The 115,343-nt window shown below is 34.0% G+C and carries 101 protein-coding genes (2 of these 101 cut by a window edge); 68 read left to right on the forward strand and 33 right to left on the reverse strand.

What is annotated here, in order from left to right:
* The 4 genes from EAH81_RS00265 to EAH81_RS00280 all read left to right on the forward strand — a co-directional run.
* Positions 1–523, forward strand: the final stretch of a protein-coding gene (locus EAH81_RS00265; protein WP_140502227.1) for a M20 family metallo-hydrolase. 548 nt of this gene lie to the left of the window's left edge; only the last 523 of its 1,071 coding nucleotides appear in the window; the start codon falls outside the window, past its left edge; the stop codon is at positions 521–523.
* Positions 524–748: 225 nt separating this feature from the next.
* Positions 749–2,029, forward strand: a complete 1,281-nt coding sequence (gene argH / locus EAH81_RS00270) for an argininosuccinate lyase (protein ID WP_140502228.1) — start codon at positions 749–751, stop codon at positions 2,027–2,029.
* Positions 2,030–2,324: 295 nt separating this feature from the next.
* Positions 2,325–3,326 (forward strand): DUF2157 domain-containing protein, encoded by a 1,002-nt coding sequence (locus EAH81_RS00275; protein WP_140502229.1) that lies wholly within the window; start codon positions 2,325–2,327, stop codon positions 3,324–3,326.
* Positions 3,323–4,489 carry a hypothetical protein gene (locus EAH81_RS00280; RefSeq protein WP_140502230.1) on the forward strand — a complete coding sequence of 389 codons (1,167 nt, stop codon included), beginning with the start codon at positions 3,323–3,325 and terminating at the stop codon, positions 4,487–4,489. Before EAH81_RS00275 ends, EAH81_RS00280 begins: the two co-directional genes overlap by 4 nt.
* 86 nt (positions 4,490–4,575) lie before the next feature.
* Here the strand turns inward: EAH81_RS00280 and ytxJ are convergent, their stop codons facing one another.
* Positions 4,576–4,965, reverse strand: coding sequence for a bacillithiol system redox-active protein YtxJ (gene ytxJ, locus EAH81_RS00285; RefSeq protein ID WP_140502231.1), 390 nt, complete (start codon positions 4,963–4,965; stop codon positions 4,576–4,578).
* 207 nt (positions 4,966–5,172) lie between these two features.
* Here ytxJ and clpB point away from each other — a divergent pair, with 207 nt between their 5' ends.
* From clpB to EAH81_RS00305, 4 genes are all read left to right on the forward strand, one after another.
* Entirely contained in the window at positions 5,173–7,767 is a 2,595-nt protein-coding gene (gene clpB, locus EAH81_RS00290) for an ATP-dependent chaperone ClpB (protein WP_140502232.1), read from the forward strand.
* Positions 7,768–8,305: 538 nt separating this feature from the next.
* On the forward strand, positions 8,306–9,193 hold the full coding sequence (locus EAH81_RS00295; protein ID WP_140502233.1) for a DUF808 domain-containing protein: 888 nt from the start codon (positions 8,306–8,308) through the stop codon (positions 9,191–9,193).
* 332 nt (positions 9,194–9,525) lie between these two features.
* A complete protein-coding gene (locus tag EAH81_RS00300) occupies positions 9,526–9,939 on the forward strand; it encodes a hypothetical protein (RefSeq protein ID WP_140502234.1) in 414 nt (137 codons plus the stop codon).
* Between the two features lie 598 nt (positions 9,940–10,537).
* A complete protein-coding gene (locus EAH81_RS00305) occupies positions 10,538–11,425 on the forward strand; it encodes a carbon-nitrogen hydrolase (RefSeq protein WP_099711870.1) in 888 nt (295 codons plus the stop codon).
* A 71-nt stretch (positions 11,426–11,496) separates the two neighbouring features.
* Here the strand turns inward: EAH81_RS00305 and EAH81_RS00310 are convergent, their stop codons facing one another.
* Positions 11,497–12,762: an OmpA family protein gene (locus tag EAH81_RS00310; RefSeq protein ID WP_140502235.1), complete on the reverse strand. Its 1,266-nt coding sequence runs from the start codon at positions 12,760–12,762 to the stop codon at positions 11,497–11,499.
* A gap of 203 nt (positions 12,763–12,965) precedes the next feature.
* A complete protein-coding gene (locus EAH81_RS00315) occupies positions 12,966–14,489 on the reverse strand; it encodes a choice-of-anchor I family protein (protein ID WP_140502236.1) in 1,524 nt (507 codons plus the stop codon).
* Between the two features lie 185 nt (positions 14,490–14,674).
* Between EAH81_RS00315 and EAH81_RS00320 the strand changes: the two genes are divergently transcribed.
* Complete coding sequence (locus EAH81_RS00320) at positions 14,675–15,715, forward strand: agmatine/peptidylarginine deiminase (protein WP_140502237.1); 1,041 nt, start codon at positions 14,675–14,677, stop codon at positions 15,713–15,715.
* Positions 15,716–16,291: 576 nt separating this feature from the next.
* On the opposite strand, the gene fahA is transcribed toward EAH81_RS00320, so the two are convergent.
* Positions 16,292–17,575, reverse strand: a complete 1,284-nt coding sequence (gene fahA / locus EAH81_RS00325) for a fumarylacetoacetase (protein WP_140502238.1) — start codon at positions 17,573–17,575, stop codon at positions 16,292–16,294.
* A gap of 108 nt (positions 17,576–17,683) precedes the next feature.
* Between fahA and glyA the strand changes: the two genes are divergently transcribed.
* The 5 genes from glyA (at position 17,684) to EAH81_RS00350 (ending at position 22,105) form a co-directional block, all read left to right on the forward strand.
* Entirely contained in the window at positions 17,684–18,958 is a 1,275-nt protein-coding gene (gene glyA, locus EAH81_RS00330; protein ID WP_140502239.1) for a serine hydroxymethyltransferase, read from the forward strand.
* Positions 18,959–19,098: 140 nt separating this feature from the next.
* A complete protein-coding gene (locus EAH81_RS00335; RefSeq protein WP_140502240.1) occupies positions 19,099–19,692 on the forward strand; it encodes a tRNA-(ms[2]io[6]A)-hydroxylase in 594 nt (197 codons plus the stop codon).
* 263 nt (positions 19,693–19,955) lie between these two features.
* Positions 19,956–20,996, forward strand: a complete 1,041-nt coding sequence (locus EAH81_RS00340; protein WP_140502241.1) for a GMP reductase — start codon at positions 19,956–19,958, stop codon at positions 20,994–20,996.
* Positions 20,997–21,018: 22 nt separating this feature from the next.
* The gene (locus EAH81_RS00345) at positions 21,019–21,516 is read left to right on the forward strand and encodes a GNAT family N-acetyltransferase (RefSeq protein WP_140502242.1); all 498 of its coding nucleotides are present in this window, start codon (positions 21,019–21,021) and stop codon (positions 21,514–21,516) included.
* 67 nt (positions 21,517–21,583) lie between these two features.
* On the forward strand, positions 21,584–22,105 hold the full coding sequence (locus EAH81_RS00350; RefSeq protein WP_140502243.1) for a hypothetical protein: 522 nt from the start codon (positions 21,584–21,586) through the stop codon (positions 22,103–22,105).
* Between the two features lie 165 nt (positions 22,106–22,270).
* On the opposite strand, the gene EAH81_RS00355 is transcribed toward EAH81_RS00350, so the two are convergent.
* The gene (locus tag EAH81_RS00355) at positions 22,271–22,849 is read right to left on the reverse strand and encodes a pentapeptide repeat-containing protein (protein ID WP_140502244.1); all 579 of its coding nucleotides are present in this window, start codon (positions 22,847–22,849) and stop codon (positions 22,271–22,273) included.
* A gap of 297 nt (positions 22,850–23,146) precedes the next feature.
* On the opposite strand from EAH81_RS00355, the gene aspA reads away from it, so the two are divergent.
* From aspA to EAH81_RS00390, 7 genes are all read left to right on the forward strand, one after another.
* On the forward strand, positions 23,147–24,556 hold the full coding sequence (gene aspA, locus EAH81_RS00360) for an aspartate ammonia-lyase (protein ID WP_140502245.1): 1,410 nt from the start codon (positions 23,147–23,149) through the stop codon (positions 24,554–24,556).
* A gap of 107 nt (positions 24,557–24,663) precedes the next feature.
* The gene (locus EAH81_RS00365) at positions 24,664–24,927 is read left to right on the forward strand and encodes a hypothetical protein (RefSeq protein WP_140502246.1); all 264 of its coding nucleotides are present in this window, start codon (positions 24,664–24,666) and stop codon (positions 24,925–24,927) included.
* A 275-nt stretch (positions 24,928–25,202) separates the two neighbouring features.
* A complete protein-coding gene (locus EAH81_RS00370; protein WP_140502247.1) occupies positions 25,203–26,471 on the forward strand; it encodes a BamA/TamA family outer membrane protein in 1,269 nt (422 codons plus the stop codon).
* A 136-nt stretch (positions 26,472–26,607) separates the two neighbouring features.
* Positions 26,608–27,282 carry a response regulator transcription factor gene (locus tag EAH81_RS00375; RefSeq protein ID WP_140502248.1) on the forward strand — a complete coding sequence of 225 codons (675 nt, stop codon included), beginning with the start codon at positions 26,608–26,610 and terminating at the stop codon, positions 27,280–27,282.
* Between the two features lies 1 nt (position 27,283).
* Positions 27,284–28,687: a sensor histidine kinase gene (locus tag EAH81_RS00380; RefSeq protein ID WP_140502249.1), complete on the forward strand. Its 1,404-nt coding sequence runs from the start codon at positions 27,284–27,286 to the stop codon at positions 28,685–28,687.
* Between the two features lie 77 nt (positions 28,688–28,764).
* Positions 28,765–29,487, forward strand: coding sequence for a hypothetical protein (locus EAH81_RS00385; protein WP_140502250.1), 723 nt, complete (start codon positions 28,765–28,767; stop codon positions 29,485–29,487).
* Between the two features lie 47 nt (positions 29,488–29,534).
* Positions 29,535–30,482, forward strand: coding sequence for a bestrophin family protein (locus EAH81_RS00390; RefSeq protein ID WP_140502251.1), 948 nt, complete (start codon positions 29,535–29,537; stop codon positions 30,480–30,482).
* A 574-nt stretch (positions 30,483–31,056) separates the two neighbouring features.
* Here the strand turns inward: EAH81_RS00390 and EAH81_RS00395 are convergent.
* Entirely contained in the window at positions 31,057–32,475 is a 1,419-nt protein-coding gene (locus tag EAH81_RS00395; RefSeq protein WP_140502252.1) for a PLP-dependent aminotransferase family protein, read from the reverse strand.
* Positions 32,476–32,573: 98 nt separating this feature from the next.
* On the opposite strand from EAH81_RS00395, the gene EAH81_RS00400 reads away from it, so the two are divergent.
* Both EAH81_RS00400 and EAH81_RS00405 read left to right on the forward strand, forming a co-directional pair.
* Positions 32,574–33,491, forward strand: a complete 918-nt coding sequence (locus tag EAH81_RS00400) for an EamA family transporter (RefSeq protein WP_140502253.1) — start codon at positions 32,574–32,576, stop codon at positions 33,489–33,491.
* A gap of 754 nt (positions 33,492–34,245) precedes the next feature.
* A complete protein-coding gene (locus EAH81_RS00405; RefSeq protein WP_140502254.1) occupies positions 34,246–36,504 on the forward strand; it encodes an acyl-CoA dehydrogenase in 2,259 nt (752 codons plus the stop codon).
* 410 nt (positions 36,505–36,914) lie between these two features.
* Here EAH81_RS00405 and EAH81_RS00410 read toward each other — a convergent pair whose 3' ends face one another.
* Positions 36,915–37,259, reverse strand: coding sequence for a 5-carboxymethyl-2-hydroxymuconate Delta-isomerase (locus EAH81_RS00410; protein WP_140502255.1), 345 nt, complete (start codon positions 37,257–37,259; stop codon positions 36,915–36,917).
* 211 nt (positions 37,260–37,470) lie between these two features.
* Between EAH81_RS00410 and EAH81_RS00415 the strand changes: the two genes are divergently transcribed.
* The 5 genes from EAH81_RS00415 (at position 37,471) to EAH81_RS00435 (ending at position 44,674) form a co-directional block, all read left to right on the forward strand.
* The gene (locus tag EAH81_RS00415; protein WP_140502256.1) at positions 37,471–39,114 is read left to right on the forward strand and encodes a DUF6377 domain-containing protein; all 1,644 of its coding nucleotides are present in this window, start codon (positions 37,471–37,473) and stop codon (positions 39,112–39,114) included.
* Between the two features lie 206 nt (positions 39,115–39,320).
* Positions 39,321–41,537 carry a glycoside hydrolase family 3 C-terminal domain-containing protein gene (locus EAH81_RS00420; protein ID WP_140502257.1) on the forward strand — a complete coding sequence of 739 codons (2,217 nt, stop codon included), beginning with the start codon at positions 39,321–39,323 and terminating at the stop codon, positions 41,535–41,537.
* A 301-nt stretch (positions 41,538–41,838) separates the two neighbouring features.
* Positions 41,839–42,489 (forward strand): DUF1349 domain-containing protein, encoded by a 651-nt coding sequence (locus EAH81_RS00425; protein WP_140502258.1) that lies wholly within the window; start codon positions 41,839–41,841, stop codon positions 42,487–42,489.
* Between the two features lie 130 nt (positions 42,490–42,619).
* The gene (locus EAH81_RS00430; RefSeq protein WP_140502259.1) at positions 42,620–43,735 is read left to right on the forward strand and encodes an acyltransferase family protein; all 1,116 of its coding nucleotides are present in this window, start codon (positions 42,620–42,622) and stop codon (positions 43,733–43,735) included.
* Positions 43,736–44,167: 432 nt separating this feature from the next.
* Positions 44,168–44,674 (forward strand): hypothetical protein, encoded by a 507-nt coding sequence (locus EAH81_RS00435; RefSeq protein WP_140502260.1) that lies wholly within the window; start codon positions 44,168–44,170, stop codon positions 44,672–44,674.
* 250 nt (positions 44,675–44,924) lie between these two features.
* Here the strand turns inward: EAH81_RS00435 and EAH81_RS00440 are convergent, their stop codons facing one another.
* Together EAH81_RS00440 and EAH81_RS00445 are read right to left on the reverse strand one after the other, a co-directional pair.
* Positions 44,925–46,031, reverse strand: a complete 1,107-nt coding sequence (locus EAH81_RS00440) for an NADH:flavin oxidoreductase (protein WP_140502261.1) — start codon at positions 46,029–46,031, stop codon at positions 44,925–44,927.
* Positions 46,032–46,037: 6 nt separating this feature from the next.
* Entirely contained in the window at positions 46,038–46,340 is a 303-nt protein-coding gene (locus tag EAH81_RS00445; protein WP_041518777.1) for an ArsR/SmtB family transcription factor, read from the reverse strand.
* A 336-nt stretch (positions 46,341–46,676) separates the two neighbouring features.
* On the opposite strand from EAH81_RS00445, the gene EAH81_RS00450 reads away from it, so the two are divergent.
* The 4 genes from EAH81_RS00450 to EAH81_RS00465 all read left to right on the forward strand — a co-directional run bounded on the left by EAH81_RS00450 (position 46,677) and on the right by EAH81_RS00465 (position 48,909).
* Positions 46,677–47,171: a TlpA family protein disulfide reductase gene (locus EAH81_RS00450; RefSeq protein WP_140502262.1), complete on the forward strand. Its 495-nt coding sequence runs from the start codon at positions 46,677–46,679 to the stop codon at positions 47,169–47,171.
* Positions 47,172–47,250: 79 nt separating this feature from the next.
* Positions 47,251–47,655 (forward strand): lysozyme inhibitor LprI family protein, encoded by a 405-nt coding sequence (locus EAH81_RS00455; protein WP_140502263.1) that lies wholly within the window; start codon positions 47,251–47,253, stop codon positions 47,653–47,655.
* Between the two features lie 7 nt (positions 47,656–47,662).
* Positions 47,663–48,139, forward strand: coding sequence for a hypothetical protein (locus EAH81_RS00460; protein ID WP_140502264.1), 477 nt, complete (start codon positions 47,663–47,665; stop codon positions 48,137–48,139).
* A 299-nt stretch (positions 48,140–48,438) separates the two neighbouring features.
* Positions 48,439–48,909 (forward strand): hypothetical protein, encoded by a 471-nt coding sequence (locus tag EAH81_RS00465; protein WP_140502265.1) that lies wholly within the window; start codon positions 48,439–48,441, stop codon positions 48,907–48,909.
* Between the two features lie 169 nt (positions 48,910–49,078).
* Here EAH81_RS00465 and EAH81_RS00470 read toward each other — a convergent pair whose 3' ends face one another.
* From EAH81_RS00470 to EAH81_RS00480, 3 genes are all read right to left on the reverse strand, one after another.
* Positions 49,079–49,579 carry a hypothetical protein gene (locus tag EAH81_RS00470; RefSeq protein WP_140502266.1) on the reverse strand — a complete coding sequence of 167 codons (501 nt, stop codon included), beginning with the start codon at positions 49,577–49,579 and terminating at the stop codon, positions 49,079–49,081.
* A 79-nt stretch (positions 49,580–49,658) separates the two neighbouring features.
* Complete coding sequence (locus EAH81_RS00475; protein ID WP_140502267.1) at positions 49,659–50,504, reverse strand: chromate resistance protein ChrB domain-containing protein; 846 nt, start codon at positions 50,502–50,504, stop codon at positions 49,659–49,661.
* Between the two features lie 291 nt (positions 50,505–50,795).
* Positions 50,796–51,179 (reverse strand): hypothetical protein, encoded by a 384-nt coding sequence (locus EAH81_RS00480; protein WP_140502268.1) that lies wholly within the window; start codon positions 51,177–51,179, stop codon positions 50,796–50,798.
* 211 nt (positions 51,180–51,390) lie between these two features.
* On the opposite strand from EAH81_RS00480, the gene galA reads away from it, so the two are divergent.
* The 6 genes from galA (at position 51,391) to EAH81_RS00510 (ending at position 59,681) form a co-directional block, all read left to right on the forward strand.
* Positions 51,391–54,225 (forward strand): beta-galactosidase GalA, encoded by a 2,835-nt coding sequence (gene galA / locus EAH81_RS00485; RefSeq protein WP_140502269.1) that lies wholly within the window; start codon positions 51,391–51,393, stop codon positions 54,223–54,225.
* A gap of 439 nt (positions 54,226–54,664) precedes the next feature.
* The gene (locus EAH81_RS00490; RefSeq protein WP_140502272.1) at positions 54,665–56,236 is read left to right on the forward strand and encodes a Na+/H+ antiporter; all 1,572 of its coding nucleotides are present in this window, start codon (positions 54,665–54,667) and stop codon (positions 56,234–56,236) included.
* A gap of 73 nt (positions 56,237–56,309) precedes the next feature.
* Positions 56,310–57,182, forward strand: a complete 873-nt coding sequence (locus tag EAH81_RS00495) for a helix-turn-helix domain-containing protein (RefSeq protein WP_140502276.1) — start codon at positions 56,310–56,312, stop codon at positions 57,180–57,182.
* 187 nt (positions 57,183–57,369) lie between these two features.
* Positions 57,370–57,786 carry a cupin domain-containing protein gene (locus EAH81_RS00500; RefSeq protein ID WP_140502280.1) on the forward strand — a complete coding sequence of 139 codons (417 nt, stop codon included), beginning with the start codon at positions 57,370–57,372 and terminating at the stop codon, positions 57,784–57,786.
* Positions 57,787–57,880: 94 nt separating this feature from the next.
* Positions 57,881–58,285, forward strand: coding sequence for a cupin domain-containing protein (locus EAH81_RS00505; RefSeq protein WP_140502284.1), 405 nt, complete (start codon positions 57,881–57,883; stop codon positions 58,283–58,285).
* Positions 58,286–58,628: 343 nt separating this feature from the next.
* A complete protein-coding gene (locus EAH81_RS00510; protein ID WP_140502349.1) occupies positions 58,629–59,681 on the forward strand; it encodes an NAD(P)-dependent alcohol dehydrogenase in 1,053 nt (350 codons plus the stop codon).
* Positions 59,682–59,794: 113 nt separating this feature from the next.
* On the opposite strand, the gene EAH81_RS00515 is transcribed toward EAH81_RS00510, so the two are convergent.
* Positions 59,795–60,382 carry a DUF4142 domain-containing protein gene (locus EAH81_RS00515; RefSeq protein WP_140502353.1) on the reverse strand — a complete coding sequence of 196 codons (588 nt, stop codon included), beginning with the start codon at positions 60,380–60,382 and terminating at the stop codon, positions 59,795–59,797.
* A 184-nt stretch (positions 60,383–60,566) separates the two neighbouring features.
* Here EAH81_RS00515 and EAH81_RS00520 point away from each other — a divergent pair, with 184 nt between their 5' ends.
* The 6 genes from EAH81_RS00520 (at position 60,567) to EAH81_RS00545 (ending at position 64,918) form a co-directional block, all read left to right on the forward strand.
* Entirely contained in the window at positions 60,567–61,271 is a 705-nt protein-coding gene (locus tag EAH81_RS00520; RefSeq protein ID WP_161595766.1) for a hypothetical protein, read from the forward strand.
* Positions 61,272–61,561: 290 nt separating this feature from the next.
* Complete coding sequence (locus tag EAH81_RS00525; RefSeq protein ID WP_140502362.1) at positions 61,562–62,146, forward strand: hypothetical protein; 585 nt, start codon at positions 61,562–61,564, stop codon at positions 62,144–62,146.
* A gap of 11 nt (positions 62,147–62,157) precedes the next feature.
* Positions 62,158–62,823 carry a hypothetical protein gene (locus EAH81_RS00530; protein ID WP_140502366.1) on the forward strand — a complete coding sequence of 222 codons (666 nt, stop codon included), beginning with the start codon at positions 62,158–62,160 and terminating at the stop codon, positions 62,821–62,823.
* A gap of 13 nt (positions 62,824–62,836) precedes the next feature.
* The gene (locus EAH81_RS00535) at positions 62,837–63,382 is read left to right on the forward strand and encodes a hypothetical protein (RefSeq protein WP_140502370.1); all 546 of its coding nucleotides are present in this window, start codon (positions 62,837–62,839) and stop codon (positions 63,380–63,382) included.
* A gap of 67 nt (positions 63,383–63,449) precedes the next feature.
* Entirely contained in the window at positions 63,450–64,337 is an 888-nt protein-coding gene (locus tag EAH81_RS00540) for a hypothetical protein (protein ID WP_140502374.1), read from the forward strand.
* A gap of 59 nt (positions 64,338–64,396) precedes the next feature.
* Complete coding sequence (locus EAH81_RS00545; protein ID WP_140502378.1) at positions 64,397–64,918, forward strand: GNAT family N-acetyltransferase; 522 nt, start codon at positions 64,397–64,399, stop codon at positions 64,916–64,918.
* A 260-nt stretch (positions 64,919–65,178) separates the two neighbouring features.
* Here the strand turns inward: EAH81_RS00545 and EAH81_RS00550 are convergent, their stop codons facing one another.
* Positions 65,179–65,412 (reverse strand): hypothetical protein, encoded by a 234-nt coding sequence (locus EAH81_RS00550; protein ID WP_140502381.1) that lies wholly within the window; start codon positions 65,410–65,412, stop codon positions 65,179–65,181.
* A gap of 805 nt (positions 65,413–66,217) precedes the next feature.
* Here EAH81_RS00550 and EAH81_RS00555 point away from each other — a divergent pair.
* The 4 genes from EAH81_RS00555 (at position 66,218) to EAH81_RS00570 (ending at position 68,679) form a co-directional block, all read left to right on the forward strand.
* A complete protein-coding gene (locus EAH81_RS00555) occupies positions 66,218–66,457 on the forward strand; it encodes a Rho termination factor (protein WP_140502385.1) in 240 nt (79 codons plus the stop codon).
* Positions 66,458–66,583: 126 nt separating this feature from the next.
* Positions 66,584–67,672, forward strand: a complete 1,089-nt coding sequence (locus EAH81_RS00560) for a DNA topoisomerase IB (RefSeq protein ID WP_140502390.1) — start codon at positions 66,584–66,586, stop codon at positions 67,670–67,672.
* Positions 67,673–67,781: 109 nt separating this feature from the next.
* Positions 67,782–67,943, forward strand: coding sequence for a DUF1328 family protein (locus EAH81_RS00565; RefSeq protein WP_082421327.1), 162 nt, complete (start codon positions 67,782–67,784; stop codon positions 67,941–67,943).
* Between the two features lie 88 nt (positions 67,944–68,031).
* Positions 68,032–68,679, forward strand: a complete 648-nt coding sequence (locus EAH81_RS00570) for a DUF5661 family protein (RefSeq protein WP_140502394.1) — start codon at positions 68,032–68,034, stop codon at positions 68,677–68,679.
* 269 nt (positions 68,680–68,948) lie between these two features.
* On the opposite strand, the gene EAH81_RS00575 is transcribed toward EAH81_RS00570, so the two are convergent.
* Together EAH81_RS00575 and EAH81_RS00580 are read right to left on the reverse strand one after the other, a co-directional pair.
* A complete protein-coding gene (locus EAH81_RS00575) occupies positions 68,949–69,455 on the reverse strand; it encodes a hypothetical protein (protein ID WP_140502399.1) in 507 nt (168 codons plus the stop codon).
* Positions 69,456–69,634: 179 nt separating this feature from the next.
* Positions 69,635–69,949 carry a hypothetical protein gene (locus EAH81_RS00580; RefSeq protein WP_140502404.1) on the reverse strand — a complete coding sequence of 105 codons (315 nt, stop codon included), beginning with the start codon at positions 69,947–69,949 and terminating at the stop codon, positions 69,635–69,637.
* A gap of 190 nt (positions 69,950–70,139) precedes the next feature.
* Here EAH81_RS00580 and EAH81_RS00585 point away from each other — a divergent pair, with 190 nt between their 5' ends.
* The 3 genes from EAH81_RS00585 to EAH81_RS00595 all read left to right on the forward strand — a co-directional run bounded on the left by EAH81_RS00585 (position 70,140) and on the right by EAH81_RS00595 (position 72,222).
* On the forward strand, positions 70,140–70,712 hold the full coding sequence (locus tag EAH81_RS00585) for a ferritin-like domain-containing protein (protein ID WP_140502408.1): 573 nt from the start codon (positions 70,140–70,142) through the stop codon (positions 70,710–70,712).
* Between the two features lie 68 nt (positions 70,713–70,780).
* Positions 70,781–71,512, forward strand: a complete 732-nt coding sequence (locus tag EAH81_RS00590; RefSeq protein ID WP_140502411.1) for a DNA-formamidopyrimidine glycosylase family protein — start codon at positions 70,781–70,783, stop codon at positions 71,510–71,512.
* A complete protein-coding gene (locus EAH81_RS00595) occupies positions 71,509–72,222 on the forward strand; it encodes a DUF72 domain-containing protein (protein WP_140502415.1) in 714 nt (237 codons plus the stop codon). Before EAH81_RS00590 ends, EAH81_RS00595 begins: the two co-directional genes overlap by 4 nt.
* A gap of 793 nt (positions 72,223–73,015) precedes the next feature.
* Here EAH81_RS00595 and EAH81_RS00600 read toward each other — a convergent pair.
* Positions 73,016–73,522 (reverse strand): pyridoxamine 5'-phosphate oxidase family protein, encoded by a 507-nt coding sequence (locus EAH81_RS00600; RefSeq protein ID WP_140502417.1) that lies wholly within the window; start codon positions 73,520–73,522, stop codon positions 73,016–73,018.
* A gap of 249 nt (positions 73,523–73,771) precedes the next feature.
* Here EAH81_RS00600 and EAH81_RS00605 point away from each other — a divergent pair, with 249 nt between their 5' ends.
* Positions 73,772–74,206 (forward strand): response regulator, encoded by a 435-nt coding sequence (locus EAH81_RS00605; RefSeq protein ID WP_140502422.1) that lies wholly within the window; start codon positions 73,772–73,774, stop codon positions 74,204–74,206.
* Here the strand turns inward: EAH81_RS00605 and EAH81_RS00610 are convergent.
* Entirely contained in the window at positions 74,191–77,421 is a 3,231-nt protein-coding gene (locus tag EAH81_RS00610) for a PAS domain-containing protein (RefSeq protein ID WP_140502427.1), read from the reverse strand. The genes EAH81_RS00605 and EAH81_RS00610 overlap by 16 nt on opposite strands.
* Positions 77,422–77,624: 203 nt before the next feature.
* Between EAH81_RS00610 and EAH81_RS00615 the strand changes: the two genes are divergently transcribed.
* Positions 77,625–77,963, forward strand: a complete 339-nt coding sequence (locus EAH81_RS00615) for a hypothetical protein (protein WP_140502431.1) — start codon at positions 77,625–77,627, stop codon at positions 77,961–77,963.
* Positions 77,964–78,386: 423 nt separating this feature from the next.
* Positions 78,387–79,217, forward strand: coding sequence for a hypothetical protein (locus tag EAH81_RS00620; RefSeq protein ID WP_140502436.1), 831 nt, complete (start codon positions 78,387–78,389; stop codon positions 79,215–79,217).
* A 254-nt stretch (positions 79,218–79,471) separates the two neighbouring features.
* Here EAH81_RS00620 and EAH81_RS00625 read toward each other — a convergent pair whose 3' ends face one another.
* Positions 79,472–79,732: a SemiSWEET family sugar transporter gene (locus EAH81_RS00625; RefSeq protein WP_140502439.1), complete on the reverse strand. Its 261-nt coding sequence runs from the start codon at positions 79,730–79,732 to the stop codon at positions 79,472–79,474.
* Between the two features lie 94 nt (positions 79,733–79,826).
* On the reverse strand, positions 79,827–80,675 hold the full coding sequence (locus tag EAH81_RS00630) for an SDR family oxidoreductase (protein ID WP_140502444.1): 849 nt from the start codon (positions 80,673–80,675) through the stop codon (positions 79,827–79,829).
* A gap of 301 nt (positions 80,676–80,976) precedes the next feature.
* Here EAH81_RS00630 and EAH81_RS00635 point away from each other — a divergent pair, with 301 nt between their 5' ends.
* The 5 genes from EAH81_RS00635 (at position 80,977) to EAH81_RS00655 (ending at position 88,141) form a co-directional block, all read left to right on the forward strand.
* On the forward strand, positions 80,977–82,191 hold the full coding sequence (locus tag EAH81_RS00635) for a response regulator (RefSeq protein WP_140502447.1): 1,215 nt from the start codon (positions 80,977–80,979) through the stop codon (positions 82,189–82,191).
* Between the two features lie 278 nt (positions 82,192–82,469).
* The gene (locus EAH81_RS00640) at positions 82,470–86,039 is read left to right on the forward strand and encodes a response regulator (protein ID WP_140502450.1); all 3,570 of its coding nucleotides are present in this window, start codon (positions 82,470–82,472) and stop codon (positions 86,037–86,039) included.
* Between the two features lie 353 nt (positions 86,040–86,392).
* On the forward strand, positions 86,393–86,758 hold the full coding sequence (locus EAH81_RS00645) for a response regulator (RefSeq protein WP_140502455.1): 366 nt from the start codon (positions 86,393–86,395) through the stop codon (positions 86,756–86,758).
* A 7-nt stretch (positions 86,759–86,765) separates the two neighbouring features.
* Positions 86,766–87,575 (forward strand): CheR family methyltransferase, encoded by an 810-nt coding sequence (locus EAH81_RS00650; RefSeq protein ID WP_140502459.1) that lies wholly within the window; start codon positions 86,766–86,768, stop codon positions 87,573–87,575.
* Positions 87,557–88,141 (forward strand): chemotaxis protein CheB, encoded by a 585-nt coding sequence (locus tag EAH81_RS00655; RefSeq protein ID WP_140502463.1) that lies wholly within the window; start codon positions 87,557–87,559, stop codon positions 88,139–88,141. The genes EAH81_RS00650 and EAH81_RS00655 overlap by 19 nt, the downstream gene beginning before the upstream one ends.
* A 335-nt stretch (positions 88,142–88,476) precedes the next feature.
* Here EAH81_RS00655 and EAH81_RS00660 read toward each other — a convergent pair whose 3' ends face one another.
* Positions 88,477–89,244, reverse strand: coding sequence for a porin family protein (locus EAH81_RS00660; RefSeq protein WP_140502468.1), 768 nt, complete (start codon positions 89,242–89,244; stop codon positions 88,477–88,479).
* A 10-nt stretch (positions 89,245–89,254) separates the two neighbouring features.
* A complete protein-coding gene (locus EAH81_RS00665; RefSeq protein WP_140502471.1) occupies positions 89,255–90,376 on the reverse strand; it encodes a hypothetical protein in 1,122 nt (373 codons plus the stop codon).
* A 316-nt stretch (positions 90,377–90,692) separates the two neighbouring features.
* Between EAH81_RS00665 and EAH81_RS00670 the strand changes: the two genes are divergently transcribed.
* From EAH81_RS00670 to EAH81_RS00695, 6 genes are all read left to right on the forward strand, one after another.
* The gene (locus EAH81_RS00670; RefSeq protein WP_241676479.1) at positions 90,693–91,016 is read left to right on the forward strand and encodes a DUF6660 family protein; all 324 of its coding nucleotides are present in this window, start codon (positions 90,693–90,695) and stop codon (positions 91,014–91,016) included.
* A gap of 103 nt (positions 91,017–91,119) precedes the next feature.
* On the forward strand, positions 91,120–94,239 hold the full coding sequence (locus EAH81_RS00675; protein WP_140502473.1) for an efflux RND transporter permease subunit: 3,120 nt from the start codon (positions 91,120–91,122) through the stop codon (positions 94,237–94,239).
* Between the two features lie 192 nt (positions 94,240–94,431).
* On the forward strand, positions 94,432–95,739 hold the full coding sequence (locus tag EAH81_RS00680) for a TolC family protein (RefSeq protein ID WP_140502478.1): 1,308 nt from the start codon (positions 94,432–94,434) through the stop codon (positions 95,737–95,739).
* Between the two features lies 1 nt (position 95,740).
* The gene (locus tag EAH81_RS00685; RefSeq protein ID WP_140502482.1) at positions 95,741–97,048 is read left to right on the forward strand and encodes an efflux RND transporter periplasmic adaptor subunit; all 1,308 of its coding nucleotides are present in this window, start codon (positions 95,741–95,743) and stop codon (positions 97,046–97,048) included.
* Positions 97,049–97,776: 728 nt separating this feature from the next.
* On the forward strand, positions 97,777–99,771 hold the full coding sequence (locus tag EAH81_RS00690) for a heavy metal translocating P-type ATPase (protein ID WP_140502487.1): 1,995 nt from the start codon (positions 97,777–97,779) through the stop codon (positions 99,769–99,771).
* 154 nt (positions 99,772–99,925) lie between these two features.
* Positions 99,926–101,002 carry a BamA/TamA family outer membrane protein gene (locus EAH81_RS00695; RefSeq protein WP_140502492.1) on the forward strand — a complete coding sequence of 359 codons (1,077 nt, stop codon included), beginning with the start codon at positions 99,926–99,928 and terminating at the stop codon, positions 101,000–101,002.
* A 223-nt stretch (positions 101,003–101,225) separates the two neighbouring features.
* On the opposite strand, the gene EAH81_RS00700 is transcribed toward EAH81_RS00695, so the two are convergent.
* The 3 genes from EAH81_RS00700 to EAH81_RS00710 all read right to left on the reverse strand — a co-directional run bounded on the left by EAH81_RS00700 (position 101,226) and on the right by EAH81_RS00710 (position 104,921).
* Complete coding sequence (locus tag EAH81_RS00700) at positions 101,226–101,627, reverse strand: tautomerase family protein (protein ID WP_140502497.1); 402 nt, start codon at positions 101,625–101,627, stop codon at positions 101,226–101,228.
* A gap of 81 nt (positions 101,628–101,708) precedes the next feature.
* Positions 101,709–102,359, reverse strand: coding sequence for a VOC family protein (locus EAH81_RS00705; RefSeq protein WP_140502499.1), 651 nt, complete (start codon positions 102,357–102,359; stop codon positions 101,709–101,711).
* 1,104 nt (positions 102,360–103,463) lie between these two features.
* Positions 103,464–104,921 carry a sulfatase gene (locus EAH81_RS00710; protein ID WP_140502502.1) on the reverse strand — a complete coding sequence of 486 codons (1,458 nt, stop codon included), beginning with the start codon at positions 104,919–104,921 and terminating at the stop codon, positions 103,464–103,466.
* A gap of 269 nt (positions 104,922–105,190) precedes the next feature.
* Between EAH81_RS00710 and EAH81_RS00715 the strand changes: the two genes are divergently transcribed.
* The gene (locus EAH81_RS00715; RefSeq protein ID WP_140502504.1) at positions 105,191–106,633 is read left to right on the forward strand and encodes a serine hydrolase domain-containing protein; all 1,443 of its coding nucleotides are present in this window, start codon (positions 105,191–105,193) and stop codon (positions 106,631–106,633) included.
* A gap of 86 nt (positions 106,634–106,719) precedes the next feature.
* Here EAH81_RS00715 and EAH81_RS00720 read toward each other — a convergent pair whose 3' ends face one another.
* The 4 genes from EAH81_RS00720 to EAH81_RS00735 all read right to left on the reverse strand — a co-directional run bounded on the left by EAH81_RS00720 (position 106,720) and on the right by EAH81_RS00735 (position 108,971).
* Positions 106,720–107,130: an arsenate reductase ArsC gene (locus tag EAH81_RS00720; RefSeq protein WP_140502507.1), complete on the reverse strand. Its 411-nt coding sequence runs from the start codon at positions 107,128–107,130 to the stop codon at positions 106,720–106,722.
* A gap of 268 nt (positions 107,131–107,398) precedes the next feature.
* The gene (locus tag EAH81_RS00725) at positions 107,399–107,872 is read right to left on the reverse strand and encodes a DUF6428 family protein (protein ID WP_140502509.1); all 474 of its coding nucleotides are present in this window, start codon (positions 107,870–107,872) and stop codon (positions 107,399–107,401) included.
* A gap of 56 nt (positions 107,873–107,928) precedes the next feature.
* On the reverse strand, positions 107,929–108,255 hold the full coding sequence (locus tag EAH81_RS00730) for an ArsR/SmtB family transcription factor (protein ID WP_140502512.1): 327 nt from the start codon (positions 108,253–108,255) through the stop codon (positions 107,929–107,931).
* A gap of 281 nt (positions 108,256–108,536) precedes the next feature.
* On the reverse strand, positions 108,537–108,971 hold the full coding sequence (locus EAH81_RS00735; protein WP_140502516.1) for a DUF1810 domain-containing protein: 435 nt from the start codon (positions 108,969–108,971) through the stop codon (positions 108,537–108,539).
* A 572-nt stretch (positions 108,972–109,543) separates the two neighbouring features.
* On the opposite strand from EAH81_RS00735, the gene EAH81_RS00740 reads away from it, so the two are divergent.
* The gene (locus tag EAH81_RS00740; RefSeq protein ID WP_140502521.1) at positions 109,544–110,293 is read left to right on the forward strand and encodes a 4-hydroxy-tetrahydrodipicolinate reductase; all 750 of its coding nucleotides are present in this window, start codon (positions 109,544–109,546) and stop codon (positions 110,291–110,293) included.
* A 337-nt stretch (positions 110,294–110,630) separates the two neighbouring features.
* On the opposite strand, the gene EAH81_RS00745 is transcribed toward EAH81_RS00740, so the two are convergent.
* The 4 genes from EAH81_RS00745 to EAH81_RS00760 all read right to left on the reverse strand — a co-directional run bounded on the left by EAH81_RS00745 (position 110,631) and on the right by EAH81_RS00760 (position 115,096).
* On the reverse strand, positions 110,631–111,377 hold the full coding sequence (locus EAH81_RS00745; protein ID WP_140502525.1) for a succinate dehydrogenase/fumarate reductase iron-sulfur subunit: 747 nt from the start codon (positions 111,375–111,377) through the stop codon (positions 110,631–110,633).
* Positions 111,378–111,472: 95 nt separating this feature from the next.
* A complete protein-coding gene (locus tag EAH81_RS00750) occupies positions 111,473–113,383 on the reverse strand; it encodes a fumarate reductase/succinate dehydrogenase flavoprotein subunit (protein ID WP_140502528.1) in 1,911 nt (636 codons plus the stop codon).
* A gap of 141 nt (positions 113,384–113,524) precedes the next feature.
* The gene (locus EAH81_RS00755) at positions 113,525–114,625 is read right to left on the reverse strand and encodes a hypothetical protein (RefSeq protein ID WP_140502531.1); all 1,101 of its coding nucleotides are present in this window, start codon (positions 114,623–114,625) and stop codon (positions 113,525–113,527) included.
* A 96-nt stretch (positions 114,626–114,721) separates the two neighbouring features.
* Positions 114,722–115,096: a winged helix-turn-helix transcriptional regulator gene (locus tag EAH81_RS00760; RefSeq protein ID WP_140502534.1), complete on the reverse strand. Its 375-nt coding sequence runs from the start codon at positions 115,094–115,096 to the stop codon at positions 114,722–114,724.
* A gap of 220 nt (positions 115,097–115,316) precedes the next feature.
* On the opposite strand from EAH81_RS00760, the gene EAH81_RS00765 reads away from it, so the two are divergent.
* On the forward strand, positions 115,317–115,343 hold the 5' end (the start) of the coding sequence (locus EAH81_RS00765) for an FMN-dependent NADH-azoreductase (RefSeq protein ID WP_140502537.1). The gene runs 585 nt beyond the window's last position; the window shows 27 of its 612 coding nt (coding positions 1–27); it begins with the start codon at positions 115,317–115,319; its stop codon lies beyond the right edge, outside the window.

Here is a 115,343-nt window from a genome sequence, read left to right on the forward strand (position 1 = left end):
GACGGCAAGTCATGCAGCGCATCAAAACGATGATAATTCATTATACAAATCAATTCCGGTAATGGAATGGTTTAAAAATTATAAATTCGATAAAATATCTGAGGTTTTAGGTCCCGTAAAAATGACCGTAACGCAGATTAGCGCGGGAAAACAACATAATGTTGTGCCATCAGAATGTGATTTGGTAGTCGATATTCGCGTAACAGATTGTTATTCAAATACTGAAATTTTGGATGTTGTAAAAGCCAATGTAAATGCTGAAGTAACACCAAGATCAATGCATTTAAACGCATCATCTATTCCGGTTGCGCATGATTTGGTTCAAGCGGGAATTGCTTTAGGAAGAACGACTTATGGCTCGCCAACACTTTCAGATCAATCTGTTTTGAGTTGTCAGTCTTTAAAACTAGGACCAGGAGAAACCTTGCGGTCACATTCAGCAGACGAATTTATTTTCATTAACGAAATTGAAGAAGGAGTCGACTTGTATATCAAAATACTAACCGATTTCTTTAAATTATAATATTAATTAGGAGCTATTTCCCGCTATCCGTTCCAATCTTTTCCTGGCTAAAGAAGCCAGAAAAAGGATTTCCACTACTATCGGGGCTAGAAACACCAACAGTATAAACAACGACATTAGAATAAATTAGAAAATATAAACATCATAAGATCCAAAAATCTAAGAAGTCTAACAATCTAAGAATCTAAGAATCTATCCCGAAGCTTCGGGACTAAAAATCTACCTATGAAACTTTGGGAAAAAGGAATTGCAACAGACAAACAAATCGAACATTTCACCGTTGGTAACGATCGTGAACTGGATTTAGTTCTCGCGAAATACGATGCTTTAGGATCTATCGCACACGCCAAAATGCTTGGGCAAATTGGGTTATTAACTGAAGAAGAAACCACTTCTTTGGTCGATGCTTTAAACGAAATTATTGCGGACGTTGCAAAAGGAAACTTCGAAATCGAAGACAGTTTTGAAGACGTGCATTCCAAAATAGAATATTTACTGACCGTAAAATTGGGCGATGCCGGAAAGAAAATTCATACCGCTCGTTCTCGTAACGATCAGGTTTTAGTCGATGTTCATTTGTATTTAAAAGACGAATTAAAGGCAATAAAAGAACAAGTAAAAACATTGTTTGATTTGTTAATGGAATCGGCAGAGAAACACCAAAATGTTTTATTACCAGGATATACGCATTTGCAAATCGCAATGCCATCGTCATTCGGAATGTGGTTTTCAGCTTATGCCGAAAGTTTGATTGATGATGTAACGATGTTAAACGCAGCATTAAAAATCGTAGATCAGAATCCGTTAGGTTCTGCAGCAGGTTACGGAAGTTCGTTTCCAATCAACAGGACTTTTACAACTCAGGAATTAGGTTTTGAAACACTAAAATTTAACGCCGTTGCAGCACAAATGAGCCGTGGAAAAGCAGAAAAAACAGTTGCTTTTGCAATGAGCAGCGTTGCAGCAACTTTGTCAAAATTTGCAATGGATGTTTGTTTGTACATGAGCCAAAATTTTGATTTTATCAGTTTGCCGGCACATCTTACAACAGGTTCGAGCATTATGCCACACAAGAAAAATCCCGATGTTTTTGAGTTAATCAGAGGAAAATGTAACAAGATTCAGGCACTTCCATACGAAATCACTTTAATCACGAATAATTTACCCAGCGGTTATCACAGAGATTTGCAGCTTTTAAAAGAAGGTTTGTTTCCTGCACTTCAAAACCTGAAAGCGTGTCTGGATATTGCGATTTTCTCGGTAAAAGATATCACAGTAAAAGACAATATCTTAAAAGATAAAAAATACGATTACTTGTTTACAGTAGATACTTTAAATGAAATGGTTGTTGCCGGAATGCCGTTTAGAGATGCATATAAAGCCGTTGCTGAGCAATTGGAAGCGGGAACTTATCAATCGCCAAAAGAAACAAAACATACACACGAAGGCAGTATCAATAATTTATGCCTGAGCGCAATTAAAGACAAAATGAAAGAAGCTTATTAATAAATAAGTGACAAGATAAAAGTTAACCACTAAACAAAACGCCGAATCGAAGATTCGGCGTTTTGTTTTGAGTAAAATCTAAAATCTAAAATCTAAAATCTAAAATCTAAAATCTAAAATCTAAAATCTAAAATCTAAAATCTAAAATCTAAAATCTAAAATCTAAAATCTAAAATCTAAAATCTAAAATCTATCCCGAAGTCTCGGGACTTAAATCTAAAATCATCTTACAAAAAAAAAGTGAAATACTAAATCAAAAAGACTATTTTTGATTTGCACTTTTATAAAAGTAAATATGAATAAGTTTGATGACCAAGCCACTAAGTTGCTTCTGGATAGAAATCTAATAACGGAAAATCAGTATCAGGAAATTACTTCCTATCGCAATTTGAATATCTTCTCGCTAAATGCGGAGTTGAAATTGTTTCTCTATTTGTCGGTTTTGTTATTTACATCCGGAATTGGAATTTTGATTTACAAAAACATTGACAGCATTGGACATATTGCAATTCTTTCTTTGTTATTAATTGTTATTGGAGTTTGTTTCTATTACTGTTTTAAAAACGCAAAAGGCTTTCAGAAAACAGAAACCACTTTTGAAAATCCGGTTTTAGAATATTTGGTTTTAGCGGCTAATATTTTGACTTGTATTTTCATTGGTTATCTGCAATTTCAATACAAACCATTCGGAACGCATTACGGATTAGCAACTTTAATTCCAACAGTAGTCAGTTTCTTTTGTGGGTATTACTTCGATAATAAAAGTGTTTTAACGATTGCTATCACAGGTTTGGCAGCTTACGTTGGACTTTCTGTAACACCTCAGGATTTATTAAATAATAGTAATTTTTATGCAGATCCAACTTTAAGTTATTCTGCAATAATTCTGGGAGCTTTGCTTATTCTGTGGACAATTTACAGCAACCGAATTCAGCTGAAAACACATTTCAATTTAATCTATCTCACATTTGCTTTGCATATTATTAGTATTGCATCAATCAATAGTTTGGTCGATTATTACAATGATAGTTTATGGTTGATTTTCGCTTTTGTTCTGGCGGGTTCCTCTTATTATTTTTATAAAGTAAGTCATGAACTTAAAGCGATTTCACTATATGTTTTTATGATTGTCTATGCTTATATTGGTATCAATATAGTGTTGTTCAGAGTTTTTGAACATATTGATTTTAGTGATATCTGGATGTTATTCATTTTTATGCTGCCTGCTTATTTCATTGGTTCAATAGTATTATTTATTAAACTTATTAAAAACTTCAATAAAGAAATTGCCGAATGATAGTACACGAAAAACAATTTTTAGATGATTTGGCTTTGCTGGAAGAAGCAAATTCTTTGCAAAATGCAGGATTTATAAGTAAAGAGCAAAAAGATTTAATTAAAAAGGAATTACCGGATTTTAAAAACCACAGCAATATCTTAGTGCGTTTAGGATTCTTTTTATTGGGGGCATTTTTGTATATATCGATATGTGGAGCAGTTTCATTAATTGGTCTGGGTGGTGAACAGTCCTTTTTTAAAATTTGTTGTTATATTTTTGCTGCAATTGGTTTTGGCGGAGCAGAAGTATTGGCCAATCAAAAATATTACGGACACGGTTTAGATGATGCTTTTTGTTTGGGAGCACTTTTAAATGTGGGATTTGCAATCGGAATTTCCACAGATGGATATGAATTAATAATTGCAGTTTTCGTTGCAATTGCTGCCTTCATAATATACAGAAGGTATTTGCATTTACCGTCGTTGCTTGTTTTTTGTCTAGCTTCTGCAGGCGTTTTATTTTATGGATTATTTGAATTTGGAGCAATCGGAAAGACAATTTTGCCATTCGTGGCGATGATCGTTTCAGCGGTATTTTACTTTTTTGCTAAAAAATCAATTGATAATCTTAAGGAAAGCTATTATTACAATGGGCTTTTGTTAGCCAATAGTTTTTGTCTGATTCTCTTTTATCTTTCTTGTAATTATTTGGTAGTAAGAGAACTTTCGGTAATGCTTTTAGGAAATGAAATTCTTCCTGGGCAAGACATTCCGTTTGCTATCTTTTTCTATGCTTTTACATTCATCGTTCCAATAGTTTATTTGATACAGGCTTTAAAAACGAGAGATAGAATCATGCTTTGGATTAGCTTTTTAGCTATCGGATTTTCTATTTATACCATTAGATTCTATTATTCGGTTTTACCGATAGAAGTAGCGCTTACACTTGGCGGACTGGTTTTATTCGCAATAGCGTATTTTTCGATTAGAAAATTAAAAGACAATGAAGTTGGTTTGACTTTTAAACCGGACAGAATTAATAATTCGAATGCAATTTTAAACGCAGAAGCCTTAATCGTAGCTTCAACTTTTGGAATGAAACCACAAGCAAAACCAGCAGATTCTCCAATGGATTTTGGTGGTGGAGGATTTAGCGGCGGAGGATCCGAAGGAACTTTTTAAATTATTTACCATTAAGATATTAAGATTCATCAAGAGCAAAGCTTAATTTTTCTTAATATCTTAATGGTAAAAAAATAACTTTAATGTTATACTTTTTCTTTAAGTGCCACTGCATCAATATCGCTGTGTGAAACATCGTAAACGGCTTTTCCATTTTTGATTAAAATCAATTGAGGAGATTCATGATAAACGTTGAATTTATTTGCAATCTCATTTGAAATATCACGGTGCGCAATTAAATCTAAAAAATACGCATCAACAGTTTCATTTAAATCAAATTCACGTTCAAATTGTTTCAAAGCCATTCGGCTAATACTACATCTTGTGCTGTGTTTGAAAATGACAACCGGCTTTTCGTTTGAGAGAGCTTCAATTTCTGATAATTGTGCTATATCGGTTAATTCTATCCAATTTACATTACTTTTTGGAGTGTCTGTATTCTCTGAATTTCCGAAGATTGAATTTAAAAAACTCATATTTTGACGTGTTTTATGACTTTTTGGCGTTAAAAATTGGTTAAAAACTAATTTTAAGCGACATTTTGTCTGTATTTTTAGTATGGAATATATTTTGACTGATCAGAAGCAAAGTTATATCATTTAAAGTTAAAAATTTAATCCAATAAATTGTAATTTTAATGGTATCGAAATTTATAAGTAAAATCAATCATAAATCACATACATATGAACATAAATAAATTTACAATTAAGTCGCAGGAAGCCATTCAGCTATCACAGCAATTGGCACAACGCAACGGACAGCAGCAAATAGAAAACGAACACATTTTCAGAGCTATTTTTGATGTAGATGAAAATGTTGCTCCTTTTATTTTGAAAAAACTGAATGTAAATGTTCCGTTGTTTTTACAAATATTAGACAGTACAATTCAGAGTTTTCCTAAGGTTTCCGGAGGTGATATTTTACTTTCCAGAGATGCAAATAAAGCACTGAATGAAGCAGAGATTATTGCTCAAAAAATGAACGATGAATATGTTTCTATCGAACATTTAATATTAGCAATTTTCGATTCAAAAAGCAAAGTTTCTCAGATTTTAAAAGATCAGGGAGTTACGGGAAAAGGGCTTAAAGCAGCAATAGAAGAACTTCGTAAAGGAGAAAGAGTAACATCGGCTTCAGCTGAAGAAACCTATAATTCGCTAAATAAATACGCTAAAAACCTAAATGAATTAGCACGAAACGGAAAACTTGATCCGGTAATTGGGCGTGATGAAGAAATTCGCCGTGTATTGCAGATTTTGACCCGTAGAACAAAAAACAATCCAATGTTAGTGGGAGAGCCAGGAGTTGGTAAAACTGCTATCGCAGAAGGTTTGGCACACAGAATTGTTGATGGCGATGTACCTGAAAACCTAAAAGATAAAATTGTTTTCTCACTAGATATGGGAGCACTGATTGCAGGTGCCAAATTCAAAGGAGAATTTGAAGAACGTTTAAAAGCCGTTGTAAAAGAGGTTACCGCTGCCGAAGGTGATATCGTTTTATTTATTGATGAAATTCATACACTTGTAGGTGCGGGTGGAGGAGAAGGCGCGATGGATGCGGCCAATATCTTAAAACCTGCTTTGGCTCGTGGTGAGTTAAGAGCCATTGGGGCAACGACATTAGACGAATATCAAAAATATTTTGAGAAAGACAAAGCTTTAGAACGTCGTTTCCAAAAGATCTTAATTGACGAACCGGATACTGAAAGTGCGATTTCTATTTTACGTGGAATCAAAGAAAAGTACGAAACACATCATAAAGTTCAGATTAAAGATGAAGCGATTATAGCCGCAGTAGAGCTTTCGCAACGTTATATTACAAATCGTTTTTTACCGGACAAAGCCATTGATTTAATGGACGAAGCGGCTTCAAAATTGCGTATGGAAATCAATTCAAAACCAGAAGAATTAGATGTTTTGGATCGTAAAATCATGCAGCTGGAAATCGAAATAGAAGCCATAAAACGAGAGAAAGAAGAAAGCAAACTGAAAATTTTACGCATGGATTTGGCGAACTTAAAAGAAGAACGCAACGAAATTTATGCAAAATGGAAATCAGAAAAAGATGTTGTTGACGGAATTCAGGCAGTAAAACTAGAAATAGAAGATTTTAAATACGAAGCAGAACGTGCAGAACGTGATGGAGATTATGGAAAAGTAGCCGAAATTCGTTACGGAAAAATCAAAGAAGCGCAAGAACGTCTGGATGTTTTGCAAAAACAATTGCAGGAATATCAATCAGGAACTTCTTTGATTAAAGAGGAAGTAACCCGCGAAGATATTGCTGAAGTCGTTGCAAAATGGACCGGAATTCCTGTAATGAAAATGCTTCAGACAGAACGTGAAAAACTATTGCATTTGGAAGACGAATTGCACAGACGTGTTGTAGGTCAAGAAGAAGCGATTGAAGCCGTGAGTGATGCCGTTCGTAGAAGTCGTGCAGGTTTGCAGGACATGAAAAAACCAGTTGGAACCTTCTTATTTTTAGGAACAACCGGAGTTGGTAAAACGGAGTTAGCAAAAGCTTTGGCAGAATATCTATTTGATGACGAAAATGCCATGACGCGTATCGATATGAGTGAGTATCAGGAACGGCACAGTGTAAGCCGTTTAGTTGGTGCGCCTCCTGGATATGTAGGTTATGACGAAGGTGGTCAATTGACGGAAGCCGTTCGTAGAAAACCGTATTCTGTAATTTTGTTGGATGAGATCGAAAAAGCGCATCCGGATACATTCAATATTTTATTGCAAGTTCTTGATGAAGGTCGTTTGACGGATAACAAAGGTCGTCTGGCTGATTTTAAAAATACAATTATCATCATGACATCCAACATGGGAAGTCAGATTATACAAGATAAGTTTGAAAATTTAAAAGGAAGTATAGAATCTGCTACGGAAGCTGCAAAAGTCGAAGTTTTAGGATTGTTGAAACAAACAGTTCGTCCCGAATTTATAAACCGTATCGACGAAATCGTAATGTTTACGCCTCTAACGGTTGATAATATTTCTAAAATCGTGAGTTTGCAACTTAAGAGCGTTACAAAAATGTTAGCCTTACAAGGCATTACCATGGATGCTACGCCAGAAGCGATTAAGTATTTGTCAGATAAAGGTTATGATCCACAATTTGGAGCAAGACCTGTAAAACGAGTGGTTCAAAGAGAAGTTCTGAATCAATTGTCAAAAGAAATTTTGGCAGGAAACATCACAACAGACAGCATTATTTTGATAGATGCTTTTGATGGACAACTGGTCTTTAGAAACCAAACCCATTGAAAGATAATTTACTGTAGAGACGCACAGCAGTGCGTCTTAGTCTAAGGTACAAAGGTTCTGAGGGACAGAGGTTCGAAGGTTTTAACGCAGAGATGCACAGCAGGGCATCTTTAAAATGTTTAAAAAGAAACACCAGTAGAAATGCTGGTGTTTTTTTGTATAAAAAAGATTCGCAATTCGAAAATAATATAACTTTTTTTTAAAGTAATATAAAATAATTCCGAATAAAGTCTTGACCTTTACAACACTGATTTAAAAATCAATCAAAAGAATTATAACCTTAATCAAAAGACAATGAACAATATTTTTAGAGGATTAATAGCAGGCTATGGCGCCAAAAAATTAGGTGGAGGATGTTTTGGAACTATCTTAGTTTTTATAATTATATGGGTACTTTTAGGGCAATGTCATTGATTTTTTAGCTAGAAAATTCGGTAAAAAAGTCTTAGATTAGCGCCAATAAACAACCAAACGTACTAATTATACTGGATGCTTATAGCCAGTGAATTACGTAGTTTTTAAAAACAAAAAAAGCAGAATGGCATCAGGTTTTTTCGTACTATTAGACGATATCGCAGCAATTATGGATGATGTTGCTGTAATGAGTAAAGTTGCAGCAAAAAAAACAGCAGGTATTTTAGGAGATGATTTAGCAGTAAATGCTGAGAAAGCTTCTGGATTTGCCTCGTCCAGAGAACTTCCGGTATTATGGGCAATCAGCAAAGGTTCACTTCTTAATAAAGTAATCATTTTGCCGATCGCTTTTTTATTAAGCGCATTTTTTCCTGTTGCAATTATTGTAATTTTAGTACTTGGCGGACTTTTTTTAGCGTATGAAGGAGCAGAGAAAATTTACGAATTTATATTTCCGCACGAACACGAAGAATCAGAAGGAATCACGGATGAAATTTTAACAGAAGAAGAAATTCTCGAAGCTGAAAAAGGAAAAGTAAAATCAGCAATAATAACCGATTTCATCTTATCCGTCGAAATAGTAATTATTGCGCTTGGAACCGTAATTGGCAAACCAATTGCACAACAAATAATGGTAGTTTCAATAATTGCAGTAATTGCGACAATTGGAGTTTATGGCATCGTTGCTCTTATAGTACGAATGGACGAGGCAGGATTTAAATTAATCCAAATCAGTAAAAAAGACAAAAGCATCCTGAAATTTATCGGAAACATATTGGTAAAAGCACTTCCATTAGTTATTAAGGCTTTGACCGTTATTGGTACAATCGCCCTAATTTTAGTAGCTGGCGGAATATTTGTACACTATATTCCATTTTTCCATCACTTGGCTGAGCAAATCGAAATCCCTGCAATTATAAAAGAATTTGTGGTTGGAATTGTTTTAGGATTTGCGGTTTTAGCAATTGTAAATGTGATAAAAAAGATACTTCCAAAGAAAGCAGCACATTAAATTCAGAATAAAATCATATAGAAACACTAGTCGAAAGGCTGGTGTTTTTTTTTGGAGCAAAACAATCATTTTCAAAAGACCATTATTCCCGTCATCCACTATATCTTTTTTTTCGAAAAAAACTCAAAAAAAGGATGCCGTTTCTACCGGGGCTATACAAGAAATTTTAATTTTCATAAGAAATAACTGTAGTTGCGTAAATTTTTTTATATAAATAAGTTTTTGATTTACAGGTATTTAATCCTTTTGTTGTTTTTTTTAACATTTATCAAAAGCAACCAAAGCAACGTATCTGCATCTTCATAGTAATTAACAATTAATTATAATTTTATATGAAAAATTTTAAACTTAAATCAGTTTTAGTAGTATTATTTTTATCAACAGCATTTATTTCATGCAGTAATGACGATGATAAACCAACTCCTCCGGTATCAAATACAAAAATTTCTTTTGTATCAGCAGTTACAGGACCAGCAACTGGAAAAGTAAATGATGAATTAAGTTATGAGGCAACTTATACTCCTGAAACTGCTTGTGGCGTATTTAGTAAATTTGCAGAAATATCAATTGGTGCATCAAAAGGATTTGGAGTTGAAGTTAAATACCCTGCAGAAGTTTGTACATTACAAGTTCCACAACCTCAAAAAGCAGTTTATAAATTCAAGGCGACAGCAAAAGGGACTTTCGAAATTAAATTCCAAAAATCAGCAACTGAATTCATAACTCAAAAAGTGGTTATAAACTAGTCTTTTTAGTCGATAAATTTTTAGGTTAGAAGCCATTTTATAAATATTTTGATTCTATTAAAGGAATGAAATATTTGTAAAATGGTTTTTTTTATAAATCTTTGGTTTCTAGTGACTAGGGGCAATGTCATTAAGTTAGGCTTTTTTATTTTTACAGCGACTTCCGATGGCTATCGGGCAATGTCATTAACTTAGGGAAAAATCTAATGGAACAATTTGTTTTTGTTCCATCGGAACATTTCATTGGTAGTAGCCCAATAAATACGGCATTTTTTCACGTTCCGTAGGAACGTTTGATTTTATAAATAATAATTGGTAAAAACATATACAGATTACATATATAATTTCTCAAACGTCCCAATGGGACGATGTTTCTCTCGATGCATTTTTTTTCAACCGATGAGATGTTCCGATGGAACAAAATCTAAAATATCTTAACTTAATGACATTGGGCTATCGGGAGCGTGTCGATCTAGCTTTGCGAACTTTGTGTTTTCTATGTGTAAAGTAAAATTAAATCTTAGCGTACTTCGCGGTTAATAACAACCCTTTGTCATTCCTCTAAAAATTACTATTTTTGCACTCTAAATTTTATGTCATGCCGAAAAGAAAATATAAAATCGCCGTTATTCAGTTAAATTTAAATGACGTTGCCGAAAATAATCTTAAAAAATGTATTAGTTGGGTAAAAGATGCTGCCAATAAAGGTGCTGAAGTTATTTTGCTTCCTGAATTATATAGCAGTCATTATTTTTGTCAAAGCGAAGATGTGGATAATTTTGCTTTAGCAGAACCACTTTACAGTACTTCGTTTATTGCTTTTAGTGCTTTGGCAAAAGAATTAGGAGTAGTAATTATTGTTCCTTTCTTCGAGAAAAGAATGGCAGGAATCTATCACAATAGTGCTTACATTATTGATACTGATGGAACTGAAGCTGGTTTATACCGTAAAATGCACATTCCGGATGATCCACATTTCTATGAGAAATTCTATTTTACTCCGGGAGATTTAGGTTTTCAGGCAATCGAAACGAAAAAAGGAAAAATTGGAACACTTATTTGTTGGGATCAATGGTATCCGGAAGCAGCTCGTATTACCGCTTTAAAAGGTGCTGAAGTATTGTTTTATCCAACTGCGATTGGATGGCATCCAAAAGAAAAAGAGCAATATGGCGAAAACCAATATGGTGCCTGGATGAATGTTATGAAAGGTCACGCCGTTGCAAACGGAGTTTTTGTTGCTGCTGCAAATAGAATTGGTCTGGAAAAATATATTGAAGGAACAGAGGGAATTCAGTTTTGGGGAGCTTCGTTTATCGCGGGACCACAAGGTGAAATTTTAGCTCAGGCTTCTCACGATCAGGAAGAAATTTTAATTGCCGAAGTTGATTTGGATCTTCAGGAAAATGTACGTCAGAACTGGCCATTTTTCAGAGACAGAAGAATCGATGCTTTTGGAGATATTACAAAAAGAGCAATAGACTAATTGTAATTAGAATAAAAACAAAAAGGCTGCTTCAATAATTTGAAGCAACCTTTTTTATATTATAACATTTTTTATTTTACCTGGAAAGTAACTCTTCTCACGATTTGACGCGCTTCTTTAGAATTTTTATTCACAGAAGTGTCTTCACCATTTGCAATTACATTCAATCTTGAAGCATCAATTCCAGCATTAGTAGCTACTTTTTTCACAGCTTCAGCTCTTTTTCTTGATAATTCTGTATTATAACTAGAGTTTCCAATTTCGTCAGCATAACCTATGATATCTGCTGATTTACCAGGATTGTTTTTCAAGTATTTCACTAAGAAATCAACACCTGATAACGAAGCATTTGTTGGTTTTGAAGAATTGAAATCAAAATAAACATTTACATATCCACCGTTAATTAGTTCTTCAACAGTATTGTTTGTTGCGCTTTCGCTGCCTTTTTTAGAATAAGTTTTATCTAAATAGCTTTCTAATTCATCCGGAACACCATTTTGATTGTTATCGATAGATTGTCCTTTTGTGTTAACGGCAACTCCTGAAACCGTATTTGGTTCTAAATCATACAAATCAGCAACTCCATCTTTATCAGTATCAATAAGATTAGTTTCGATTGTAGTAACTCTGTCTTCTAATTTATTTAATCTTTCATTATCTTCGGAATACCAGTCAGCATGTTTCTCATTTTTACCTAAGTAGAAAGTCAAACCAACAGAAGCATTTAGTACTACTCCTTCTAACGAACTATTAACAGGAACTCCATGACCATCAAAATTATGGTTTTGTCTTCCGTTAATAATTCCGGTTAAATCTCCGGTTAAAGCAACTCTATTGCTTAGTCTGACTTGCCCTGTTAATCCCATTATTCCATGAGCCATGTAATCTTTTCCGTCAAAAGCATCGTCATTACTTAATTGCGAAACTCCAAATCCACCATGCGCTAATAAACCGAAAGTGTTTGTCCATGTTTCAAAGTTCAAAGCTCTTCCAAGGTTAACAACTCCTTGTAAACTAGCTCTGTAATATTTGCTGTCAAATTCTGGAGTATCATTGCGTTCCTGTAGTTGATCATAACCAACATCCAATTTCAATCCAAATTTAGGATTAAACATATATCTCACACCTAAGTCTGTGTGAAAAAGGCCGAGGGTTTCGCTGGAATAACCAGGAGTCATTGCTCGCACTGGTTTATTTACACCGCCATTTAATTCAACAGACCATTTATTATATGCAGGTTGATCAACTGAAGGTTGAGTTGAAGTAGTGGCCATATTTTGTGCATTTGCTGCAATTGATAGTAGTACAAGGGATACGGAAGCTAATTTCTTTTTCATGATATCTAATATTTAAGTTGATTTTTATTTTAAACTCATGACAAAATTATGGGAGACATTTTAGTTTGTGTTCTATTTGCTCTTACATAATTCCCATCTTTTGGCTTTTAATTATGTAAATAAGTTAAAATAAGGCTAATAAACGCCAAAAAAAAAGGGTAAAATCATTGTTTTACCCTTTTCTATGAAACTGAATGTGAAAATTATTTTAAATCCGGCTGAAAGATTTTTATAGTTCCGTCTCCTTCGCTGCTCACCACTAATAAACTTCTCTTTGTTGGACTTTTAGAAGCCGGAATAAAAAGAATTCCTTCTGGAGCATCACCGGTTTTTACCGTTTGTAAATATTGAGGCGAAGCAGGATTAGTTATATCATAAGTCATAAAAGCATCAGATCTTTCTAAACCTACAAAAAGAATATTTTGAGTTCCCATTTTAACAGCAACAACAGCTTCAGGCTCAGAACCCTTGTCATCGCTGCGTTTGTCGTCATAAGTTCCTAATTCTTGTGTTTTTTTGTCTACATCATTTTTGCTATCGTAAACAATTTTCCCGGTGTTTCCATTCCAAATAGAGAAGGAACGCGCACCAAAAGCGACCAATTCGTCCAAATCACCATCGCCGTCAGAATCTCCCATATCAGTAATTAGATTTAATCTTCCCAAATTTGTTTCTAGTTTTAAAGTTGCAGCATCAGGAAAAACTGTTGGGTCTAACGTCATGTCTTTCATTCTTTTAATATCTGAGTAAGCAGTGTATTCCCTTGCATCACCTTCGTTTGCAGTTACAAAATAAGGGGTATTGTTTGCCGTAAAATGACTAATTCCGTCAGGCATAAACATTCCTTTTACTTTCCATGGATTAAAAGTTATTTTATCATCTTTGTCACTTACATCAATTGCGTTGTCGGCAGTATTGAAATCTTTAAAACCTAAAGGATAAATTGCCGTAATAGTTTTAGAAGTCAAATCTACTTTTGCAACACCATTATTTTCCTGCAAAGTAACCCAAGCCGTTTTAGAATCATCAGAAATAGTCACATATTCAGGCTCAATATCCTGAGCAAAACTTTTTGCAAATTTCGAAATTCTGAATCCATCTTTTGCCAAAGTAGCCGCCTGACCACTCAAAGATGCAAAATCTAAAGTTGTAGCAGCATAATTATTAGCTACTTCAATAATAGAAATACTTCCGTTGGGATCTTGTGAGTAATCCGTATTTGGTTCTCCTTCGTTAGCTGTCATAATATATTTTCCGTCAGGCGAAAAAGTAATCATATCCGGCAATGCGCCAACAGTAATTTGTTTGATTAAACTTAAATCAGTAGTATTAAAAACTACTACTTTTCCGTTGCCTTGTTTGTTAACCGTTGATTCTAAAGCCACAGCAAGTTTTCCATCAAAAACAGCAACACTATTAGAAGCACCTTCGTACGGAGTTAAATCAATTTTACCAATTTTAGTTGGCTTTGTTGGATCAGAGATATCAATTACATCGATTTGGTTCGTTCCGCTATTATTTACTGTAAAAAGTTTTTTTGTTTTTTCGTCATAAGCCGAAATTTCCGCTGCAGCTTCACCACCAATCTTGATGGAACCGATTTCTTTAAAAGTTGCTGGATTTTCATTTACAACAGCTTCAGGTTCTTGGTTATTTGCATTATCATCATTATTACAACTCGCCATAATAAATAAAGCTATTAATAATGAGGTACTTAGTTTTTTCATTTGTTTAGTTTTAGTTTTACCAAATGTAATTAGCACATCTTCGTCGTATATTAAGCCTTCATTATTTAATCTTTAACTTAAATTTCAGCAGGTATTTTGGCATAATTGCAATTTGATTTCATTGTACTATTTTATAATCCTTCCGAATTCTTATCTTTGTACACTTTCAAATTTAGAATCACTTTATGTCAACAAATAATAGAAGATTTCCAGCAGAATGGGAAAAACAACAAGGAATTGTATTGTGTTTTCCGCATAATGGTAATGACTGGCCAGGAAAATACGAGGCTGTTCAATGGGCTTTTGTAGAATTTATTAAAAAAGTAGCCACTTTTGAAACTGTTTTTTTGGTCGTAGCCGATGAAAAATTAAAAGAAAAAGTAGCAGAAATGTTAGAAAGAGCACGTGTAAATATTGCCAATGTTTCTTTCATAATACATAAAACCAACAGAAGCTGGATGCGTGATTCAGGACCAATTATTGTAAAAAATGGTTCGAAAAGAGAAGCGTTGAATTTCAATTTTAATGGTTGGGCAAAATATAAAAACTATCAATTAGATAAATTTGTTCCTGGTAAAATAGCCGATTTTATTGATGTTCCATTAACACAAGTAATGTATAAGGGAAAACCAGTAATTGTAGAAGGCGGAGCAATTGATGTAAACGGAAGAGGAACTTTACTGACTTCTGAAGAATGTTTAATGCATCCAACAATTCAGGTAAGAAATAAAAACTTCACCAAAGAAGATTATGAAGCCGTTTTCAAAGAATATTTAGGAGTTACAAACGTAATTTGGTTAGGTGACGGAATCGAAGGCGATGATACACACGGACATATCGATGATTTATGCCGATTTATAAATGAAGATACGATTGTAACAATTGTAGAAACAGATAAAAATGATTCAAATTACAAACCATTACAGGATAATTTGAAGCGCCTTCAAAATGCAAAACTTGAAGACGGAAAATCTCCAATAATTGTAGCATTACCAATGCCAAAATGCGTAGATTTTGAAGATTTAAGATTGCCGGCAAGTTACGCTAACTTTTTAATTCTGAATAAATGTGTTTTAGTACCAACATTTAATGACAGCAATGATAGAGTTGCGTTGAATATACTTTCAGAATGTTTCCCTGACAGAGAAGTAATCGGAATTAGTTGTATCGATTTTATCTGGGGATTCGGAACATTGCATTGTTTGAGTCAACAGATTCCGGCGTAGATTTAGCCACGAAGGCACAAAGACACGAAGTTTTTTTTGCCCGTTTTGTCAGGTTTACAGAAGTTGAAGTCTCGAAAAGACGCAGAGTCATAAAGTTTTTTACCACTGATTCGTCGCGCTTTTTGTCATTTCGACCGAAGGGAGAAATCACACCAGAAATTCCGTTATCATAATCGCCAATCTTTGTAGAGTTACTTTATGTGATTTCTCCCTTCGGTCGAAATGACAAACCAGACGAAAATATTCTTATGAAAATGATTGTCCTAGCCCCGATAGAAGTGAAAATCCTTTTTGGCGGTCCCGAGGCTTCGGGAGTCACAAAAGATTACTTCACTTAAGTTTTATTTTATTTCGGAGTTCAGTGAACTTCGTTTGAAACGGATAGCGGGATTAGCTCCTGAAAAAGATTCGGTTTTTATCAAAGAAATCGAAATGACATAAAATGAGAAAAAAAATCATTTTTAATTCTTTAATCTGTGGAAAAAAAGAAAAAAACAAGCTAAACCATAAAAAAACCTTGTTAGTAATAACAAGGTTTTATATTTTTTATATCTCTTATGATATTTTATCTTCTCTTCAAGCTCTCACAAATGGAGCTAATAATTGGCTTGAAACTTCTCCAAAACCAATACGAACTTCATTGCTTTCGCAGAAACCTCTTATAATTACCGTGTCATTATCTTCGATAAATTTACGTTCAGTACCATCTTTTAATTTTATTGGATTTTTTCCGCCCCATGTTAATTCTAACATTGAGCCAAAACTATCAGGAGTTGGACCGGAAATTGTTCCGGAACCCATCATGTCACCAGAATTTACACGACATCCGTTAGAGGTATGATGTGCTAATTGCTGTGCCATTGTCCAATATAAATATTTGAAATTTGATTTAGAAACAATCGTTTCCTCCTGATCTACAGGTTGTATTGAAACCTCTAAATGGATATCAAATGTTTTTTTTCCTTTAGTCTGTAAATAAGGAAGTGGTGTAGGATCTTGTTTCGGTCCTTTAGTTCTAAAAGGTTCCAAAGCATCCATAGTTACAATCCATGGAGAAATTGACGTTGCAAAGTTTTTAGCTAAGAAGGGGCCAAGAGGCACATATTCCCATTTTTGGATATCACGCGCGCTCCAGTCATTTAATAAAACCATTCCGAAAATATAATCTTCGGCTTCATAAGTTGGTATATTTTCTCCCATTACGTTTACATCAGTAGTAATGAAAGCCGTTTCAAGTTCAAAATCGACTAAACGAGAAGCGCCAAAAACAGGTAATTTTTCACCATTTGGCAAAGTTTGTCCCATTGGTCTGTGAACCGGAATTCCGGACGGAACAATAGTTGAGCTTCTTCCGTGGTATCCTACCGGAATGTGTAACCAGTTTGGTAATAAAGCATTTTCTGGATCGCGAAACATCTTTCCAACGTTTGTTGCGTGCTCCTTACTAGAGTAAAAATCAGTGTAATCACCAATTAAAACAGGCAATTGCATCTCGACATCATCGATTCTAAAAATAACAATATCGCGATCTTTTGTTGAATCTCTAAGCTGTGGATTCGTTTCGTCGAAAATATCAGCGATACGATTTCGCACTAGTCGCCATGTTTTTTTTCCGTCAGAAATAAAATCATTTAGCGTGTCCTGCATGAACATATCATCGGTTAAATCTATTCCTTCAAAATAGTTTAATTGTTGTAAAGCCCCAAGATCTATGGCATAATCGCCAATTCGCGTTCCTACTGTAACGACATTTTCTTTAGTAAGAAATACACCGAAAGGAATATTTTGAATAGGGAAGTCACTATTTTCTGGTACTTCTAACCATGATTTTCTTTTGGTATCGTTGGCGGTTATTGGCATGTGAATGTTAATTATTTGTTGAAAAATTCTATGTCAAATATATCATAATCTAACAGTTTGACAAACGTTTTTTTGTATTTTTGCAGGAAATTAACGAAAAACGAAAAAATGCAACGCGACGAACAAATTTTTGACCTTATACTAGAGGAACAAGACAGACAAATTCACGGATTAGAACTTATCGCTTCAGAGAATTTTGTAAGTGATGAAGTAATGGAAGCAGCTGGTTCTGTTTTAACTAACAAATATGCAGAGGGATATCCTGGCAAAAGATACTACGGCGGTTGCGAAGTAGTTGACGTTATTGAGCAAATTGCAATTGACAGAGCCAAAGAATTATTTGGTGCTGAATATGCAAACGTACAGCCTCACTCAGGTTCTCAGGCAAATACGGCTGTTTACCACGCATGTTTAAATCCTGGTGATACTATTTTAGGTTTCGACTTATCTCATGGTGGTCACTTGACTCACGGTTCTCCTGTAAACTTTTCAGGACGTTTATACAAACCGGTTTTTTACGGTGTAGATGCTGAAACAGGTCGTTTGGACTATGACAAAATTCAGGAAATTGCAATAAAAGAGCAACCAAAATTAATCATCGCCGGAGCATCTGCTTATTCACGTGATATGGATTTTGAGCGTTTTAGAGTAATCGCTGATAGTGTAGGAGCAATCTTATTTGCTGATATTTCTCACCCTGCAGGATTAATTGCAAAAGGTTTGATGAATGATCCAATTCCACATTGTCATATCGTTTCTACAACAACACACAAAACATTACGTGGACCACGTGGAGGTTTGATCTTGATGGGGAAAGATTTCGAAAACCCACAAGGATTGAAAACTCCAAAAGGAGAAATCAGAATGATGTCTTCATTATTAGATCTTGCTGTTTTCCCTGGAAATCAAGGAGGACCTTTAATGCACATTATCGCAGCTAAAGCAGTAGCTTTTGGTGAAGCATTAAAAGATGAGTTCTTTACTTATGCGATGCAATTACAAAAAAATGCAAACGCTATGGCTGATGCTTTTGTAAAAAGAGGATACAACATTATCTCTGGCGGAACTGATAACCACATGATGCTTATTGACTTAAGAAACAAAGGAGTTTCTGGTAAAGAAGCAGAAAATGCATTAGTAAAAGCAGAAATCACAGTAAATAAAAATATGGTTCCATTTGATGATAAATCACCATTTGTAACTTCAGGAATACGTGTTGGAACAGCTGCAATCACAACTCGTGGTTTAGTTGAAGAAGATATGGAAACTATCGTAGCCTTAATCGATAAAGTACTTGCTGATCATACAAACGAAGCAATTATCGAAGAAGTGGCAAACGAAGTAAATGAAATGATGAGCGAAAGACCAATTTTCGTATATTAAAAAAGTTTCAAGTTTAAAAAGTTTCAAGTTTAAAGTTTTGTGACACGTAAAAAAACGTAAAGCAAAACTTTAAACTTTTTTCGTTCTTAACAGAACTTGAAACAAAGAAAACTTGAAACAAAATAAAACAAAAAAAGACCATGGGCGTATTAAGATTACAACTGCCAACAGATCCAAGATGGGTAAATATTGTTGAGAAAAATATTGAAGAAATCCTGACAGATCACGCTTGGTGCGAGCAAAAAGCAGCAACAAACGCAATAACAATTATTACCAATAACTCAGAGCATCAGGATTTGGTCAAAGATTTATTGGCTTTAGCAAAAGAAGAAATCGATCATTTTGAGCAGGTTCACAATATTATCATCAAAAGAGGCTTGAAATTAGGACGCGAGCGCAAAGATGATTATGTAAATGAATTGTATTTATATATGAAGAAAAGCGGCGACGGAAGTCGTGTTTCTGGTTTAGTCGAAAGATTATTGTTTTCAGCAATGATCGAAGCCAGAAGTTGCGAACGTTTTAAAGTTTTGTCTGAAAATATTCAGGACGAGGAACTAGCTGTTTTCTACAGAGATTTAATGGAAAGCGAAGCGGGACATTATGTTACTTTTATCACTTACGCCCGTAAATACGGAGTTGGAATTGATGTTGAAAAACGTTGGAGAGAATGGCTCGCCTACGAAGAATCAATTATTTCTAACTACGGAAAAGGAGAAACGATTCACGGGTAGGTTTTTTAGTTTTCAGTCTCGGTTTTCAGTCGCAGTCGCAGTCGCAGTTTTTACGTTTGTCACTTTAAGCGATCCCGATAATTATCGGGAGAAACGGGCTGCAATTGGTAAAGTCTAAATCAAAAAAATCCGTATAAATCCGCGTTTTCGCTTAGCGAACCCGTCTCATCCGCGTTCAAAATATTCGCAAAGTTTTTAACAATCTAAACTCTAAAATCAACAATCTAAAATTGTACATTTGAAAGTAACGAAAATTTAGAACTATGAGAATAGAAACGGATCTGAAATTAGGGTTTAAAGACGTAATGATTAGACCAAAACGATCAACATTAAAAAGCAGATCTGAGGTTTCCTTAGAGCGAAATTTTAAATTTTTACATAGCACTACAAATTGGACAGGAATTCCAATTATGGCGGCCAATATGGATACTGTTGGTACTTTTGAAATGGCTGAAGTTCTTGCGAAAGAAAAACTTTTTACAGCCATTCATAAGCACTATTCATTAGAAGAATGGAATAATTTTCTGAAAAAAGTAACACCGGATTTCTACAATTATATCGCGATCAGCACCGGAACAGGAAAAGAAGATTTTGCAAAAATTGGTCAAATTATAACAGCAAATCCTTTGCTTAAATTTATTTGTATTGATGTTGCCAATGGATATTCAGAACATTTTGTGCAGTTCTTAAAGCAAACCCGAAAACAATACCCTGACAAAGTTATTCTTGCCGGAAATGTAGTTACCGGCGAAATGGTTGAGGAATTATTATTGGCTGGCGCCGATATTGTAAAAGTTGGAATTGGACCGGGTTCCGTTTGTACGACACGTGTAAAAACAGGCGTTGGATATCCGCAACTTTCGGCGATTATTGAATGTGCCGACGCTGCACACGGTTTGGGCGGACATATTATCAGCGATGGCGGATGCAGTACTCCTGGAGATGTTGCAAAAGCTTTTGGCGCAGGTTCAGATTTTGTAATGTTGGGCGGAATGCTTGCCGGACATACCGAAAGTGGAGGAGAATTGATTGAAGTAAACGGCGAGAAATTTAAGCAATTTTACGGAATGAGTTCAACAACCGCAATGGACAAACATGTTGGTGGTGTTGCAGAATACAGAGCAAGCGAAGGAAAAACTGTTCAGGTTCCTTTTAAAGGTCAAGTTATTAATACAGTATTGGATATTTTAGGAGGTTTAAGAAGCACTTGTACTTATGTAGGCGCTTCACGATTGAAAGAGTTAACGAAACGAACCACCTTTATAAGAGTAAGCGAACAGGAAAATCAAATTTTCACTAAATAATAAATACTATTTTAAATATAATATGATTACGATTTCAGAAGCAACTATAAACGATATTAAGCAAATTCAGAATATAGTAAATATTACATGGCCAATTACTTATGGTGAGATTTTATCAAAAGAACAATTGGATTATATGTTGGATCTTTTTTATTCTGATGAAACTTTAACGGAACAATACAACAAAAAAATACAATTGTTTTATATGATTTTTGAAGAGGAAACTAATATAGGTTTTATCGGAATAGAACATCATTATAACGAAGATGCAATAACCAAAATTCATAAAATCTATCTTTTGCCGGAAACACAAGGAAAAGGAATCGGTAAAAAAGTTGTCGATGAAATTGGAAAATTAGCTTTAAAAAACAATTCAACATCTTTATTCTTAAACGTAAACCGATTTAATTCGGCATTAGGGTTCTACAAAAAAATAGGTTTTGAAATTATCGATGAAGTGAATATCAATATTGGAAACGGTTATTTGATGGAGGATTATGTGATGGAGAAGAAGCTGTAATAATATAAAATAGTATTTTACTTGTTAAATTTAAAACGTATCTTTGTCATTAATTGAAATATTAATAATGACAGAAATTGTATTAGGGATTGTAATTAGTATATTAACTGGTGTCGTATCATCATATTTATTTCTAATGTATTTTTTGAATCGGAAAAGAGTGAAAATTGAAATATCTTCCCATATAAGTAAAGTAACTTTTGAAGGACAAACAAACTATTTTTTTAAATTCATCAATAAGACAAATTCAGAAATATTTGATATTAGAATTGAACCAACTTTTTACAAACAAGTTGGTGGTGTTGGCGGAATGAATATTCAAGGAAAAGATATCGTTCTAAAAGATAATTTCATTTCTTATATACCTTGTAAAAATAGTAGGGACACTAATGGTTTACATGCTATGCGAGTTCGTACAACTGAAGATATTGAATTAAATTGGAGCGATAATTCATCTTATATTCGACTTACTGTAATTGCAAAACACTCTTTGTCCGGTTTTACGAATGTTTTTGTGAAAGATTTTTATTCTAGAGACGCGATTACTGATAAGAAATTTAAATCTGGTGATGATTTAGGTGTTGGGTAACAATTAACAGTATTAATTAGGCTATGAGTTATTAAATCAATAATATTGTTATATAAATTAATTTAAAATTATTTATTATGAAAAGAGATGTTATAGTAGGGTAATTTCCCAAGTAAAAAATATATTAATCAAGAGCCAGTTTTATAACTGGCTTTTTTTATTCTTTTAACTCACAATAACATCATGCTTAAACAGCAATCCTTTTAATTCTTTCAATGAAAAAACAGCCTTCTTCAATTTAGTTTTTGATGGATCGATAGTATAATTATAACTCGTTTTAAAATCGGCTTTGTTGGCGATGGCTTTGTCAAATTCAGAACGATATAAATCACAATTGTCAAACAAAACACTTGTAAGATCTGTTGCCATAAAATCTACCGCAATTAAACTACAACTGTTGAATGTAGTTCCTTTTATTTTTAAAGTATAAAACTTCGAAAAATCCAGAATGCAATCGTAAAAATGAACTTCAAAAATGAGTTTGTCACACATCGCAAAATTCACTTCTTTGATTTCGCAACGGTTAAAAGTTGCTGTTCTAAAAGCGACATAATTAATTTTTGCTTCACTAAAAATACAATCGTTAAAAACGCAATCAATAAAGGTAACAGCCAAAAATGTACAGGCAGAAAAGTTACAATTGTTAAAAATACAACATTCAAAATCCTTAAAGTTAAGATCGTCTCTACCGTAAGTTTTGGTATCGTATTCTTTATCAAGGAAATATTCTGACTCTTTTTTCAATGTTATTTTTAATGGTTATTTGAGAGTGAAAAGATAATAATTAATAGTGTTATTTTAGGTCGCTTTTTTATAAAAATAGAGGTAAAATCAATTACATGTTTTTCAGGGAGTTGTGTTAATGTATTAATGATATTCTTAAGGATTTACCGTTTTTGGATTGTTTGAATAGTAGTTGTCTAAGTATTTAATTAAATTATTGAAAATTCTATGATTTATTTAAGATTCATTATTTTATTGTAGCCCTAATTTGATGTAGCTTTACATTGATTTTAAGTTAAAAATATAACATTTTATTATATGGGATCAACAAGAAAAGAACATGATTTTTTAGGGGAATTAGACATTCCCGATCATCTGTATTATGGTATCCAAACTTTTAGGGCTGTAGAGAATTTTAATATTACAGGAATTCCAATTTCAAAAGAACCACTATTTATCAAAGCTTTAGGTTATGTAAAAAAAGCCGCAGCTTTGGCTAATAAAGATTGTGGAGCACTGGATCCAAAAATTGCCGAAGCAATCTGTTACGGAAGTGATCAGGTTATTGCGGGTAAATTTGATCAGGAATTTGTAAGCGATTTAATTCAGGGTGGAGCAGGAACATCGGTGAATATGAATGCAAACGAGGTAATCGCAAATATTGGTTTAGAATACCTTGGACATAAAAAGGGAGAGTATAATTTTCTGCATCCAAACAACCATGTAAACTGCTCGCAATCGACAAATGATGCTTATCCGTCAGCTTTTAGAATTGCGCTTTATTTGAAAATGGAAAGCTTTATTAAAACATTAGAAGGTTTAGAAGTTGCTTTTGCAGCAAAAGGAGAAGAGTTTAAAAGTGTTTTGAAAATGGGAAGAACACAATTGCAAGACGCCGTTCCGATGACTTTAGGACAAGAATTTAGAGCTTATGCCACCACAATTGGAGAAGACGTTAGGAGATTAAAAGATGCTCAAAGTTTGGTTTTAGAAATCAATATGGGAGCGACGGCAATAGGCACAAGAGTAAACGCACCGGAAGGATATCCGGAAATCTGCGTGAATTATTTAGCCAAAGAAGTTGGGATTCCGTTAACGCTTTCACCTGATTTAATAGAAGCAACAGTTGATACCGGAGCTTATGTTCAAATTATGGGAACGTTAAAAAGAACAGCGGTAAAAATTTCGAAAATATGTAATGATTTAAGATTATTGAGTTCAGGACCAAGAACAGGTTTCAACGAAATTAACTTGCCGGCACGTCAGCCAGGATCTTCTATTATGCCGGGAAAAGTAAATCCGGTGATTCCAGAAGTGGTAAACCAAACTTGCTTTTATGTAATTGGACAGGATTTAACCGTAACAATGGCGGCAGAAGCAGGGCAATTACAATTGAATGTAATGGAACCGGTTATTGCTTTTGCAATGTTTACATCACTGGATTATCTTTCGAACGCAATCCAGACTTTAATCGATAAATGTATTATCGGAATTACAGCAAATGTAGATCACTGCTATAATATGGTAATGAACAGTATCGGAATCGTTACGCAACTAAACCCAATTTTAGGTTACGAAGAAAGTGCCAGCATTGCCGGAGAAGCTCTAAAAATGAATAGAAGCGTACATGATATTGTTGTGGTCGAAAGAAAATTAATTACACAGGAAAAATGGGATGAGATTTATTCGTTAGACAATTTAATCCATCCTAAATTTATTACGAAATAAGAAACTCGTTTGAGTTTTTATATAAAGTCGCCAGTTTTATTGGCGGCTTTTTTATTTGTCGAAGAACTTTTTTGAAATTTTGCCACGAATTTCACGAATTAACACGAATGGAATTGGCGGAAATTAGTGAAATTCGTGGCAAAAAAAAGATTCCAAATCTCTATTTAGAGGTAATTAAGTTTAACTACAAATTTCACAAATTAGCACAAATTGAATTGGCGAAAATTAGTGAAATTCGTGGCAAAAAAAAGATTCCAAATCTCTATTTAGAGGTAATTAAGTTTAACTACAAATTTCACAAATTAGCACAAATTGAATTGGCGAAAATTTGTGCAATTTGTGGCAAAAAAAGATTTCAAATCTCTACTTAGAGGTAATTAAGTTTAACCACAAATTTCACAAATTAACACAAATTTAATTGGCGAAAATTTGTGAAATTCGTGGCGAAAAAAATCACAACTCCAACTTAGACTTAATTAAATAAGTGAAATGCTTTTTTTAAAATTAGATATATATATGTGTTAAAAAAAAATACACATCGGGTTATGTTCTTAAATTCTTTATAAGATTTATTTGGTAAAATGTTGAAAATTAGCTATATATTTACATAAGACCTGAATGTTATTTCAAAAGAATAAAACTTAAAATGGTAAATTTTTCAAAAAATAATTATTTTCAATATAAGTATGCAATCTTCGGATTTCTGTTTTTTCTTCCGTTGAGCTTGATTGCGCAAACAGAATCGGAAAATTCTAGAGAATGCCCGCCTAAAACCATATTAGAAATTTTTAAAAAGAAAGATTCAGTTTATGTTGTTAAACCCACAAAAAACAACTTTTTTCTGGTCATTCCTGCAATTGGTTCTCAGCCTGCAACGGGATTCTTTTTTGGAGGAGTTGCACAATATACTTTTAAAGGAAAACAAGCATCAGACAAATATTCTATCGCCAATTTGGGGATAACTTATACGACCAAAAAGCAATGGCTTATTAATGTCAAGAATAATATATTGCTAAATAATAATAAGATTTTTTTAAGCGGAGACTATAGATTGTATGTTTTTTCGCAGCCTAATTATGGTTTAGGAACAGATATTATTCCGCATCACAGCAAAGAAGCAGGCTTTAGTATTGATTCTATTGCAGAGCCAATGGATTATAATTATTTTAAGTTTCATCAAACCGTTTCGTTTGAAGTCGCTAAGAATTATTATGTTGGGGGAGGAATAAATCTTGATTGGTATTCGAGTATAAAGGATAAGGATTTAGATGTAGCAAACGGACAATTTACCTACCATTATAATTACAGTCAGAAATACGGATTTAATGATTTAGAGTATTTTTTGAGTGGTATGAGTCTTAATTTAGTGCACGATTCAAGAGATAATCAGGTAAATTCTACACATGGATGGTTTGCAAACATTAACTATCGGTTTAATCCGGTATTGTTTAATAATCAAAAGTACAGTAATGTTTTGTTTACTGAATACCGTGGTTTTTTTCCTCTTTCGAACAAAAATAAAAATTACATTCTGGCAGTTTGGACTTACGGGCAATTTGTAACCAGAGGAAAAGTTCCGTATCTAAATTTGCCTGCGATTGGCTGGGATCAGCGAAGCCGAAGCGGAGAAGGATACACGCAAGGATTGTTTAGAGGGGATAATCTGGTTTATCTCTCGACAGAATTCAGATTTCCTATTACATGTAACCAAATGCTGAGCGGAACTGTTTTTACGAATTTTGTGACAGCAAGCAATAGCGATACAAATACGGCTCTTTTTAGCTCAATTCAACCCTCTGCAGGTATAGGTTTACGTATTTTAATTGATAAAAAAACCCGAACCAATCTAATTGCAGATTATGCATGGGGAAATAATTCTAAAGGATTTTATCTAAATGCCGGAGAAACTTTTTAGGATATAAAGAGAATGTCAACGACTTTCTTTAAAAGTCGAAAAGTTACACGCTTCACAATTAAATCATAATTATTAAAATATTCTGATTCGTATTTTAAACTCAATTCTTATTTTTGTTAACCATACACAAATTAAGATGAAATTACTTATAGTCGAAGACGAACCAAATCTTTTGTCGATTTTACGAAAAGGTTTTGCCGAAAATAATAATGAAGTAAGCGTGGCTCTTGATGGTAAAACGGCTTTGGAAATGATTAACAATTACAATTTTGATGTGGTAATCCTGGACGTAATGTTACCGGATATTAACGGAATCGAAATTTGCAGAAGATTGCGTGCCAGCAAAAATTTTGTACCGGTTTTGCTTTTGACCGCGTTGGGAACTTCAGAAAATATTGTAACGGGATTAAATGCCGGAGCCGACGATTATTTGGTAAAACCATTTAAGTTTGGAGAACTTGATGCAAGAGTAAATGCTTTGAATCGAAGAGCAAATCAGGATACAGAAAAGGTAGATACGATTGTAATTAGTGACCTGGAAATAAACAGCAAAGCCAAATCTGTTAAAAGAGATGGAGAATCGATTATTTTAACCGCAAAAGAATTTAAATTACTGTATTATTTGGCTAAAAACACGGGTAGAATTGTATCTCGTGATCAGATTTTGGACAATGTTTGGGATATTAATTTTGACATGAATACTAATGTTGTCGATGTTTATATCACGTATTTAAGAAAAAAAATAGACAAACCGTTTAAGACTAAACTTATTCATACCATGAAAGGTTTAGGTTATATTTTAAAGCCATAAAATGGATATAAGAAAAAAAATAACTTTTACATATGTAGCACTTTCTACTTTTAGTACACTTTTATTGTGTATTATCGTTTTTGTATTGTTTCGCGAAAATAATCGCTATCATTTCTTAAAACGACTTGAAGACAGAGCTAAAATTGTGGCTTCAATTCATTTCCAGAAGGATCCTGAAAAAATAAAGTATTACAGTAATCTGAAGAAAAACGGACTGGAAGAACTTATTGAAGAAGAAGAATTTGTGCTCAAAATAAATAGTGCAAATAGCTTTGATTACAATACAAAACTGAATCTTCCGAATGAGTTTTATACCAATATTCTAAAAGCCGGTAAAGATTATTTTGAAATAGACAATAAGTATTATCTAGGACAAGTTTTTACAGAGAATAATCAGAAATATATTGTAATTGTTGGTGCACGTGATCGAAGAGGTCCTACGACGATGATTTATATCGTTAAAATCATGCTTTTTGGCGGGATAGGATTTATATTTCTTGCCTTCTTTTTAGGGCGTTTTCTGGCAAAACGCGTCATTAATCCTGTGGCAAGAATTACCAAAGAAGTAAATAGAATTAGTGCGTCAAACCTGCATAACCGATTACCTGAGGTTAAAAACTCAGACGAAATTTCAGATCTTACGGAGACTTTCAATGATATGCTGGATCGTTTGGAAACCTCTTTTGAGATTCAGGCGAATTTTATCAATAATGCTTCTCACGAATTAAAAACGCCAATAACAACGATTATTGCCGAGTCTGAAATCATGCTTCTAAAAGAAAGAGAAGTTCCGGAATATATTCAATCTCTGGAGAATATTTACAGTCAGGCTTCGCGATTAGGAAACTTAACTGAAAGTTTGCTAAAACTAACACAAACGGGTTATGACGGAAAAAAACAAGTATTGGATATTGCCCGAATTGATGAACTTTTGATGGATGTAAAGTCAGATTTAGATAAAATTTATCCGGACAACCGTGTGAGTATCAAGCTTAATTTTGCGCCAAAATATTCTAATTTACTTTTGATACCTTGCAATAGACCACTTCTTGAATTGGCGATCAACAACATTATTACAAATGGAGTAAAATATTCTGATAATAATGAAGTTTTTGTAACGCTTTCTGCCAATCAGGATTGGATTAAAATTGCGATTAATGATATCGGAATTGGGATTCCGCCAGAAGATATTCCGCATTTGTACGAACCTTTCTTTAGAGGAAAAATTGCGGCCAAATATATAGGTTATGGTTTGGGGCTTCCTTTGGCTTCAAAAATTATCCGCATGCACGATGGCGAAATTCAGGTACAATCAGAACAAAATAAAGGAACCATTGTGACCCTTATTTTTAATAAATCAAACTTAAAGAAAAACAACATTAAAAATTCTAATGTTGAATCTTAGAAAATTCTAATGTTAGATTAAGACCCTTCTAATTTGCGCGAAGTTATTTTGTATGTATAAACTAAACGATTATACTTATGAAAAATTTCCTTATACCCACTACTTTAAAAGATGATACTATTTGCGCTGTAAAGTCAGCAATTAACCAAGCAAAAGAATCAAATTGCGAAATTATTCTAATGTTGGTTTCTGATACTCCGGACGCTTTCTCTTCTTCAAGTTTTCTTCGTGAAATGAGAGCCGGACTTACCACCAGTCAGGAAGAAGTTCTGGAAACTTGTAGATACATTATCGAACACACACCAAATTCCAAATTAAAAGTACACAATCAATACGGGCTTTCGTCGCCAATTTTCAAGCGTATTATTGATGTTTTCTCTATTAAATTGTTAATTCTGACGCATTCTTATAAACAAGAAACAAAACGCATTCATCAATATTTAATTCAATTAGCAGGAAACCAAAAATGTCCCATATTACATTTAGGATTGGAGCAGGCTAAGAATGATTTTAATAAAGCGCTTTATATAGAAAACGGCAATGCAAATATGCATGTTAAGGATGTTCAGCAATTTTTGAGCGAAAATTTCTCTTATGAAATTGTTAGCCAAACAGCCAATTTTGATGATAACTACGAAAATTTTGCTCCATATTTATCCGAAGCAATTTCAAAATACGACATCGATTTGTTAGTTGAAACACGTAAGGGAGAGAAAATCAAATTCAAGAAAACGAAAAAAGAAAATATAAACGAGAAACTCGGGCTTCCGGTGCTTTCGTTATACGAAGAGTTGGTTTAAAACCAAAACTTCTGCGAAAATATAGTTTTAATTTAAAAACGAAAAATATGTTATTAAAGAAAAGAATACCAATGCGATATGTGATTGGAAAAATTAAAGTAGAATTGGGGCTGGTAATGGCTTACACGATTTTGTTTGAAATTTTTCATCATTATTTCATCAACATAGCGGTCGAAATACCAATCGCGATTCCAACAATGGTAGGTACAATTATATCCTTATTATTGGCTTTCAAATCAAATCAGGCATATGACAGATGGTGGGAAGCCAGAATTATTTGGGGATCAATCGTAAACGAGTCCAGAACTTTGGTGAGGCAAATGCTGACTTTTTACAAAGACCCGGATTTTTCTGTAGAAGCAAATGAATTCAAAGAAAATTTCACCAAAAGACAAATCGCCTGGTGCTATAGTCTGGGACAAGCCTTGAGAAATAAAGATGCTATAAAACCGATCAAAGAATTCATTAGCGAAGAAGAGTTGAACTTTGTAAAAAATCATCAGAATATCCCAAATGCGATATTGTTACTTCACGCCAGAGATTTGAGAATTGCCAGAAAAGACAAACGTTTGAATACGTATCAACAAGTAGAAATTGATGCCACTTTAACGAGATTATGTGATGCAATGGGAAAATGTGAGCGTATTAAAAACACCATTTTTCCAACAACTTACAGCATGTATATCAGAATGACCTTGTGCTTATTCATCTTATTACTGCCATTTGGTTTAATTAGTTTGTTGAGTTGGTTTGCAATCCCGTTGATTACCATTATTGGAGGAACTTTCTTTTTGATCGAAAAAATGGCAATTCATTTACAGGATCCATTCGAAAACAGACCAACAGATACACCTGTGACCATGATTGCGATGACAATTGAAAAAAATCTGATGCAAATGCTAAACGAGTTTCAAAGTGAATTTGATATTATCAAAGAATTTGATCTTAAGCCTGTACCTAAAAAAGCGGAAAACGACGCATATTTCGTTTTATAAATTAATATTGGTTTTAATTTGTTAGCAAAGACAACACTGTAATTGGTGTTGTCTTTTTGCTTTTAATATGATATTAAATTATTTTTTTATAGAAACATAGCTATAAAAAAATAGCCGCTCCCGATAGCTATCGGGATAAAGGATTAAATTTTTTTTTGTTTCACGCAGATTTTGCAGATTCCAGCAGATTTAATTTGAGATAATAATCTGCGCAAATTGGCTTAAATCTTTTTAAAATCTGCGTGAAAAAATTAGCACATAGACAACACTGTAATCGGTGTTATCTTTTTGCTTTTAAGTATGATCTGAAATTATTTTTAACACATAGAAACATAGATTTTAAAAAAAAATACTCCCGATAGCTATCGTGATAAAGAATTAAAAAAAATTGTTTCACGCAGATTTTGCAGATTTTAGCAGATTTAATTTGAGATAATCATCTGCGCAAATCGGCTTAAATCTTTTTAAAATCTGCGTGAAAAAATATTTAACACATAACTATGTTTGTTTTAATAAGTGGAACGTCTTTTTTGAGAGTGTGAAAACTATGTTTCTATGTGTTTAATTTATTAACTTATTTACCCGCCAATCTTCCCAGCGTTTGTATCGATTGACGCAATTCATTCGTCCACGGCAAACCAAAACTCAATCGCATACAATTGGAAAACTGATCCTGCAAAGAGAAAATTCTTCCCGGAGCAATACTAATATTGTGCTTCATCGCCAGATGATAAAATGCTGCCGTATCAAAGCTTTTATCAAGTTCAAGCCAAAGAAAAAATCCACCCTGAGGCTGACTTACTTTTGTTCCTGTCGGGAACGATTCCAAAACTGTATTGATATAATTATTACAATTTTGATTCAGTATTTGGCGTATTTTTCTAAGATGATTTTCATAACGTCCGTTTTTAAGAAAATCTCCAACAACCTGATGGGTAATAGTAGGAGAGGAGAGTGTGTGATAAATTTTATTCCTTAAAATTTCTTTTTTAAACTTTCCTGGTGAAACCCAACCCACGCGATAACCCGGAGCCAGAGTTTTAGAAACCGAACTACAGCAAAGCACGATTCCGCTTTCGTCATAAGTTTTACAATTTGTTGGTCGGCTTGTGCCAAAGTACAAATCACCGTGAATATCATCTTCAATTAACGGAATATTGTAAAACTCCATTAATCTAACCACTTCTATTTTATGCTCATTTGGCATCATACTTCCGGACGGATTGCTAAAATTACTCATCAACAAACAAAGCTTTACTTTTTTGGACGAAAGCGCTTTTTTCAAGGCTTCAAGTTCAATTCCCGTTGTCATATTCGTTGGTAATTCCATGATGTACAATCCCAGAGATTTTGCCAATTGCAGAATGCCAAAATAAGCAGGACTTTCAGTAATAATCGTATCTCCCGGTTTGGTCAGCGTCATTAAACAATGCGATATCGCACTTGTACAGCCCGGCATTGTGATAATATCTTCCTCCGTAAGCGATCCGCCCCAGGTAAAAGACCATCGGGCAATTTCTCGTCTTAAATTAGGATTACCCTTAACTTGCTCATAACTCGTTCCGCTATTGGGCAGTTGACGCATCGCCTGAACCATTCCCTTGTTTAATTTGGCAATAGGAAGAAGCTCATTTGATGGAAAACCCAGTGAAAGCATTGTAATACTCTGATCCGTCATATTACCGTAAACCTGATCGATCAAATCTTGTCTGTCAACATTTTGGCATCTCAAAATAGGACTGCTTGGTGATGGTTCAGTGATTATTCTTGCCGAAGTATTACTTACATAGTAACCGGATTGCGGTCTGGATTCTATCAAAGAGCGGCTCTCAACTTCATAATAAGCTTTACTAACCGTGCTCATACTGTAACCTGTTTCTGCACAAACTTCACGTATAGACGGAAGTTTGTCCCCAACATTTAAAACACCTGATTTTATCTGTTTTTCGATTCGGTCAGCAAACTGAAGATATAAGTAATTTGAATTTTTCATAAAAAAAACTGTTATGGTGCAATTTACAAAAACTGTATCTGTATTGCTATTTTATTTTTTAGAAATTTGTTTAATCAGAAAATCAAAAAAAACATTCCGTGAAAACAACAAAATACTACACAGCTGCGATTACATGTTTTGTAATCTGGGGATTTTTCAGTTTGGTTCTAAAACCAATACATGACTATGCCTCATTAGATATTTTATTCTATCGTGTTTTTAGCTGTAGCATTCTAATGTTGCTTATTGCTTTTACTTTCAAACGAAAAAGTATAAAAGAAGCAATAGAAACCTTTAAAGGATTTTCTAAAGCGGAGAAGAAAAAGACAGTTTTGCTGAATATTGGCGGAAGCGTTTTTCTAATGGCAAATTGGTTCACATTTATCTATGTTATGAATCATGTTAGCGTAAAAGCCACTTCTTTGGCGTATTTGGTTTGCCCGATTTTAACCACATTACTGGCATATTTTATTTTACATGAAAAACTAAGTAAAACGCAATGGATGGCAGTTGGATTAAGTATTTCAGGATGTTTGCTTTTGTCGTATGCCAATATTATGGATATGTTTTTTAGCATCATTATAGGTTTTACATACGCATCTTATTTAGTTAGTCAGCGTATCAATAAAGGGTTTGATAAATTTATAATTCTAACGTTCCATATTACCATGGCAGCTTTGTTTTTATTGCCATTTTATCCGGCTTATAGTGGTCCGGTTCCAACAGAATTTAAGTTCTATTTCTGTATCGAAACCATTGCAATTTTGTTTACGATCTTTCCGTTATTCCTTAATTTATATGCGCTTTCGGGAATTAATTCATCAACAGTTGGAATGCTTTTAAATATAAACCCGATGATAGCCTTTTTATTGGCGATGTTTTTATATAAAGAACAATTTGTACCAATACAAATTCTGGCATACGGAATTGTTTTTCTTGCAGTATTAGTTTTTAATTCACATCATCTTTTTGCTATTAAGCAAAGACTATTACAATATCCAAAGGTTCTAAAATAACGAAAGGTAGTTTATATTTTTTATTGGTTTAGAAGTTAAATTATCAGAATCTTTAGGATATTCAAAACAGGAATGATTAGTTTCATTCCTGTTTTTTTATGGTTTTTGTAAAGTATTTTTGCCACGACCCGAGCGATAGCGAACTGGCGAAGCAATTTCACTAATGAGCACGAATTTTTTTCTTTGCTGCATACTTAAAAATAATTGTAATTCGTGTTCATTCGTGAAATTTGTGGCAACCTTTTTTCTTTTTAATTAAAATTACCAGAATCTTAACAGCATATATAAACAGGATTGAGTATTCTTAGTCCTGTTTTTTATGGATAGTTTTACCACAAATTACACGAATTTTCACAAATTAGTTTTACATGCTTGATCTACAAAATCTGCAAACTTTTTTTCCGCCACGACCCGAGCAATAGTGAATAGGCGAAGCAATTCACGAATTATTTTAAATTTCCTAGTATAACTGAAGAAAAAAAAATTCGCGTTAATTCGTGAAATTCGTGGCGAACTTTTTTTTCTTTTTTAATCAACTTAAATTAAAATTACCAGAATCTTAACAGCATATATAAACAGGATTGAGTATTTTCAGTCCTGTTTTTTTATATAATAAAGTGTATGAAAAAATATGCCACAGATTTCACAGATTTAAAGGATTACACAAAGTGAATAATTAAAGATAAATCCGTTTAATCCGTGTAATCTGTGGCAAAAAATTAAGCCAAAAAGGCAATTAACTGAAACTATATTTATGAAAAATACCAAGCTCCAAGCCTTTACTCCGTTATTTTATTTAGTGTGGTCAGATGATTTACTGACTCAAAAAGAGTTTACAACGATTCAGAAATTTATCAATGATTTGACCTGGCTTTCGCCCGAAGAAAAACAAGAACTTCTTTCTAAATTAGATATTTTAAATCCGCCTTCGCGAAATGAACTCTCCCAATGGAAACTGGATATTGAAAAAAGCATTCAGAATAAAGCAGATATAAAATCAATTTTTGACATTGCCGAGGCACTTTCAGAAAAAGACTTGGATATTTCGGCTTTGAAATCTGATTTTATAAAACTGGAAAATGATTTAGGCGTTTTGGGAGAAGAAGTAATTCAGAATTTCAAAACAAAAGCGAGTTCTTTTACCGCAAATTCTCAAACCAATAGTGATTTTGATATTCAGAAAATAACAGAACTTCTGGACGGAAAAGAAGCTGCAATTATCAAGAAAGTCAAATCGGTTATTTCAAGACCTGAGTTTGCATACGAAACTTCGACAGATATAAACGTATATCGCCAAACAGTTTATAATTGGTGTAAAATCCTGGCAGAAGAAAATCTGGGAAATATGGCTTATCCAAAGCAATACGGCGGAGGAGAAAACATAGCCGATTATTTTGCGATTATGGAAACCTTAAGTTATCACGATTTGAGTCTGGTGATAAAATTTGGCGTTCAGTTTGGACTTTGGGGAATGAGCGTTCAATCGCTGGGAACTGAGAAACATTATGCCAAATACTTAAAAGATATTGGAACATTAAAAATTCCGGGATGTTTTGCGATGACCGAAACGCATCATGGATCAAATGTAAAAGGGCTTGAAACTACAGCGACTTATAATCATAGCGATCAGACGTTTGTAATTCATACGCCAAACAAAAATGCCCAAAAAGAATATATTGGTAATGCCGCAGTTCACGGACAAATGGCAACCGTTTTTGCGAAGCTAATTATTGACGATCACGATTATGGCGTAAATGCTTTTGTGGTTCCACTTCGGGATACAAACGGAAATACATTAAAAGGTGTTACGATTGGGGATTGTGGGCATAAAATGGGGTTAAACGGCGTAGACAACGGAACTATAAGTTTTGATGCAGTTGTGATTCCGAAAGAAAATATGCTGGATCGTTTTGCTTCTGTAAATGATAAAGGAGAATTTGAAAGCCCAATTCCGAGTGATAACAGACGTTTTTTTACCATGTTAGGTACTTTGGTCGGAGGTCGAATTGGGATTCCGCGTTCGGCTTTGGCTGCAGCCAAATCAGGATTGACAATCGCCATTCGATACAGCGATCAACGCCGACAATTTGGTCCCGAAGGCGGATCAGAAGTTCCGATTTTAAACTACAGAATGCACCAACGTCGATTGATTCCGCCATTGGCAAAAACTTATGCAGTTCATTTTGCCTTGCAATATCTAACGAATCGTTTTCTAAACAGAACCGAATCGGAAATGCAGGAAATAGAAGCTTTGGCAGCCGGAATGAAATCCTACTCAACCTGGAGTACAAGAGATATTTTGCAGGAATGTCGTGAAGCTTGCGGTGGAAAAGGGTATTTATCCGAAAACCGAATCGATGCTTTAAAAAATGACACGGAAATATACACCACTTTTGAAGGCGATAATACCGTTTTGATGCAATTGGTGGCGAAAAATCGTTTATCTGAATTTAGAAAATCGTTTGGAGAAATGGGATCTTTGGGCATCATCAATTATGTATATGAAAATGCAAAAACGGCACTTACAGAGAAAAACCCAATTGCAACCCGTAGAACAGATGATGAACATTTATTGGACGGAGAATTTCATTTACAGGCATTTATTCATAGAGAAAAAGCAATATTAGCATCGGCAGCAAGACGTATCAAAAAATTGGTTGACGGAGGTTTAGAACCTTATGATGCTTTTAATGTTGTACAGCATCAAATGATCGATGTTGCTCAGGCATATTTAGAACGAGTAGTTTTGGAACAATTTCAATTGGCAATAAAATCAGTTGAAGATCAAAAGACGAAAGAGATATTAACAAAACTGAATCAGTTGTATGCGCTTTCGCAATTAGAGAAAAATAAAGGCTGGTATCTTGAAGACGGTTATATGGAAGCCGTAAAAACCAAAGCGATTCGTAAAATTGTCAATCAGCTTTGTTGGGATATTCGACCGGATGCGGTTTCATTAGTAAATGCATTTAATATTCCGGAGAGTTGTTTGGCTGCGCCAATTGCTGTTTAATTTTTGCCCACTCCCGATAGCTATCGGGATTGACGGATTAAACGGGTTTACACGGATTTTTTATTAGTTGACGAATTACCACCATCTTGTCATCCCGAGGAACGTGGGATCTCCGCAAGTAGCTCGACAAAGATTGGCGATTTTGATTGGGTTAGTTACTTGCGGAGATTGCTACGCCAGTTCGCTATCGCTCGTGTCCTCGTTCCTCGGGATGACAAAAATGCGCAGACTAAATTTAAGCGTGAACCTTTGTCAAAGTTTAATTAAACCTTGACAAAAGGTTTTATAAGAAAGAAAATCGGTGTAAACCCGTTTAATCCATCAAATCCGCGGGCAAAAAAACAGTTTTTTTTATATCAAAAACCAATTTGATATAATTATTTTATATCACTAATAAAGAAAATCTAGATCTATACCATCGTTTTATTGCAATAACTTGCTTTTTCAAAATCCTTAATATTAATGGAAATTACTGGAACTTCAGGAAGAATAGCATTCAGTTTAGAAACAATTGCTTTAGATAATTTGGCTTTTTGATCTGTATTTCGACCTTCCATTATATATGCGAAAACATGAATAAAATCGTCCAGAGAATTACCGTTATTATAATAAGCAAAAGGATTGATGCGAACTTTAATTTCAGAAGCATCAAAAAGATCAGTTGATGATGCCGAATTAAAAACCTCTTGCATTATATCATCTGCAGATTTTAATCGGATTACGTTTTCAGAACAATCAATAACAAAATGTGGCATGAGTATATAGGTTTAGATTAGAGAAAAATTTAACTCTAACAAAATTATAAAAACATTCCGTTGATTGCTTGTAAAACCTTTTTTTATAAAGGTTATTATCTCAAAATTTTGTTATGATTTTTAATAATTTATAAAATAATGGGACTTCATAAATAATTCAATTTTATAGCATGACTTTCTTATATTTGTAAGTCTTATATCTTTACTCAGCTTGAAAAAATATTTTCTATTTCTAATAATTGTTCTTGTCAATCTACCTGCTTATTCATTGGATAGTACAGATACTATTTTGGCGCAGCTAAACATGGCTCTGAAAAACAAGGAACGCTATGTTCAGTTAAAAGAAGAGCGTATTTTGAACTTCAAGAAAATCAAATCTGATAATTTAACCAAAGAGCAGGAGTATAATTACAACAAGACCTTATATACAGAATATCTAAAATTCAATTCAGATTCGGCTATTCAGTACGTCAAGAAAAATCTGAAACTTGCAGATCAACTTCAAAATAAAGATTTAAAAGATCTGGCAAATCTTGAATTAGCAACACTTTATTCTTCTTCCGGAAAATATAGAGAATCAGAAGCGATTTTAAAAGCAATCAATAAAAAGCAATTGTCAGCAGAAGTTCTGCCGGAATATTATGAAGCTTATCGCGAATTTTATGAGCATTATGTAGCTAATAGTTACGACATAAAATACATCAAGCAAATTGCAACGTATCGCGATTCATTATTGACGGTATTAAATCCTGAGACGCTGAAATATAAAATCAATGTGATTCAGCGAAATATTCATCACAAGCAATTTGGTATCGCCCAGAAAAAATTGATGCGTTTATTAGAAACAGCAAATCAGGATGATGTGCAGTACGCAATGATTGGATATCTCTTGGGAAGTATATACGAAACCACACATCAATTAGAATTAAGAAAGAAATACTACGCACTTTCAGCTTTATCAGATATAAAACATGCTATAAAAGACAATGCATCTTTGCAGGAATTAGCTTTGGTTTTTTATGAAATTGGCGATGTCGATATGGCATACAAACTAACACAATCTGCTATTGCCGACGCTTTGTATTGTAATGTACAATTTCGAACCTTGCAAATGTCTGAGGTATATTCGATTATTAATACCGCATATTTAGAAAGAGAAGCCAAAAGAAAAATGCAATTGCAAATGTATCTTTTATGCATCAGTATTTTGACAGTATTTTTGATTGTGGCGATTATTTATGTGTACAAACAAATGAAGAAAGTATCCCGAATTCGTGGTGAGCTTTTTATAACAAGTCAAAAATTAGCTGAATTAAACAAAGATATTACTGAAACTAATAGTCAATTACAGGAACGTAATGCACAATTATCAGAGTCTAATCATATTAAGGAAGAATACATTGCGCATTTCTTTAATTTATGTTCAACGTATATCAACAAATTAGAAAATTATCGGATTATATTAAATAAGAAAGCGCAAGCCAAACAATTTGACGAAATTTATAAAATCTTAAAATCAACAACTTTAGTTGATAATGAATTGGAGGAATTGTACAAGAATTTTGATATTATATTCCTGAATTTATATCCAACTTTCGTAAAAGATTTCAATGCGTTGCTAATTGCTGAGGAACAAATCGTTTTAAAACAAGGAGAATTGTTAAATACAGAGCTTCGTATTTTTGCTTTAATCCGTCTTGGAATTACTGACAGCGTAAAAATTGCAGCATTTTTAAGATACTCTTTAAGCACAATTTATAATTATCGCACAAGAGCAAGAAATAAAGCGGCAGTTTCCCGAAATGATTTTGAAGAAATGGTCATTAAAATTGGCTTAATTACCTTAAAAATCTAAATATTTTTTTTAAAACTACTACTTTTTTTGATGATTATTTTTGATTAAATAATTGATTGTAAGTAATTTAGTTTTTTATTTCACTACTTTTTTTCGTTTAAAAATTCAACACGAACTATAACGTTTTAGCTTTACAATATTATTAAAGGTGTTTTCGAGAACAGCAACCTTTAATTATAATCAAATGCTTTAATAAATTAATAGTTATGTTTAAAAACGTTAAAACAATTGTTGTTTTACTTTTGTTAGCCTCTTTCGGTGTGAATGCACAGAATAAAGTTCCGGTTTATCTAGATGATAAAAAGTCAATTAATGAACGTGTAGAAGATGCGCTTTCTAAAATGACAACTGATGAAAAAATCGCCATGATTCATGCGCAATCAAAATTTAGTTCGCCAGGTGTACCACGTTTAGGAATTCCGGAAAACTGGATGACTGACGGACCACACGGAATTCGTACTGAAGTTAAATGGGATGAATGGGATCAGGCTGGCTGGACAAATGATTCTTGTATTGCATTTCCGGCGTTAACGGCACTTTCTGCAACCTGGAACAAAGAATTATCTTCTTTATACGGAAAATCGATCGGAGAAGAAGCAAGATATCGTAATAAAAATGTATTGTTAGGACCTGGAGTTAATATTTACAGAAGCCCATTAAACGGTCGTAACTTCGAATATATGGGAGAGGATCCTTTCCTGACTTCAAAAATGGTAGTTCCTTATATTAAAGGTGTACAGTCAAACGGAGTTGCAGCTTGTGTAAAACATTTCGCTTTAAACAATCAGGAAACAGGCCGTAATTCAGTAAATGTAATTGTTGATGATCGTGCTTTGTACGAGATTTATCTGCCAGCTTTTAAAGCTGCCGTTCAGGAAGGTGATGCATGGGCAATTATGGGATCTTATAATAGATACAAAGGACAACATTGTTGCCATAATGAGTATTTATTGAATGACATTCTTCGTGGAGAATGGGGTTTCAAAGGTGTTGTAATCTCAGATTGGGGAGGAGTTCATGATACAAAACAAGCGATTCATAATGGTTTGGACATGGAGTTTGGTTCTTGGACCAACGGACTTTCTTGGGGAACCAGTAATGCTTATGATAACTATTATTTAGCAAAACCATATTCGACTATGATTGCTAAAGGTGAAGTTGGAACTAAAGAATTAGACGATAAAGTACGTCGTATTTTACGTCTGTCTTTTTTAACTACGATGGATAGAAACAGACCTTTTGGATCTTTTGGAACTGCTGAACATGCTCAGGCAGGTTTGAAAATCGCCGAAGAAGGAATCGTATTACTTCAAAACAACAATAATATTTTGCCAATTGACCTTTCTAAAACTAAGAAAATTGCAGTTATTGGAGAGAATGCCATTAAAATGATGACTGTTGGTGGAGGAAGTTCTTCGCTTAAAGCAAGATACGAAATTACACCACTTGAAGGTTTAAAGAAAAGAATTGGCAATCAGGCTGCGATCGTTTACGCTCGTGGTTATGTTGGAGATCCAACAAGTAACTATAATGGAGTAGTGGCAAAAGTAAGCTTAGAAGACAAACGTTCTCCTGCTGAGTTAACTGCAGAAGCTTTAAAAGTAGCAAAAGATGCAGATATTGTTCTTTTTATTGGAGGTTTAAACAAAAGTGATAATCAGGATGCTGAAGGACATGATCGTAAGGAATTAGGTCTTCCATACGGTCAGGATCAGTTAATTGCAGAATTGGTTAAAGTAAATAAAAATGTGGTTTTTGTAAATATTTCGGGAAATGCTGTGGCAATGCCGTGGGTAAAAGAAGTTCCGGGAATCGTACAAGGTTGGTTTTTAGGTACAGAAGCAGGAAATGCTTTGGCTGCAGTTTTAGTGGGAGATGTTAACCCTTCTGGGAAATTATCTTTCACTTTCCCAGTAAAATTATCAGATAATGGTGCACATGCTTTAGGAGAATTTCCTGGTGGAGATGATGTTACGTACAAAGAAAGCATTTTTGTTGGATATCGTTGGGCTGACAAACAAAAAGCAAAACCATTATTCTCTTTTGGACACGGTTTAAGCTACACGACTTTCGAATACGGAAAAGTAACGGCAGATAAAAAACAAATGTCGGCTGGAGATCAAATTACATTTACTGTTAAAGTTAAAAACACTGGAAAACGTGAAGGTTCAGAGGCAGTTCAGCTTTATATCAGTGATTTGAAATCATCATTGCCACGTCCGATAAAAGAATTAAAAGGTTTTGAGAAAATTTCGCTTAAAGCGGGAGAAGAAAAAACAGTAACATTTACAGTTGATAAAACAGCTTTAAGCTTTTTTGATGATAAAAAACACGACTGGGTTGCTGAACCAGGAGACTTTGAAGCGATCATTGGTGCATCGTCTACAGACATAAAATCTAAAGTGGGTTTCTCACTTAAATAGTTTTTATTATTTCTAAATTGGTTGGTTGTAAAGCTGCAATTGTAAAAAGTTGCAGCTTTATTTTTTAGAAAATGTTTTATGGTTAAAAATTTTTACCATTAAGACATTAAGTTTCATTAAGCTTTGTGGTTACTGAGCTTAAAAGGGTTTTACCATTAAGAGATTAAGAAAATTAAGCTTTATGGTTACTAAGCTTATAAAAGACATTAAGGCATTCACGAGATTCAGCATTATGACTTAATTTTTCTTAATCTCTTAATGGTTCAAAAGAAAAAAATATTAATTGTTTAAATTAATTTAAATGAAAAAAATTGTGATTAGTGCTATGGTTTTGTTTTTAGCGCAAAACCTTTCGGCACAGACTTTAAATAAAATGCAATGGTTTAATGAACCTGAAAAATGGGAAATTAAAAACAATGCTTTGATTATGAATGTTACTGCCAATAGTGATTACTGGCGTATTTCGCATTACGGATTCACGGTTGACGATGCACCTTTTTATTACACAACTTATGGCGGAGAATTTGAAGCTAAAGTAAAATTAACCGGTAATTATATCGCTCGTTTTGATCAAATGGGGTTAATGCTTCGTATCGACGAGAAAAACTACATTAAAACCGGAGTTGAATTTGTTGACGGAAAATTTAATATAAGCACTGTTGTAACGCACGATAAAAGCGATTGGAGTGTTACGACTCTGGATAAAGCACCGCCATTTGTATGGATAAAAGTCGTGAGAAGATTAGATGCTGTCGAAGTTTTCTTTTCGTATGATGATAAAAACTATATTCTAACCAGAAATGCTCCATTACAAGATAACACACCGGTTATGGTAGGTTTAATGGCAGCATCACCAGACGGAAAAGGTTTTGAAGCTAAATTTGAAAATTTCAAAGTAACACACTTACCGGATCAACGCAGATTAGAGTGGCTAAAAAAACACGAAGAGTAATTGTTAATTATAAATTATTGATTGTTAATTATTAATGAAAAACAATCAATTGCAATCAGTAATTTATAATTAATAATCGACAACTAATCATTAATAACTAACCATTAACAATCAACAATCAACAATTAATATGATTGATATTAAACCCAAAAAACATTACGAAATTTTAGACGGCTTACGTGGAGTGGCCGCGATTTTAGTCGTTATTTTTCACATTTTAGAAGCTTTTAATGGAGGAAGCCGATTTAAACAAATTATCAATCACGGTTATCTTGCTGTTGATTTCTTTTTTCTATTGTCAGGATTTGTTGTGGCTTATGCTTATGACGATCGCTGGGGTAAAATGAATACCTGGGAATTTTACAAACGACGTTTAATTCGTTTGCAGCCTATGGTAATTATGGGAATGATCATTGGGGCAATTTTCTATTATTTTCAGGCTTCAAATCTCTTTCCGCAAATTGCAGGAATGGAAGCTTGGAAAGTGATTTTAACAATGGTTATCGGATTTACATTATTGCCAATTCCGCCTTCTTTAGAAATAAGAGGCTGGGGAGAAATGCATCCGTTAAACGGGCCGGCATGGTCTCTTTTCTTCGAATATATCGCTAATATTTTGTATGCATTATTCTTTCGTAAATTCTCTAATAAAGTCCTTGGAATCTTCGTTTTAATCTTCGCAGCAATGCTGATTAATTATACCGTTTTTGGACCAAAAGGAGACGTTATTGGCGGTTGGTCATTAAATCTGGAACAAATGAATGTTGGTTTTACCCGTTTATTATATCCGTTTTTTGCAGGAGTTTTACTTTCACGATTAGGAAAATTAATTCATATAAAAGGAGCTTTCTGGGTTTGCAGTATTATGATTGTTGTACTTTTTAGTATTCCAAGAATTGGAGACGAAAACAGTTTATGGATGAATGGTTTATACGAGTCATTTGTTATTATTCTTATGTTCCCGTTAATTGTTGCGATTGGAGCAGGAGGCGAAATAAAAAATGCGCTTTCGCTGAAAATATGCAAAGCATTAGGAGATATTTCATATCCAATTTACATCATACATTATCCATTAATTTATTGGTACACAGCATGGGTTATTGATAATAAGGTTCCATTAAAAGACGGTTACGTTATCGGAATCGGAGTTTTAGTTTCCAGCATTGTAATTGCTTATTTATGTCTGAAATTTTATGATGAGCCAGTACGTAATTGGTTGCAGAAAAGGTTCAAAGGTTCAAAGTAACAAAGGTTCAAAGCGACACAGGAAAAAAGCTTTGCCTCTCCGAATTTTTGAGCTTCTGAACCTTCAAAAAATCTTGAATTTCTAAATTTTGTTAGTTTATAGATATTCAAAAAAGGGATGAAATTTCATGTTTTCATCCCTTTTGTTTTTTTATAATTGTATGTAGGGATGCACAGCAGTGCATCTTTTTTTTTGCCACAGATTAAAGGATTAAAAATGATTTTAAATCCAGTGTTAATCTGTTGAACCCGTTAAATCCGTGGGCAAATATTGCGGTAGAGATGCACAGCAGTGCTTTTTTTTGCCACATACTGTACAATTAAGATTGTTTTTTAATTATATGTAAAAATCTGATTTATCTTTGAGAAGAAAATTTTAAACAACATCTCTGAGTCGCACTGCTGTGCGCCTCTACGGAATAAAAATGATAAAATGTCAAATTTAGACAATACGGATAATATGCCAATTTTTCAAAAGGCGGAACAAATTTTTAAACTTACAGAAGGACTGGTACATATTATTCCACAAGAAAACGAATTTTTGCAGGAAACAACTGTTCAGTTTATGTTGGAGAACGCCATGATTATTCCTGCTAAAATTGCTGGTGCAGAAGGTGGTGATTTATACGATTTACGTATGGAAAATGCGGCTATAATTCGCAAAGCTGCCAGAGAACTATATGTAATGACTGGAAGTTTGCGCTTTGAGGAAGGAATTACGGATAATGATTATATAGATTTATTACGAGATACAATTGATGAATTTCGATTACTTTTTATTGATTGGGTTGCAAGTTTTGATCAATGGAATTATATTAAAGATAGTTGGGGATTATTTAATCCACCAGGAGTAAACGCCCATGATAAAGATCCGGATGAAGATATTCCTTTTGATCCGAATGATTTCTTTGAATCAGATGATGAAGATGATAGTTTATAAATGAAACAAAAAATGGCTAAAACATTATTTATTTTCAGCCATTTTATATTTTTATAAGATTTATGTAGAGATGCACAGCAGTGCATCTTTTTTTTTGCCACAGATTAAAGGATTAAAAATGATTAAAAAAATCCGTATTAATCTGTAAAACCCGCTCAATCCGTGGGCAAATATTGCACTAAAAAAAGGTCCAAAGGGAAAAAACTTTGTCCCTCTGAACCTTTGCATCTTTGAACCTTTTTTAAAAAACTTATTCTAAAACCAATTGTCCTAAAGCTTCTTTACTGAAACCTTTCAATTGATCTGTTTTTCCTGCTTTAATTTTTGCAACCCAGCTTGGATCAGATAAAAGAGGTCTTCCAACAGCAACCAAATCAAAGTCACCTCTGTCGAAACGTCTGTTTAACTCTTCTAAAGAAGTTGGTTCAGAACTTTCTCCTGCAAAAGCACCAAAGAAATCTCCTGAAAGACCAACAGAACCAACAGTAATTGTTGGAGCTCCTGTTACTTTTTTGGCCCAACCAGCAAAATTCAAATCAGAATCTTCAAATTCAGGTTCCCAGAAACGACGTTGAGAACAATGTAGGATATCTACTCCGGCATCAACAAGTGGTGTAAGCCAGGCTTCTAGTTCTTGTGGATTTTTTGCCAGTTTATAATTATAATCAGAAGGTTTGAATTGAGAAAAACGCATGATAACAGCAAAATCGTTACCTACTTGTTTTCTAACTTCTTTTACCACTTCAATAGCAAAACGATTACGTTCCGGTAAAGTTTTTCCACCATAAATATCCGTACGCAAGTTAGTTTCGGTTCTAAAGAACTGGTCAATTAAATAACCGTGTGCACCGTGAATTTCGATCGTATCAAAACCTAATCTTTTAGCATCGGCGGCAGCTTTTCCAAAAGCAATAATAGTATCTTCAATATCTTTTTCAGACATTGTATTACCATTACTAAAATCTGGACGGTTTAAACCTGACGGACCTTCAAAAGGAACTGGCGGAACCCATCCTGAATGGTGATTGTCCATAATTCCCATATGCCAGATTTGTGGTCCCATTTGCCCTCCGGCAGCATGAACGCCATCTATAACTTTTTTCCATCCTTTAAGAGCTTCATCGCCATAAAAGTGAGGTACATTTGCATCGTTTGATGAAGAAGCTCTGTCGATTACAGTTCCTTCGGATAATATTAAACCAACTTCGCCTTCAGCTCTTTTTTGGTAATAAGAAGCTACATTGTCAGTTGGAACTCCGTTTGGAGAAAATGAGCGCGTCATTGGCGCCATTACGATTCGGTTTTTAAGATTTAACGTTTTTAAGTTAAATGGCGAAAACAGGTTGTTTGTACTCATAGTAATTTACAAATTAGATTGAATTAATTTACTGAGTGCTTCAAAGGCACCTTCGTTACGTTTATAATAGGTCCATTGTCCAACGCGTTTGGATTCTATAAATCCGGCACGCTGCAAAATAGACAGGTATTCAGAAACTGTTGATTGCGTAAGACCGGCTTTGGCTTGTATTTGACCAACGCAAACTCCGTGTTCAAATCCTGCATGTTGGAGCTGATCGGGAAAGTTTATTTCGGGTTCTTTTAACCACTCCAGCATTTGCAGTCTGGACTTATTAGATAATGCTTTAAAGATTTCTATATTTTCCATGGCGCAAATATATCGACTTTTCCCGATATACCAATTAAAGAAAAAATATTTAGCAAAAAATTAAGATAGTGGAAGTAAAAGAAGGGAAGTTTTAATAAAGAAAATTTATATTTGCTTACAATTAATCTCGCAAAGGCTCGAAGTTTTTAAGCAATAATTAAAATCGTATTGTTTGTCATTTCGACCGGAGGGAGAAATCACACTAGAAATTCCGTACAGTAAGGAGCCAACCTTTGTCGAGTTACGAGTGTGATTTCTCCCTCCGGTCGAAATGACAAAAAAATCAACTTTGCAAGATTAAAAAGCCCCAATTTATCTAAAAACATTAATTAAATTATGAAAAAAACTTTACTTATTTTAGGATTTTTATGTTGTGTAATAACCAGTTCAAAAGCTCAGGTTGTTGGAGTTGAAGTAGGAGATATTGCACCTGAAATTGATCTTCCGGATACAAAAGGAAACAATGTTGTACTTTCTTCTTTTAGAGGAGAATTAGTTTTAGTTGATTTTTGGGCTTCGTGGTGCGGACCATGTACAAAAGAACATCCGGAATTAATAAAACTGTACAATGCTTATCCTGATAAATTTGGAATTTACAGTGTTTCTATGGATACTAAAAAACCACTTTGGTTAGCCGCAATCGCAAAACAGAAACTTCCGTGGACACAAGTAAGTGACTTAAAATATTGGAAATCTCCAGTTGTAGCTGATTATATGCTTCAGTCTGTACCATTAAACTTTTTAATAGACAAAAACGGAATTATCCTGGCGAAAAATATTCACGGAAACGCCTTGAATGAAATGGTGAAGAGTCTATTAGAAAAGAAGTAATTTCTCTTTGTTTCAAGTTATTTTACCTTGAGAATTGTTCTCGTGATTACAATATTATCTTCTTATTAAAATTAAAAATATGATTCAAAAATCAATCTTATTGTTTTTTATTTTGTTTTCATTTCACAGCAATGCGCAAACGTTAAAAACTGTTACTAAATTAGAAACAACTCACCAAAAATGTTTAGATACTGGAATTGGAATGAGAAATTGTTCTCTTAAATATTTGAATCAATCAGATAGTTTATTAAATGTTGCGTATAAGAATTTAAGGTTAAAATTGAGTTCTGAAGAAAAAGCTGAATTAAAAAAAGAACAATTAATCTGGCTTAAGAAACGCGACCAATATTTCAAAAAAGCATATTCTGATACCAAGAAAAAAGGCTATTTTGAAGAAGGAAGTTTGGATTTTGAAATGGTAGTCTTTGATTTGCAGGCAGATTATGTTTTTGATAGAGTAAAGGAACTTATTAAGAAAATATAAATTTAAAATGGAATCAAAACTCAGTTTATCTGAATTCCGTACAAGATTAGTAAACAATACTCAAATTGGTTCCCCAAAACTAAAATTGAGTCCATTTAGTATTTTTACTATTTTTAATGGAACTTCAAAACCTTTTTATGGCCTTTTTGATGATAAAAGTTTTCGCTTGACACTGAATTCCACGATAAATCCAACATTTTTCATCATTAAAGGAAGGTATAAAATCCAAAATAGAGCACTTGTTGTCAATTATAATATTGAACCTTGTCCAAAGTTTTATTTAACTTGGATAAAATGGATCCCAATTTTTGTTGGAGGTGCAATGAATTTGTTATTATTCTTTTCTAAAGAAACGCCCAAGGAGGTCTATATGCTTGTGAATATTGTTATTGCACTTATGATTTTCTTTTCGCGATGGGATACAAAAGAGAAAAGAAAAAATATTGAGGAGAACTTTATTAAAATTTTTGAGATTATGGAATAGAACAAAACGTTTTGAGGTTGCTAAAATTTCAAAACTTTATGCTTTTTAATCCTTGTCAAAGTTTAAACCAACAGTTTAAGTAACCTGGACAAAGAGCCTATCTTAAAAGTTTAATCTGCGTATTTTTGTCAATTTCTGATCACGAGGCTTCGGGAGAGAAATCTTCGCAAGTAACTCCGCAATCTAAGACGATACTCTTTGTCGATCTTGTAACGGGGATTTCTCCTCCCTCGAAATGAAATATTGTGGCTATTTTGTGTGAAATATTTTTATTGAAACCTAAAACAAATTAATTTAAAATGGAATCAAAACTCAGTTTGACAGAATTCCGCACAAGATTAGTAAATAATACAGAAATTGGTTCTCTAAAAGAAACATTAGGACAAGTTAGAGTATTTCCTATAGTTGGAAAACCAAAATCCTTTTATGGACTTTTTGATGATAAAAGTTTTCGTTTGACAACAAACTCGGCAACGTCATCGACACCTTATATTATAAACGGAAAATACAAGAACATTAATAATACACTTAAAGTAGATTACGTTGTCGAACTAAACAATAAATTTCAGTTGCTTTGGACAAGATATTTTCCAATAGTTTGTATCATAGCAATTAATATATTTTTTCTTTTTTTTGCAAGAGGACTTAGAAGAGCGTCGACAATTGTTAATTTGTTTTTGCTTTTTATGGCTTTCTACTCAAGATGGAAGGAAGGGAAAAAGAGGAAGAATTTAGAGGAAAAGTTTCTTAGGATTTTTGAAATTAAATAAGGCAAATAAACGTTGAAGAAGATCTCTAATGACCAGTAAATTTCTTTTGAAAACAAGTGCCATAGCCCTGATGGAAGCGGCATCCTTTTGTGCTAGTCCCGAGGCTTCGGGAGCCACAAAAGATACAGCGGACAGCAGGAAACAGCTCCCTAAAATTTTTAGATAAATATTAAAAAGCAATCCCAAATTGAAAACCTACCGTAAACGTTGCCGGATGATCATTACCAAAACGAACGGGAAGTGGCACGGCAACAAAATAACTGCAATTGTCACTTTTTATGACCGTTTTATTAAGAACAGGCGTAAAACCATATCTTCCGCTGCTTTCAAATGCGGCTCTTCCGGCAAAAGTATAGCCATTGCCCAAAGCGACTAGAACTCCCGGATGAAACAATATATTGGTCACTTTATCATGACCATCTTCGGCTTTTATATTGGGAACAATCTCAAACGAGAAACCTATTTTTGAGCTTTTCCAAATGTTGATACCAGTGGGAAAACCCACGGCATAATAATCTCTAAAGTTCAAAGTAGTCTGTTCGTTACTAATCGTTACAATTGGATGCATGATTCCAAAATAACCCGTTATTTTAGGATAAGTAGTTTGAGCATAAAAGGATGTGCTTAATGCGAAAAAAGCAAGAATAAAAAAGCGTTTCAACAAGTTCATAATAGTTTGGTTTTATAAAAACAAAACTATAAAGACCCGAAAACTATAAATAGAACGCTATTTACCTTTTGTATCTGAATTACTTTTTGCGTGAATTTTTTCTATAAGAAGAAGGGTTTTTACCTGTATGTAATTTGAATATTCTTGTAAAGTGGCTTTGATCAGAAAAGCCCGTCATATATCCAATTTCGGTAAGTGTATAGGTTGAATTCTGAATAAGATTTATAGCTTTCTCAATGCGTAATTTTCGAACATAATCACCAAAATTTAAGTCTTCAAAATATTTAGAAAATTCGCGTGATAAATAGGAGGGATTCAGTTCTAAATCATTTGAGATTTTTTTAAGATCAAACGTAAACTGAGTATCGATCTGATCCTGAATAATAGCTTTTAAATCCTTTACCCACGAAGGTGTTTTTTGGTTTGATTTTTTTTCGATTAAAAACTTATTATAAACTTCATGAAGTAAATTCTCAAACGGACTATTTTGCAAATGGTTTTGTTTGTAAAGATGCGTTGCCCAGCTATATAGCGCATCATACAGCATCATTCCGTTTTTTAACAGCTCAGTATCGTTTGTGATATTGTGCGAAAGTCCGGCCGAAATCGCCCAAAGGCCCGCCGATTCTTTTGCAATTTCATGTCTGTCTGTATCTGCACCGCGAACAATTTTGGACATAATTAAAACCGCAGGATCTTTAATTTGATACTTCTTTATAATATAATCAAAAGTACATTCTTCATTATAATGCGTAAATTCTACATCAGGAATATCAAACGGAATCGCATTTAATTCTTTAGCTTTAGTAATAACTTCGCTAAACGGAACATAAATAAATTCTGCTTGAGGATCAACAAACTTTTGTATGAGCCAAGGACACGCAATTCGGTCAATTTTGGGTCTTTCACGAGTTATCCATTTCATTGAAGTAAGTTGAATGTTAATTAGTTATTTCGATGTAAAATCAAAAGTAGCGCTAATTTACATTTTTAATAACGAGTTGAATAAAATTCAAAAAAAATATTCAACACATAGAAGCATAGGTTTTATGTGTAAAAAGGAAGTAAAAAGAAACTAGTTTCTAACACATAGCTATGATTGTTAGTGCAAGTGAAACACCTTTGTAAGTTTGTAAAATCTATGCTTCTATGTGTTAAATTAATTTTATCCAACGTTTTTAAACTAAAAAAGTCCGATTCGTTATGATCGGACTTTTTAATGTGAATCGGTGTTTGGTTTCTTTACACCTCCATAATTTGTTTTGAGGATTTCCCTAATTTGGAGTTGTGTTTTATTTCGGGTGCTGTTTTTCCATTCGTTAAAATCATAAATGTGAATTTGTTCAGCATAAGGATTTGTAACAAAAAAGAGCCTCGAAATGGAGTATTTATAATACTTTAATTCGTGCGAAATATGACGATCCGGTACGACAATCAGAATCGTTTCCCAATTCAGAAAATCCTTAGGAACGTCTTCTCTTTCCGTTAATCCCAAGGATTCGAAAAAGGCAATAATCTTTTGATCGTTAATCTTATCAATCTTCTGATCTATACGTTTGATAGTGCTAAGAAGTTTATCTTCATCTTTAATAACACTCATGATATACTTTGTTTTGTTTAAATTTTAGTATAAAATTACATCAAAAGAAAATTATTTAACACAGTATAGCCAATAGAATGATTCTAAATTTTAAATGTCGTTTTTCGATTTTAAATTAAAAGAGAAATTGATCATGTTTTGATAAAATACTATTAACTTTTTTAAGGCATAAAAACTATATTTATGGCGACTAGCTAACCACTTATATTTTATGAAAACTACTTTTTCAAAAGAAATTCTGCCGTATTTTATTTTTTTGATCTCCATTTGTTCTTTTGCCCAAAACAAATCAGATCGGGAATTGATTTTGATCGATAAAGACTGGCGTTTTTCATTGGGACATTTGTATGATACACAAAAAGATTTTGGTCACGCCGAAGGTTATTTTTCGTACTTGGCAAAAACAGGTTTTGGTGATGGTCCCGCATCATCGCAATTTGACGATCGTGCCTGGAGAAAACTGGATTTGCCACACGATTGGGCAGTCGAACAATCTTTCAGCGAAAGCGCCAGTTACAGCCATGGATTTAAAACTGCCGGAAAAGGTTTTCCTGAAAAAAGTATTGGCTGGTATCGAAAGAAAATCATTATTTCAAAAGATGATTTAGGGAAAATTATCTCCTTAAAGTTTGGTGGCGTTTTTAGAAATTCCAAAGTGTTTTTTAACGGACATTTCCTCGGAACAGAAGAAAGTGGTTACAATGGTTTTGAATATGATATTACTTCTTATATCAATTATGGTGGCGAAAATACAATTGTTGTTCGTGCAGATGCTTCGATGGAAGAAGGTTGGTTTTATGAGGGCGCGGGAATCTACAGACATGTATATCTTCAGAAAACAAATCCGTTGCATGTTATCGAAAACGGAACTTATATAACGTCAGAAATAAATAATAATAATAATGCCGAAGTTACGGCTGAGGTTACAATCGAAAACAAAGGAAATTATAAAGGTTCAGTAGAAATAATACAAACGATTCAGGATGTTTCTGGAAAACAAGTTGTTAATGTTTCTGAAAATGTATTGGCACCGGATTTTTATAAAACGGCCAAATATTCTTCAAAACTAAAGGTAAATAACCCGCAATTATGGGATATTGAATCACCAAATTTATACCATTTAATAACGGAAATAAAACAAGGTGGAAAAATTGTTGATCGTTATGAAACTTCTTTCGGAATCAGAACAATTAAGTTTGATCCTGAAAATGGTTTTTCCCTTAACGGAAAGCCTTTAAAATTAAAAGGAACAAACAATCATCAGGATCACGCGGGAATTGGAACTGCTTTGCCGGATGAACTTCAATATTACAGAATAAAAAAGCTCAAAGAAATGGGGTCGAATGCGTATCGCTGTTCGCACCATCCGCCAACACCGGAATTGCTTGACGCTTGCGATAAGTTAGGAATGTTGGTGATTGATGAAACCCGTTTGATGGGAATTAACGATTATCATCTGAAAAATTTGAAACGAATGATCGAGCGTGATCGAAATCATCCAAGTATATTTTGCTGGTCTGTGGGCAATGAAGAATGGAATATTGAAGGAAGTGTTATTGGCGAGCGCATTACAAATGTGATGCAGGGATTTGCAAAAAGTATCGACAGTACAAGACCTGTAACGGTTGGAATCAGCAGCGGTTTTAAAAGCGGAATATCTTCTGTGGTCGAAATTATGGGCTATAATTATATGGGGAATGGTGATATTGATGCACATAGAAAGGAGTTCAAAAACCAACCCGGAATGGGGACGGAGGAAGGTTCGACTTTTGCAACGCGAGGTGTTTATTTTACAGACGATGCCAAACATTATCAAAGTGCATATGACAAAAAACCTCGTCCAAGTTTTTATAGTATTGAAGAAGGTTGGAAATTTTATGCAACGCGTCCATATTTGGCGGGAATGTTTATTTGGACAGGATTTGATTATCGCGGCGAACCAACGCCTTATGGCTGGCCATCGGTTACGTCTTATTTTGGGATGATGGATGTTTGCGGTTTCCCGAAAGACAATGTGTTTTATTTGAAATCCTGGTGGGGAGATAAACCGGTTCTTCATCTCATGCCACATTGGAATTGGCAGGGAATGGAAGGAAAAGAGATTGATGTTTGGGTATATTCAAATTGTGACGAAGTAGAGCTTTTTCTAAATAAAAAGAGTCTTGGTAAAAAGAAAATGGAGCAATATGGACATTTAGAATGGAAGGTCAAATATGCTCCCGGAACTTTGGAAGCAATTGGATATAAAAATGGTAAAAAAATCCTTTCAGATGTTCAGAAAACTACCGAAAATCCGGAAGCTATAAAACTTTCGATTGATAAAGAAAACAGTCCAAATGCAAATGTTTCGGTAATAACGGTTGAAGTTACTGATAAGAAAGGTTTGCATATTCCAACTGCAAATGATGAGATAACTTTTGCTGTAAAAGGCGGAAAAATTTTAGGCGTTGGCAATGGCGATCCAACTTCGCTTGAAAAAGATCAGTTTATCGATGATATTGTATTGACTGCAATAACCAATTTCGAAGAACAAAAAGGAACAACCGCAGATTTGCCTCAGCAATTAATTTCTTATTCAGAAAATGATTGGACAACAGCTTTTAAGGACAGAGATTATAAAAAACAAGCGCCATCGTATGTTTACCGAGGACAATTTGAATTAAAAGAATACTCAGCAACAAAAATTGTGAGCTTTTTTTATAAGAAGATAGGAGTAGAAACAGTAGTTTTTGTCAACGGAAATAAAGTGTCGGCAAGTGCCGAAGATCCTCAAAAATATGTACTTAACTCTAATATGTTAAAAGACGGGAAAAACACAATTTATATTGTAGCCACGCCTTTACAAAAAATAAAAGATTGGGATGTTATGAATACTGATCCCGGAATTATTCAGGTTATAACTCCGGCTGAATCCTGTAAAAGAAAGCTTTTTAACGGTTACGCACAAGTTATTATTCAGAAAGAAAGTTTTGATAAACCCGTTATTTTGTCCGCTTCCGCGAAAGGATTAAAGTCGCATACAATTACAATTTTGGGTAAAGAATAGTTTTTTAGATAATAAATTTCCTCGAGAAATTGCGATCCCGTCCCGAGGCTTCGGGATCGGGATGTTGCTACAAAATAACCCATTCCTCTGGAATTTTAGAAAGAGTTCCGGAGGAACAAAATATATTGTAGGGATGGATTTTAATCCATTCTTCGCAAAGTTTAAACACAATATTGTCATTTCGACGCAGGAGAAATCACACGCGGGGAGAACGCACTGTTGACGAGCTGCTTTATGTGATTTCTCCTGCGTCGAAATGACAAAATCTTAGCGAGAGATTTATTCAAAAAAAACTTTGAGACAATGTGTTGAATGCTTTACGTTTTAAATTAAGAATGTATTTTGTATAAAAATATTTCCTAATATTGATATTCTAAAGAAGATAAAGATATTTATATCGCTTTTTGATATTCTGTTATTTCTAAAAAAGCCACACCAAATGCTAAACGATTTTCCGTTTTATTTAATCATTGTCATCGTTATTCTTTTATTGATAATGTTGAGCAATAAGATAAAAGTTGCTTATCCGGTTTTATTGGTTTTAGGAGGATTAGCAATAAGTTTTATTCCCGGAATTCCTTTGTTACGTATTGATCCAGAGCTTATTTTTGTGATATTTCTTCCACCATTATTGTATGAGGCGGCGTGGAATATTTCATGGAAAGAATTATGGCGCTGGCGACGTATCATTTGTAGTTTTGCTTTTTTGGTTGTGTTTTTTACCGCACTTTCTGTGGCTTTGGTAGCCAATCATTTTATTCCCGGATTCACATTAGCGCTGGGTTTTTTGCTTGGCGGAATCGTTTCTCCGCCCGATGCCGTTAGCGCGGGAGCAATTCTTAAATTTGTAAAAGTACCTCGTAGATTGTCCTCTATTCTAGAAGGCGAAAGTCTTTTAAACGATGCATCTTCTCTAATCATTTTCAGATTTGCATTGATTGTCGTAGGAACTGGACAATTTATTTGGCAGGATGCTATTGCAAGTTTTGGTTGGATGTTAGTTGGAGGAATTGGTATTGGGCTTGGCGTTGGATTTGTTGCCATGAAATTGCACAAATACCTGCCAACAGATGCAAATTCAGATATTGTACTTTCTCTGGTCACACCTTATTTAATCTATATCGCTGCCGAAGAAGTACATAGTTCAGGAGTTTTGGCCGTTGTGAGCGGAGGTTTATTGTTATCACATTACAGACTTTCGTTTTTAAGCAGCAGTTCGCGCTTGCGAGGTGTGAATGTATGGGAAAGCTTCTGTTTTATCCTGAATGGCTTAATATTCATGTTTATAGGACTGGATTTGCCTGAAATAGTTTCAGGACTTGGCCATGTTAGTCTTTCGTCTGCAATTGGTTACGGATTATTAATTACAGCCGTACTTATCGTAAGCCGAATTTTATGTGCTTTTTGTGCCGTTTTTGTCACCTTGATTGCCAGAAACTTTATAAAAGTGGCAGATGCGAGACATCCGGGTTACAAAGGTCCAATTCTAATAGGCTGGACCGGAATGCGTGGTGTGGTTTCTTTGGCAGCAGCCTTATCAATTCCCGTGCATTTGAGTGAAGGAATTCCTTTTCCGCAGCGAAATCTGATTTTGTTTATCACATTTGTAGTAATCCTGACAACGTTGCTTCTGCAAGGATTGACGTTGCCTTATCTGATAAATAAATTTCAAATACCGGATCCTGATTATACGATTCCGGATGATGAAGTTTACCATAAGATCAAAAGAGAATTGGTAAATCATGCTTTAAATCATTTAAAAAACAATTATAGCGCCGAATTAGAAAGACAACCGCTTCTTCAGCAAATTGCTTACAAATGGGAAGAACAAAACGGCAACACAGATGATATCCTAATGTCGGGCGAAGCCAAAGTTGTTTATCTTAATTTACTTGAACATCAGCGAAATTGGTTATTGAATCGAAACAAAGAAGAAATTCTGGATGAAGAAATTATTCGGAAACATTTGCTTTATCTGGATTTAGAAGAAGAGAAAATGCAATTTTTATAATCGTCAGAAAAGCATTTCTATTCTTTAACATTTTCAAAACCTTACTTTTGTTTGATTTTCATAACTTTGCGGCATGAGTAATCAAGTACTTTCCAAAACAGCCGATTTTAATACTTCAGATTTAAAGCTAAAAGGTTTTAAAGTTTATGAGGTAAGTAATGATGTGAGCGCAATACCAACGTATAATCGCAGAGATTTTTACAAAATTTGCATTAATACCAGCAAAAGTTTTATTCATTATGCCGATCGCGGAATTGAAACTGACGGAACGATATTATTCTTCGGAAATCCGCATATTCCATATTCATGGGAAATTATTTCTCCTGCTTATAACGGTTATGCCTGCGTTTTTACGGAAGAGTTTCTAAAGGCAAATGATCGCTCAGAAAGTCTGCACGAATCGCCTTTATTTAAAATAGGAGGAACCCCAATATTTTCTTTATCAGCTGAACAGGAAGTATTTGTAGCTTCGTTGTTTAAAAGAATGATCGAAGAACAAGAAACAGATTATGTTTTTAAAGACGATTTAATCCGCAACTACATCAACTTGATTATTCACGAATCGATGAAGATGCAGCCAACGGAAAACTTCTTTAAACATAAAAATGCTTCGTCCCGAATTACGTCTCTTTTCCTTGAACTATTAGAAAGACAATTTCCAATAGAGACAAAAAACGAACCATTGGCACTAAAAACGCCTCAGGATTATGCACAAAGCCTCGCAGTTCATGTCAACCATTTGAATCGTTCTGTAAAAGAAATTACCGGAAAGCCAACAACGGCGCACATTACCGAAAGAATTATAAGTGAAGCAAAAGCATTATTGCATCACACAGATTGGAGTATCTCAGACATTGGATATTCGCTTGGATTTGAATATCCGAGTTATTTTAATAATTACTTTAAAAGACTTACAGGAACAATTCCAAAATCATTAAGAACATAAATTGTTTCATATTCTTAATTTTTTGTTTGATTATTGTTATTTCTAATTGTCGTTGTCAAAGTAATTTTGCCGTGAAATAATTAGTATTAACCCCTTATCGGTTTTTCGCTGACTAAATATAACTTCTATAAAGCGCATTCTAGCTTTCTGATTTAGTTCTCAGCACCGATATTAAAAACAAATAATTATGAAAGAACCAGAAAATCAATTAAATGAATCTATTTTCCCTAAAGGAGATTTAGCTTCAGCGGATTATTTTACAGGAAAAGCATGGGTGAAGATGTTGGTTCCCAATGATCCGGTTTTACATACAGCCGTTGGAAATGTAGTTTTCGAAGCAAGTGCGAGAAACAATTGGCATACACATCCAGGCGGACAAATTCTAATCGTTACCCAAGGAACAGGTTATTATCAGGAAGTTGGCAAACCAATTCAATTATTAAAAGAAGGCGATGTTGTAAACATCCAACCCGAAATCAAACATTGGCACGGAGCTTCTCCTGATGGCGAATTTACTCATATCGCAATCAGTACAAATACAGAAAAAGGTATTGTAGACTGGCTTGAACCGGTAACCGATGAACAATACAATAGCTTTAAATAATTAAAGAAAAAGTGTTGTTCGGGTCTGATAAATAAATTACAGGGTATTGTCAGACCATTTTTAAATTAAAAATCAATCTCAAAAAATCATTTTTATGTCAACACTTTATACCTCAGTTATTGAAGAAGGAAAAATCCCAAATACTTTTATGACCGGTGATGTTTCCTATAAAAAACAAACCAGTAATATTCATCCCGATAATACCGTAATCAAAGAAGTTGTCTTTGAGCCCGGCGCAAGATGCAATTGGCACATCAATTCTAGTTTGCAATTGCTTATAGCAACAGACGGAGTTGGTTATTTTCAGGAAAAAGGCAGCGCAATTCGATTACTTCATAAAGACGAAGTTGTAACTATTTTACCAGGTGTAGAACATTGGTATGGTGCAACACCTTTCAGACGATTTTCGCATATTTCTATTATTACAGAAATTGATAAAGGAAAAGGAATTTGGTTAGAAAGTGTTTCGGATGAAGACTATTATAGCTTTGGAAAGTAGGTCAATTAGATAATTTGGCAATTAGATAATTAGATAATTGAAACTTGTGCGATTTTTTTTCACGCAGATTTTGCAGATTTAAGCAGATTTTTTAATCATATTTAATCTGCCTAAATCTGTTTAAATCTGCGTGAAATTACTAGTTCCTATTAACCTTATGTTAGACGCGCTGCTGTGCGTCTCTACGATAAAAACTTTGCGTCCTTGCAACTTTGCGAGAGACAAGAATCAGCCAAACCCACGTAAAATTACGCCTAAGACAAAAAAAATAAAACTTTGTGCCTTAGCGCCTTCGTGGCATTTTTAAAACCTGAAACAAAAAAACTTTAAACAAAATATTTTCATGGAAACAAAAAACATAAAAGCCTTTGGTACAGAAGCTGCCGAAGCACCATTACAAACATTAGACATCAAACGCAGAACTGTATTGGCGCATGATGTCGAAATCGAAATTTTATACTGCGGAATCTGCCATTCAGATTTGCACTCGGCTAGAAACGAGTGGCATGGAACGGTTTATCCAATAGTTCCGGGACACGAAATTGTTGGTCGAATAACAAAAGTGGGTGATCACGTAAAACATTTCAAAGTTGGAGATCTTGCCGGAGTAGGCTGTATGGTCGATTCTTGTAGAGAATGTGAACATTGCAAAAATGATTTAGAACAATTTTGTGATGAAGGAAGCACTTTAACATTCAACTCTCCGGACAAACATTTAGGCGGACAAACTTTTGGAGGATATTCTCAAAGCATTACAGTCGATGAAAATTATGTATTGCATATTTCAGATAAGCTTGATCTTGCGGGAGTTGCGCCGTTACTTTGCGCCGGAATTACAACGTATTCGCCACTAAAACACTGGAAAGTTGGACCTGGACAAAAAGTAGGAATCGTTGGTATTGGCGGTTTAGGACATATGGGAATCAAATTGGCAAAAGCAATGGGAGCTCATGTGGTAGTTTTCACCACTTCATTATCTAAAACCGAAGATGCAAAACGTCTTGGGGCAGATGAGGTAGTTTTATCTACAGATCCGGAACAAATGGCAAAACATGCCAAAACGCTTAATTTTATCTTAGACTGCGTATCAGCAGAACATAATATCGATTCGTATTTGAATTTATTAAAAGTAGACGGAACGCTAACTTTAGTTGGTGCGCCTATGGAACCACTTCCTGTAACGTCATTCAGTCTTATATTAGGAAGAAGAAGTTTTGCAGGTTCAGCTATTGGCGGAATCGCAGAAACTCAGGAAATGCTTGACTTTTGTGCAGAACACAACATCACGGCAGATATCGAAGTGATTGGCGTAAATGATGTAAACGATGCTTATGAAAGATTACTAAAAGGTGATATTAAGTATCGTTTTGTAATTGATATGGCTTCTCTGAACTAGGTTCAAAGGTTCAGAGGTTCAAAGCAAAAAAAGGTGCAAAGGAACAAAGGCAAGTTTACATTTTAAAACTTTGAACCTTTGTACCTCTGCACCTTTGAACCTTTAAAAAAGACCTATTTTTTATCTAAATTCTGTTTCAACATTTTGGCATGCTCCAAATGAGCGGTAAGCGCGGCAATGTTATTTGATGCCCAAAGCTTTACATCTTGATCTTTTGCATCTTCAGACGCTTTTTTCAATTTGTCAATAGCTTTTTCGTGTCCGTCGATCATCATATCAGCGAACTTTTTATCAAAATCAAGACCAGATTTTTCGTTTAATTTGTTATATTCCTCTTTTCCATCTTCGGTAATCGAAGTCGGTAAAGTGAAGTTTTTCGCTTTTGCTAAAGCACTTACTTCAGAAGCCGATTTGGTATGGTCATCAACGAGCATTTTTCCAAATTTCTTCACCTCAGGATTGGTACTTTTTGTTTGAGCCAATTTTCCAATTTCTATTTCAGCCAGATTAACTTCTGCTATATCCACTAAATATTCCGAATCGTCTTTTTTATTGTCAATAGAGTCAAATTTGGCTTCGTTACTATCTTCAGCAACTTCTTTTGGATCTTCTTGTTTGGTTTCTTTTTTACAAGAATTTAGGAATATTATAATTAGTCCCGCTCCCAAAATTACTTTTCCGGCTGTTAGTATTCTTTTCATGATTTTATAGTTTAAATGTTATAATGTAAAATTATTTAGATTGTAAAGGAATGTCTTACAGCATTTTTGGATAATGTTACAGGATTTGGATATTATGGTTTTCTTGTACCTTATTTTGTAATAGAATTAGTTTTATATTAGCACAAGAAAAACCGCTTTTGGAACCAATTACTATTTACAAATCATGATAAAACCATTACAATTTTCTTTACTCCTTATGATAATTCTCTCAGTGAGTTGTCAAAAGAAGATTAGTGATTTAGAATTCGAAAAAAATGTAATGACGGAGATTTTTCCGGCTTTGATTGACTCTATTTGTATTGATTACAGAACGGTACTTAGTCCGCCTCCTATTTATGGATTACTTACTTATGATGAAAATGGTAATCGTATAAGCGTTGACTCAACAATGAGTATTGAAGAGCAAAAACAAAGAATGGCAAAGTGGAAGCACAATCAAGAAACAATTGAAAAAGATACTTCAAAACTAATTGTAGCATTCAATCCTAAAATTAAAAGCAGCAACAAAGATCTAAAAGAATATTTAGAGAAACATTTTAACGGCGGTGAAGTTTTTTATCCAAAAATAGAAGGAGATTCTACCTATATAATAGATTTCAAAAATATTCCACTTAAAGGTAAATTTGAACTTAGAAACATTTCTGAATTTCCAAAAGGCAGTCGTGAAATATGGAGAAAGAAATATGATTTTGTTTTTTCAGGTGTTGTCTCTTTTACTGGAATAGAATTTGATAAAGAGAGAAAATTTGGAGTTTTAGATGGTGGATTTACTTGCGGCAGGCATTGCGGAAATGGTTTTAGGATTTACATCAAAAAAGTAAATGAAAAGTGGATTATTGATGAAATTGAAGGGACTTGGGTTTCATAATTGGGCTAAATATTAATTTATTACGAGAATTAAAAAATTTATGGAAATACTTAAAAAAATCGGTGGAATTTGTTTAATGATATCTGCGGTCATATTGTCGTTTGTTCTACTTATTACTTGTTTTAAAACTGTTTTTGATTGTATAAGAGAAATTAATAAAAATACATCAGAAGGAATAGGTTATACTCTCGGCTGTTTGTTTATGATTGTTTTAGTTATTTTATTAATCAGATTTATGTTTAAAAGGAGTTTGAAACATTAAATAAAATATCAAACCAATAAAGCCTTAAATGAAACATACAATTTACCTTATTCTATTTTCGACTTTAATAATTYCCTGTACGCCAAAATCAAAATTCAACACTATTGATTTTGAGAGTTTTGAAATGACGGTTCCTCAAAATTGGAATAAAATTATAATTAAAGGAACAGATAGTTATGTTGGAGGAATAGTTACGGATCAAAAAGACACTTTGATTTTTGATATTGGTCGGTACTCCGGGGATGTAATGAAAAATGATTTTCCATTGGTTTATGACAAAAATGGTTATGACGAATTAAGTAAAGAACAAAAAGTACGCTTGAAAAAAGCAAAACATCTAATTGTGGATTCACTTTCAGGTGATATTGACTATAAGAAATATCTAAGGCAGAAATTTGTTATGCAGAAAATTGATTGCTTTTATGCAAAACTAATTACGCCCACAAATAAAGAGTTTGGAACAACAGGACTTTTTATTGATAGTTTAGAAGGAAATACCAAAGAATACAATAAAGTGAGTATGTCATTTTATGGACGAAATTTGAAAGAGATAACAGAAAAACAATTTATAACGGCAATAAAAACTATTAAACTTAAAGAATACTGTCATTAACAAAAAAATACATGAACGAAAAATTTACCTTAACAGGTGGCGCAAGAATTGGAAAAGCAAATGCAAGTTATCCTTTTGCAAAACTTAACGTTGATAGGAATGTTTTAAAAATAGACGCTTCGATTGTGGGAAATCTAATTTTTCAGGCAAAAGATATTATCGAATTAAAACCGTATAAATCAATTCCTGTTATAGGAAACGGAATTAAAATCATTCATAGAATCGAAAAGTATAGTTCAGAAGTAATATTTTGGACATTTAAAGATCCAAATTTTGTTCTTCGCGAAATTGAAAAAACAGGTTTTTTGAGTAATACAAATAGCGTTTTAAGCGAAAGTGATTTAGAAATTATAAAGAAACAGGGGCAAGGCAGTTTTCCGATCAAAAAATCAGCAGTAATATTTTTTGTAGTCGTTTGGAATCTACTTTTATTATGGTCTTTCATTCCAATTTTTACTAATCCGCAGGGAAAAGGTTTTCCAATAGGAATTGGCGCTAATATCGCGCTTGGATTTATTTTTTTAAGTTCGATTTTACTTTTGATTTCGAAGGGTTTCAGAAAATTAATATTGAAAGAAGGGCGAGATTTTGAAGATATTAAGAAGTTTCTTTATTTTATAATCCTCGTAACAGGAATGTTATTTATTTCTTTTACAGTTACAAGGCTTAATTATTAAATAGAGATCACGAATGAAAAAAATTTCGACGTTTCAAATAGTTAATTTTATATTTTGGACAGCCTTGGTTTTGTTGAATTGGTTTTACTTTAAACCAGTAATTCAGAATAAATATCTAGATTCAGATATTATTGCCTTTAAGGATGTTTCCTGGAAATACTCAATAGTTGTTTTTTTATTGATTTTAGTTTTTCTCGTTGGGTATTTTTATAAAGTTGATAAAGAGAAATTGAATGTTAGAAACATTGGTTTACTGATACTACTTGCATTGTTTATTTCTTTTTTATTAAAAACCTTTACGGATAATTTTATGCTCTATATTAATACCAAAATAGATTATAAAAACACAACTATCGCATATAAAGTCATTGAAAATAAAGAGAATAAAGTTTTTGAACTTTATGATAATAAGAGTTTTATTTCTCATGACGATGAGTTAAATAAGATTAATAAATATAGAATTGATACTAAAAGCAAATCTCTTTTTGAGTATAAAAACAACGATACAATTCATGTTAGCTTTAATCGGGGAATAATAGGCGTTAATTTTATTAAATAATTAGAGCCATTGTTTAGAAAACTAACCAGTTATCTTGTTTACAACCAAAAAAATAACCAATAATCAAATGAAAAAACTAAGCTTACTTTTATTTATACTATTATCATTTTCAAATTTTGCTCAGGTAAAACTTAATGCAAAGGATTTAAAAAATTTAATAGCTATAAGTGAAATATATTCGAAAAACACAAACGCGACAGGTTCTGAATTTGCAAAATCAATCGACTCATTGAGAACTTCTGTTTTAAATCCAATTGCCGATGCATTGATAGAAGTGGGTAAGGGCGAAGAAACTATTTTGTCACATAAATTTTTGGCAAGACCAAGTAACGAACAGTTATATCTGTGGTACGTTATTCGTGAAATTCATTATAATCGGGTTAGTGAAACCAGGACAAAGAAACCAAATGTAGAAATTGCAAACGAAGTTTTATCTCAAAAAATTGATGAAAGATGGCTTCTGGATAATTATTATTACAGAATTCACGGAGGAATAGCATCACTTTTTAATAAAGCTGATTTAAGCAAAATAAATATTGATATTGAAAAATTAGGTTTTAAAAATCAAACCGAAAAGTCCATTTTTTATTTGAATATGATGGATGCATTGATTGGAGGACGTTTTAAAGTGCTTCAAATGTTAAAGAAAAATGATAAGATTATTGAGTTTTCAGAAAAGCTTCCGATGTTTAATGGCAAAAAATATTTTTATTATACCAATTTAGATTTTGAAGATTTTAATTGGGTTGGATACGAAGAAAACAGATCTTATAGTGAAGTCAATATTGGTAATTTGTACAATATTTTGATAGCGCAATATATTGCAACGGTACAATTGAAAGACAAAGCTGAAGCGCAGGAAATCTACATGAATTCGATACTTCATGAACCTAAATATTTTAAATATTCGGCTGCAAAAGGAGAATTGCAAATGTTGTTTGATAAAAAATCATAGATAAAACAATCCTAAAGATTACTGAAAAACGCTTATCTTTAGTTGAAAAAACATTTCTCATGTCAGAGGTAAATATTAAAATAAAAACTGCAACTTCCACAGATTTACCCGGAATTGTAAAACTCCAAAAAGAGAATCAAATCGCTCAAGGCGGAAGTTTATCGGCAGAACTTACGCCGGAACAAATTCAGGAAATGATGAGCGATATGCCTCAGATTGTAGCAATTGTAAATGATGAGGTTGTTGGTTTTTTATTGACGACTTCTCAAACCGTAAATAAAAAACGGAATTTGGCTATTGTCGACGCAATGTTTACTTCTTATAACGCAAATCCGGATTCGTATATTTATGGACCTGTTTGTGTTAGTAATACGCAACGCGGAAAAGGTTTGGCGCAATTAATGTTTAAAGAACTTCTGCAAAAAGAACCCAATCGCGAAGGAATTTTATTTATTAAAAGCGATAACGAGGCATCTTTAAGAGCACACGAAAAAATGGGAATTAAAAAAGTAAGCAGTTTTAAATTTAATAATGCCGATTTTGATGTTTTTGCTTATTTGTTTCCTTCGCACGAAAGTTGATTATAAATTCTCTAATTTCATTCTTTGCGGTTACGAGCGGGTCGCTTGCGCTAGCATTAGTCTTTGGTAGCAAGTATTTTGTCATAAATGACAATATTGTGTTTTAGTTTTACGATTTTGCGAGATTACGTTATTTGTAAAAGCTTAAATAAATGACATTGCGCTAGCATTATAGAGAAATACAAACAACCAAAAAAGCCTTGATTTTTTAAGATCAAGGCTTTTTTATTGTTATAAAATTAAAATCTGACTTATAGAAATTACTCTACATCCAAATAAGGATTTAAAATCTCGGCTAATTGATTTAACCAATAAAAGCTGTTTTCGAGATTTACTATTTCGTTTTGAAGTTTTTTATCTTCTCTCATAATTCCTAAGGTTAGTAGATAATTTGCTTGTCTTATTGCTTTAGCCATATCTTTTGGATCGATTGTATGGTTAAAAAAATTCATTAGCCTTGTTTCGGCTTCTTTCGAAAGGGTGTTTGTTTTCATAATGTCGTAAAATTAGGAATAATAAAACCCTTGTATATTAGTGATCCTAATGCTTACGACAGCATTTACGGTCGTTTCCGATACCGTGCACATAATACAAGGGCAAATTCATTTAGCCGTAAAGTCGTAATTACAGGAAAAGAAAATATAAGAAAAATCTTTCTTTAAATTGTTCTTTCTTATAGTTATTATCGCTTAAATAGAACTACTTTTTATGATTGCTAATGTTTTCAGGTTTTCTATTGTAATGTTACAAAAAATTGTAATCAATAAAATGATAATAGACTAAATCTTCTGATGAAACCAATTGCCTTAGCCCTGATGGGAGGGAAAATCCTTTTGTGCCGGTGTTCGGCACAAAAGATTAGGAAGGACAGCAGGAAATAGCTCCTAATTCTTCGACTTCGCTCAGAATGACAAGGATTCTAAGTTGTAGCCAAAAATAATTGTTCCATCGGAACATCTCATTGGTAGAAAAATGCATTGTGCGCAATATCGTGCCGTGGGGACGTTTGACAAATTGTGTATGTTGTTTGTAAAATCAAACGCTCCTATGGAACGAAAAAAATACCGTATTTATTGGGCTACCGATGAGATGTTCCGATGGAACAAAAAATAAAATCTTGGTTTTGAAAGAAATCCCAATTCTTATGAAAATTGGGATTTTGTTGTGCTGATTTTTAAAAACATGATGTAGAGTTAATTATGAAAATTATTGCAGGAATTGTATAACAAGAAACGCTTATTTATAAACGAATTTTGAAATACCATACGAACAGAATTACTAATCTCAAATTTTCAAGTCATGCCAGATGCAAGAATTAAAAATGAAAAGCAATATCAAGCACTTTTAGAAATAGGTTATAGCAAAGAAAAAGCAGCTCGAATTGCCAATACGCCAGACGCTGGTGAAAAAGGCGGACATGCAAAACCTTATAACGAATGGTCTAAGGCGGAATTGTACGAACAAGCACGAATAGTGGGGATTTCGGGACGTTCTTATATGTCGAAGAAGAATCTTATTCACTCGTTACGAAATAATTAAAATGGAATAAAAAAAATATGCCACTCAAGATAGTTGTCGGTAAGAAATGAATTGAATATCGGAAATAATCTTTTAAGTCTTAATTCCGATAGCTATCTGGAGTGGTAAATAAAAAAGTTATCGACTATGAATGCAGCAGCCAAAACCGAGAAACTAATGAATCAACTGATTAAGACGCCACATTTGGTGATCGAAAAATTAGATTTAGTTTATATAAATAATAATCAAAAGTTGCCAATTGAACGATGTGCTGGAGAAGAGGGTTTTGTTTATAAAAAGAATGGTCGCTGCATTAAGCAAAAAAGCGAATTAAAACGTATTAGCAGTTTGGTGCTTCCGCCGGCTTGGGTAAATGTCCAAATTTCGGATTTGCCAAACGGTCATTTGCAAGCCGTTGGTCTGGACGATAAAAACCGAAAACAATACAGATATCATCCGAAATGGAATTTGATCAGAAATCAGACTAAGTTCTACAAAATAGCCGAATTTGGAACGAAATTGCCTTTGATTCGTAAACAAGTTGACGAAGATTTGGAGCAAAAAGAATGGTCGAAAGAAAAAGTAATTGCTTTAGTGATTCGGCTTATGGAAGAAACCCACATTAGAATTGGGAATGAAAAATACGCCAAAGACAATAAGTCATATGGACTTTCGACTTTAAGAAAACGCCACATTAATATCAATAAAAATTCCCTGAAATTTGAATTCATCGGTAAAAAGGGAAAAAAACACACGATCACAACCCGAAACAAACAATTGGTAAAATTAGTGAGTCGATGTGAGGAAATTCCGGGTTGGGAAGTTTTCAAATATTACGATAAAAATGGCGAAAGAAAGGTTTTGGACAGTCATATGGTAAATGAATATTTGCATGAAATTTCGGGAGAATATTTTAGTGCCAAAGATTTCAGAACCTGGGCAGCATCGATTGTTTTTTTTGAAGCTTTGATGGAAATTGGAACTACAACTGACGAGAAAGAAATCAAAAAGAACATTTTATCAGCTTTTGACATAACGGCGGAAGCTTTGGGAAATACCAGAAATGTATGCCGAAATTACTACGTTCATCCGTTATTGGTTTCGACTTATGAAGACGGCTCAATTCAGCAGTATTTTGATCGTGCCAAAAAATGCCGAAGCACTAAATGTAACTTTTCGCATAGCGAAATTGCCTTTTCAGAATTAATACAGAACTATCAAATCAATTTGTCTTAAAGGAGGTTTGATCGCGATAAGAAAATAATGTTTTGAGTTAATGCATCTCTTTTAAAAGCATGAAATTTGAGTAACAAACAAAATCATTATCAACTAAAAAATCACGCTTATGTTACGTTATACAGTTATTTTTATTATTCTCGCTATCATTGCCGGAATATTTGGTTTTGGCGGAATTGCCGCTGGAGCAGCAAGTATTGCTAAAGTTTTATTCTTCATATTTTTAGTCTTATTCATCATATCACTAATTAGCGGAAGAAAAAGTATTTAGCCTCAGTAAATAAAGAACAAGTAAAAAAACGACACATATATCTCGGTAAATGTGTCGTTTGTATTTTCAAAAATAAAAAAATAAAATTATGGGAACAAAGAGTGGTGCTTACCAGGATGTTTACATCAAAAGAGAGAATGAAATGGTAAGCTTGAAAAACGATGTAACAGATTTTTGCGAAAAATACTTAAAACCTGTACATCCTCAAAACTGGGATTGGTCGATACGCGATTTCGAAGATCCTAAAAATGATCCGACAATTGCCGAAGCAAGAGCAATTGCAAACGTGGTTTTTAAGGATTTAAACGATAAAAAACAAACTGAGGTTGATTTGTCTACCATGAACAATGTTGACTCAATTAAAGCCTATTTGAATCCGCAGAGTAAACATGAAGCTTTTAACATGGAAGAATTTGCTTTTGCATTGAAAGTAGAACTCGAACATGGAAAAATTAAAGACGTTAACGTAACCAATAATCATCCGTTTTTGACCGCCATGATTGCTCTCGCACATATGACCGAAAGCCTGACGTATTACAAAAGATTAAAAGTAATGGAAGCCGAAGGTGAAATCTACGAAATCATGCGCAAGATTGAGCAGGTTACCACCGGAAAAGATAAATTGTACCAAGAGCTAATTAAAGCCGAAGAAGAATTGAAAGAAGCCAGATCCGGACTTGCAGAACGCCTGGAAAAAATGGATGATATTCCGGTTCTGGAGATTATTGGGGATTAGTTTTTTTTTAGGGACAAAGGTTCTGAGGTTCTGAGGGACAAAGGTTCTGAGGAAAGAAGCAAGAAGCAAGACTTAAGATTTTATGTTAAAGATTAAAAAAAGGAGTAAAAGAACAAAGATTTTAAAATCATGTCCTTTTACTCCTATAGTCTTTCTTCCAGCTTTTTTAAGTCTTACATCTTACATCTTGCTTCTTGCTTCTTTCCTCTTATTCTAAACCCTTTGTCCCTTTGAGCCTTTGCGCCTTTGTCCCTCAGAAAGAACCTTTTTCAAAACTTCCTTGGATCGTTATCCGGATAGTGATCGGCGTCATCGTCTTTTTCTTCCTGAACATCATCTTCGACATATTCGTCTTCGTCGTCATCCTGGTCGATATCTTCTAAATCATCTTCGGTTTCATTAAAATCATCTTCCAGAGTGTCTGACGGATTATCAAATTCATCGTTGACATCGCCAATATTTTTGCCGTTTAGATCCAATTCTTCCTGATATAAATCTTCGCTATCATGTTTTAAATCTTTTTTGGTATGAAAATCATCATCTAAATCATCTTCTTCTGCAATTTGATCCGGATTTGGTTTGTTTGGATTGTAGCCATTTCTTATCGTATAGCCACGTTCTGCGATTTCTGATGTGTCATTATCGCTTTCTTTCATGTCATCGATATCATACAACTCCTCGTTCATAAGAGTGTTTCTGTCGGATTTATTTTGAGTTTGATTTCCGGGAACTTTATTTCCCTTAGTCGTGCTGTATTTGTTATCTGTAGTGTTCATGATATTTAATTTTAGTGATTCATATATACAAATCTAATACTGAAAGCGGCAGATTATATTATAGAATTATAAAACGTAATTGTATAATTAACAGCTGTTTAATTTTTAAGGCAACATTGTTGCATAAAAAAAGACCGCTAAATTAATAACAGTCTTTTGATGTTTTGTATTCTAAAATATTAGTTATCATTTCTTTCTAAATCATCATCATCAAAATGATCTTCGTCTTCGATATGTTCTTCTTCGTCAAAATCATCGGTTTCGATATGATTCTCCTCTTCGTGTTCTGTATTTTGAATGTAATCATCCTCATTTACGACTTGTTCCTCATTTGGAATATTTTCATTTCTGGTGATATTGTCACTTTTAAGAAGATTATCAATTGCCTGATCAATTAATAGGGCAGTGTCTACGTCTAAATGTCCCTTTTGATATTGTTTATGAAAAAAAAGTATCGCTTCCTGATAAATAGTATCTGTAGTATGTGATTTCATTGTAATATGTTTTTTAAAATTTCGATACTACAAATCTATCTTATGAAAGAAAAAAATCTCTTACAGAATTCTATAATGTAGTTGCATAATATACAGGTGTTTAGAATGAAATTTTAATTTATAATGATATAACTTGTCTGATAATCAAGAAGGTAATTTTATAAAATATTAATCACATAAAATTATTACCATGAAAACTACGGATAGTAAAAAAGCAACCACTTCGAAACAAGAAGTAAAAAAAGGAGTAACAAAACCAAAATCAGATGCAGCATCCGGATTAACCGAATTATTTGAAGATGGATTAAAAGACATCTACTGGGCTGAAAAGGCGCTGACCAAGGCAATACCTACAATGACCAAAAACGCGACGTCAGAGGATCTAAAAGAGGCTTTAAACGCACATTTGATCGAAACCGAAGAACATGTAACACGATTAGAGAAAGTTTTTGAGCTGATTGATCAAAAAGCTGTTGCTAAAAAATGTGATGCAATGGCAGGTTTAATCGAAGAAGGAAAGGGGATTATTGAAGAAACTGAAATTGGAGTTGTGCGTGATGCAGGTATTATTGCTGCCGCTCAAAAAATAGAACACTATGAAATCGCTACTTACGGTACTTTAAGACAGTTTGCGGAAACTCTTGGCTTGGCCGAAGTTGCAACTTTACTGGAACAAACGCTCGAAGAAGAAAAAGGCGCTGATAAAAAACTGACGTTGATTGCTGTAGATGCAGTGAATCTTGAAGCTGCAGAAGCAGATTAATTAAAGAACAATCACTAAGAAAGTGCCGCTTTTAAGTGGCACTTTTTTGGTTATAAAAATTAAATAGTATGCCAGAAGGTCCATCAATAGTGATTTTAAAAGAAGAAGTACAGCAATTTACCGGACAGAAAGTGATTTCAGTTTCGGGGAATAGCAGTGCAGATATTCATAGGCTTGAAGACAAAATTATTCAGGAATTTAAAACCTGGGGAAAGCATTTTTTAATTTGTTTTGAAGGTTTTACCGTCAAAATTCATATGCTCATGTTTGGAACTTATCGGGTTAATGAGCGAAAAGAAACAAAACCAAGAATGAGTCTGGTTTTTGAAAATGGCGAACTAAACTTCTACACTTGTTCTATTAAAATTCTGGAAGGCGATATTAATGCCCTTTATGATTGGGAAGAAGATGTGATGAACGAAAAATGGAACGCTAAAAAAGCAAAACAAAACCTCAAAAAAATTCCGGACGAAATGATTTGTGATGCAGTTTTAGATCAGAATATTTTTGCAGGAGTAGGGAATATCATTAAAAATGAAGTTTTGTATCGTTGTCGAATTCATCCCGAATCTCTGGTTGGTAAAATTCCGCCTAAAGATCTGAAACAAATTATCGATGAATGTTCGATTTACAGTTTTGAATTTTTGGATTGGAAGAAAAACTACGAATTAAAAAAACATTGGCTCGCATATACAAAACCAACCTGTTTGAGATGTAATCTTCCGATGATAAGAAAACATACAGGAAAGAGAAATCGCAGAAGTTTTTTCTGTACGAACTGTCAAAAATTACATATATGAAAAATAAAGTTTTAATAGGATGCTCAAGCTACAATAACAGGTTTTGGAAGGGAATTTTCTATCCTGACACTTTGTCTGGTTCTAGGTTCTTTGAGTTTTATTGCCAGTGCTTTAACACGTATGAGTTCAATGGAAGCTTTTATAAGTTTCCGACAGTAAAAATATTTGAAAACTGGTATAAAAAAGCACCTGAAAATTTTATTTTTTCTGTAAAAGCACCAAAAGAAATCACTCATATTAGAAAATTTACGGACTGCGAAATGCTAATTTCAGAATTTTATAAAGTTTGTGAAACAGGCTTAAAAGAGAAATTAGGATGCGTTTTATTTCAGCTTCCGCCGAGTTATCAGTTTAGTACTGAAAAACTCCACCAGATTATTAGCAATTTGGACTTAAGGTTTAAAAATGTAGTCGAATTTCGCCATGAAAGTTGGTGGAATCAAGAAGTTTGGGATGCTTTTAGAGAAAATAATATCACGTTTTGCAGCGTAAGTCATCCGCAATTACCGGAAACAATTTTCAAAGATTTTCCACTGATTTATATCCGGCTTCACGGAAAACCAAAGATGTTTTATTCTAGTTATTCACTTGAAGAATTACTTTATATAAAGAATGAAACTACTTTAAAATCAGCATTTATATATTTTAATAATACAGCAAGTGAAGCAGGTATTATGAATGCTTTAGAACTAAAGAAAATGTTAGGTTAATGTTCAGACTTTGTTATAGTTTGATATAATTTTGTCATTTCGACGGAGGAGAAATCACACACGTAATTCGACAAAGATTGGCGATTTTCTTTGCGGAGTTTCTGGTGTGATTTATTTTGTCTGTTCGCTATCGTTCGGGTTTCCTTTCGTCGAATTTACAACTTTGGGGTTACTTTATTTATTTGCGGATCGTTCTAAACCCGACAGGTTTGAAACCTGTCGGGTTTGACAATATTGGGTTTACATTGCGTTTCAAGGCATTGATCCCAATGTCATTAAGTTAGGAAAAAATCCGATGAAACAATTTGTTTTTGTTCCATCGGAACATTTCATTGGTAGCCCAATAAATACGGTATTTTTTTACGTTCCGTAGGAACGTGTGATTTTATAAATAATAATTGGTAAAAACAGATACAGATTACGTTTACAATTTCTCAAACGTCCCAATGGGACGATGTTTCTCTCGATATATTTTTTTTTCTACCGATGAGATGTTCCGATGGAACAAAATCTAAAATATCTTAACTTAATGACATTGGGCTTCGGGATCAATCCGTCCATCACAAAGAAATTAGACAAAGATTGAAGATATTATGTGCGGAGTTTCTGGTGTGATTTACTTCGTCTGTTCGCTATCGCTCCGGTTTCCTTCGTCGAAATTGACAAGTTTGTGGTTTATTTATATAAAAAAAACGCAAAGCACGCAAGATGATTAAACTCTGCGCACTTTGCGAAAATCTTTGTGAACTGTGTGGTAAAATACTCAGCAGTAAAAACACTCTGCGTGTAAGCCCTAATTTTGAAGATTCAAATTTCCTTCAATTCCGTCATCCATGGTTTTACCACTTACCAGAGCAACGGCCATTTTTGCAATAGCAGTCATTTTTCCGTTTTTATTATTCCAGTAATAACCGTCTTCCGGAACTACTTTTATAACACTCAAATTAGGATCGTCTTCGCCTCCGGGCATCCAAACCTTAACGATTGGACTGTATAATTCTTTGATGATTTCGGGATCATACGAAATACTTGCCGTTCCGTGAAGCGTCAGGAATTTATCGTGTGGCTCCGAAAAGAAAATTTCGACTGTAGGATTCAACGTAATTTCAGCGTTTTGACTACTGTTTCGGTCTGATAAAAACCACAGTTGTCCCAGATCATCAATTTTCTGAACAGACATTGGGCGCGAAAGCAATCTGAATTCGTTGTAAGTACAAAACATACATGTTTTTATATTTTCTGCCAGATCTTTTATTTTATCGACAGCAAATTCGTTTGTAAGGTCTTTATGATCTCCCATGACTTTATATTTTTAGTTAGTTAATTGCTAAAATGAACTTCTTAAATACCTCATTTTTTGAGTGGTATAAGGATCTGGTTCATTAAAAACTTAAGAATAGTAAAGTTGGTTTATTTATCTTTTTTCGGGTTATAGAATTTGATTTAAAACTTATTAGATTTCAATTAAAAATCTCATTTGTCAGAAAATAAAAACGAAATATTTTAACTATATTTGGAGAATATTACAACCCTTTTTATATAATACCACATGAGTGAATTTACTATTTTTTATACTGATGATGATGAAGACGATTTGAGCATTTTTGCAGATGCAATCGAGTCATTACCGAAAAAAATAAAGCTTCAGACCTATACTGGAGGAGAAAAGCTATTAAACGCTATTTACAATCCGCCGCCAACGCCTCATGTTGTCTTTTTGGATTTGAATATGCCGGGGAAAAATGGATTTGATGTGCTGACAGAACTTAGGAATTCTGAAGAAAAAAATGAAATCCCTGTTATTATTTTCTCGACTTCAAATGAACCGGGTATTATCGAAAGATGCCGAAATTTAGGCGCCAGTTATTTCATTACAAAGCCTATTTTGATGAAAGATATTGTAAGCTCAATCCAGCATGCAATTGAAATCGATTGGAAGAAATTCGATCCAAGCGAAAAAGAATTTGTTTATAAATCATCATAAATAAGCTGCTGCAATTCAGGAATGTAGATATCAAAAGTGGCACCTTTGTCTTTTTCGCCGCTTGCTGTTATAATTCCTTTATGGTTTTCGACGATTTTTTTTACAATAGCAAGACCAATTCCGGTTCCTGCAAACTCGCTTTCAGTGTTTAAACGTTGAAAAACATCAAAGATACGTTCCTTGTATTCTGCATCAAAACCAATTCCGTTATCAGAAATTTGAAGATGGTAATAAATCTTATTCGGAAAGTCAACAAGCTGTTTTATGCTATTTCCTTTGATTTTCCCGCTTTTAATTTCTATAATTGGCACAATGTCCTTTCGAGAGAATTTTAACGCGTTACCGACTAAATTATGCAATAATTGTCTAAACTGAAACGGAATTACAGTTACTTCTCCCAAAGGATAAAAATTAACCTGAGCATTTTTTTCCTCAATACGCTCTGAAAAATCACTTTTTATTTCCTCGGCAATATCGTCAAGATTCGTATTCACAAAAATGCGTTCTGCCGAATTTGTTCTGGAATACGTAAGCAAATCCTGAATTAAAGTCTGCATTCTTTTTGCTGCTAATTCAATTCGGCTTAAGTAAGTTTTGGCATTCGCCGAAATATTTTGCTCATCTAAATCGGCCAGACGACTGGCAAAAGTTTGAATTTTTCTAAGAGGTTCCTGTAAATCATGACTCGAGATATAAGCAAAAGACTGAAGTTCAATATTCATGTTAATCAGATCTTTATTCTTAAGTTCCAGTTGCGCTGTACGTTCATGAACTTCTTTTTCTAATTCATTTGCAAAATCTTTTTGATCCTGAATATCAGTACTTGTACCAACCCACATTTGAATCTTTCCTTCAGTATCTTTTTGCGCAATGGCACGGCTCAGTTGCCATCTGTATTCGCCATCAGAGCGACGAAAACGGTGTTGGTATAAAAAATCATTTCCAGTTTTTATGGATTCCATCCAGGCATTTATATTTTCTTCGCGATCATCAGGATGAACAATTTGAAGCCAGCCATATTTATCAATTTCGCTTTTATCAAGACCGGAAAAACTATAAAGAGACTGATTAAAATAATTCAGATTTCCAAGCGCATCGCCCGTCCACACAAATTGTGGCATAGAATCGGCCAAAAGCCTAAATTTTTTCTCGCTTTTCATCAAAATTTCCCTGCCTTCTTTTTCATCCGTAATGTCCATCACAGTCCCAATCATTTTGACAGGCTCTTTATTTTCATCAAAAAATATTTTGCCATGAGCCCTTATCCACGAGGTAGAATCATCAGGCTTAATGATGCGGCATTCATATTTATAAATACTTGATTGAAGAGCTATTGTATATGCTTTTTCTAAAATAGGCAGGTCCTCAGGATAGATTTGACTTACAATTTGCGGACGCGTAACTTTTACGGTTTTGTCCAATCCAAAAACGCCGGGTAAGTTCTCAGAGTATATTAATTTCTGATTTGGAACGTTCAGATCCCAAGTCGCGATTTCGGCAATTTCGGCTGCAAGACGCGCTCTTTGCTCTGCATTTTCAACTTTCTTACGTGCCTTAACTTTATCTGTAACATCATTTACAGTAACCATAACGCCGGATATTTTACCTTCTTTTTCAAACAAAGGCGTGTATTGATAATCGAGATAAAACTTTTGCAGTTTGCCTTTGATAGCAACATAAGCAATCCCTTCTTTCTCCTTAACAATATTTCCTTTTGATAAAACTTCATTAAGCAGTTGTGGATATTTTTGCCCTAATAATTCGGGAAAAACTTCCAAAATAGGTTTACCAATAGTTTCGCTTTCCTTTTTTTGCCAGATGGTTTTCATCATCGTATTGTTTGCCAATTCAATTCTATGATCTTTACCCCTAAAAATTGCCATAGCAATGGGCGAATCCATTACCAATTTTCTAAAAGCAGTTTCGCTTTCTGTCAAAAGATATTTTGCTTTTACAGCTTCTGTAACTTCATGCGAAACAATTATAACGCCGGATATCGTGCCATCTTCTTCCCTTAAGGGATGAAAAACCAGGTTAAAATAGCAATTTTCCTGTCGGCCATAACGGTTTAAAGTAACCGATAGTTCATCAGTATAATACGGAATTCCATCTTGGTAAACCTTTGATAGCAAGGGATAAACAGTGTCTTTGGCTTCAGGAACCGATGTAAAAACGGACTTATCTAAAACTTCTTCTTCCGTTTTATCGATAATTTGCAAGTAAGTTGCATTAGCCATTTCTACTATTAAATCTGGACCTTTTAGAATCGCAATTCCCAGTGGAAGCTGTTTTACAGTATCCCTAAATCGTTTCTCGCTTTCCTCTACAGCATAACGTGAAAGCACTTGAAGCGTGACATCATTTGCGATTGCAACAATGCCGGAAATTGTTCCGTCCGGCTCTTTCAAAGCTTCATAAACGACATTGATAAATGTATTTACGATTTTGCCCTTTCGGGTTAGTTTTACGGGAAGTTCATACGCCATGAATTTTTCACCGGTCGTATAAACGGATTTTACAATATCTTCAAGACCCTGACCTTTAACTTCCGGTAAGGCTTCAAAGATAGGTTTGTTGATTACGTCTTCTATTTTGCGCTCCCAGATTTCAAGCATCAATTCATTTGCGATTTCGACAATATAATCTTCGCCTCTAAAAATACACATTGCATTTGGCGTCTGAAGAATGTTGTTGAGATAGCGTTGATTACTGTTTTCTAATCTTTTTAGAATATTTACTTTGTCGGTAGTTTCATTGCAAATCACAAGTACTCCGCCAATTTTTCCTTCGTCATTATTTACCGGACTATAACTAAAAGTCCAGTAAACATCCTCCATTTTTCCGTTTCTATATATAGGTAAAAGTTGGTCTTCATGCCAAGTAGCTTCACCTTGAGTGAGAACCTGATCGATCAAAGGTTTTATAAAATCCCAAATTTCAGGCCAGAATTCAGCGCCTTTTTGTCCTAATATAGCAGGATGCTTTCCGTCATTTCCAAGACTTGGACGATAAGCGTCATTATAAAAACAAATATGCTCTTCTCCCCAAAATAAAAACATCGGAAATTTTGAGTTCAAAAGAATTCCCAGAGTCGTACGCAAACTTTGTGGCCACGTATCAACGCTTCCAACCGGAGTTTTACTCCAATCTTTAGCACGTGTTAATATACCCATTTCGCCTCCATTTGCCAGGAAATCATGATTTTTTGTACTCATTTACGGTTGTATTTTGATTTTTATAAAACGTTGTATCGTTCTAAGACATTAGATAATTGTTAAAATTAATAAAATATATTTATGGATTTGGGTTGAATTTTTGAATGAGCTAATAAATAAATCTATTGAGTTAATTTTATTTGTTTTCAATTATGAAATTTGAATAAACAATAGATTCAGGAAATCTTAAACGAAATAAAATCATGAAAAGAGAGCAAAAACACGAAACCGATTATATAAAAAAGTACCAGGATGAAGGTTATACTAGTAATTATTTATTTGCAGATGGAGCGCTTTTAGATTCTGAAACTAAATATGCCTATCAGCCTGACGAAATATTCATTGTAGCGCATCACCGATACGAAGGTATGAGCGATCCTGATGATATGTCGATTTTGTATATAATCGAAACAAAAGATCAAAAAAAAGGAACACATTTATTAGGATATGGTCCAACAGCGGATCTCGAAGAAGCCGAATTTTTTAAAGATATCCCAAAAGCGAATTACGCTAAAAACGCGGATATCAACGAACTTACATAAGATAAAATAGAGAAGTATTTTTATTTTGCTGGGGAGCAGTTGTTTCAGATTTATCTGGAGCAGCTGCTTTTTTTTTTGCTGTTGCTAATGCCACAAATGCGCTAAGGCACAAAGTTTTTAATGTTGTCAATTAGATAATGTGGCAATTAGATAATGTGGCAATTAGATAATTCGGCAATTTGATAATGGGATAATTAAAGCGGAACGCGGGCAATTTTAATTTTTTCATAACTAAGATCATTATCTAATTATCTAATTGACACATTTTCTAATTGTTCTCATAATTATGAAATATCTCTCTGAAATTGTATAAGGGTTTGATTTGCAATATGTACGAAATTTGAATTATAGAAATACAATAAAAACCAAAGCTGAGTTTTGTACGTAAATAAGTACTAACCACTTTATTTAAACTGAACCAAAATGAAAAAACTTTACTTAAATACAGGAGGATTTGATACTATTTTTAATGATCTTAAAGATAGTTTTAATGGAGAATTGATTACTAATAATAACGAATACAATCTGGCTATAAAGTCAAAATGGGCAAAGGGAACTATTAGTGGTGTTTGTCTTGAAAACAAAATGTCGCATTTGACATTTGATCTTGTATTTAATTGTGATGTGAGTTTAAGTATAGAATCTTTTCAATCTGCGCCAATATTTTTTGCGCATTGTGAGAAAGGAAGCCTGACACATAGTTTTGGTATAAATGGGGAGAAAAAAAGCCTTTCAAAGAATCACACAGGTATTTTGAGTAATACATCAGTCATTAATAGTGTTTTATCTTTTGAAAGTCACAAACACATTCAGTTTTCACTAATTGGAGTTCCAACCATTGATTTTGCCGGAGATTCAACCTCTGAATTAATGACCGAATTGAAAAAAAGATTTATGAACGAATCCGGAAACTATATTTATATAGCTTCTGAAAACCATAAAGTTGCCGAAAAATGGAGCGAATTAAAAAGACTTCCTCAACAGGGAATCGTTAGGAACTTAGTCAAAAAACTGATTCTCAAAGAAATTGTAGAAATGGAGATAGCCCAACATAGTTATAATTACTTAAAAACGTTTGATCAAATATTAAATTTAGCAATCAGACCAATAAGTGAGATTAAAAGAATATCAAATATGAATCTTTCAGAAGTAATTTATGCTGCCGGATTAGCTGGACGAAACTATTTGCCACGTATTTTCAAAGAGAAATACCATTTATCATATAAGCCATTCAATCAAAAATTAGTTAGCTAATAAGCATTAAATACACTTCTTTTTTCAAAAAAACAGCTTTTACCGAGCTGTTTTTTTATTTGATTTAATTGAGAAATGACTCACGGATGACACGTCCCGAGGCTTCGGGAGCTAAAGCGAAAACGCGGATTTAAAAGGATTTTTTGTTCTTTGGAGGAACTAGGGATGGCAAGATTGCGAAAGCTTTGTCAAAGTTTAAAACTTTGACAAAGTTAAGAACCTTAGTGTCTTTGCGACTTAGTGGCAAAAAAACCTCACTCTTTTTCATAATAAATAATAAAATAAACCATAACCAGATTCAGGCAAAGAGAAACGCTATTGGTGATAATAATAGGCAAATCGTTTTTCAAAACTCCATAAATAATCCATATCAAAATCCCGAAAGTCAGAATCCCGAATGTTTTAAGCGAAATCGCTTTTACTTTCCTGGTTTTCCAAACCTTCAGAATTTGCGGAATCACAGAAATAGTAACGCAGGTTCCTGCAAAAAGGCCGATAATATCTATGAAGTTCATTTTTTTTTAAGTTGCTAAGGTTTTTTTTTTAGTGACAGTTTCAGTCACAGTTTTCAGTCGCAAACCAACTTGAAACTTGAAACAAAAACAATTTTCACCCACTCACTAATTCTCCGCCATTTACATGTATAAATTGTCCGGTAATATAACTGCTGTCTTCACAGGCAAGAAACACATAGGCAGGTGCAACTTCTGAGGGTTGACCGGCTCTTTCCATTGGATTGCCTTTTCCGAAATCATCCAGATTATCAAAAGTAGCCACAATCAAGGGTGTCCATATTGGCCCTGGAGCGACGCCATTTACCCGTATTTGTTTTTTTACCAACATGCCGGATAATGATTTTGTAAAACTTACAATTGCACCTTTTGTACTTGCATAATCTGCCAGATGTTCGCTGCCGCGATAAGCCGTTACAGAGCTTGTATTGATAATGGTATCGCCTTCTTTAAGAAATGGCAGTGCGGCTTTTGTAATATAAAAATAGGGATATATATTGGTTTCGAACGTTTTATGTAGTTGTGCAGCGGTTATATTCTCGAATTCATCTTGCGGAAATTGTATTGCAGCATTATTAACCAAAATATTTAGTTTTTTAAAAAAGGTATGACAGCTTTTTACCGCACTTTTACAAAATTTCTCCTCTTTTAAATCACCACTTATAAGCAAACATTGCTGACCTTCTTTTTCGATAAGTTCTTTTGTTTTTAGTGCATCTTTATCTTCTTTGAGATAAACAATCGCAATATTGGCGCCTTCTCTGGCAAAATGCACCGCAATGCTTCGGCCAATTCCGCTGTCACCGCCAGTTATAAAAGCGACTTTTCCAAGAAGTTTTCCGCTTCCTACATAGTTTTCTCTGATAATTTCCGGTTCGGGATTCATTTTATATTCATGACCCGGAAGGCTTTGTTTTTGTTCGGGAAATGTTTTTATCTTTTTCATGATATTTTTAATTTAGGAGCTAGTAATAAGATTCTAAGGTAGATAAAGGTTTTTGTAAAGATTAACTGAAATAAATTTAAGATTATCCCAATAAATGCAGAATCAGTAAATTGCAATCAAACATGGGAATTATGTAACGAATTTCGGTTTCGATAAAAATAAGCTGTAGAATTTTTTTTATAAATTTGAGGGTTTATCCGACGTTATTTAAAATTGGATCAGCTGTTTTAGATAACATTTCCATGAATGATTTTCAAACCAAGAAAAATTTAACCATAATGCTTTATTCCCCCGCAACAGCATGGTATTAATCGTAGATGATATAAAGGCAAATATTATTGCCTTAAAAAAAACACTGGAACTCCATGATATCGATGTAGACACTGCCGAGTCTGGGGAGGAAGCCCTGAAGAAAATTCTCAAAACAAATTACTGCCTCATCATTATGGATGTCCAGATGCCGGGGCTTGATGGTTTTGAAGTGGTCAAAATTCTTTCCGGAAACAAACGAACAAAAGATATTCCGGTTATTTTTCTTTCGGCACTTAATATCGAAAAGAAATATATTTTTAAGGGATATGAAACTGGTGCCGTCGAATATATTACAAAACCTGTTGATACGGATTTGCTGATTTTAAAAGTAAAAACTTTCCTCAAAATTTACGAACAGCAAAACGAGTTAAAAGGCATAAAAGATTTACTTTCTAAAGAAATAAAAATTAGAAAAGAAGCTCAGGATAATCTCGAAATTAAAATCGCAGAAAGAACCAAAGAACTGGTTTTGAAAAACGAAGAATTAGAGATGAAAAATCATGAACTACAGCAATTCTCCTGGGTTGTTTCACACGATTTGAATGAACCAATCCGTAAAATCCAAATCTTTATAAAAATAATCAAAGAGCTTTATTTGGCAGATGATGCAAAAGCGGTTGATTATGTAGATCGGACCATTAAATCGGCAGAGAGAATGCAGACTTTAATTACAGATCTTTTGGCCTATTCCCGATTATCATCGCAGGTAAAGCCTGAAGTTACGGACCTGAATGTGGTTTTGCAAGAAGTACTTTCGGATTTTGATTATCTGATCGAACGAAAAAATGCCACTATAAAAACCGGTGAACTTCCTACGATAGACAGCATTCCGAGTCAGTTAAGGCAGGTTTTTCAAAATTTGATTGGAAACGCATTGAAATTCTCCGGAAACTCAGAACATCCTTTAATCGAAATTACTTCGGAATTGATTGAACACAAATCATTTGACAGTCCAACTTCCCCGGATGGGAAATTTTGCCGAATCATAGTAAAGGATAACGGAATTGGTTTTGATGAAATTTATCTGGATCGTATATTTATTATTTTTCAAAGTTTAAATGATCGTCAATCTTATGAAGGAACGGGAATTGGTCTGGCTATTGCCAAAAAAATAATCGAAAAGCATAACGGGCTAATCACAGCAAAAAGCCAAATAGGCGAGGGCGCAAGTTTTATTATTGTCTTGCCTTTAAAATATGAATAAAAAATATATGCCAGAGATTGCACAGATTGACAATGATTTTTTTTCGCCACGAATTTCACGAATTTTCACTAATTCAATTCGTTGCGAAAATTTAAACGCAAGTAGGATAAAAAAATCCTTTTTAATCCTATAATCTGTGGCAAAAAGAAAAAACACGCAGGATTTGGAATTTTACATACATACATACATAAAGTGTAAAACCTGAAACAAAAAACCTGAAACAAAAAACCTGAAACAAAGAAAAACCAAAACAAAGAAAACCTGAAACCAAAAAAAATATGAAGAGTAATTTTAAAAGGAATTTACTAATAAGCTCATTCGTTTCCTTACTGGTATTGATGATCAGTTCGACAGCTTCGTTTTTGAGTATCAAAAGTTTATTAAACAGTAACTTTTGGGTCAATCATACTCAGGAAGTGATTTATAATTTGAACGAAGGTTCTGCCATTATTACAGAGGCGCAAACCAGTATGCGCGGTTACTTAATAACTGGAGATGAGCAATTTGTCGAAAGATATAATGATGCCGAAATAAAATCTAACGGTTACTTTGAAAAAGTAATGGAACTTACCGTTGATAATCCGTCGCAACAAAGCGAACTAAAAGAGTTAAAAACGCTTCGCGCTAATTTTTTTAAGTACCTTAATAATCAAATCGTCAAAAAGCGATTGGGCAAGAATAACCTTATATTCGATCTCAATGAAGGGAGAAATATGATGAATGATTTGCGTGCCAATATTCGAAGAATTGAAGCTACTGAGCAAGCTCTTTTAAAAGAAAGAAATGACAATTCAGAACAATATGGTAATTACAGTATTATCTTGATTATTGTTGCTTTTATTATCGCTTTTATTATTTCGATTGTCTTTTTGATCCGAATTTTGAAAGATTTCAACGAACGCGCCATACTTCAAAAGGAATTAGAAAGAAAAGATCGCGAAACTGCTGACAGAATCGAAGCGATAAGCTCTATTGCAAGTAATATTTCTAACGGAAATTATGACATTCGCGTAGACGATACTAAAGCCGATGCATTAGGAAGCGTAGGAGAATCACTGAATAATATGGGAGTTTCCTTAAAAAGCTCTTTCGATTTATTGTCTCAAAAAGAATGGCTTCAAACGGGTATTGCGAGTCTTAACAATGTAATGTTGGGTGATAAAACCCTGCAAAAATTATCAAAAGATATTATTGAATTTGTCTGCCAATATACCAATAGCAGCGCAGGAGTTGTATATATTCTGGAAAATAACGAACTTTTTGTTTCAGGCGGATACAGTTATATACCGAGTAAAAACAGAGAACGCATTCAAAAAGGCGAAGGTTTAATAGGACAAGCGATCACTTCCGGAAAAATACTGGAATTAAAGACTTTATCTCCTGATGATATTCAGATCAATTATGCTTTGGGACAAATAAAACCAACTCATATTGTTGCAGTTCCGTTGATTGATACCAGAATCGAAGGTGCTCTTGAATTGGCTAGTATTTATGGATTTTCAGACTTGCATCTGGAGTTTTTAAAAGCGGTTTCGAATAATATTGGAATTGCAATAAAATCAACTCAAAACAGAAAAAGAGTGATGGAATTGCTGGAAGAAACCAAATCTCAATCAGAAGAACTTCAGCAGCAACACAGCGAATTGGAAGCAATTAATGCAGAGTTGGAAGCGCAAACAGAGAAACTTCAGGCTTCTGAAGAAGAACTTAGGGTGCAGCAGGAAGAGTTGGAGCAAACCAATGAAGAATTATCTGAAAGAAGTGTTTTATTGGAAGAAAAAAACAATGAGATTCAGAAAAAATCAGAAGCTTTAGAACTTACGACACGTTATAAATCAGAGTTTTTGGCAAATATGTCGCATGAATTAAGAACACCTTTAAATTCAATTTTACTTTTAAGCCGTTTACTTTCTGAAAACAATAATAAAAGCATGGTTGCCGAAGAAATTGAGTTTGCCAAAGTGATTCAGAGTTCCGGAAATAGTTTACTGGGATTAATTGATGAAATTTTGGATTTATCTAAAATTGAAGCGGGAAAAATGGAACTTGAATTTATAGATGTTTCAACTAAAGAAATTACAGATACTTTATGGAGCTTGTTTAGTCAGGTGGCAAAAGAGAAAGGAATTACGTTTGAAATTCTTTCGAAAGATGCGCCTGTTATCATTAAAACTGACAAAATGCGTTTGGAACAAATTTTGAAAAACCTGATTTCGAACGCAATTAAATTTACAGAAAAAGGAACGGTAAGCTTAGAAATAAAAATTAATACAGACGATGATAAAATCATTTGTTTTATTGTAAAAGATACCGGTATCGGAATTCCGTTGGACAAACAGCCTTTAATTTTCGAAGCTTTTCAACAAGCCGATGGTTCTACAAAACGTAAATATGGCGGAACTGGTTTAGGGTTGTCGATCAGTAGGGAATTGGCAAAATTACTGCGAGGCGAAATTATCCTGCACAGTAAACCTAAAGAAGGAAGCACATTTACACTATGTCTTCCGGTTTATGGAGCTGCGATTGCTAAAATGAATGTCGAAAAAATTCCTCCAACAGAATTTTCTGAAGTGGAAGAAGAGAAAGAAACTCCAATAAAAAATAAATACTTAAGTGCAACGATTCCTGACGAAATTGAAGATGACAGAGATGATATAAAAGCAGGCGATAAAGTTATTTTGATTGTTGAAGACGACATTAATTTTGCAAAATCACTTTTGGCATTTACCAGAAAAAAAGGATATAAAGGAGTTGTTTCTGTTCGAGGCGATTATGCTTTAAATTTCACTTTGCTTTATAAACCTGTTGGTGTTTTATTGGATATCGAATTGCCAATAAAAAGTGGTTGGCAAGTTCTCGAAGAATTAAAAAATCATGCCGAAACCAAACATATTCCGGTTCATATTATGTCATCGCATAAGCTAAAACAGGAAAGTTTATTAAAAGGTGCCGTAGATTTCTTAGACAAACCTGTTGCTTTTGACAGAATTCCGGATGTGTTTTTGCGAATTGAACATATTATAAGTAAAGAAGCTCAAAAGGTTTTAATTATCGAAGATAATCCACAACATGCAAAAGCTTTGGCCTATTACTTAGAAACTTATAATATTAACTCAGAGATAAAAAGCGAAGTTTCTGATGGTTTACAAGCGTTAAACAAGACAAACGTGGATTGCGTGATTCTTGATATGGGAATTCCGGATAAACATGCGTATGAAATTTTGGATGGTATAAAGAAGAGTCCCGGATTAGAGAATCTTCCGGTAATTGTCTTTACAGGAAAAAGTTTGTCATTGAAGGAAGAAGTAAAAATTAAAAAATACGCCGATTCTATTATTGTAAAAACAGCTCATTCGTACCAAAGAATGCTGGACGAAGTTTCGCTTTTTCTTCATTTAGTCGAAGATAAAAAAGAAGGAAAAGACAAAAAGGAAAGTTATAAAAAGCTAAATTTACTGAACAATATCCTACACGAGAAAAAAGTCTTGATTGTAGACGATGATGTTCGTAATATTTATTCCTTGACAAAAGCATTAGAAGTTTTTAAAATGAATGTAATAACCGCTTTTGATGGTAAAGAAGCGATCAAAATTTTAAGTGAACATTCTGATACTGATATCGTTTTGCTTGATATGATGATGCCTAATATGGACGGTTATGAAACTGCCGAAAAGATACGCAGTATGCCAAAATTCCTGAATTTGCCTCTTATCGCCGTTACCGCAAAAGCAATGACGGGCGACAGAGAAAAATGTATCAAAGCCGGAGCGTCAGACTATATTACAAAGCCGGTCGATATCGATCAGTTGCTGTCGTTATTGAGAGTGTGGCTTTATGATAAGATTTAGAGGGGTGATTGTAGATTATAGAGGCAAGAAGCAAGATTGTAGAAGCAAAAAGCAAGATTATAGAGGCAAGAAGCAAGATTGTAGACTATATAGGAAAGATTATAGACTATAGATTTATGGAGGGAAGACTGTAGACTATTGACTATAAATGTAATATTGTAGACTATTGATTATAGGTTAGGATTTTGTTAATTAAAAAAAAATCCTTTAAATCTGTGAATCCCGATAGCTATCGGGAGTGGTATAAAAAGAATCCATTAAGCAATTAATTAGCGATAATTAGTGCAATTCGTGGCAAAAAACAACAATAACTCATAATAAAAAATAAACTTAATTTTAAAAAGTAGACGAAAATGAATAAAAAAAGACTCTTAATTATTGATGATGATTCTAGAAACATTTTTGCTTTAGAAAACACTTTACGTGCAAAATCATACGATTGTTTGTCTTGTTTAAGTGCCGAAGAAGCTTTGAAATTATTAGAATCCGATCAAATCATCGATGGTGTTTTGATCGATATGATGATGCCTGAAATGGATGGTTATGAAGCAATTCCGTTAATTAAAAGGATTCCGTCAAGAGAATCCACTTATGTTGTTGCAGTAACCGCTCAGGCAATGGTGGGCGACAAAGAAAAATGTTTGGAAGCCGGAGCCGACGAATATATTTCGAAACCGGTTGATGTAGATAAATTACTGCTTATTTTAGGTAAAATTTGAATGGATTATGATTGAGGATATTGAACTGGAAACGCTTATTAATGATGTTTACGAATATTATGGTTTTGATTTTGGAAGTTATTCCAGAGCTTCATTAAAAAGACGTGTGAGCAGAGTAATTGCATTAGATGGCTTTAAACATTTTCATGAATTTCTCTCAAAAGTTCGCTATGATCCTGAATATTATAAGAGAATGGTCGACGAAATCACGGTCAATGTGACGGAGATGTTTCGCGATCCTGCCTTTTATACCGTTGTCCGGAATGAAATTTTACCATTATTAGGTACAAAACCTTTTATTAGATTATGGCATGCCGGCTGTTCTACGGGCGAAGAGGTATATTCTATGGCAATTATGCTCAAAGAAGCCGGTTTGCTTCATAAATGTTTAATCTATGCGACAGATATAAATGCGACGGTTTTAGAAACTGCCAAACAAGGAATTTTTCCTTTGCGAATGATGAAAGAATACTCCGAAAATTATCGTGATGCAGGCGGACAAGAAGATTTTTCGAGTTATTATATCGCCAATTATGGTATTGCAAAGTTTAATGAAGAGTTGGCTCAAAAAATGGTTTTCTCACAGCATAATTTAGTTTCAGATACATCATTCAATGAATTTGATATGATTTTATGCCGCAATGTTTTAATTTATTTCGATAATAATCTTCAAAAAAGAGTCATTAATTTATTTGATGAAAGTCTGGCTGTTTTAGGGTTTTTAGCCTTGGGAACAAAAGAAACAATTAAATATTCTATCGCAATGGATAAATACAAACAGCTGGATAAGGAGAAAATATGGAGAAAAGTAAAATAATATCTGGCTGCAAAGTGGTTATCATAGGCGGATCTGCGGGAAGCCTGAATGCTTTAATGCAAATCCTGCCCGAAATATCGAAGCTGAATGGTTTTGCGATTGTAATCGTGTTACATCGAAAAAGTACGGACGATCAGACACTCGAAGAACTTCTTGCTTTAAAAGCAAGTATTGCCGTAAAACCTGTTGAAGATAAAGTAGTGCTTAAACCCGGATTTATTTATGTCGCACCATCCAATTATCATTTATTATTCGAAAAAAATGAAACTCTTTCTCTCGACACTTCAGAAAAAGTAAACTATAGTCGACCAAGTATAGATGTTTCGTTTGAATCTGCGGCAGAAGTTTATGGACAAACCTTAGTAGGGATTTTATTGTCAGGTTCAAATTCTGACGGAACTAATGGCTTAAAAGCGATTAAAGCTTCGGGTGGAACGATTGTAGTTCAGGATCCTGACTTTGCCGATATGTCTTTTATGCCTAATAATGCGATTCAAAACACAACGCCTGATTTTGTTTTAAATAATTCTGAATTGCTGGAATTGATTATTTCGATCAATAATTAGAATTTGGAAGAAAAGAGGATAGAATAAAGAGGATAGAAGCAAGAGAATAGAATATAGAATTTTGATCAATACAATAAATTTAACCGAAAGAACGCAAGTATTTTTACTCTTAAGATTTTGTAAATGTGGTTGCTTTCGCCCCGGCGAACAGGTCGTTCCTCCAATGACAAGATTGCGATTACACCTGATGCATTTAACCACAGAGACCACAGAGATTTTTGACCAGCAAGATTTTATAAAAACGCAGAGAACACAAAGCTTTGTGAAACTTTGTGAAAAAACTTTGTGTTCTCTGTGGTAAAAATAATTGGAATTTGGAGTTTGAGATTTGGAATTTATTTTTTAGGAGCTTCATCTGCCGGAAGAACAACTTTGTTTAGTTCTGCTTCTTTTGCGGCTCTTTTTTGTGCTGCTTTTCCTTTCCCAATAGGGATTCCTGCCGTAACATACAAAGATCTGTTGTAGACATTTGGACCGTCGCCTTTCATTACAGGAACCAAACCGTAGTAATATTGCACCGTAACATTCAGACCATTTCCAACATTCATATGATAACCCGCGCCCAAAGCAACTCCGGCATCAATCACACGAATTTGATCTCTGATATTCTTTTTATAAATCACTTCGTCTTTATCGTATTCTTGCCTGAATTCGTCAAAAGCTTTGGCCAATAAACCAAATTGAGGTCCGGTTTTGAGGTAAATCCTGTTTTTGAATTGATATTTAAGCAGAATCGGAACATTAAAATATCGTATTTCGCGGTTGACACTTCCTCCGGCAAACGTATTGTCCAGATGTTCATCGTTTAAAGAATATACAGGTAAACTATGCGCTCCCATTGGTGATTTTACGATAACTCCCGTATTAATCATCCAGGCAGGATTTTTTTTGTATCGAATATCAAAATAAAAACCAAGATTAAAACCCGGTTCAGTACCGGAGCTGTTCAAACCGGAAATCGTAGAGAAATTGGCGCCGCCTTCTAAACCAAATTCTAAAAATGGAGAATTAAGTTTGTCTCCAAAAAGCAGGGAAATTAAAACTTGTGACTGAGCAGGAGCAAAGCAAAGCAATGCGAGAAGTAATAATAAACCTTTTTTCATATAATTGGGATTAAAGTCCAAAACGGTATTGAAGACCAGCTAAAGCCTGAGTACGAGTGCCTAAAAATCCGGCCTCGACTCTAAACATGATATGTTTGTTATATTGAAATTGTGAACCCACAAGAAAATTCCACATGTCTTTTGGCGCTTTCTGAAGCGAATATTGTACAGAGGAATTACCTGCCGTACTCAAAGCACCATCTAGGTTTGTTAAGAACGTTCCCGCTTTTTCCAGTGCTCTTGTTGCCGTATTATGTTTGGCAGTATTTATTGGGTTTGCCTGTTGTGCAGGAGTTAATCCGTTCCACCAGTTATCTACTTTAGTTTGATTGTCAGACACTTTGGTTAATCCTGCAGTTACTTTGGCTTCAGCATCATCCAAATTTAAAACATCTGAAAAAGCAATATTTCCGTTCGTATCTCCGGAAATATGTACTCTGAAAGCACCAACCCAAACAGCAATATTACGTTCCGGTTTACGAAGTTTAAAAGTTTTACCCAATCTTGGTCCAAAAATATAAGAGAAAGCAGGTTTGTCAAGAGATTTAATATCAGTCCAGGACATATTCATATCAAGAGCCAGCCAGCCGCCGCCAATACCAATAGTTGGTGTCAATCCAAATCCAAGAGTAGTGCCATCAAAATTAGCTTTAGTACCAAATTGATACACTTGAGACCAATTGTTATCAGCATCGGGAACCCATATTCCGGCATTAATTTTAGTTGTGGATTGTACTTTTCCAATAATTCCATAAACATTTAAAAAAGGAAGCAACCATATATCAGGTCTGAAGGTAATGGCGGAAGCCTCTACAGAAGAATTATCAAAACGAACAATTTCATCCAGATCATACATAGGACCATTGTTAAAACCAACTTCCAAATCTTTAATATTAATATCAGAATCCTGCCAATAATAATTTACAGATAGTCCGGCTGAATAGGGTAAATTATACCCTTTTTGAGCCACTTTTTCTCCCCAAATAGGTAAAGCATATGGATAATTTTCGATTTTAAGACTGTCTTTAAGCAATTGATTTTTTGCTCCTACAATTTTATCGGTATAAACCTGTCCAAAAATTTGCACGCTAAAGAATAATAATAAGGCTGATATTGGTATATTATATTTCATTGATTTTGTAGTATTATAAAATTAATTAATATAGGACTGCGTAAAATAAATAGGTACTAATGTATTTGTAAAGGACTGTTGTCTTATTTTTTGTTTTTTAGTTATTAGGTTGAAATCGAATGTATTTCGTTTTTAGATTATATGTTAATTATTGTTAAAGTTAAATAAATTTTCTTACCAGCTGCAATAATTTTCAAGAAAGTGCACTTTTATTTCGAAAAAAATTAGATTGGATTTGTAAGGCATTTTTCTTCATTCTCTTTACCATTTTTATTATTTAAATTTTTGAATAGAAATAAATAGTATTTTTGTAACCGTGAAATGGATAACAATCATATTGTCGATTTATTTAATGGCACTTTCAAATATGCCCTGTGCAGATATGGAAGTAGATAGTGCCGTTCATAAAACAGCGCAATATGCATCAGAAGCCAATCACTCGCACGATAAAGGCAATGATTTATGTTCTCCTTTTTGTGCCTGTAATTGTTGTGGAGCACAGATTTTGACGTATCAAACCACTTCAAGTTTTGATTTTTCTGTTGTTTCTTCAATTATTTCAATTCAATTACCCAATTATAATTCTGTTTTTGCCTCCAATTTCTATGGAAGTATTTGGCAACCCCCACAAATAGCATAATGATATCCTCCCGATCGCTATCGGGATTAGAGAGTTGTGGATTTTCCACAGTATTCAAATAGGCAAAACTTTGCCTCATTTCTCACATCATTATACCATTAAAATGTTAGATAAAATCATACAGTTTAGTATAAAGAATAAGTTCGTTATACTATTATTTACCCTTATTTTAATAGCTTGGGGAAGCTATTCGCTTAAACAATTACCACTGGATGCTTTGCCGGATATTACCAACAATCAGGTACAGATCATTACGTCAGCGCCAACATTGGCAAGTCAGGAAGTCGAACAGTTAATAACCTATCCGTTAGAACAAGCAGTAAAAACAGTTCCTGATATTATAGAACTCCGCAGTATTTCCCGCTTCGGGTTATCAGTAGTTACCGTTGTTTTTGAAGATGATATTGATATTTACTGGGCGAGAGAACAAATTTTTCAACGCTTAAAGCAAGCCGAAGAAAATATTCCAGCGTATGCAGGTTCTCCTGGATTAGCGCCAATTTCAACAGGTTTAGGAGAAATTTACCAATATGATGTTTATGCCAAAAAAGGGTATGAAGACAAATATGATGCGGTAAAATTAAGAACCATTCAGGATTGGATTATTATTCCGCAATTACAGGGAGTAAAAGGTGTTGCCGATGTAAGTACCTGGGGCGGAAAACTAAAACAATACGAAATCGCCGTAAACCCAAACACGCTTAATAGTCTGGGGGTTACGATTACCGAAATTTTTGAGGCTTTAGAAAAGAACAATCAAAATACGGGAGGAGCATATATTGAGAAAGACAAGCTTGCTTATTTTATTCGAGGTGTCGGAATGGCAAAAGGAACTACAGACTTAGGAAATGTCGTGGTTAAAAACCGAAATGGTTCGCCTGTTTTAGTTCGTGATGTTGCCGAAGTCCGTGAAGGAGTTGCATTGCGTTACGGAGCATCAACTAAAGACGGAAAGGGAGAAATTGTTTCCGGTATGGTTTTGATGCTAAAAGGAGAAAATTCCAGCGCAGTAGTCAACAGAATTCATGAAAGAATGATTCAGATTAATAAAAGTTTACCTGAAGGCGTAGTAGCCGAAGCTTTTATTGACAGAGGAAAATTAGTAGATAGCGCTATAGGAACCGTTACAAAGAACTTACTGGAAGGAGCGCTGATCGTGATTTTTGTATTGATTTTATTTCTGGGGAATCTTCGTGCAGGTTTAATTGTCGCTTCTGTGATTCCGTTAGCCATGCTTTTTGCTGTTATTTTGATGAATGCCTTTGGCGTAAGCGGAAACTTAATGAGTTTAGGAGCAATTGACTTTGGAATTATTGTCGATGGAGCCGTGATTATTGTGGAAGCTACAATGCATCATTTGCAAAAACTCAAACGCAAGAAAGAGTTATCGCAAAGCGAGATGGACACTGAAGTCTATAATTCGGCATCAAAAATCAGGAATAGTGCCGCCTTTGGAGAAATCATTATTCTAATCGTGTATTTACCAATTTTAGCCTTAGTAGGAACAGAAGGAAAAATGTTTAGACCTATGGCAATGACCGTTGGTTTTGCAGTTGCAGGAGCATTTATCCTTTCGTTGACTTATGTACCTATGATGAGTGCTTTATTCTTATCGAAAAATACAGAACACAAAGAAAATTTCAGTGATCGAATGATGGCATGGTTAGAGTCAATTTATGCGCCATTTTTAGAGAAAGCATTACAATTTAAAAAGATTGTTTTAGGAATTTCATTTGGTTTATTTGCTCTTGGATTGGTTGTTTTTAATAATATGGGAGGAGAATTTATCCCTACTATTGAAGAAGGCGATTTAGCTATAAACGCCACAATCATGACCGGAAGCTCGCTTACGCAGATGGTAGAAACGACTACGAAATACGAACAGATTTTAAAAGCTAAATTTCCGGAGATCAAAACCATAGTCACCAAAATAGGAAGCGGAGAAATCCCAACGGATCCAATGCCTATTGAAAGCGGCGACTTGATTATTGTTTTGAAAGATAAAAAAGAATGGACCGGAAAATATAAAAATTGGGAAGATTTAGCCAACGCCATGAAGGAAGAAATGGAAGTGATTCCGGGTGCAAACATTGAGATTTCGCAACCTATCCAAATGCGTTTTAACGAATTAATGACCGGAAGCCGAAGCGATATTGCCATTAAAATTTTTGGTGATGATTTGGAAATTCTCGATGCCAAAGCCACAGAATTGATTTCGAAGATAAAAAGTATCGAAGGCATTGGTGACTTAAAAGCCGATAAAGTGACAGGATTACCACAAATCACGATCAAATACGATTATAATAAAATCGCCTTATACGGATTGAATATTTCAGATATCAATCAGATAATCCGATCTTCATTTGCCGGAGAAAGTGCCGGAAAAATCTATGACGAAAGTAAAAGATTTGATGTAGTAGTGCGAATGAATCAGGACAATCGGGGTGATATTACTGATGTCAGTAATTTGTTTATTCCGTTGCCAAACGGACAGCAAGTACCACTTTCGCAAGTTGCATCAGTCGAATATGAACAAGGTCCGGTGCAAGTAACCCGTGAAGATGGAAAACGTAGAATTACTATTGGACTAAATGTGCGTGGACGTGATATTAAAAGTGTTGTCGAAGAAATTCAACAAAAATTAGATAAAAGCTTCAAGCTTCCTGCGGGATATTATGTTACGTATGGCGGTCAGTTTGAGAATTTGATTGAAGCAACGAAACGACTTTCGATAGCGTTACCAATCGCTTTAGGATTAATATTAGTCTTGCTTTATTTCACTTTCAAAAGTTTCAAACAAGCAGGTTTGATTTTTACAGCAATCCCATTATCCGCAATTGGTGGCGTTTTTGCGCTTTGGTTACGCGGAATGCCTTTTAGTATTTCGGCAGGTATTGGTTTTATTGCCTTATTTGGAATTGCGGTTCTTAACGGAATCGTATTGATTTCGTATTTCAATCAGCTTAAAAAAGAAGGAATACTGGATCCGCTGCAAAGAGTTTTAATAGGAACCAAAACCAGATTACGTCCTGTATTAATGACCGCAGCCGTTGCCTCTTTAGGATTTTTGCCAATGGCATTATCAACAAGCGGAGGTGCAGAGGTTCAAAAACCTTTAGCAACCGTAGTTATTGGTGGTTTATTCTCGGCGACTTTATTAACATTGATCGTTTTACCGATTTTGTATTTGTTATTGGAGAAGAAGTTTAAACGCAAAGAATAATTAGATAATGAGAAAATTTGATAATTAGACAATAACTACTTTGAGCAAAATGATTTTGTTTAACGCAGATTCTGCAGATTATAGCAGATTTAAAAAAAAATGTTTTAAAAATAATCAGCGCATATCTGCTTAAATCTTTTAAAATCTGCGTGAAACAAAAAATTAAGGCAAAGAAACTAAAACATTAAAAAAATGAATTCAATAAATATAAAATACACAAATCCTTTGCTCCCGATAGCTATCGGGATTGTAAAAAAACTTTGCTCCCGATGGCTATCGGGATTGCGGTTCAATAAGTTGCTATTGGTAAATAAAACTTTGGGGTTAATTGCAATACTATTAGTAACCACATTAACATCGGCACAAGAAAAAATCAGCCTTGAAAAAGCAATAGAACTTGCAAAATCAAACAATATCGACTTAAAAATCGCTGATAAAGAAATAGAAAAACAAACTGTTCTAAAAAAGACCGCATTTCAGGCAGATCCGCTTCAGGTACAATATCAGGGCGGACAATTCAATAGTGCCGATTTTGACCATAATGTTTCGATTCAGCAATTTTTCCCAATAGGAAACATCACAAAAGCCAATCGACAATTACAGGAAGAACTGGTAAAACTGGCAGAAAAGCGAAAAGCTTTATCTTCTTATGAAGTAGAAAAAGCAGTAACGCTGGCGTATTATCAATATTTGTATGGCGTTTCGATTCAGAAATTAAACGTAGAACTAAATGATATTTATACCAAATTCCTAAAGAATGCCGAATTGCGTTTTAAAACGGGAGAAAGCGGGAATATCGAGGTTATTAGCGCTAAAGCGAAAGTAAAAGAAATCGAAACCCAAAAGACACAAATTGAATATGATTTGGCGATTTATCAAAAACAGTTGCAATTTTTTGTTCAGACCGACGAAAACATTGTTCCCGACGAAAAAACAACTTTGCAATATTCAAGTATAAAACAAGAAGGAGATTCGAAAGTAGAAGGTTTAATGACTGATTATTACCAACAGCAAATTTCGGTTTATCAAAAAGAAGCTAATACACATAAAGCGATGCGAACTCCTAAATTAGGATTGGGATATTTTGCTCAAACCATCAACACCGAATCTTTGTTTCAGGGTTTTACTGCCGGATTACAAATTCCGTTATTTGGCGGCGTGAATTCGGCAAAAGCTCAGGCTTCGGCAATTAGTATTTCGCAATCGCAATTGGCTTTGGATAAAAACAAACTAACGCTAAATCTGCAAAAACAAGAATTACAAAATAACTTCGAAAAGCAGCAAAAAGCGTTAGATTATTATCAAAAAGAAGGATCGCAATATGCCGATCAAATCATCAGTACAGCGCAAAAGAGTTATGCCAATGGCGATATGAGTTATTGGTCGTACATCAGTTTTTTGAATCAGGCAATTGATATTAAAAAACAATATACTGAGGCGACTCATAATTACAATCAAAGTGCTATTGAGCTTCAATTTCCAACTATCAAAAACAATTAGAATGAAAAATATAAACGATTTAACCGCAAAGAACGCTAAGGAGTTTTCACAAAGGTCACAAAGTTTAAAATCTTTGTGTACTTTGTGTTGTTCTCCCTTTGTGAACTTTGTGGTAAAAAATATGCGCTTTCTTTATTTTATCCTATTTGCGGTTACCTTACTAAGCTGCAATGAAAAAAAAGCTGAAGAACCGCAGGAAGAAGAGAAATCGCAAACAGAAGTTGCATTAAACGAATCTCAATATAAAACCGTGGGAATCGAAACCGGAGTTGTAGAAAATAGAAACCTCAATAAAGTCATAAAAGCCAACGGTTACACAACAGTTCCGCCACAAAACTCAGCTGAAGTTTCGACTTTGATAGGAGGAACGGTAAAAGATATTTTTGTTCTGGAAGGGACTTTTGTAAACAAAGGAAAAGTTTTGGCGACGATTCAGAACCTCGAAGTTATCGAAATGCAGGAAGAATATCATTCGGCTACAGCCAATATCGAATATTTACAATTAGAGTACAATCGCCAGAAAACCTTAAGTGATGAAAACGTAAATCCAAGGAAAGTTTTTCAGGAAGTAAAAGCAAAACTTGCTGCAGAAAGAGCCAAAGCGCAAGCTGCAAAAAATAAATTGGAAGCTTTGCATGTGAGCACAAAAGGCAGTACATCATTAGTACCAATTGTGGCGCCAATAAGCGGTTATGTTGGGAATATAAAAATTGCAAAAGGCGCTTATGCACAAACCGGAGTTGCATTGTTTGAAGTGGTTGATAATAGCCAAATGCATTTGGATCTGAATGTTTATGAGAAAGATTTAGGATCTATTTCGGTTGGACAAGTAATTGATTTTGTGCTTACAAATCAGTCGAATAAATCGATAAAAGGAAAAATATTCGGAATCAATAAATCTTTTTCTAACGAAAGCAAAACTGTTGCGGTTCACGCCAAAATCGAATCGGAAGATGCAAAAGGACTTATTCCCGGAATGTATGTTTCGGCAAATATCAATATTATAAATGCTACAGTTCCTGCGTTACCAAAAGATGCCGTAGTTCGAAACGCCGATAAATATTTTGTATTTGTGCAGGAAGACGACCATAAAGAGGATCACAAACAGGAAGAAGGAAAAGAGGAAAAAGGAACGCCACATGAAAAGGAAATCCACTTTAAAGCGATTGAAGTGATTCCGGGAACAACAGATTTAGGTTTTACCGAAGTGAAGTTTGTGGATAGAATTGATGCGGACGCTAAAATTGTTATGAAAGGCGCTTTTTATTTGTTATCGGCTTTGAAGGGCGGAGGGGAACACGGGCATTAAGAAGGTTCAGGTTTTGTTTGTTTCAGGTTTCAAGTTCTTTCAAGTGCGCAAGGTTTTTCCGTAGAGATGCACAGCAGTGCATCTAACATTGGATAAAATGTCATGAAGCTGCAAAGTTTTTCTCTCGCAGATTCTGGAGATTCTGCAGATTTTTTTTGGAATGCTTTTTAAGGTTGTAATTTATTGACTAGCCTCCAGTTTTAACTGGAGGTCATTAAAGAATATCAAAGAGGCTTTAGCCAAATCATGCATTTTGGCTAAAGCCATTCTAATTGATTTAGATAATCTTCAGCAAAAGCTCAATGTCATTAAGTTAAGGAAAATATCCTTGATAGTGAAGCAAATAAATCTCTAGTAAAAGAAAAAAATCGTAAAGATTTTGTCATTTCGATCCCGAGGCTTCGGGAGAGAAATCTTCGCGAGAAGCTCGACAAAGATGGGATTCTTGTTGCGGAGTTACTTGCGAAGATTTCTCTCCCGAAGCCTCGGGATCGAAATGACAAGATTGTGTTTATGCCTTGTTATTTTGAGAAAATTATGATCCAAAAAGCTTAACTTAATGACATTGAGCTAAAGCTGGAGGCAATACAAAAAACTTTGCTCCCGATCCCGAGACTTCGGGGCGGGATTGCGACTTTGCGAGATTAAATAATTTTGAATAGAACAATTGCGACAAAATCCTTAAATTTAGAACATATTTAAATAAAATTTCAATCTGAGAATTTCCTATGGAACATCAATATATAAAAGAAAAAGTAATTAAAAAGAAAGTGAACCAATCCGGATGTTGTTCTGCACATGAAGACCACGATCACAAAGAAGACGACGGACACGATCATGATCACGACCATAATGCAGAAGGCAGTTTGTTTAAAATGTTTTTGCCAGCCATAATTTCCTTTGTTTTGTTACTTATTGGGATTGGTTTCGACAATTATTTTCCGCAAAACTGGTTTTCCGGTTATGTTAGAATTGCTTGGTATGTTATTGCTTATTTGCCGGTTGGACTTCCGGTTCTCAAAGAAGCTTATGAAAGCATTATAAAAGGTGATGTTTTTTCGGAATTTTTCCTGATGTGTATCGCTACAATTGGTGCTTTTGCAATAGGGCAATATCCTGAGGGAGTTGCTGTAATGCTGTTTTATACCATTGGAGAAAACTTTCAGGGATTGGCAGTAAGCCGTGCAAAGTCAAATATCAAAAGCTTATTAGATCAACGTCCTGATGAAGTAAATGTTTTAGAAGATAATGTTGCTACAAAAGTCAAAGCGGCAGATGTTACCATAGGGTCGATTATTCAGCTTAAAGCGGGAGAAAAACTAGGTTTAGATGGCGAATTGTTATCAGATACCGCTTCATTTAATACCGCAGCACTTACTGGAGAAAGTAAACCTGACACTAAGGTAAAAGGCGAAACTGTTCTTGCGGGAATGATTAACGGAAACACCATTGCATTAGTAAAAGTAACGACCGCATATAACGACAGTAAGCTTTCTAAAATCCTGGAAATGGTACAAAATGCCACGACTAAAAAAGCTCCTGCGGAATTGTTTATTAGAAAATTCGCCAAAATTTATACGCCAATTGTGGTGTATCTGGCAATTGCCATTTGCATATTACCAATGCTTTTTGTCGACAATTATGTTTTTAGGGACTGGTTGTATAGAGCTTTAGTTTTTCTGGTAATTTCATGTCCTTGTGCTTTGGTTATAAGTATTCCGTTGGGATATTTTGGCGGAATTGGTGCTGCCAGTAAAAACGGTATTCTGTTTAAAGGAAGTAACTTTTTGGACAGTATCTCAACGATTCAGAATGTTGTTATGGACAAAACCGGAACAATGACTGAAGGCGTTTTTAAAGTGCAGGAAGTTATTATTGCTGATGAATTTAATAAAGAAGAAATTTTAAAACTGGTAAATGTGCTCGAAAGTCAGAGTACACATCCCGTTGCGACAGCGATCCATAATCATGTGGGTAAAATTGATCCTTCGATTGAATTGAAAAATGTCGAAGAAATTTCAGGACATGGATTAAAAGCCGAAATTAACGGAAAAGAATTGCATGTTGGGAATTTTAAATTGATGGATAAATTCAAGATTAATTATGATATTGATCCAAATTCGGTAGTTTACACGACAATTGCTATTGCTTACGATAAAAAATTCGCAGGATATCTGACTATCGCTGACGAAATTAAAGCAGATGCACAGGAAGCGGTAAATAGACTAAAAGCATTAGGTGTAAAAGTAACAATGTTAAGCGGGGACAAAACTAATGTTGTACAATTTGTTGCCAATAAACTTGGAATTTCAAACGCTTTTGGAGATTTATTACCAGAAGATAAAGTCAATAAAGTAAACGACATTAAAGCCAAAAATGAAACCGTAGCTTTTGTTGGCGATGGTGTAAATGATGCTCCTGTAATCGCTTTAAGTACGGTTGGGATTGCGATGGGCGGTTTAGGAAGTGATGCCACAATCGAAACTGCCGATGTGGTAATTCAGGATGATAAACCAAGTAAAATCCCGATGGCGATAAACATTGGTAAACAAACCAAAAAGATTGTGTGGCAAAATATTACGTTGGCATTTATAGTCAAAGCCTTTGTATTAATTCTGGGTGCAGGCGGACTCGCAACCATGTGGGAAGCCGTTTTTGCCGATGTTGGTGTGGCGCTTTTGGCAATATTAAATGCCGTTAGAATCCAGAAAATGAAATTTTAAAGAATCGCCGCAATTTTGCGGCGATTCTTGTTTTTACTACAGTATTAAAGGATAAAGCTGGTTTCATTTTATAAGATGGAACGCAAGAACTGTCAAATTAAAGCGTATTTTTTGAGTGAAGTAGTAGTTTTGTTTTATACATAAAATCCAAATTATGAAGAAAGCATTCATCCTCTCTATACTATTTTCTTTATGTTATTCATTGGCGTGGACACAGACAAAACCTGTTGACAGCACCCAAACAGCAAAACCAAAAACGAAGAACATTGATTTTAATGTAATGCCTTATCTAAGTTACAACAGAACGCTGGATTTTATGTTTGGAGCAATTCCAATGATGATGTACAGGCTGAATAAAGCTGATACTATTTCTCCGAAGTCATTATCCGGTATTTCGGCAATTTATACCACCAACAAATCTTATTTTGTATGCTCGTTCAACAAATGGTATTTTGATGAGGACAAATGGCGAATTCAGGCTTTTTTAATGACAGGTAATAAAAATGCCCAGTTTTATGTAGATGATCTTAATGTGTCTGATTTTTACGATTACGGAACTAAAATGACAATAGTAAACTTTAGCGTACAACGCAGAATTATAAAAGGTTTATACGGTGGTTTAGGCTATTCATACTCCCATTATGACACGAATTATCAGGATAATATACAGCCATCATCTATTACACATACAAATGGTTTACAGTTAATTACGCTTTATGATACCCGGGATGCCGTTTATTACCCGACTAAAGGGGATAAAATAAGATTGCGATGGCTCGCTTATCCCACATGGTTTGGGAATGATGTGAGCGCCAACAAGATTCTCTCAGAATACAATAAATATTTCCCAATGCGAAACGGTAAAGATGTATTGGCAGCTCGTTTTGCAGGTAAATTTGGATTAGGAAATATTGCTTTTGAACAACAAGTAACTATAGGAAGTGAGGACATCAGAGGCTATTCTGAAGACAAATACCGTGGCGACGGACTTATAGATGTGCAAGGCGAATACCGATATAATTTTGCCAAAAGAATGGGAGTTGTTGGTTTTGCCGGCGTTGCAACAATTTACGGATCTGATACGGATAGTTTTAACTGGAAATTATATCCTGGAGCAGGTGTAGGTTATCGGTATAGAGCATTCAAAAACGAAAAATTTAATGTTGGACTTGATGGAGCCGTGGGAAAAGGCGACTGGGGAATTTATTTTAGAATTGGAGAAGCTTTTTAAGAAATTAATTTTCCTTTAATCGTATCTTAAAAATGTAATTTAACACATAGAAACATAGATTTTAGGTTCAAAAAAGGATACAAAAAAGAAACACATTTCTTTCACATAGCGTACTATGTGAATTAGAATAAGTGAAACGTCTTTTTTATAGTTCAAATGCTATGTTTCTATGTGTTTAAATTAATTGTACCCGATTTTTTTAAAATTATTTCAGAAAAACGAGTTATAATTTTTTTAAATGTGTCGATTCCTGAATTTCGCCATTACCAAAAGACCAATTTTCAAGACCATTATTTTCTAATAAAACAATGATAACATTATTGATTAATATTGACGTTGCTGTCGAAATTTTGGTTGCAATTTGATTGTATAATTTTTTCTTTTGTTCCAAAGTTCTCCCTTGTCCCGCAATAATCTGGACATAAACGATTTCTTCAGAATGGGACACTCCAAGATAATTTTCAGGATATTTTATTTGATGCGGTTCTAATTCTTCAATGACATGAAAATAATCATCCTTTGGAATATTAAATTCTGCTATTAAAGCATAATGAATAGATTCTGAAATATTGTTTTTAGTTTCTAATGAAAGTTTTTTCGGGAGGCTGATTCGGACAAATGGCATTTTTTTGGAGTTTTTATTTAATGTAAAAAGATTTTTCTATAAAAATAAGAAATATTCAGTTTTTGGAAATTAGAATTTATACTAAAAATTTAATTCAATTTTAGTTCCGTTATTTTCCAATCGAATTTCAGTTTTATTACTTTTAGAAGGCGTTTGCGTTGGATACCAATTTCGATAGGGTTTTACAATAATCAGTAAACCTTCATCGTCTCCAATAGCTGCAAAATTATCGCTATTAAAGTTTTTAGTAAAAAAAGCAAGATCATAATCTTCTATCAATTGCTCTCCTAATTCCAGTGGATTTTCATCAACAACACCAATTTCGCTAATGTTTAATATTGATTTGGAACTGAATCCTTTTAATTGCAAATTATCGAGATCATGTCTGGCAATAAACTCTAATAAATTACCATTGTTATCATAAAAATAAACTGCATTGGCATTCCATGTTTCAAAATTGGCAATGATACGTTGATCTTCAATAATTAATAAATCAGTTTTGTTTTTGCACCATTCAATAGCTTCCTCAAGTTTGTTCTCAGGAATATTAAAAGCAAAATGATAGATAGAATTGAAATCAGGATTTTCGATAAACTTTAAAATCGAATTACCCGCTTTAATGGTGACGGATTGTGAAGTTTTGTCTATAATTGGCAGTTCCAGAATGTCCTTATAAAATGCAGTCGTTTCGGGAATATTGTTGGTTTGAATTTGAATATGTTCTAACTTCATGATCGTATTATTTAAAAGAAGCAAAGACTTCTTTTCGTTTCAAACAAATTTAAAAAATGCTTGTAATATTATGATTGATTGACGATTTTATACTTCAATGAAAGCATAAGGAATTACTATGAAAAAACGAATTGAATGCAATTAGTTTTTACACATAGTCCCGATGCTTTGGGCAATGTCATTAAATTAAGATATTTTAGATTGTGTTCCATCGGAACACCTCGCTGGTAAAAAAAAGAAATGCATTGTGAGAAACATCGTCCCATTGGGCATTGTCATTAAGTTAAGCTTTAAAAAATAAAATTATTGCAGATCAAATCCGTTTTTATCCGCGTTTTTACGAAGTAAATCTGTTTTATCCGCGTCAAAATTAGACGCTGATTTTACTGATTCGCTAAAGCGAAAACGCTGATAAAAACGGATTTTTCTAATTGTATATGTAATCTGTATCTGTTTTTACCAATATTATTTATAAAATCAAACGTTCCTATGGAACGTAAAAAAACACCGTATTTATTTAACTACCGATGAGATGTTCCGATGGAACAAAAAATAAAGAAATATGTATCTTAAATAATGGAATTAATTTATTTTCTAATAATCAAAATAAACAAAAAAGCCAATTCAGACGAATTGACTATTGATTCTTAATTTAGATTGTGTTCCATTCGGAACACCTCGCTGGTAAAAAAAGAAATCAATCGTGAGAAACATCGTCCCATTGGGCAATGTCATTAAGTTAAGCTTAAAAAAATAAAAGTATTGCAGATCAAATCCGTTTTTATCCGCGTTTTTACGAAGTAAATCTGTTTTATCCGCGTCAAAATTAGACGCTGATTTTACTGATTCGCTAAAGCGAAAACGCTGATAAAAACGGATTTTTCTAATTGAATATGTAATCTGTATCTGTTTTTACCAATATTATTTATAAAATCAAACGTTCCTATGGAACGTAAAAAAACACCGTATTTATTTAACTACCGATGAGATGTTCCGATGGAACAAAAAATAAAGAAATATGTATCTTAAATWATTTAAATTAATTTATTTTCTAATAATCAAAATAAACAAAAAATCCAATTCAGACGAATTGACTTTTGATTCTTAATAAGTAGCCGGTTTTCTAAGATTCTTTCCTGTTTTATTGTTCAAATCATCACCTAAATCTTCTCGGGCAGTTTCGGCAATTTTTTGAATTTGCTGTACAATTTCAGGATAAAGTAACTGAACGTCACGAACTTCTCCCGGATCATGCGATAAATCATAAAGCGCCAGCGGAACCTGCATTGTTGCGCCTTCGCCACGTAATCCATCTTTGCCTTGCAATTTTTGATTGTAAGTAGTTGATTTATGCGGAAAAACCAATTTCCAATGTTTATATCTAATAGCTTCAAGATTATTACTTCCAACGCCAAAATAATAATAAAAAGTATCTCTTGGTCCCGTTGTAGTTTTTCCGGTAAGAAGCGGTAAAAAGTTTAGACCGTCAATTTGGTTTTTTGGTAAAGAAGCTCCTGTGATTGCTGCAATAGTTGGTAATAAATCCATATTGGTCATAAGAGAACTGTTTACTGTTCCTGCTTTTATCTTTTCCGGCCAGCGAATCAGGAACGGAACTCTTGTACCGCCTTCCCAACTCGTAGATTTTCCCTCCCTAAATCCGCCCGAAGAACCTGCATTATCTCCAAACACTAACCACGGACCGTTATCGCTCGTTATAATGATTACCGTATTTTTAGTTAACCCTTCATTATCCAGAGTTTTTAATATTTCGCCAATAGACCAATCGAGTTCCATGATTACATCGCCAAAAAGTCCTAAATCACTTTTACCTTTAAACTTGTCTGAAACAGCCAATGGCGCGTGAGGCAAAGGATGAGTCAGATAGAGAAAAAAAGGCGCTTTTTTGTTCTTTTTTATAAAACCAATTGCTTTCTCAGTAAACATTGTCGTTAAATTCGAAGCCTCTTTAATGTTTTCAATCGTATCAATAATAGTGGTATTGCTGATTAAAGGAAGCGGAGGGAAGCTGGAACGCAGATCTTTAGCATCTGTTACCTTTGAGTAGCCATCATAATCAATTGGCCACACATCATGGGAATACGGAATACCAAAAAACTCATCAAATCCATAATTTGTGGGCCAATAAGGCAATACATTCCCCAAATGCCATTTGCCATAATTAGCGGTTTTATATCCTGCTTTTTTCAAAAGTGAAGCAATTGTTTCTTCGTTTGGATTCAAAGCGTGTTTGGCGCCAGGCAGCAATACACCCGACATTCCGATACGGTTTGGATAACAGCCTGTTAATAAAGCGGCTCTTGATGCAGTGCAAATGGCTTGTCCGGCATTAAAATTGGTAAAACGCATTCCTTCCTGCGCAATCTGATTAAAATGCGGAGTCGCAACGCCTGTCATTCCGTATGGTTCTGTATCTCCGTAACCCATATCATCCATGTTGATAATGACAATATTAGGTTTTGAATTTGTTTTATTTTGAGCTTTTAGACCTGAAATAATTGTAAAAAAGAATAAAATGAGCAAGACGAAACATCTTTTCATAATTTGTAGTTTTTGGATAGTACTTAGTAGCGTGGCTTTTATTTTAGTCAACTACAAATATATTCAAAAGATGAGTTTAATTTTTTTATAAAAGACGGTAAAGAAAGTTTTCCGGATAATTTTTTCAACACATAAATTCTGTTATATTTATATCATTGTGGAGACAAATTACCCTGTTTTATTGCATTATTAAAATGATTTCAATAAATATATAAATTAACTGTCACAAAAATAAAAAAGAAGAGTCCTTACCTGAAAACAAATATATTATGCTAAAACTATTTATTTCGTTCACTACAATATTGTCCTTTTCAATTTTAACGGCACAAGAACAGACAAAGACAGTAATGGAACCAAGTGCACAAATTGATCAGTATTTAGCTGAGGTTGTTGGTAAATATAATATGCCCGGAATTTCTGTCGCAGTTATTAAAAATGATAAAATAATCCACAGAAATAACTACGGAAAAGCAAATATTGAATACGATGTTCCAGTATCTGATAAATCTATTTTTAGAATTTATTCTTTAACAAAAACGATTATTGTTACGGGAGTTTTTCAATTAATTGAACAAAACAAATTGGGACTAGAAGATCCTATTTCGAAATACCTTCCGGATTTACCCGCAACATGGAATTCAGTACAAATAAAACATTTGGTTACGCATTCTTCCGGACTTCCGGATATTGTGAATTATGAACAATTACCCGAAAATGAAGCCAGAGAAAAAGTATTTGCAGATGCGATTCAATTTGGGAAAGGCGAGAAGTACGAATACAATCAAACTAATTTTTGGCTGCTTCAGAAAATTATCGAAACTGTAAGCAAGCAAAATATTGAAACATTTATAATTGAAAATCAGTTTGGAGATAAAACTGCTGCTAACGATGTTTTTTTCTCGACAGACTCAAGAGATATCTTTTTGAATAGAGTTACGCCGTACGATAATTTTTCTGGTAAAATACAAATCGGACTTTCGAATAATGGAAGTTACTTGAGTAGCTGCAATGGAATTAATATTACAATGGATGAATTTGTAAAATGGGATAGTAAATTAAACCGCAATAAACTGATTAGTGAGAAGTCTAAAAATAAAATGTGGGAGTTGTTTCAATTCTCAAAAACAGATCATAAATTTACTTTCGGCTGGGATGAACGCATTATAAACGGGCATGCATCGTATGGATTTTCCGGAGGAAGAAGAGCCGCTTATAGAAATTTCCCGAAAGATAATCTGAGTATTATATTCCTTGCAAATGGTATTGGCAGTGATGCTAATATCGAAGATATAGTAAATCATATTGCGTATCTTGTTGACAATGATATTATAGATTATGGTTTTGCTGCTTATGAAGCTCTAATGAAAACCGCACAGGAAAACGTTTCAGGTTTAAAAAACACTTTTACAACATTAAAAAAAGATCCAAAGTATTCAAATGTTAATTTTGAGGAACACCTCAATAGAATTGGATATATACTTTTGTATCAGTATAAAAAAGTCCCCGAAGCAGTTTCTGTCTTTAGTTTAAATGCCAAAGAATTCCCGAAATCAAGTAATGTTTATGATAGTTTGGGAGAAGCTTATGAAGTAAATAAGGATCTAAAAAATGCTTTGTTGAGCTATACAAAAGCAATGGAATTAAATACTGATGCTGGATACAAAGAGAAAATCAATAAGAAAATAATAGAGTTGAAGGAACTTTCAAAATAGAGCGAAACTAGGACTTAAATAGAACTTTCGAATAAAAGCCTATTTCAAATAAATGGAATAGGCTAAGATAATTGGTTTAACAGCAATTAAGCAATTGGTAAGGAACTGCAATATTCTTTTATCATTTGTCTGACACGTCTAAATTCTTCCAGAATTTGCTCCTCAGTTCCCATAGCTTTAGCCGGATCAGGAAAGTTTTGATGCAATTTTTCAGTCTTGGATGGAAAAAATGGACAGCGTTCTTTTGCATTGTCGCAAACAGTAATTACAAGGTCAAAATCGATGTTTTGATATTCGTCGATATGATTTGAGGTATGACTGGAAATATCAATTCCATCTTCTTTCATCGTTGCAATCGCTCTCGGGTTTACACCGTGAATCTCGATTCCGGCGCTATAAATTTGGGCTTTGGCATTAAAAAAATGTCTTAAATACCCTTCGGCAATTTGACTTCTGCAACTATTACCGGTGCAAAGTACCAGAATTTTCTTTTTCATAATTTTAAACGAATAACCATATTATATTGATGATGCAAAATTTTGGGTCGAAACCATAAATTAGCTGTAGTACAATAACAGATGTGGTAATGACAATTGGTTTTTTGTATTTAATTAACAGGTGGAACATGAAGAATCAAGATTTGAAAGGTTGTAATTTATACCGAATGGAACATTTTCTGCTACCATCGAAATTGGTTAGAATATTTCTCTGCCATCGACATTTTATTTATAATGGCACATTTCAATTCTTGATTCTCCAATATAATTAACAACAACCCGAATCTGGTGAGCAAGAGTTTCCTGAATCTGTATGTAATTGTGTGAAATTTATTTTCTGTTTTTCTGATGGAATGCCACAGGCATCTTGTGCTAAACAAGCCGTAGTTTTAGCTTTGAGAACAAAGTTTTTTCCGTTGAATTCTAAATCATATCTACCAATCGTGTCGCTTTGATATTCGACTTCGATATCTAAATTTTCAATTTTTAATTTTTCTTCAGATAGACTGATAATATGTAAAAGTTTGGCTGGTTTCAAGCGATGTTCGAAATCATCTGCGTTCCAAAGCTGAAAGTTTACCACTTTTTCGTGACGAATTACGCCGCCGCAATCGATAAAATCCTTAGTACTTATCCCAACTTCTGTAACGTGGAAATGTTCGGGAACAAAAGTTCCGTTTTCCAACTGAAATTCTACGTTTTCAAGAGTTGGAAGTATGCTTTTGATGTCTGATAGTTTCATTTTTTTTGTTTTATAGGTTTAATGCAATATTACGATATAGTTGATTAAAAAAATGCTTAGCAACATTTTTGAGTTTTAGTAACAGAGATGATATTGGAGAAATAACCTTTTAGAATATCAAAAGTTTCTTCATTAATACAATAACAAATCGCATTTCCTTCAATATTTCCCTTTATAAGTCCTGCATTTTTCAACTCTTTTAGATGTTGAGAAACGGTGGGTTGTGCCAGCGGTAATTCGTTTACAATATCACCACAAATACATTCGTTCACTTTTAAAAGATATTCAATAATAGCAATTCTCGCAGGATGTCCTAATGCTTTTGCAATAATTGCTATTTGATTTTGCTTATCGGTAAAATGTTCAGTTTTAGTCGCTCCCATTAGGTTTAATTTTAATATTGCAATATTACGATAATAATTTTAAAACAAAAAGATATTTAACGGAATTTTAAAGTCTATTTCAAATGAATGAAATAGGGCGGCAAGAATACCCGACTGAAATAGTATTGCAAACAGCAGGATTAAAGCCGTGTATTTAGTGGACTTTCTGAGTTTTTGCCTAATGCAACTCTGTTGCGATTTTTGATTTTTAAATTATAAATACATCATAATGAAACATTATTTAAAAAATAGTGAGACGAAAAGTTGCTTATATTCCTTTTTTAGAAATTACTATACAGCAATTGCAGCGTATGAAAATCAGAAGAACCATCAAAATATTTGTCCAGTACTTCTTCAAATATAGGTTCAGAATTTTGAATACTGGCAAATAGAGTCATGCAGGATTGCAGTTTTTCGTCATCAGGATTTCCAAATATATCTACGGCTGTTTTTTCATCTGTTTTGATTAATTCGGCTGTAATTTCAAGGAGATGTTTTCCAAGAATTGGATGTTCCAAAAAAGCAATTGCTTCGTCGGCATTTTTAATTTCGTAGAATTTTGAAGTATCGCACGAACCAAGTCCTTTTATCTGAGGAAAAATAAACCACATCCACGGAGATTCTTTTTTTCCTTTTTTAATTTCAGAAAGTGCCGCTAGGTATAACTTATTCTGTGCGTCTAAAAAACGTAGTAATTCTTTATTGTTGTAGGCCATTATTTGCTGATTTTATTTGGGGGCAATCAGGTCGTAAAACTACTGAAAATATGTTAAGTTGTACATTCACATTCCTTTTTTTACATCTATTTTTTTTAAATATATTAAGCGAATACGATCTGTAGTATTAATCGGAAATTTTTTTATTAGGCAAAGTCGCAAAATTTTGTTTCACGCAGATTTTAAAAAGATTTAAGTAGGGATATGCGCAAAGATTTATATAATAAATTTTAAAATTAAATTTGGAAAATCTGCGTTTAAAAGTATATTTCCGAAAATCATTCTAAGGTATTTCGCCACGAATTCCATGAACCTCCATAATAAAAATAAATAGGCTTAGATCTTTTTAAAATCTGCGTGAAACAAAAACTTTCAMATTAATATTCCTGTTAAGGAAGTTCGTTTTTGTTACAAATTGCAATAATCCATGGTATCCTTGTTATAATATTTTTATTTTTACGAATAGAGGATAATTATCGGCTTAGATAATAATTAAATTTTTGATTTGACATGAACTTTAAAAAAATGTCATTTCTGTTAACGAGCTTAGTGCTCAATAAAAAAAATAAATTATGAAAATAGGACTAATCGGATTCGGGAAAACTGGAAAATCAGTAGCATCGATACTACTGGAAAACAATAAATTTTGCCTGGAATGGGTTTTAAGACAAAGCACTGTTTTAGAACACAGATCGGTTCCGGAATTTTTTGGAGTTCAGTCAGACGAACCGGGATTAATTTACTCCAGCTCAAAAACTTCGATTGAAGAACTGCTGAACAAACATCCGGTTGATGTTATCATTGATTTTTCTTCGAATGAAGGCATTTATACTTATGGAGAAATTGCAGCTGAGCGAAAGGTTAAAATTATCTCGGCAATTTCTCATTATAAAGAAAAAGAACTGCAATTATTAAAGAAGTTGGCGAATAAAACGACTGTGTTTTGGTCGCCTAATATTACACTTGGAGTGAATTATTTACTTTTTGCAGCTAAATTTCTAAAGAAAATAGCTCCTTGGGTTGATATTGAAGTTAATGAAGAACATTTTAAAAAGAAACAGGGAACTTCAGGAACAGCGGTTAAAATTGCAGAAGCTTTAGATATTGATAAAAACAATATAAACTCCGTTAGGGCAGGAGGAATCGTCGGAAAACATGAGGTTATATTTGGATTTCCGTATCAAACGGTTCGATTAATTCACGAATCTATCTCGAGAGAAGCATTTGGAAACGGAGTTGTTTTTGTTGCCGAAAACTTAGAAAACAAACAAAAAGGATTGTATAATTTTGAAGATATTTTGACGCCTTATTTTACCGTGTAATTTTGCCACGAAGGCACTAAGGCGCAAAAAATTAATATTTAATCTCGCGAAGACGCGAAGGCGTAAAGTTTTTGTTTTTTGGATTTGAAATTTAGATTGTTTGTTCCCGATTGCTATCGGGATTGCGAGAAATTCTCGACGCTAATATTTTAAAACCATATTTATTTAACACATAGAAACAGAGCGAGTATGGGGCAAAAAGGCTTCAAAAAAAGAACTGCATTTCTCTTATAAAGAGCATTATGCTTATTTTTTTATTAATTGAAATGCCATTTTTTGAGTGTACAATATCAATGCTTCTATGTGTTAAAAATAAATATGTAATGTGTTATTTTTATTATTTTCTAAAAATCAGAGCTTTGGTATATTCTGCATTCATCTTTGCAATAGAAAGAATCGAAATACCTTGCGGACACTCGATTTCACAGGCTCTGGTGTCAGAGCAGTTTCCAAAACCTTCGGCATCCATTTGACTTACCATCGTTAAAACTCTTTTTGAAGCTTCTATTTTTCCTTGCGGAAGCAAAGCCAAATGCGTGATTTTTGCGCCCACAAATAAGGCAGCACTTGCATTTTTACAAGTTGCTACACAGGCTCCGCATCCTATACAAGCCGCAGCATCAAAGGAAGCTTCGGCAGTTTCATACGATATTGGAATACTATTTGCTTCCGGCGCCTGACCTGTTGAAGCACCAATAAAACCACCTGCTTCAATAATAGAATCAAAAGCTGATCTGTTAATTTTTAAATCTCTTAGAATAGGAAAAGCTTTTGCACGAAAAGGTTCAATATAAATAGTATCTCCATCTTTAAAACTTCTCATATGAAGCTGGCAAGTTGTAGTGTTTTTTAAAGGTCCGTGCGCTCTTCCATTAATCATAACGCCACATTGCCCACAAATTCCTTCCCTGCAATCATGATCAAATTCTATAACGCGTTCTTTTTTCTGAATTAAAGATTCGTTCAAAAGATCAAGCATTTCAAGAAAAGACATATGTTCAGAAACTTCATCTATTTCATAATCGGTCATTTGTCCTTTAGAAGAACTATTGAGTTGTCGCCATATTTTAAGATATAGTTTCATACCTAATTATTAATTATAAATTGTTAATTATGAATTGTTTGTATGTTTTAAAATTAGGTTTTATGGATTGTTAATTAATAATTTACAATTAACAATTATTTGTAACTTCTAACAGCAAGTTCAACAGATTCGAAGACAAGAGGTTCTTTATGCAATTCCGGTAATTGCTGTTTTCCTTTCCATTCCCATGCCGAAACATAACAGAAATCTTTATCATTTCGAACCGCTTCGCCATCTGCTGTTTGATATTCTTCCCGAAAGTGTGCCCCGCAGGATTCGTCTCGCTGTAAGGCATCGTGACACATTAATTCGGCCAATTCAATATAATCAGCAATTCGTCCGGCTTTTTCGAGTTCGCTGTTTACCATATCGTCTCCGGTAATGAGTAAATCTTTTTCGAAAGAATCTTTAAGTAATTTAATTTCATTTAAGGCTTCTTCCAGTTTTTCTTTACTTCTCGAAAGTCCGCATTTTTCATAAAGCAATCTTCCAATTTTTTTATGGAAATAATCTGTTGAAAGTGTTCCTTTACTATTTAAAAATGTATCTAATTGTGCTCTTACAGCTGTTTCGGCTTCATCAAAAGCAGGATGATTGACATCTGGTTTTGGAGTATTTAATTCGCCTGCGAGATAATTCGGAATAGTGTACGGTGCAATAAAATAGCCATCTACACACGCCTGAAGCAATGAATTTGCCCCTAATCTATTGGCGCCATGATCTGCAAAATTAGCTTCTCCTAAAGCAAATAATCCAGGAATTGTAGTCATTAATTCATAATCTACCCAAAGTCCGCCCATCGTAAAATGTGCTGAAGGTGAAATTAACATTGGTTCTTTATAAGCATTGATTCCGGTAATCTTCTCGTACATCGCAAACAGATTACTGTATTTGGCTTCGATTTTATCTTTTCCCTGAGCTTTTATAGCATCCGAAAAGTCGAGATAAATAGCATTTTTCATTGGCCCAACGCCATGTCCGGCATCGATTCTTTCTTTTGCGGCCCTTGACGAAATGTCTCTTGGCGCAAGATTTCCAAAAGAAGGATATTTACGCTCTAAATAATAATCGCGCTCTTCTTCCGGAATTACATTTGGATTTCGGTCGTCTTTAGCGGTTTTCGGAACCCAGATTCGTCCGTCATTACGCAAAGATTCCGACATTAAAGTCAGCTTGGATTGGTTTTCTCCGTGTTGCGGAAGTGAAGTAGGGTGAAACTGAATCCAGCTTACGCCCGCCATATATGCACCTTTTTTGTGTGCACGCCAAATCGCCGAACTATTACAGCCCATTGCCAATGTCGACAAATAATAGACTTTTCCGTAACCTCCGGAAGCCAATACTACAGCATCAGCAACGTGACGCTCGAGTTCTCCCGTTTCAAGATTTCGGGCAATAATACCTTTTGCTTTTCCGTCGATAACGACCAATTCCAGCATTTCATGTCGGGTATGCATCACTACTTTTCCTAGTGAAACCTGACGTAATAAAGCCTGATAAGCACCAAGCAATAGTTGTTGTCCTGTTTGCCCGCGGGCGTAGAATGTTCTCGAAACCTGAACACCTCCAAAGGAACGATTGTTAAGATATCCGGCATATTCTCTTGCAAAAGGAACGCCTTGTGCAACAGCATGATCGATTAAATGCGCAGAACATTCCGCCAGACGGTAAACATTAGCTTCACGCGATCTAAAATCACCACCTTTTATTGTGTCGTAAAACATTCTGAAAGTGCTGTCTCCGTCGTTTTTATAGTTTTTTGCAGCATTAACTCCGCCTTGAGCGGCAACTGAATGTGCTCTTCTGGGAGAATCCTGAAAACAAAATGATTTGATATTGTACCCTTGTTCTGCTAAAGATGCAGCACATGAAGCACCCGCAAGACCAGTGCCGACAACTATAATGTTTAGTTTTTTTCTATTAGCAGGATTTACAAGCTTAGCTTTAGCTTTATAATTATTCCATTTATCAGTAAGTGGACCTTCGGGTATTTTTGAATCTATCATTTTTGTTTTATTAAAATGAATTCATACACAAGTTTTAAAAAGAAACTTAGCTGTAAGGAGATCTAATTTACTATAAAAAAACGGTTTTTTGTAAAGAAAAAACTATTTTTTACTAATTTCAAGGGTCGATGAGAAGAATTATTACTTGATAAACTTTTCTACATTCGGAATTTTCTCTAATGCTTTTGTATTTTCTTCAAGAATTTTAGAAGCGGCTTCATTTATCTTAATGGCCGGAATCGCTTTCCATTTGTCTAAGTTTCTTTCGTAATCAGTATTAAATAGCTCTTTTGATAAATCCCTGATTACACAATAAGCTGCGATCGAATGTCCGTTTTCGCTATTGTAATTGCCATTATTGATGAAAAAATCCAATCTTTTGTAAAGTCCGTTTTTAGAATAAAGTGCAATTTCAGTGAGTTTTCCCCTGTATTCCAGATCTGCAGAACCAACACCTTTTAATTTCGGAAACAATTTATAATCTGCAAAATGCCTGCCTTCATGACCAATATAACTCACTCTAAAGGTTTCTGATTTTAAATCATAAGCTTTTTTTACACAAAATAAAGCTTCCTGAGTTGCCCATCCCGCAGGATAATAGCGTCCCAAAGTAGCGTATTCGCTCCAGCCCAAGGTTACAAAATCATCCATAAAATAGACTTTAACAGCCGTTTCCTTTCCGTCATAATTGAGTTTATAGACGGTATCTTTTTCTGTTTTCCAAACTAACAAATCATATAAAGCTCCGGTTTTTCCAAATCCGGTAGTATGATAACCTAAATCAGCGATGTATTTTTTCTGATAAACATTAATACTGTCTTCATTAAGAGTTAGATTTTTTGCAGGTKGAAAATGAGTTTTAAGAAAATTAGAAACATTTGTCATCATAAGCGTATCCGTTTTCTTTTCTTTATTTAAGAAAGAAAATCGCCAGTAATCTCTGTAAATTTTTAATAAACCGTCTATTTTTGATTTTCGCGTTTCCAGAAAATCACTTTTGTCTTCTTTGAACTTAAATCGGTTTTCAAAATTGGTTTTGAATTTTAAGTCCTTTACAGCTATTTTTTTAGTGGCATCAATTTCTAATAATGGCAAAGCCTGTCTTGGATTTCCGTCTAATGCAAGAGCGTAAATCTTAGTATAATCGAGTTTTATACTGTCATTTTGATTCGTTTGAGCATTTATTTTCGAAAATGAAGAGAAGTAGAGTAGAAGTAAAGCAACAAGTTTTAAGTTTCTCATAACAAAAAGATTAGATCAGTTTTATAATAGCTTTTTTATTATAGAGACTTATTTTTTGATTTTGTTACAGTTTTGTGGAGTATTTTATAAAATTATTTAATGCCCAATGATTTCTTTTCTGTGCAAAGTTCCCCATTCGTTTAATGCTCCAATGACATTGTATAAAGTGTGACTGTGCTCTGTTCTTGCATATTCGACAGTTGGAGGAAACGTATCATAAACAGTTCTGGTGACCAGTTTGTTTATCTCCAGATCTTTCAGTTCTTTCGAAAGCATTTTATCTGTAATTCCGTTTATATCTTTAGAAATCTCCTTAAATCGTTTTGGTCTATTCGATAAAGCAATCAAAATTGGCAACTTCCATCTGCCGCTCAAAACTTCGAGAGCATCTCTTACCGGTAATAATGCTGCAAGACACTCTTCTGGTCCGCCACAGGGCATCTCTTTTGTTATTTCGTTCTTTGTTTTCATATGCATTATGATTTATTTCAGGCAGATTTTGCAGATTTCAGCTGATTCGTGCAAATTGATTTAAAGATCTGCCAAAATCTTTAAAATCTGCGTGAAACTCTTATTTAGTTTTCATTTCAGACATTACTATCCTCAAGGATAGCGCTATCCTTGAGGATAGTACTATAAAAGAGATAGCAAATGTATATAAGTTTGTATCATAAACAAAATAATAGTAAAAATGAGCAAAAAGATTCTGAATATAGTA

The sequence above is a fragment of the Flavobacterium pectinovorum genome, assembly GCF_006438875.1.
Classification (GTDB): Bacteria; Bacteroidota; Bacteroidia; order Flavobacteriales; family Flavobacteriaceae; genus Flavobacterium; species Flavobacterium pectinovorum_A.

Bases quoted from the DNA above. Each gene is read 5' to 3' on its own strand.
- argH (WP_140502228.1), top strand. From the start codon at position 749: ATGAAACTTTGGGAAAAAGGAATTGCAACAGACAAACAAATCGAACAT.
- EAH81_RS00275 (WP_140502229.1), top strand. From the start codon at position 2,325: ATGAATAAGTTTGATGACCAAGCCACTAAGTTGCTTCTGGATAGAAAT.
- EAH81_RS00280 (WP_140502230.1), top strand. From the start codon at position 3,323: ATGATAGTACACGAAAAACAATTTTTAGATGATTTGGCTTTGCTGGAA.
- ytxJ (WP_140502231.1), bottom strand. From the start codon at position 4,965: ATGAGTTTTTTAAATTCAATCTTCGGAAATTCAGAGAATACAGACACT.
- clpB (WP_140502232.1), top strand. From the start codon at position 5,173: ATGAACATAAATAAATTTACAATTAAGTCGCAGGAAGCCATTCAGCTA.
- EAH81_RS00295 (WP_140502233.1), top strand. From the start codon at position 8,306: ATGGCATCAGGTTTTTTCGTACTATTAGACGATATCGCAGCAATTATG.
- EAH81_RS00300 (WP_140502234.1), top strand. From the start codon at position 9,526: ATGAAAAATTTTAAACTTAAATCAGTTTTAGTAGTATTATTTTTATCA.
- EAH81_RS00305 (WP_099711870.1), top strand. From the start codon at position 10,538: ATGCCGAAAAGAAAATATAAAATCGCCGTTATTCAGTTAAATTTAAAT.
- EAH81_RS00310 (WP_140502235.1), bottom strand. From the start codon at position 12,762: ATGAAAAAGAAATTAGCTTCCGTATCCCTTGTACTACTATCAATTGCA.
- EAH81_RS00315 (WP_140502236.1), bottom strand. From the start codon at position 14,489: ATGAAAAAACTAAGTACCTCATTATTAATAGCTTTATTTATTATGGCG.
- EAH81_RS00320 (WP_140502237.1), top strand. From the start codon at position 14,675: ATGTCAACAAATAATAGAAGATTTCCAGCAGAATGGGAAAAACAACAA.
- fahA (WP_140502238.1), bottom strand. From the start codon at position 17,575: ATGCCAATAACCGCCAACGATACCAAAAGAAAATCATGGTTAGAAGTA.
- glyA (WP_140502239.1), top strand. From the start codon at position 17,684: ATGCAACGCGACGAACAAATTTTTGACCTTATACTAGAGGAACAAGAC.
- EAH81_RS00335 (WP_140502240.1), top strand. From the start codon at position 19,099: ATGGGCGTATTAAGATTACAACTGCCAACAGATCCAAGATGGGTAAAT.
- EAH81_RS00340 (WP_140502241.1), top strand. From the start codon at position 19,956: ATGAGAATAGAAACGGATCTGAAATTAGGGTTTAAAGACGTAATGATT.
- EAH81_RS00345 (WP_140502242.1), top strand. From the start codon at position 21,019: ATGATTACGATTTCAGAAGCAACTATAAACGATATTAAGCAAATTCAG.
- EAH81_RS00350 (WP_140502243.1), top strand. From the start codon at position 21,584: ATGACAGAAATTGTATTAGGGATTGTAATTAGTATATTAACTGGTGTC.
- aspA (WP_140502245.1), top strand. From the start codon at position 23,147: ATGGGATCAACAAGAAAAGAACATGATTTTTTAGGGGAATTAGACATT.
- EAH81_RS00365 (WP_140502246.1), top strand. From the start codon at position 24,664: ATGGAATTGGCGGAAATTAGTGAAATTCGTGGCAAAAAAAAGATTCCA.
- EAH81_RS00370 (WP_140502247.1), top strand. From the start codon at position 25,203: ATGGTAAATTTTTCAAAAAATAATTATTTTCAATATAAGTATGCAATC.
- EAH81_RS00375 (WP_140502248.1), top strand. From the start codon at position 26,608: ATGAAATTACTTATAGTCGAAGACGAACCAAATCTTTTGTCGATTTTA.
- EAH81_RS00380 (WP_140502249.1), top strand. From the start codon at position 27,284: ATGGATATAAGAAAAAAAATAACTTTTACATATGTAGCACTTTCTACT.
- EAH81_RS00385 (WP_140502250.1), top strand. From the start codon at position 28,765: ATGAAAAATTTCCTTATACCCACTACTTTAAAAGATGATACTATTTGC.
- EAH81_RS00390 (WP_140502251.1), top strand. From the start codon at position 29,535: ATGTTATTAAAGAAAAGAATACCAATGCGATATGTGATTGGAAAAATT.
- EAH81_RS00395 (WP_140502252.1), bottom strand. From the start codon at position 32,475: ATGAAAAATTCAAATTACTTATATCTTCAGTTTGCTGACCGAATCGAA.
- EAH81_RS00405 (WP_140502254.1), top strand. From the start codon at position 34,246: ATGAAAAATACCAAGCTCCAAGCCTTTACTCCGTTATTTTATTTAGTG.
- EAH81_RS00410 (WP_140502255.1), bottom strand. From the start codon at position 37,259: ATGCCACATTTTGTTATTGATTGTTCTGAAAACGTAATCCGATTAAAA.
- EAH81_RS00420 (WP_140502257.1), top strand. From the start codon at position 39,321: ATGTTTAAAAACGTTAAAACAATTGTTGTTTTACTTTTGTTAGCCTCT.
- EAH81_RS00425 (WP_140502258.1), top strand. From the start codon at position 41,839: ATGAAAAAAATTGTGATTAGTGCTATGGTTTTGTTTTTAGCGCAAAAC.
- EAH81_RS00430 (WP_140502259.1), top strand. From the start codon at position 42,620: ATGATTGATATTAAACCCAAAAAACATTACGAAATTTTAGACGGCTTA.
- EAH81_RS00435 (WP_140502260.1), top strand. From the start codon at position 44,168: ATGTCAAATTTAGACAATACGGATAATATGCCAATTTTTCAAAAGGCG.
- EAH81_RS00440 (WP_140502261.1), bottom strand. From the start codon at position 46,031: ATGAGTACAAACAACCTGTTTTCGCCATTTAACTTAAAAACGTTAAAT.
- EAH81_RS00445 (WP_041518777.1), bottom strand. From the start codon at position 46,340: ATGGAAAATATAGAAATCTTTAAAGCATTATCTAATAAGTCCAGACTG.
- EAH81_RS00450 (WP_140502262.1), top strand. From the start codon at position 46,677: ATGAAAAAAACTTTACTTATTTTAGGATTTTTATGTTGTGTAATAACC.
- EAH81_RS00455 (WP_140502263.1), top strand. From the start codon at position 47,251: ATGATTCAAAAATCAATCTTATTGTTTTTTATTTTGTTTTCATTTCAC.
- EAH81_RS00460 (WP_140502264.1), top strand. From the start codon at position 47,663: ATGGAATCAAAACTCAGTTTATCTGAATTCCGTACAAGATTAGTAAAC.
- EAH81_RS00465 (WP_140502265.1), top strand. From the start codon at position 48,439: ATGGAATCAAAACTCAGTTTGACAGAATTCCGCACAAGATTAGTAAAT.
- EAH81_RS00470 (WP_140502266.1), bottom strand. From the start codon at position 49,579: ATGAACTTGTTGAAACGCTTTTTTATTCTTGCTTTTTTCGCATTAAGC.
- EAH81_RS00475 (WP_140502267.1), bottom strand. From the start codon at position 50,504: ATGAAATGGATAACTCGTGAAAGACCCAAAATTGACCGAATTGCGTGT.
- EAH81_RS00480 (WP_140502268.1), bottom strand. From the start codon at position 51,179: ATGAGTGTTATTAAAGATGAAGATAAACTTCTTAGCACTATCAAACGT.
- galA (WP_140502269.1), top strand. From the start codon at position 51,391: ATGAAAACTACTTTTTCAAAAGAAATTCTGCCGTATTTTATTTTTTTG.
- EAH81_RS00490 (WP_140502272.1), top strand. From the start codon at position 54,665: ATGCTAAACGATTTTCCGTTTTATTTAATCATTGTCATCGTTATTCTT.
- EAH81_RS00495 (WP_140502276.1), top strand. From the start codon at position 56,310: ATGAGTAATCAAGTACTTTCCAAAACAGCCGATTTTAATACTTCAGAT.
- EAH81_RS00500 (WP_140502280.1), top strand. From the start codon at position 57,370: ATGAAAGAACCAGAAAATCAATTAAATGAATCTATTTTCCCTAAAGGA.
- EAH81_RS00505 (WP_140502284.1), top strand. From the start codon at position 57,881: ATGTCAACACTTTATACCTCAGTTATTGAAGAAGGAAAAATCCCAAAT.
- EAH81_RS00510 (WP_140502349.1), top strand. From the start codon at position 58,629: ATGGAAACAAAAAACATAAAAGCCTTTGGTACAGAAGCTGCCGAAGCA.
- EAH81_RS00515 (WP_140502353.1), bottom strand. From the start codon at position 60,382: ATGAAAAGAATACTAACAGCCGGAAAAGTAATTTTGGGAGCGGGACTA.
- EAH81_RS00520 (WP_161595766.1), top strand. From the start codon at position 60,567: ATGATAAAACCATTACAATTTTCTTTACTCCTTATGATAATTCTCTCA.
- EAH81_RS00530 (WP_140502366.1), top strand. From the start codon at position 62,158: ATGAACGAAAAATTTACCTTAACAGGTGGCGCAAGAATTGGAAAAGCA.
- EAH81_RS00535 (WP_140502370.1), top strand. From the start codon at position 62,837: ATGAAAAAAATTTCGACGTTTCAAATAGTTAATTTTATATTTTGGACA.
- EAH81_RS00540 (WP_140502374.1), top strand. From the start codon at position 63,450: ATGAAAAAACTAAGCTTACTTTTATTTATACTATTATCATTTTCAAAT.
- EAH81_RS00545 (WP_140502378.1), top strand. From the start codon at position 64,397: ATGTCAGAGGTAAATATTAAAATAAAAACTGCAACTTCCACAGATTTA.
- EAH81_RS00550 (WP_140502381.1), bottom strand. From the start codon at position 65,412: ATGAAAACAAACACCCTTTCGAAAGAAGCCGAAACAAGGCTAATGAAT.
- EAH81_RS00555 (WP_140502385.1), top strand. From the start codon at position 66,218: ATGCCAGATGCAAGAATTAAAAATGAAAAGCAATATCAAGCACTTTTA.
- EAH81_RS00560 (WP_140502390.1), top strand. From the start codon at position 66,584: ATGAATGCAGCAGCCAAAACCGAGAAACTAATGAATCAACTGATTAAG.
- EAH81_RS00565 (WP_082421327.1), top strand. From the start codon at position 67,782: ATGTTACGTTATACAGTTATTTTTATTATTCTCGCTATCATTGCCGGA.
- EAH81_RS00570 (WP_140502394.1), top strand. From the start codon at position 68,032: ATGGGAACAAAGAGTGGTGCTTACCAGGATGTTTACATCAAAAGAGAG.
- EAH81_RS00575 (WP_140502399.1), bottom strand. From the start codon at position 69,455: ATGAACACTACAGATAACAAATACAGCACGACTAAGGGAAATAAAGTT.
- EAH81_RS00580 (WP_140502404.1), bottom strand. From the start codon at position 69,949: ATGAAATCACATACTACAGATACTATTTATCAGGAAGCGATACTTTTT.
- EAH81_RS00585 (WP_140502408.1), top strand. From the start codon at position 70,140: ATGAAAACTACGGATAGTAAAAAAGCAACCACTTCGAAACAAGAAGTA.
- EAH81_RS00590 (WP_140502411.1), top strand. From the start codon at position 70,781: ATGCCAGAAGGTCCATCAATAGTGATTTTAAAAGAAGAAGTACAGCAA.
- EAH81_RS00595 (WP_140502415.1), top strand. From the start codon at position 71,509: ATGAAAAATAAAGTTTTAATAGGATGCTCAAGCTACAATAACAGGTTT.
- EAH81_RS00600 (WP_140502417.1), bottom strand. From the start codon at position 73,522: ATGGGAGATCATAAAGACCTTACAAACGAATTTGCTGTCGATAAAATA.
- EAH81_RS00605 (WP_140502422.1), top strand. From the start codon at position 73,772: ATGAGTGAATTTACTATTTTTTATACTGATGATGATGAAGACGATTTG.
- EAH81_RS00610 (WP_140502427.1), bottom strand. From the start codon at position 77,421: ATGAGTACAAAAAATCATGATTTCCTGGCAAATGGAGGCGAAATGGGT.
- EAH81_RS00615 (WP_140502431.1), top strand. From the start codon at position 77,625: ATGAAAAGAGAGCAAAAACACGAAACCGATTATATAAAAAAGTACCAG.
- EAH81_RS00620 (WP_140502436.1), top strand. From the start codon at position 78,387: ATGAAAAAACTTTACTTAAATACAGGAGGATTTGATACTATTTTTAAT.
- EAH81_RS00625 (WP_140502439.1), bottom strand. From the start codon at position 79,732: ATGAACTTCATAGATATTATCGGCCTTTTTGCAGGAACCTGCGTTACT.
- EAH81_RS00630 (WP_140502444.1), bottom strand. From the start codon at position 80,675: ATGAAAAAGATAAAAACATTTCCCGAACAAAAACAAAGCCTTCCGGGT.
- EAH81_RS00635 (WP_140502447.1), top strand. From the start codon at position 80,977: ATGGTATTAATCGTAGATGATATAAAGGCAAATATTATTGCCTTAAAA.
- EAH81_RS00640 (WP_140502450.1), top strand. From the start codon at position 82,470: ATGAAGAGTAATTTTAAAAGGAATTTACTAATAAGCTCATTCGTTTCC.
- EAH81_RS00645 (WP_140502455.1), top strand. From the start codon at position 86,393: ATGAATAAAAAAAGACTCTTAATTATTGATGATGATTCTAGAAACATT.
- EAH81_RS00650 (WP_140502459.1), top strand. From the start codon at position 86,766: ATGATTGAGGATATTGAACTGGAAACGCTTATTAATGATGTTTACGAA.
- EAH81_RS00655 (WP_140502463.1), top strand. From the start codon at position 87,557: ATGGAGAAAAGTAAAATAATATCTGGCTGCAAAGTGGTTATCATAGGC.
- EAH81_RS00660 (WP_140502468.1), bottom strand. From the start codon at position 89,244: ATGAAAAAAGGTTTATTATTACTTCTCGCATTGCTTTGCTTTGCTCCT.
- EAH81_RS00665 (WP_140502471.1), bottom strand. From the start codon at position 90,376: ATGAAATATAATATACCAATATCAGCCTTATTATTATTCTTTAGCGTG.
- EAH81_RS00675 (WP_140502473.1), top strand. From the start codon at position 91,120: ATGTTAGATAAAATCATACAGTTTAGTATAAAGAATAAGTTCGTTATA.
- EAH81_RS00680 (WP_140502478.1), top strand. From the start codon at position 94,432: ATGAATTCAATAAATATAAAATACACAAATCCTTTGCTCCCGATAGCT.
- EAH81_RS00685 (WP_140502482.1), top strand. From the start codon at position 95,741: ATGAAAAATATAAACGATTTAACCGCAAAGAACGCTAAGGAGTTTTCA.
- EAH81_RS00690 (WP_140502487.1), top strand. From the start codon at position 97,777: ATGGAACATCAATATATAAAAGAAAAAGTAATTAAAAAGAAAGTGAAC.
- EAH81_RS00695 (WP_140502492.1), top strand. From the start codon at position 99,926: ATGAAGAAAGCATTCATCCTCTCTATACTATTTTCTTTATGTTATTCA.
- EAH81_RS00700 (WP_140502497.1), bottom strand. From the start codon at position 101,627: ATGCCATTTGTCCGAATCAGCCTCCCGAAAAAACTTTCATTAGAAACT.
- EAH81_RS00705 (WP_140502499.1), bottom strand. From the start codon at position 102,359: ATGAAGTTAGAACATATTCAAATTCAAACCAACAATATTCCCGAAACG.
- EAH81_RS00710 (WP_140502502.1), bottom strand. From the start codon at position 104,921: ATGAAAAGATGTTTCGTCTTGCTCATTTTATTCTTTTTTACAATTATT.
- EAH81_RS00715 (WP_140502504.1), top strand. From the start codon at position 105,191: ATGCTAAAACTATTTATTTCGTTCACTACAATATTGTCCTTTTCAATT.
- EAH81_RS00720 (WP_140502507.1), bottom strand. From the start codon at position 107,130: ATGAAAAAGAAAATTCTGGTACTTTGCACCGGTAATAGTTGCAGAAGT.
- EAH81_RS00725 (WP_140502509.1), bottom strand. From the start codon at position 107,872: ATGAAACTATCAGACATCAAAAGCATACTTCCAACTCTTGAAAACGTA.
- EAH81_RS00730 (WP_140502512.1), bottom strand. From the start codon at position 108,255: ATGGGAGCGACTAAAACTGAACATTTTACCGATAAGCAAAATCAAATA.
- EAH81_RS00735 (WP_140502516.1), bottom strand. From the start codon at position 108,971: ATGGCCTACAACAATAAAGAATTACTACGTTTTTTAGACGCACAGAAT.
- EAH81_RS00740 (WP_140502521.1), top strand. From the start codon at position 109,544: ATGAAAATAGGACTAATCGGATTCGGGAAAACTGGAAAATCAGTAGCA.
- EAH81_RS00745 (WP_140502525.1), bottom strand. From the start codon at position 111,377: ATGAAACTATATCTTAAAATATGGCGACAACTCAATAGTTCTTCTAAA.
- EAH81_RS00750 (WP_140502528.1), bottom strand. From the start codon at position 113,383: ATGATAGATTCAAAAATACCCGAAGGTCCACTTACTGATAAATGGAAT.
- EAH81_RS00760 (WP_140502534.1), bottom strand. From the start codon at position 115,096: ATGAAAACAAAGAACGAAATAACAAAAGAGATGCCCTGTGGCGGACCA.